The sequence below is a fragment of the Kocuria sp. HSID17590 genome, from assembly GCF_003989485.1.
Taxonomy (GTDB): domain Bacteria; phylum Actinomycetota; class Actinomycetes; order Actinomycetales; family Micrococcaceae; genus Kocuria; species Kocuria salsicia.
In genome coordinates, this window is the sequence record NZ_RBMB01000001.1 from 57,171 (window position 1) to 172,513 (window position 115,343).

Genomic DNA, 115,343 nt, shown 5'->3' on the forward strand with positions numbered 1-115,343 from the left:
CCCCACGGCCGCCCCGGGGCCCGGGCGCGGGCGGGACACCAAGGAGGGTTCGTGGCAGGGACGCCCCGCGAGCAAGCCAAGAGCGAGCGACGTCGTCGGATTCTCGACGCCGCCGCGGAACTCTTCGCGCGCCACGGCTACCAGGCCGTGTCCCTCCAAAGCATCGGGGAGCGGGCGGGGATCTCCGGGCCCGGGGTGTACCGGCACTTCGAGAGCAAGCAGGAGATCCTGGCGGAGCTGCTCGAGGGGGTCTCCACGCGGCTGCTCTCCGGCGGCCGCGCGATCCGCGAACGGTACGGGGACACCCCGGAGGCCCTCGCGGAGCTGATCTCGTTCCACGTTGACTTCGCGCTGGCGGACTCCGCGCTGATCCGGGTGCACGAGCGGGACTTCGGATCGCTCGAGCAGCGGACCCGCCACCGCGTGCGTGACGTCCAGCGGCGCTACCTGGCCGAGTGGCGCGAGGTGCTGCGCACGCTGCAGCCGGAACGACCCCTGCAGGACCACACCACCCGGGCCTTCGCGGTGATCGGCCTGATCAACTCCACCGCGTACTCGCGGGCACGCACCGCGAGCCCGGACGAGCAGGTCAGTGCGGTGCTCAAGGAGATGGCCCGGCTGGCGCTGGACATCCCACCCTCACGAAAGGCGACCCCATGATCGACGGTTTCTACGACGAAGCGCACGAGGAGTTCCGCTCGGTGGCGCGCGAGTTCAACGAGCGGGAGGTGGCCCCGCACTACGCGCAGTGGCATGCCGAGCACATGATGGACCGTGGCATCTGGAACCAGGCCGCGGAGGCCGGTCTGCTGGGCCTCGCGGTGCCCGAGGACTTCGAGGGCATGGGCCTCACCGACTACCGCTTCCGGGCGGTGCTGGACGAGGAGTTCGTGCGCGCGGGCCACCTGGCCCTGGGACTCGCGTTCCACCTGCAGGACGACTGGGTGCTGCCCCACCTGCTCGCGTACGGCACGGACGAGCAGAAGCAGCGCTGGCTGCCCGCGATCCTCGGCGGGGAGATGGTCACGAGCGTGGCCTGGACCGAACCCGGCGCGGGCTCCGACCTGCGCGGGGTGCGCAGCAAGGCCGTGCGCGCCGGCGACGAGTACGTTCTCAACGGTCAGAAGACGTTCATCGGCAACGGCATCTCGGGCGACGCCGCCCTGGTCCTGGCCCGCACGGACGGCGGCACCTCCCCGCGCGGGAACCGGGACAGCTTCAGCCTCTTCCTGGTGGAGAAGAAGGACCACGAGGGCTACACCACGGGCAAGCAGCTGGACAAGATGGGGCTTCAGGCCTCGGACACCGCCGAGCTGTTCTTCGACGACGTCCGCGTGCCCGCCGAGAACCTCGTGGGCGAGGAGGGCAAGGGGCTGGAGCAGATCACCGCGCAGCTGCCGCAGGGCCGACTGGGCGTGGCCGTGGCCGCCATGGCCATTGCCGAGGGCGTGCTCGCGGAGACCGCGGAGTTCGTCTCCACCCGCAACGTGTTCGGCGAGCGCGTCCTGGACTTCCAGAACACCCAGTTCGAGCTCGCGGAGCTGAGCGCGCAGCTGGAGGCGTCCCAGGCGTACGTGGCGCACTGCGTGGAGCGGTTCAACCGCGGGGAGCTGGACCTGGTGGCGGCGTCGAAGGTGAAGCTGCAGGCCACCGGCACCGTGAAGGACCTGGTGGACCGCTGCCTGCAGCTGCACGGCGGCTTCGGCTACATCCTGGAGTCCTCCGTGGCCCAGGCGTACACCGCGGTGCGCCTGCTCACGATCTTCGGCGGCACGGACGAGATCCTCAAGGCCACCGTGGGTCACCACATCGCATCCGCGCACTGAGCCCGCCGCGCCCCATCACCCACCTCGAGACACCCGCCCAGGGGTGATCAGCGTTGATCCTCCCCGGCCGCCCGATCAAGGAGACACCCGATGACCGATCCCGCCCTGTCCTACGCCGCCGGGCCCACCGACCAGCCCCTGCTGGAGCAGACCATCGGCGAGAACCTGCACGAGACCGCCGAGCGCTTCCCGGACCACGAGGCGCTTGTGGACGTGGCGGCCGGCAGGCGCTGGACCTACCGCGAGTTCCTGCACGACGTGCAGTCCCTGGCCACGGGGCTGGACCGGCTGGGCGTGCGCACGGGTGACCGGGTGGGCATCTGGGGTCCGAACTCGTGGGAGTGGGTGCTCACGCAGTACGCGGCGGCGGAGATCGGCGCGATCCTGGTGAACATCAACCCGTCCTACCGCCAGCACGAGGTGGACTTCGCGCTCGCCCAGGCCGGGATCTCCACGGTGATCAGCAGCCCCGCGTTCAAGAGCAGCGACTACGCGGGGATGCTGAAGGCCGCCCAACCCAGCGCACCCGAGCTGAAGAACGTGGTCCTCATGGGCAGCCCCGAGTGGGACGCGCTGTTCGCAGAGCCCGACGACGCCCGGCTCGCCTCGATCGCCGCGGGTCTGCACGCCGACGACGCCGTGAACATCCAGTACACCTCCGGCACCACCGGGCGCCCCAAGGGGGCCACGCTCAGCCACCGGAACATCCTCAACAACGGGTACTTCATCGGGGAGCTGCTGCACTACACGGCGGAGGACCGGATCGTGGTGGTCCCGCCGCTGTACCACTGCTTCGGCATGGTGATCGGGAACCTCGCGGCCACGTCCCACGGCTGCGCGATCATCCTCTCCGGGCCGGGCTTCGACCCGCGGGGCGCGCTGCGCGCCGTCGCCCAGGAGAAGGCGACGAGCCTGTACGGGGTGCCCACCATGTTCATCGCGGAGCTGGAGCTGCCGGACTTCGGGGACCACGACCTCTCCACGCTGCGCACCGGTGTGATGGCGGGGTCCCCGTGCCCCATGGAGGTCATGCGCAAGGTCATCTCCGAGATGCACATGAGCGAGGTGGCCATCTGCTACGGCATGACCGAGACCTCCCCCGTGAGCTTCCAGACCCGCTCCGACGACTCCCTGGACCGCCGCGTGGGCACCGTGGGCCGGGTGCACCCGCACGTGGAGGTCAAGATCGTGGACCCCTCCACGGGCGAGACCGTGCCGCGCGGACAGGCCGGCGAGTTCTGCACCCGCGGCTACTCGGTGATGAAGGGCTACTGGGGCCAGGAGGAGAAGACCCGCGAGGCCATCGATCCCGAGGGCTGGCTGCACACCGGGGACATCGCCGTGATGGACCAGGACGGCTACGCGCAGATCACCGGGCGCATCAAGGACATGGTGATCCGCGGCGGCGAGAACATCTACCCGCGCGAGGTGGAGGAGTTCCTCTACACTCACCCGGACGTCATCGACGCCCAGGTGATCGGTGTGCCCAGCGAGAAGTACGGCGAAGAGCTCATGGTGTGGCTCCGGCTGCGCGACGGCGCTCCCGCCCTGACCCCGGAGGCCATCCTGGAGTTCGCGGACGGGAAGATCTCCCGCCACAAGATCCCGCGCTACGTGCACGTGGTGGAGGAGTTCCCCATGACCGTCACCGGCAAGGTCCGGAAAGTGGAGATGCGGGAGGAGGCGCTGAAGATCCTTGACCTGGAGGGGTGAGAGCACCTGTAGTTCATTTATAAGTGAAAATACGTTACTGTGTAACTGCACGAACGGTGACTACCGCGTTCCAGGAGCACGTCATGACAACCACCGCCGAACGGATCAACATCTCAGCCCAGACCGTGCGGGAGGCGCAGGCTCCGGCAGAGCACGGCGCGAGCCTGGTCCTTCGCGATGCCGTAGGCAACGACGTGGCACTCCCGGTGGAGGTTCAGAGAACCCTTCTCCACGCACTGTCCGCCATCGCGGAGCACGGTTCGGTGAACATCGCCCAGACGCCCGAGGAGTTGACGAGCACCGTGGCCGCCGATCTCCTGGGCGTCTCCCGCCCCACACTCCTGCGCTGGGCCCGGGAGGGGCGGATCGAATCGTTCAAGGTCGGATCCCATGCGCGGTTCCGGCGGGCTGATGTGCTCCAGCTGCGCCAGCAGCGCGAACTGGCACGGCGTGCCGCGTTCCAGGAGCTGCGGGAGCTGGATGCTGAGAACGAGTTCGAATTCTCCGCAGATTAGCGGCACGCGGCTTCGGACAGAACGAGGGGTGCCCGCGTCACTCACCGGAGACGCCCCTCGCACCATGCCTATTCTGAGCCCATGACGCAACGGGTCTTCGTGGATGCCAATGTCCTCTTCAGCAAGACCCTCATGGACTGGCTCTTCCTGCTTCATCTGAACAACCCGACGATGTTCCAGCTCCACAGCACGGAAGACGTCTTCGCCGAAGTCATCGCGAACATGCGCAAGAAGTACCCCACCGCCCCGGGTCGCAGGACTGCCCGCCGCGCGCAGCTGATACGCGACAACATGGACGAGGTCCTGGGAGACTTTCCTTCCGATCTCCACTTCACGGGCGCGGATCCCCACGACTACCACGTTCACGCAGGAGCAGTGCACGGCCGGGCCGACGTGGTCCTCACCTGCAACGCGCCCCAAGACATCACGATGGAACCTGACGCCGAGCCCTACGACATCGTGCACCCCGACGACTTCTTCGTGCTCGTGGCGGATTCGCACCCCGCCTGTCTGATTCCCATTGTGCGCGAGCAGGTGAGCTACTGGGGTGCCAGGGCAAACCATGTGCAGCTGGACGAGGCGCTCGCCAGTGCCGGTTGCCCCCAGTTCGCGAGGAGAGTGCGATGGACGCTCTCCCAGATCGCCCGTATGCCATGAGAGGAGTGGACATGCTGACGCTTGAGGAGATCTTCCCGCCCTTCGGGCTTCGCATCACGTGCGGGGACCTGGAGCTGCGCGTGCTGCGGGACGAGGACTTCCCGGAGCTCGTGGACCTGGTCCAGGGCGGCATCTCGGTTGTGGGTCTCCCCATGCCGTTCCTGCGCGCCTGGCACGAGGAACCCTTCGCCCCCGGGACGCCCGACGGGTTCCCCACCACCTCACTGTCCTGGTGGTGGACGCAGCGGACCACGTTCGCACCGAATCGCTGGAATCTCGCGCTGGCGATGCGGCATCACGGTGAGCTCGTGGGGGTGCAGGACCTCATGGCCGAGGACTTCCCGCTCACCCGCTCGGTCTCCTCGGGCTCGTGGCTCGGGCGGGCGCACCAGGGCCGGGGGCTCGGGACGCTCATGCGTCAGCTCGCGGTGGGTTTCGCGTTCGACGAGCTCGACGCCGTGGCCTGCCACTCCGAGTACGTGGTGGGCAACCACGCCTCTGCCGCGGTGAGCCGCAAGACCGGGTACGTGGACAACGGCCGGGCGCGCCGCGTGCAGCACACGAAGGACGGGCCCGTCGGCATGGTGGAGCAGCGCGTCGTCGTCACGCCGCAGACGTACGTGCGCCCCGAGACTCCGGTGACCTGCGAGGGCACGGAGGCCCTGCGCCGCTTCCTCGGCATCGCGCGCGGCTGACGCCAGATGGTGTCAGGTAGCGGGCGACCGGTCGCGGCACCGGGGCCCGCGCGTCAACCCAGCCAGTCCTCGAATCTCTTTCCCCCCGCACGTGCGGCCCGGCGGCCGCTCCTCAGAGGCTCTTGAACAGCTCTAGCGCGTGCGCCCGGGACTCCTTGAGGTCCACGATGGGCTCCACGCCCTCCTGCCGTCCGTTCCAGCGGTCCACGTACTCGAAGTCCGGGTCGAACTTCTTCTGCTGCGTCTCCGCGTTGAAGATCCTGAAGTAGGGGGCGGCATCGGTGCCGCAGCCGGCCACCCACTGCCAGTTGTGCGGGTTGCTGCCCGGATCCGCGTCCACGAGGGTGTCCCAGAACCACTGCTCGCCCAGCCGCCAGTCGATCAGCAGGTTCTTGGACAACAGGGACGCCGTCACCATGCGCACCCGGTTCTGCATGGTCCCGGTCTCCCACAGCTCGTGCATCCCGGCGTCCACCAGCGGGATGCCGGTGCGCCCCTTGTGCCACGCGGCGAGCACGTCCTCGTCCAGCGGCGGCCAGGGGAAGGCGTCGAACTTGGGGTTGATGTTCCTGGTCGCCATGTCCGGGTGGATGTAGAGGTTGTACGTGGAGAACTCGCGCCACCCGAGCTCCGTGAGGAACTTCCCGGGATTCTCGGCACGGTGCAACGCGGTGTGCCACACGGTGTATGGGCTGATCTCACCCCAGCGCAGGTGGGGCGAGAGCCGGGACGTGGCGGGCTTCGCGGGCAGGTCCCGGTCCTCGGCGTAGCGGGGCAGCCGTTCGTCCAGGAACTCGTCCAGCCGCTCGTGCGCGGCCCGCTCGCCCACGGTCCACGTGCGGGCCAGGCCCCCGGACCAGTCCGGGTGGGTGGGCAGCAGCCCCCAGTCCGCCAAGGCATCGGACGCGGGTGCGGGATCGGCGGGCAGCACGGACGACGGTGCCGGGTACGGCTCCCGGGGCGGCGGCCCACTGGTGCACGCCCGCCAGAACGGGGTGAACACCCGGTACGGGTCCCCGTTCTGGGTGGTGACGGTCCACGGCTCGAACATGATCGACCCGGCATACGAGTGGGCCGCCACGCCGTTGTCCCCGGCCCACTCCTTGAGCCCCGCGTCCACTGCACGTTCCGGGCCGCCGTAGCGCCGGTTCCACAGCAGCCGTTCCGCACCGGTCTCCCGCACGACGTCGGGCACCACATCCCCTGCCGGCCCCCGCCGCAGGGTGAGGGGCACCCCCAGATCGGAGAGGTCCGCGGCCAGGGAGGTCAGGGAGTGGTGCAGCCACCACTTGGCGGCCCCGCCGAGTGGGCGCACGCCCTCCGACTCCTCGTCCAGGACGTAGAGGCACACCACGGGCTCGCCATGGGAAGCGGCCTCGTGCAGGGCGGGGTGGTCCTCCACCCGGAGGTCGTCGCGGAACAGCACCACGGTGGTCATCTGGTCTCCTCGCCCGGTGTCCTGGGAAACACCACGACCCCGCCGCACAGCGGCGGGGTCGCGACTCTGTCACGGCCAATCTACACAGCCGAACGGGTGGCCACGACAGTCGGGGGCCCGGTCCGTGCGGCGTCGTCGCCCGGTGTCAGGAGACCAGCCCGTAGATGATGCCGCTCACGGCCACCAGACCGGCCACCGTGACGAACACGTTCGAGATCTTGCCGCGGTAGGGCTCCAGCGCGGGCAGCTTGCGGATGGCGTACATGGGCATCAGGTAGAGGATCACGGCGATCACCGGCCCGGCGAGGGACTCGATGAGCGAGAGGATGCTGGGGTTCGCAATGGCCACGAGCCACGTGGTGATGAAGATGAACACGGCCACCGCGGTCTTCAGGGCCTTGTCGCTGATCTTCGTGCCCCGGGGGTCCACGGTGGAGCGGACGATGCCCACGGCGCCCTCCGCGGCACCCATGTAGTGCCCGAAGAAGGAGGAGGCGATGGCGGCGAGCGCCACGGCGGGGCCCAGGTAGGTGATGAACGGGCTGCCGTGCTCGTTGGCCAGGTAGGACAGCACGGGCAGGTTCTGGTCCTTGGCGGCCTGCAGCCCGGTGGGGCCCAGTGCCAGGACGCAGGACCACACGAAGCCCATGGTGAAGATGACCAGCAGCACGGTGCTGCGCTTGAGCACCACGGAGGCACGCTCGCTCGCGCGGTCCCCGTACTCGTGCTTCATGGCGACGGAGAACTGGGAGATGGCGGGCGAGTGGTTGAACGCGAACACCAGCACCGGGATGATCATCCACACGGACATCAGGAAGTCGCCCGGGGCGTGCGCGCCCTGGAAGACGCTGAGGTCCCAGCTGGGGATCAGGTAAAGCGTCACGCCCAGCAGGATCAGGATCAACGGGTAGACCAGCCACTGCGTGATGATCAGCATGATCCGCTGGCCCGCGAGCATCACGGCCATCATGGCGGCCACGAGCAGTCCGGAGAGCAACCAGCGCGGCGGGGACGCCAGGTGGAACTGGTTGACCAGGAGGCTGTCCACGGTGTTGGTGATGCCCACGCCGTAGATCAGCACGATCGGGTAGATGGCCAGGAAGTACACCACGGTGATCACGCGGCCCAGACCCTCGCCGAAGGCCTTGCGGGCCACGCCGGTGATGTCCTCGCCGGGCACCGGGGAGGCGCACACGAAGCGGGAGAGCGCCCGGTGGGACAGGTACGTCATGGGCCCGATCAGGACGGTCACGACCAGCAGCGGCTACAGTCCACCGAGGCCCGCGTTGATGGGCAGGAAGAGCACACCCGCGCCCACCGCGGTGCCGAAGAGTGAGATGGCCCAGTTGGTCTCGAACCGGCGGTTCGCGTGGTCCGAAGCCGGGGCCGGCGCGGGAGTCGCCGTGGCCGTGGACGACCCCCCGGTGCGGGCGGTCGTGGGGTCGTGGTCGTGTTCCGCCACCGGGGTCTCCATGCTGTCGGGGAAAGGGAAGAGCAAGAGGATGCGGACACCCTGTGAGCCGGGTCATAGCTATACGCGACTCCCCCGGATTGTTCAACAAGTTTGCGTTGACCCAGTTCACGCGGCCCTCGCCGCCGCTGCCGCCGCGACTCGGCGAAGGGTGGCGGGCAATTGCGTGGCACGCCGCACGATGTGCTGTCGCATGTCCCCTGCACGCAGTGCGCCCCGTAGCATGTGTGCATGACTCCCGACCTCCGCCTGGACACGCAGCTGTGCTTCGCGCTGTACTCGGCCTCCCGCAAGGTCACCAGCGCGTACCGGGAACCCCTGTCGAAGATGGGGCTCACCTACCCCCAGTACCTTGTGCTCCTGGTGCTGTGGGAGCAGGACGAGCGCACCGTGAACCAGCTGGGGGAGGCGCTGATCCTGGACAGCGGCACTCTCTCCCCCCTGTTGCGCCGCATGGAGAACGCCGGTTTTGTGACCCGCCGACGCTCCGAGCAGGACGAGCGCTCCGTGATCGTGTCCCTCACGGACACCGGCCGCGCCCTCGAGGAGGACGCGGCCGGAATGCAGGAGAACCTGCTGGACAGTCTGGACATGAGCGTCCGGGACCGGCTGGCCCTGCACGGGCTGGCGCAGAAGCTGTGCCGCATGCTCTGACACCTCCTGCGCCGCGCCCGCGCGGCCACACCGGTCATCGGGCTCACATCACGCCGTACTCCTCCAGCAGCTCGCCGATCTCGCCGTCCTCCAGGCGACGGCGCAGCCGCTTGCGCAGCGGCTCCGGGCCCGGGATCCGGACCTTCTCACCGTCACGCAGCCGCGTCAACGCATCCAGCAGCACGCGGACGTCGTAGGTGCTGCCCCAGGTCTCGGGCACGCCGCGGTCCAGGTCCAGCAGCTCGTACACAGCCTCCATGCCGGTGCGCACCGAGTACTCGGTGGTGAAGATGCAGTCCCGGCCGGTCTCCGCGAACTGGCCCAGGAACGCGAAGTTCTTGGCGCCCTCGGGAACCACCTGCGGGCGGTCGCCGGCGTGACGGGGCATGAAGAAGCTGGTCACGTACGGCATCATCACGGGCACCGTCTTGGCGCCGGTGGCCGCGAGCTCCGGGATCTCCTCCACGGGCACACCCATGTGGTACAGCCACTCCTGGGTGATCTCCTCGCCGGTGCACTCGGACATGGACTTCTTCACGAAGTCGCCCGGGGTGTCCACGAACAGCGAGTAGACCCACACCACGATCTGGTCCTTGGGCTGCTTCTTGAAGTGCGGCTGCCGGTTGACCGTCCAGCTGAGCAGCCACGAGGAGTCCTCGGCGGTGACGATGCCGCCGGTGACCACGCGGCCGCTGAACGGGTCCCGCTGCGCGATCTTGCGGATGTACTCCGGGATCCGCTCGTCCAGGGTGGTGACGGTGGCGGACTCCCACTTGGTCTCGTCGATCGAGGAGCAGAACACCTCGGGACGCCCGAACGAGGGGTCCTTGGCGGCAATGCGCTTCCACAGGTCCCACGCGGAGGCGGGTCCGCGGTCCAGCTTCGCGGGGGTGGCGTGGTCGCCGTCGTTCGAGTTGTCCACCAGGGAGCCGATGGTGGTGAACACGAGGTCGTGCTCACCGAGCTCCTGGGTCTCCTCGGCGCCCTCGCGCGTCCAGTGGATCGCGGTGGCACGGATCTCGCCGTTGCGGTGGGAGAAGTCGATGTCGCGGACGTCCGTGTCGTACTGGAACGTCACACCCTTCTCCGTCAGGTACTTGATCAGGGGCAGCACGAAGGACTCGTACTGGTTGTACTTGGAGAACTTCAGCGCGGAGAAGTCCGGCAGACCGCCGATGTGGTGCACGAAGCGGTGCAGGTAGAGCTTGAACTCCAGCGCTGAGTGCCACTCCTCGAACGCGAACATGGTGCGCCAGTACATCCAGAACGGGGAGGCCAGGAACTCCTTGCTCATCACGTCCTGGATGCGCTTGCCCTCCATCTCCTCACGGGTGGCCAGAAAGACGTGCAGCAGGTCCTTCTGGGCGCGCTGCGGGAGGTCGAACTTCCCCTCGTGCCCGGCGTCCTGCCCGCGCTTCACCGTGGCGCGGCGCAGGGAGTAGTTGGGGTCGTCCCGGTTGAGCCACGCGAACTCGTCCAGCACGGACGCGCCCTCGATCTCCAGGGAGGGAACGGAGCGCATCATGTCCCACAGGCACTCCATGTGGTTCTCCAGCTCGCGTCCGCCGCGGATCACGAAGCCCTTCTCGGGGACGTCCAGGCCGTCCAGGGCCCCGCCGGGCAGGTGGCCCTTCTCCACCACCGTGACGTTCTCGCCGGGAACACCGCCGTCACGGACCAGGAACACGGCGGCGGCGAGCCCCGCGAGCCCGGACCCCACGATCCAGGCGCGGGTGTCTTGCGCGTGCTCTGCCGGCCGTGCTTTCACGAAGGCCTCGTAGTTTCCTGCTGTGTGCTGCATGACGTTCCTCCTTCGTCTCCTGGGACGCCCGTCCGGCGTCCCGTGGGAATATTCTTGAGTGTACTCAATATTGAGTGTCATACAATAATTTTCGTGCACACCTCAGCCCAGCCTTCGTCGCAGTCCCCCGAAAACATTCGGGGGACGACGCCGCCCGCGCCCCGCCGCGCGGCTGGCGCAACGCCCCCGACCACCGGCCGCCGGGCCCGTGCCAAAGCGGAGAAGCGGGCCAGGATCCTGCGCTCGGCGCGCTCGCTCATCAGCGAGAAGGGCTACGCGCAGATGTCCATGAGTGAGGTGGCCGCCCGCGCGGACGTGGCCGCCGGAACGGTGTTCCAGTACGCCGCCACCAAGGCGGAGCTGCTCATGATGGTCACGGAGAGCCTGTGGGCGGAGCACATCACCACCGTGGTGGCCACTCCGCTGGCCCCGGGCAGGCAGTCCCCCGCCGCGGTCGTGGAGCGGATCGTGGAGTTGCTCTCCCCGTTCTTCGAGATGTCCCTGCACTGGCCGGAGACCACGGCATGGATCGCGCGGGAGATCCTGTTCGGGGAGGAGCTGCCCCACCGAGCAGAGGTGCTCGCCCTGGTGGAGAAGCTGGAGGAGCACATCGCCCGGGTGCTGGGCGGGTGCCTGGACGAGGTGTCCCCCCGGCACGTCGCACACCTGGAGGTGGGGGCACGCATGATCGTCACCAGTTCGCTCGCGGAGCTCAACCGCGCGCGGCAGGGGCGCACGGAGGAGCGCACCCTCACGGACCGCATCCGGGGCGCCGCCACCCTCGTGGCCGCGGGCGTGAGCCACTGAACGGGCGGCCCCATGCTGCGGCGGTGCGCTGCCCCTGGAGGCGCAGCGCCCGCTCCCGCGCACGACGCCACCGCTCCCAGCCCCCCGTGGTCGCCCGGTGGCTTGCGCCCGAGAGGGCGAGGCAGCGCGAGGGGCCGGGCGTGCGGCGTCGTCTCCCGGGCATGAAAGAGCCCCGGCTCGCTGACGGGCCGGGGCTCTCTCCGGGGCTGATCAGGTGCGGGGCAGGGTGATCAGCGCAGTGTGGTCGTCCAGGTCGGGGCGGTGGCGGCCGCCGCCCTTGACGAACAGCGCGTAGCCCACGCCCAGCAGCACGAGCCATACAACGCCCACCACGAGCGCCACGCGGGTGTCCGGGAACCAGCCGAGCAGCACCACCACGAACAGGATGCCGGCGGTCGCGGCCCAGGAGGCCACGGGCCAGAACGGCACCTTGAACGCGGACTCGGGGCGGTTCTTGCGCTCGATCTCGCGGCGCATGGCGATGTGCGAGAGCAGGATCATGAGCCACACCCACACGGTGGCGAACGTGGCGATGGAGGCGATCACCAGGAACACGTCATCGGGGATCAGCGCATTGAGGACCACGCCGATGCCCAGCGCCACAGCCATGACCACCACGGTGAGCCAGGGGACGCCGGCCTTCGAGACCTTGGTGAACGCGTGGGGTGCCTGGCCCTGCTCCGCGAGGCCGAAGAGCATGCGCCCGGCACCGAAGGTGTCGGCGTTGATCGCCGAGATCGCGGCCACGATCACCACGATGTTCAGGATGGTGGGCGCGGCCGGGATGCCCAGCGCGGAGAAGATCTGCACGAACGGGCTGGCGTCCCCGGTGATGGTGTTCCACGGGACCAGGGACATGATGACCACCATGGTGCCCACGTAGAACAGCAGGATGCGCGCGGGCACGGCGTTGACGGCCTTGGGGATGGAGCGGGCGGGATCCCCCGCCTCACCGGCGGTGATGCCGATGGTCTCGATGCCGCCGAACGCGAAGACCACCACGGACAGTGCGGCCAGCAGACCTCCCACGCCGTTGGGCATGAAGCCTCCGTGGTCCACCAGGTTCTGCGGACCCACGGTCTCGCCCGGGGCGAAAGAGACGCCGATGACCATGAGCACGATGCCGCCCACGATCATCGCGATGATGGCTCCCACCTTGATGATGGTCAGCCAGAACTCCAGCTCCCCGAAGATCTTCACGTTGCGGGTGTTGATCGCGGCGATGAAGAGGATCACCGCGGCCACCCAGATCCAGCGGGGGGTGTCCGGGAACCAGAAGCCCATGTACACGCCGAACGCGGTGACGTCCGCGATGGCCACCACGATCATCTCGAACACGAACGTCCAGCCCGTGACGAAGCCCGCGAAGGGGCCCAGGTAGCGCGCGGCGTACTGGCCGAACGAGCCGGGGACGGGGTGGCGCACGGCCATCTCTCCCAGGGCCCGCATGACCATGTAGACCACCGCGCCGGCAATCAGGTACGCCAGGATCACGGACGGGCCGGCCGCCTGGATGGCGGTGGCGGAGCCGTAGAACAGGCCGGTGCCGATCGCCGAGCCCAGCGCGATGAACTGGATGTGGCGCATGCTCAGCCCGCGGGACAGGGTGTGGTTCTCCTGCGGGGACCCCTGTGGAGCGGGTTGCTGCGGGGTGGAACTGCTCATCGGTGATCTCCCGTGGTGTTCCCGGCGAGGCCGGTCGGTGGGGTCGGTGCGGGGCCGGCGGCTGCCGTGGTGGTCGCCGCCCCGGGGGATGATGTCGCCGCGTCACCCCCGCCGCGCGGGGAGGGCGACGACGCGGTGGCGCCTCCCGCGTGCGGGGACGTGCCCGCGGCGGCCGGGGGCGGCGTCGTCGTGCTCAGGGCGTCGTGGGCCAGGGTGGTGATGAGGCGGGCGGCGGCGCGGGCGGTGCGGCCGTCCACGTCCATCCGCGGCAGCAGCTCCACTACGTCCACCAGGACCAGTTTGCCGCTGCGGGCCACGCGGTGGCACACGGCCTGGATGGTCTCCAGAGGAACACCGTATCCGGCCGGGGCGCTCACGCCGGGCGCCACGGCGGCGGGCAGGACGTCCAGGTCGATGCTCAGGTGGATGGCGTCCACACGCTCCACGAGGCGGTCCACGACCTCCAGGACGGCGTCGAGGTGGCGGGGCTGGCACTGCTCGTCCGTGAGGAACTCGACGCCCAGCTCGTCCGCGGTGCGGAACAGGACGCCCGTGTTGTTGGGCTCGCTGATGCCCAGCACGGTGTAGTCGAACGTGCGGCCCGCCTCCTGGTCCGCGCGGGCCATCTGCAGGAACGGAGTGCCGGAGGAGGGCTCGTCCGCCTGGCGCAGGTCGAAGTGGGCGTCCAGGTTCAGTACGCCCACGCGCTGGCCCTGCAACAGGTTGCAGCGGGTGCGGCCCAGGTAGCTGCCCCATGCGGTGTCGTGCCCGCCGCCCAGGACGACCACTGGGTTGCCGGTGTCCAGGAGGCGTGCGACCTGGTGCCCCAGGGTGTCCTGACCGTCCTCCAGGTCGCGGTCCGGGACCACCACGGTGCCGGCGTCGTGGATGCCGAACTCGGCATGCATTGACAGCGGGGCGAGGGCACCGCGCAGGGCGTCCGGGCCCTCGGAGGCACCCACGCGGCCCTTGTTGCGGCGCACGCCCTCGTCGCAGGAGAAGCCGATGAGTTCGACGGCGGGGCCCTCGGTGGCGCTGCCCTGGTCGCCTGATTCTGGGCGCACCTTCTGGTGCCAGCGCAGGTGCTCGGGGGTGCCCCCGTCCGTTCGTCCGCTCCAGACGAAGTCGTCCGGTGGAATGATCCGGGTGGGATTCATGGAACGCCCTTTCCTGCGGTGCCTGCCCCCAGCGTGGCACGGTGCCGGGCGCCCGCGAGTGTGATCTGAATTACGCTGCCCCCAGCCAATCCCACCACGGGGCACGGCGACGAGGGCGCACACCAGATATCGTCTGGTATTCCAGACACGCAGATCGTACGACACACCGGACCGGGGGCACGCGCAGTGGCCGCGCGGCGTCGTCGCCCACCGCTGCTCAACGGAGGAGATGCCATGCCGGGACCCAAGGTGCCTGCCGCCCAGAGCACGCTGCGGATCCTGCGGTTCCTGGCCTCGCGGAAGGGGCCGGTGGCGGCGTCGTCGATTGCGACGGCGCTGGAGCTGCCGCGGTCCAGCGTGTACCACCTATTGGCGGTGATGACCGAGCAGGGGTTCGTGGTGCACCTGCCCGAGGAGCGGCTGTACGGGCTGGGGATCGCGGCGTTCGAGCTGTCCTCGGCGTACACGCGGCAGGACCCGATGGCGCGGCTGGGCGAGCCGCTGCTGCGGGCGCTCGTGGACGCGGTGGGCGAGAACGCGCACCTGGCGGTGATGCAGGGGCGGGACGTGGTCTACGTGGTGGAGGAGCGGGCGCCGTACAAGCCGTCGCTGGTGACGAACGTGGGGGTGCGCATTCCGGCGCACCTCACGGCGAGCGGACGGTCGATGCTCGCGGGCCTGCCCCCCGCGCAGGTGCGGGCGCTGTACCCGGACCGGGACTCGTTCGCGTCGCGCTGGGACAGCACGGCGATCACGACGCCGGGTCAGCTGCGGGCCGAGCTTGCGCGGACCCGTGAGCGCGGCTGGGCCGTGGAGGAGGGTGACGTGACGCCGAACTTCGCCTCCGTGGCGATCGCGGCCCACGACCATCGGGGACTGCCGGTGGCGGGGGTGGCGCTCACGTTCCTGGGGCACAAGATCGACGACGAGCGGCGGGCAGAGCTGGTGGGGCACGTGCGGCGGACGGCGGAGGCGCTGACTCGGCGCTTGCACGGGGCGGTGCCGGGTAGTAGCAGCTGACGACCCGAAGATGTTACACGGACGCCCACCCGATGCGGAATGGGCCGCGTCTGCGGCGCGACGCCCCGGGATCACATGTTCCGGCCCGCGTCAACAACGCCATGACCCACAACACCTAGTCCTCGTCGGGGTCTTTCCTGGGAAAGGCGATCTTGTCCTTGACCATCTTGGGGCTAAGTCCCTTCGATTCCAACCGGGAGAGAGCGTAGGCCCCGGAATTCGCAGCCCACGGGCTAACGAGTCCGCAACTAGGAAGAATGACCATGACGAAAATGATCACAAGGTGGAGGAGGCCCCAAGCCGTCCAGGCAAGTGAGTTTCGTACGGCCCGGCGCTGCCAAAAGCTCGTCTTGACCGACGCTGCTTCCGCATCCACCTGGACGGCGACCTCGGGCGCCAGACGGGCGAGCATTTCGTATGCGGTGTCATTCGCGGTAGGGATGAACTCGGCGTCGTCCTGGGCGATATCGTCCAGACCAAGCGTTTCGTGGAGACGTCGCGCCGCCGCAGCGTAATCGGTGGCAGCAGGACCTAGATTCGACAGGGGCACCGGCGCTGGCCCTGCCTTGAACCCGTCGCCCCAATTGAAGGTGAAAACCGGCGGATTCGTAGCGCCCATCAACGATTTCAATACGGACCCCTGCGTCAGGGAGGCCACGTTGCGCACAGCCCGCATGACGGGTTCAATGGACGCCGTGGCGCTGGCAATTTGCTTACCCATCATGAATTCCCATGCCGTGTTCCCCGCGCCCGTGTGAAATCCCGATAAAACATTAAAGACTGACTTATGGGATCTCAGCATCCAGGAGTGGACCGACACGCTGGGTGCAAGCTTCCCCATGGACGCCGCCTGGTTGCCCCATCCCGCCACACCCGAAGCGGCTTTTACGCCATGCAACAGACCCTCGGGAATGATCGTTTGCCTGTAGGTCGAGAAGTAGTCCGCGGCGAGTGGACGGCACGAGTCTTGCACCGATCCACAGGTCGCCTTTGCCACCAGTGCGCCAGTTCCAGCCAGCAAAGGACCACCGCCCATCATTACCTGGTTTACGGCACGGGTGTAGCTGTTAGTCGCGGTTCGCGCCAGGAGGTTATCCACGGCGGGCTCGCCGACTGCCAAGCGGGCCATAGGTGAGTTATGGTCAACCCATGCTTGACCGGGGAGTTTGGGGACGCGAAACGGCGACCTATTAGCGGTGTTGTTGAAAGGGTCTACAGCGGCCACGGGCGCTCCTAACGGGAGAGGGATACCGTGAATTATATGCACGCGCTCCGTCACGTTGGACGCTCGACTTCTACGGGGGGACTGCTGCACCGCTGACGGGGCGAGGCGTGGATTGCAGGGCGCGCCAGGGCTGAGCACCGCCATCGGGCGGCAACACGCCAAGCAAAGCACACGATCCACATTAGCGATGACTGCAGCCCGATACTGGTGGTATGACAGCTATGGAGTGGTGGGCCAATGTCCTCCAAGGAAGTGTGGGGGCCACGATTAGCCTGATTGGCCTCTTTGCAGTTTTTTGGGGAACGAAAAAGCATGAACTCAAGAGGGACCGATTAACCCGCGAGGCTCAAGCAAGTAAGGCAGCAGAGGAGCGGACGCTTTCCAGCGTGGCAGCCGTCATGCAGTCATCCTTGGCGGTTCGGGCAACAACTCCCGGAGACAGCGAGAAGGGCAGGCAATTTTCAGACGAACTCATAATGTTCTGTGTCCGAGAAATTCACGATCACCCGAACGCTGCTCAATGGGCACACGAGCAGAGCGAAGAGGTCATGAAATGCATAAGACCCCAGCAGGACCCTCGAGCCTTGCCGTGGCAAGCCGGCATGATTTCTGCGGCTCTGACCATCTGGGTGCGTGAGGGATTCCCGGAAGGCATGTTTAAGCCGAATTTTTCCGAAGAGCGAGACAGGTAACATAATTCGCGCAAACCCTGGTTCGGGCCGGCTATAACCAATTGGAGCGATCTGAAGAAATCACATTGGAATTCATTATAGAGTTCGTAGACGCAGGAGGGTGTGACGTGGTTGTTGCATGCATCTAAATAGAGACCACTGGTAGCATGTAACGCTGGCGAGCAATCTAAAAAATTGCTTGAAGAAATGCCCAAATCGCGGCCCACGATATCCTCGCATAGGGGGTTGCTCGCACGGCACCGATGACATGCCGTTCCGCTACGGCCGTTCGAGACGGGACACACGAAGAGCGGTGATCGCACCCACATCCAGCTCATCCTCAGGTCTCGGCTCATGCTGCTCGAAGCGCGCAACCAGCTGATTCGCGTGCGCAAGGATTTCATCGACGGTACGGGGCAAAGTCATCACCTCACAGTTGTCTGGTTCGATAATCCCGCCTGCCAGGCCGGGGCGCAGCTCAGCTCCTATGTAGCTCGTCCAGGGCTTTTCGACGGCACTGGCGAGAAGCGCCTCGTCACGGATTGGCGCGGGGGCACTACGTCGTGGATCCCGACCACGTCATCCTGGGTAAGTTGAACCCAAAAGGTCACAGATTCATGACCAGTTCGTTCACGGCGGCAAGTTGCTTTTGCGATGCTGCGATGAGGGCATCCAACTCGTCGAGCGTCAGTCGTGCAGGGGCGGACCCGTTGGGCATCTGATCGGCCATATCGCCCCCCTGTCTGTCATCCCAGACACAACCCCCTCCAGAACCCGTGACCCCCGTCACCGCCCGTGGTCCCATGGAGTCATTCCCCGTCCGCGGTCTTACCCGCTCCGGACCGACTCGCACCAGGAGGCACCTCATGGCACTGCCCAACGCCCGCCCCGTCCGCGCACCCCGCGGCACCGAGATCAGCGCCAAGAGCTGGCAGACCGAAGCCCCCATGCGCATGCTCATGAACAACCTGGACCCGGAGGTCGCCGAGCGTCCTGACGACCTGGTGGTCTACGGCGGCACGGGCCGCGCGGCTCGCAGCTGGGAGGCGTTCGACGCCATCGTGAAGACCCTGAAGGAGCTGGAGGACGACGAGACCCTGCTGGTCCAGTCCGGCAAGCCGGTGGGCGTGTTCCGCACCCACCAGTGGGCCCCGCGCGTGCTGATCGCCAACTCCAACCTGGTGGGCGACTGGGCCACCTGGCCCGAGTTCCGCAAGCTCGAGGACGAGGGCCTCATGATGTACGGCCAGATGACCGCCGGGTCCTGGATCTACATCGCCACGCAGGGCATCCTGCAGGGCACCTACGAGACGTTCTACGCCGTCGCCCGCAAGATGCACGAGGAGGGCCGCATCCCCGAGCCCACCCTGGCCGGCACCCTGACCATCACCGGCGGCTGCGGCGGCATGGGCGGCGCCCAGCCGCTCGCGGTGACGCTCAACGGCGGGGCGTGCCTCGTCGTGGACGTGGACGAGACGCGCCTCAAGCGCCGCCAGTCCAAGCGCTACCTGGACGAGGTGGAGACGGACCTGGACACCGCCCTCGCCAAGGTCATGGCCGCCAAGAACGAGCGCCGCGCGCTGTCCGTGGGGTACGTGGGCAACGCCGCGGACGTGTTCCCGGAGCTGCTGCGCCGCCACCGCGCGGGCGAGATCTCCGTGGACGTCGTGACCGACCAGACCTCCGCGCACGATCCCCTGTCCTACCTGCCCACCGAGTTCACCGTGGAGCAGTGGGACGCCGAGGCCAAGGCGGATCCGATCGGCTTCACCAAGAAGGCCCAGGAGGCCATGGCCGCGCAGGTCCAGGCGATGGTCGAGTTCCAGGACGAGGGCGCCGAGGTCTTCGACTACGGCAACTCCATCCGCGACGAGGCCCGCCACGCCGGCTACACCCGCGCGTTCGAGTTCCCGGGCTTCGTCCCGGCATACATCCGCCCGCTGTTCTGCGAGGGCCTCGGCCCGTTCCGCTGGGTGGCACTCTCCGGCGACCCCAAGGACATCGAGGTCACGGACAACGCGATCAAGGATCTCTTCCCGGACAACACGCACCTGCACGAGTGGATCGACGCCGCGCAGGAGCACGTGGAGTTCGAGGGCCTGCCCGCGCGCATCTGCTGGCTGGGCTACGGCGAGCGCCACAGGGCCGGACTGCTCTTCAACCAGCTCGTGGCCGAGGGCAAGGTCTCCGCGCCCATCGTGATCGGCCGCGACCACCTGGACTCCGGTTCGGTGGCCTCCCCCTACCGCGAGACCGAGTCCATGAAGGACGGTTCGGACGCGATCGCGGACTGGCCCCTGCTCAACGCGCTGACCGCCGCGTCCTCGGGCGCCACCTGGGTCTCCATCCACCACGGCGGCGGCGTGGGCATCGGCCGCTCCATCCACGCGGGCCAGGTCTCGGTGGCGGACGGCACCGATCTCGCGGCCGAGAAGCTCGAGCGCCTGCTCACCAACGATCCCGGCATGGGCGTGATCCGCCACGCGGACGCCGGCTACGAGCGCGCCGTCGAGGTCGCGGACGAGCGCGGCGTCAACATCCCCATGCACAACGACCTCGCCACCACCCGGGACGCGGACCAGTGAGCGAGCTCATCACCGGCATCGGCGAGCTGCACACCGTGGACCCCGGCCGGGGTGCGGACTCCGTGCTCAGGGACGCGGCCGTCGTCGTCGAGAACGGGCTGATCGCGTGGATAGGCCGCGCCTCCGAGGCCCCCGCCGCGGACCGCGCCGTGGACGTGGAGGGGCGCGCGGGGCTGCCCGGCTGGGTGGACTCGCACACGCACCTGGTGTTCGCCGGGGACCGTGGTGAGGAGTTCGCGGCGCGTATGGCCGGTGAGGCATACGCGGCGGGCGGCATCGGCGTGACCACGAACGCCACCCGGGAAGCCAGTGACGAGACCCTGCGGGGGCTCGTGGCCGGGCGCGTGCGGGATGCCGTGGCCGGTGGCACCACCTACCTGGAGACGAAGACGGGCTACGGACTGGACGTGGAGCAGGAGCTGCGCGCCGCGAAGATCGCCGCGGACGCCGCGGACGAGGTCACGTTCCTGGGCGCCCACCTGGTGCCCGAGGGTGTGGACGCGGACGAGTACGTGGAGACGGTGTGCGGGCCCATGCTCGAGGCCGTGACCCCGTACGTGCAGTGGGCGGACGTGTTCTGCGAGCGCGGGGCGTTCAACCCGGAGCAGTCGCGCCGCGTGCTCGAGGCCTGCCGGGAGGCGGGGCTCGGGCTGCGGGTGCACAGCAACCAGATCGGTCCCGGTGAGGGTGTGTCCCTGGCCGTGGAGCTGGGGGCGGCGTCCGTGGACCACTGCAACTTCCTCTCGGACGAGGACGTGGCGGCGCTGGCCGGATCGGACACCGTGGCCACCGTGCTGCCGGCGTGCGACCTGTCCACCCGTGCCCCGCTGGCCCCGGCCCGTGAGCTGCTGGACGCGGGAGCCACCGTGGCGATCGCGTCCAACTGCAACCCCGGCACCAGCTACACCACGTCCATGAACTTCTGCGTGGCCACCGCGGTGCTGCAGATGAAGCTCACGGTGGACGAGGCCGTCCGTGCGGCCACGCTCGGCGGTGCGAAGGCGCTGCGTCGTGACGTCTCCACCCCGGGCCGCCCCGCCGTGGGCCACCTCGCCGTGGGAACGCGCGCGGACCTGCACGTGCTGAACGCCCCGCAGGCCGTGCACCTGGCCTACCGCCCCGGCATGCCCCTCACGTGGGGCGTGTGGCGGGCGGGCCGCCGGGAGATCTGAGCGGGAGGCCCTGCGGTGTGCCGCGGGGCCTCCCGGATCGAACCCTGCCCGGCACTGCCGCACCCCGCGGCACACGACCACCACCCACGATTCACCCGTCACGAGGATGTGAAATGAGCACGCTCCAGGAACCCGCGCGCACCAACCGCGCCGATGTGCTGCGCTTCGTGCTCTACAGCGCCATCGGCATCTTCATGTTCTTCGTGCCCGTCACCATCGGCGGCAAGAGCACCATCCCGTTGGACCACATCGTCACGTGGCTCCGGGAGAACGTGGGTGCCGCCGTGCCGTACTACGCGCTGGCAGTGATTCTGGCGGGCACGGTGTTGCCGTTCGTCACGGGTTCCTGGCGGGCGTCCCCGGTGAAGATGGTGTTCGCGTTCCTGAACATCCTCGGCCTGGTGGTGGGATGCGCTCTGGTCTTCGGTGTGGGTCCGGACTGGCTCATGGCCAAGGACATGGGCCCGTTCCTCTTCAACTCCCTGGTGATCCCGGTGGGGCTGATCGTGCCCATCGGCGCCGTGTTCCTGGCACTGCTCATCGGGTACGGTCTCATGGAGTTCATCGGGGTGTTCCTGCAGCCGGTCATGCGCCCGGTGTGGCGCACCCCGGGCCGCTCGGCCATCGACGCCGTGGCGTCCTTCGTGGGCAGCTACTCCCTGGCGCTGCTGCTCACCGACCGCGTCTACCGGGAGGGCCGCTACACGGCGCGGGAAGCCGCCGTCATTGCCACGGGCTTCTCCACGGTGTCCGCGAGCTTCATGGTGATCGTGGCCAAGGCCCTGGACCTCATGGACCACTGGCTGCTCTACTTCTGGCTGGCCCTGGTGGTCACCTTCCTGGTCACCGCCATCACCGTGCGGATCCCGCCGCTGAGCCGCATCCCGGACGACCCCTACCCCGGCGTGGAGCACCAGCCGGAGAAGCTGGTCACCGGCCGTCGCTTCCACCACGCGTGGGCCGAGGCGCGCGGAGCCCTGCACACCGCCCCCAGCCTGGGCCGCAACGTGTGGGACAACCTCCGGGACGGCCTGCGCATGGCCATGTCCATCCTCCCGTCGATCCTCTCGATCGGTCTGCTCGGACTGGTGCTGGCCCGCTACACCCCGATCTTCGACTGGCTGGGGTACCTCTTCGTGCCGTTCGCGTGGGTCGTGGGCCTGCCGGAGCCGCTGCTGGCGGGCAAGGCGTCGGCCACGGGCATCGCGGAGATGTTCCTCCCCGCCACCCTGGTGGCCGGGCAGGACTCGCTCGTCCTGCGCCTGGTGATCGCGATTGTCTGCGTCTCGGCGATCATCTTCTTCTCCGCCCTCGTGCCGTCCATCCTGGCCACCGAGATCCCGGTCTCCATCCGATCGCTGGTGGTCATCTGGTTCGAGCGCGTGGCCCTCACCATCCTCATCGCCACTCCGCTGGTGCGACTGCTCACCTAGCGCGCAGCGCCCCCGGCGCACGTGCACTGCACCGCCCTGACCCACTTCTCCCGAACCACTCCCGACCGGAAGGACCCTTCCCCATGACCCTCTTCGACACCGACCTCCCCACCACCGTGCAGCTGGGATCCTCCGGCGTCACGGTGGGTGACGTCATCGCCGTCGCCCGCCACGACGCCCGCGTGGAGCTGACCGACGAGGCCCGCGAGCACGTGGCCACGGTGCGTCGGAACATCGATGAGCTGGCGGCGTCGGACGTGCCCGCGTACGGGATCTCCACCGGCTTCGGGGCGCTGGCCAACAAGCACATCCCGCTGGAGAAGCGCACGCGGCTGCAGAAGTCCCTGGTGCGCTCCCACGCCGCGGGCACCGGGCCCACCGTGGAGCGGGAGGTGGTGCGGGCGCTGATGTTCCTGCGCGCCAAGACCCTGGCCTCCGGGCACACGGGCATCCGGGTGGAGACCCTGGAGGCCATGCTCGCCGTGCTCAACGCGGGCATCACCCCGGTGGTGCACGAGTTCGGCTCGCTGGGCTGCTCGGGTGACCTGGCGCCGCTCGCCCACTGCGCGCTCGTGCTCATGGGCGAGGGCCGCGCCGTCGGACCGGACGGCACCGAACGCCCCGTGCCCGAACTGCTCGCCGAGGCCGGGATCGAGCCCGTGACCCTCGCCGAGAAGGAGGGCCTGGCGCTGATCAACGGCACGGACGGCATGCTGGGCCAGCTCATCATGGCGCTGGCGGACCTGCAGAACCTGCTCACCGCCGCAGACATCACCGCCGCGTTCTCCGTGGAGGGCCTGCTGGGTACGGACCGCGTGTTCGTCCCCGAGCTGCACGAGCCGCTGCGCCCCCACCCGGGCCAGAAGTATGCCGCGGCGAACATGCTCAAGGTGCTGGAGGGCTCCGGCATCGTGGCCTCCCACCGCGTGGGCGACGACCGCGTGCAGGACGCCTACTCGCTGCGCTGCGCTCCTCAGGTGGCGGGCGGCAGCCGGGACACCGCCCGCTACGCGCTGACCGTCGCGCAGCAGGAGCTCGCCGCGGCCGTGGACAACCCCGTGGTGCTGGACGACGGCACCGTGAGCTCCAACGGCAACTTCCACGGCGCCCCCGTGGCGTACGTGCTGGACTTCCTGGCCATCCCCATCGCGGACCTGGCCTCCATGTCCGAGCGCCGCACCGACCGCATGCTCGACCCTGCCCGTTCCCACGGCCTGCCCCCGTTCCTCGCGGAGGACCCGGGCACGGACTCCGGGCTGATGATCGCGCAGTACACCCAGGCCGGGCTGGTCTCGGACATGAAGCGCCTGGCCGCGCCCGCCTCCGTGGACTCCATCCCCAGCTCCGCGATGCAGGAGGACCACGTGTCCATGGGCTGGCACGCCGCCCGCAAGCTGCGCCAGGCCGTGCTGAACCTGCGCCGCGTGCTCGCCATCGAGCTGCTGACCTCCACCCGCGCGATCGCCCTGCGCGCGCCCTTGGAACCCGGCGCGGCGGCGTCGGCGGTCATTGCGGACCTGGACGGCCGCGTGGGCGCGCCCGGCGAGGACCGCTTCATGGCACCGGAGATCGAGGCCGCCGAGGAGTACGTGGCCTCGGGGCGCCTCGTGCGCACGGTCGAGTCCGCGGTGGGCCCGCTGAACTGACCGGCACGCGCGGAGGCGGGGCACGACGTCGCCCGCGCGTCTCCTCGCGCGCGGCGGGTAGGCGCGGTGCGGAACGCCGCGTTTGCGGGGAGGCTCTGCCGCTGGATATTGCGTTGTCAGGGGCAGGACCTCTCCCTGCACGTCCGGTCTCCCGCAGGGCAGCCCCCGGCCCTGTCCCCTCTTCAGACCGGGTTGTATTGTGGCTTACACGCGTGAAGGGAGCGTCCATGCCCGTCTACGAGTTCCGGTGCGAGGCCTGCGGGCCGTTCGACGCCCACCACGCCATGGCGCAGGTGCCGCGCTCCCAGGTCTGCCCCGCGTGCGGCGCGGACGCGCGGCGCGTCTTCTCCGCGGTGGGTCTGTCCCGCGCGAACTCTCCCCGGGCACGCGCGATCGACGACGCCGCCCGCACGGCTGACGCGCCCGACGTCGTCCGATCCCTGCCCCGCCAGCCCGGCGCCCCCGGAGCGGCCCCTGCCGTGACCCGGGACCCCCGGCACGCGAAGCTGCCGCGGCCGTAGCTTCCCCGCACTGCCGCGCGGGAACCGCCCGCGGGGCTCTCCAGAAAGGTCACGGACCATGCCAGAAGTGATTTTCCCGCTGGATTCCACCAAGCCCTTCACCGAACAGAAGCTGACCGGCCACAACCGCTGGCACCCGGACATCCCGCCCGTGGCCACACTCAAGCGCGGGGAGAGCTACCGCATCGACTGCCGCGAGTGGTTCGACGGCGCCATCAAGAACGACGACTCCGCGGACGACATCCGCGACGCCCCACTGAACCGAGTGCACGCGCTGTCCGGGCCGTTCCGGATCGAGGACGCGGAGCCCGGCGACCTGCTGATCGTGGACATCCTGGACGTGGGTCCCATCCCGCAGGAGGAGGGCCCGCTGGCCGGTCAGGGCTGGGGCTACACGGGGATCTTCGCGCAGAAGAACGGCGGCAGCTTCCTGGTGGACCAGTTCCCGGACGCCTACAAGGCCGTGTGGGACTTCCGGGGCGGCGAGTGCACCTCCCGCCACATCCCCGGCGTGAAGTTCACGGGCATGGTGCACCCGGGCCTGATGGGCACGGCTCCGTCTGCGGAGCTGCTCAAGAAGTGGAACAAGCGCGAGGGCGATCTGATCGCCACCGATCCGCAGCGCGTGCCCCCGCTGGCTCTGCCACCCGAACCCGACGCCGCGATCCTGGGTTCGCTGACCGGCGCGGACTTCGACCGCGTGGCCGGCGAGGGCGCCCGCACGGCTCCCCCGCGCGAGAACGGCGGCAACCAGGACATCAAGAACTTCACCAAGGGCTCGCGCGTGTTCTACCCGGTGTACGTGTCCGGGGCGAACCTCTCCATGGGGGATCTGCACTTCTCCCAGGGGGACGGTGAGATCACGTTCTGCGGCGGCATCGAGATGGGCGGTTTCATCGACATCCACGTGGACGTGATCAAGGGCGGCATGGACACCTACGGCGTGAGCGAGAACGCCATCTTCATGCCCGGGCGCAACGGTCCCGTGTACTCGGAGTGGCTCGCGTTCTCGGGCACGTCCGTGACGCTCGACGGCGAGCAGCGCTACCTGGACTCGCACCTGTCCTACCAGCGCGCGATCCTGCACGCGATCGACTACCTCGCCAAGTTCGGCTGGTCCAAGGAGCAGGCGTACCTGCTGCTGGGCGCCGCGCCCATCGAGGGCCGCTTCTCCGGGGTGGTGGACATCCCCAATTCGTGCGCCACGGTGTACCTGCCCACGGAGATCTTCGACGTGGACATCCGTCCCTCCGCCAGCGGCCCCATGCAGGTGGACCCGGGCATGGGCGCCCCGCGGGCGATGAACCCGGGCTGATCCCGCCACGGCCCCGCGCGGACGACGCCGCTGGGTCGCCTCTCGCAGGTGAGTGCACTTCCGCCACGGGAACCGAAGTTTCCCGCCGGTGGAAGTGCACTCGCATGTCTAACGGGAGACCCCCTCAGTTTTGTGCAGCGGCCGCCAGGTGCTCCTGGATCTCCGCCGGCACCTCGTCCGGGCGCTCCTCCACCATGAAGTGCCCGGTGGGAACCGCCCGGCCGGTGATGCGCGGCAACCACGGCCGCCACGCCTCCAGCGGATCCGTCTGGGCACCCACCACGCCGTTGCTGCCCCAGAGCAGCAGGGCGGGGAGGTCGCGGGAGGTGCCGCGGTCGGCGTCGTCGTGCTCCCGATCCACCCCGGCGGCTGCGGCGTAGTCCGCGCACCACGCGGCCACGACGGACGGGTTCCGGGCGGCGGCCTCGTAGGCGACGAGCGCCTCGGGGTCGAACGTGTCCGGGGAACCGGGAGTGCCATTGAGTCCCCCGAGGGCCGCGTGCAGGAACGTGAGGGGCTCGGCGCTGATGAGCCCCTGCGGCATGGGTGCTGGCTGGGCCAGGAACAGCCAGTGGTAGTACCGGATGGCCAGCCAGTCGTCCATGAGCTCCCACACGGCGGGGGTGGGGAGGATGTCCAGCAGCGCCACGGAGCGCACGGCGTCCGGGGCGTCCAGAGTCATGCGGTGGGCGGTGCGGGCGCCGCGGTCGTGGGCCACCACGTGGAAGGACTCGTGGCCCAGGTGGCGCATCACGGCCACCATGTCCGCGGCCATGGCCCGGAAGCTGAAGTCCTCACTGGCCGCGGTGGATTCTCCGTAGCCGCGCAGGTCCGCGACGACCATGCGGTGGTCCCGCGCGAGGGCCGGACCCAGGCGGTGCCACATGGCGTGGGTCTGCGGGAAGCCGTGCAGCAGCAGGAGCGGCTCGCCCCGCCCGGCGGTCCGCACGTGGATGGTGGCCCCGGGGACCGGGATGCGGTGGGTCTCGAAGTTCTCGAACATGGGGCCATTGTGCGCGCCCCAGGTGGGAGACCATCCATGCAGCCGGGCCCGCGCCACCAGGACCGTCAATACGTTCGAGGCGGGATGCCGCACGGCTGCGGTCGGAGCAGCACCGCGAGACGGCCGACGACGTCCCGTGGGCCTGGGTTGTCGGAGCTCTACTCCCCCTCGAACGGCCAGCCGTGGGCCTCGAGCATCGCGCGGATGCGTGCGAGCTCCTCGGGCTTGGGCTCGTCCTCCGTGGCGCGCTGGATGGCGGCGCGGGCGTCCGCCTCGGAGGGCGCCACCCCCTGCTCGCGGGCGTCGTGGGCGAGCTGGTCCGCGATCGCGGCCATGTCCTCGTCGTTGAGCTGCGGGCGCAGCACGGCGAGCACGGGCAGGTAGTCCTGCGCGGGTACCCCGTTGGGGTAGTCGGCGCGCAGCCAGTTCATCACCCGGGCCACGTAGCCCGGCTGCCGGGGTGGTTCGTCCTGGCTCGCGCCCACCAGGGGCCACCCGGCGCGCGCGAGCTCCGCGGCGACGTCGCCCAGCTGTTCCGCGGAGGCCGCGGCGGGCCCCAGAAGGTCTCCCGCCGGGATGCCCAGGGTCTCGAGCAGCCGCTCGGTGCGGTGAGGGCCCACCGTGCGGGCCAGCAGCTCCGCGAGCGCCACGTGCTGCTCCGGGGGAACACCGTGGGGGTAGGCGGCGCGAATGTGGTCGAGTGCCGCATCGAAGGTCATCATCCGAACACCGAGATCCCTAGGTAGTGGTCCAAGCTCTTGCGGGTGATCCACAGGACCCCGATCACCACGGCAGCGAGCACGATCGCAAAGCAGAGTACCGCCCCGGCGAGCGCCAGGGGTTTGCGGCGGGCGGCGCCGTCCGGGCCGGGCCCGGGGGTGGCCCGGCTCCACAGGGTGATGCCCACCGTGAACAGCGCGGGCAGTCCCGCCCCGAAGCACAGCCCGGCGAGCAGCACGGCGAGGACAGATCGGGCCATCTCGACAATCATCAGCGGGCCACCTCCTGGGTGTCGGCGCGGTCGGAGTCGGCGGGGACCACGGAGTGCGTGTCCTCGTCCCAGTCAGCGTTCACGTTGTGACGGTCCACCTTCTGGTGCCGGGACCGCGCGAAGATCACGGCGGAGGCCACCGCCAGCAGCAGGAAGATCACCACGGCGCCGGACAGCCCGCCCACGGCCCGAGCGGTGATGAAGCACACCGCACCCACCACGGCCGCGGCGGGCAGGGTGAGCAGCCACCCCACGACCATGCGCCCGGCCACACCCCACCGCACGCGCGCGCCGGGCTTGCCCACGCCCGAGCCCAGGATGGAACCGGTGGCCACGTGCGTGGTGGACAGCGCCATGCCGAAGTGGCTGGAGGTCAGGATGATGGCCGCCGAGGATGCCTCGGCCGCCATCCCCTGCGGCGGTTCGATCTCCACAAGGCCCTTGCCGAGCGTGCGGATCACGCGCCATCCGCCCAGGTACGTGCCCAGGGCGATGGCCACCGCGCAGCTCACGATGATCCACACCGGCAGCCCGCTGCTCTCGATTCCCTGGACGCTGAGGCTGCCGTGGGCGATCAGCGCCAGGGCGATCACGCCCATGGTCTTCTGCGCGTCACCGGTGCCGTGGGCCAGGGACACCAGCGACGCCGTTCCCACCTGTCCCCAGCGGAACCCCCGGTCCCGGTGCCCCTGGGACGCCGCGCGGCCGATGAGGTACACCAGGGCGGTGCCCACGGCGGCCACGCACCCGGCGATGAACGGCGCCAGCGCGGCCGGGACGAGGATCTTCTGGACCACACCGGCCCAGTTCACGCCCGCCACGCCCAGGGAGGCGAGCCCGGCCCCGATCAGCCCGCCGAACAGCGCGTGGGAGGAGCTGGAGGGCAGCCCGAACAGCCACGTGGCCAGGTTCCAGAGGATGCCCCCGATCAGCCCGGAGAAGATGAGGGTCAGCGCAATGGTGGGGTCCAGCCCGGAGACGAGCCCGCCGTCCTTGGTCTGGATGAGCAGCACGTCCCTGGTGACCGTGGTGGCCACTTCCACCGACAGGAACGCGCCCACCAGGTTCAGCACCGCGGACAGGGCCACCGCGGTGCGGGGCTTGAGCGCCCCGGTGGCGATGGAGGTGGCCATCGCGTTTCCGGTGTCGTGGAATCCGTTGGTGAAGTCGAAGGCCAGAGCGGTCACGACCACCAGGCCCAGGATCACCAGTTCAGCTGTCATGGTCCCAGAATGACGGCCCCGGGCGCCGCACACCAAACTCGCCCCCAGGACGGCCCAGATGAGCATGCGACGGGCAACCAGTTCATGCACACGAACAGGAGCGTTGGGCGCGTCTGAACCCGGGAGCATGCTCTCCCCATGACCTCTGACTCCCACCACGGACCGGGCTCCGGCGAGACCTGGCACGAGCGCTCCCCGGCCACGGGAACCGGCGAGCTGCCCATCCTCAGCCCGCGTCCGGATCCCCAGACCCACCGGGGCTACGCCCACGGCACGGATCCGCGGCGGTGGCGGATCCTGGCGGTGCTGCTCGTGGCCATCTTCATGTCCCTGGTGGCCGTGAGCATCATCAACGTGGGGCTGCCCTCCATCCAGGAGGGGCTGGGCGCCTCCGAGTCCCAACTGCAGTGGATCCTCTCCGGCTACGCACTGACTTTCGGTGTGGTCTTGGTGGCGGGCGGCCGCGCCGGGGACGTGTTCGGGCGCGGGTTCCTGTGGATGCTCGGGGTGGCCATCTTCACGCTGTCCTCGATCGCCGCGGGCCTGGCCCCGGATCCCACCATGCTGATCGTGGCGCGCTTCGTGCAGGGGGTGGGCTCCGGGCTGCTCAACCCGCAGGGCGTGGCCATGATCCAGCAGTACTTCAAGGGCGCGGAGCGCGGGAAGGCGTTCGGCATGCTGGGCAGCGCCGTGGGTGTCTCCGTGGCCATCGGCCCGGTCCTGGGAGGTCTGCTGATCCAGACGGGCGGCGCGGCCGAGGGGTGGCGATGGCTGTTCGTGGTGAACGTCCCCGTGGGCGTCGTCGCGCTCGTGCTCGCGTTCCTGTGGTTCCCCCGCCCGCTGCTGCGCAGGCCCGAGGGCACCACCATCCGCCACGCCCTGCGGGAGATGGACCCCACGGGCGCGGTGCTGCTGGGCACCGCCCTGCTGGCCACCCTGCTTCCGTTCATCGAGACCGGCTCCCCCGGCTCGAGCCCGTGGGTGTGGGCCCTGCTCGCGGTCGCCGCCGTGTTCCTGGCCCTGTGGATCGTGTGGGAGAAGCACTTCAAGGCCTCCGGGCACCAGCCCATGGTGGACCTGGACATTTTCAAGGTCAGCAGCTTCCTCAACGGCACCCTGCTGATCTCGCTGTACTTCCTGGGCATCACGAGCGTGTGGGTGCTTGTCACCCTCTACATGCAGCAGGGGCTCGGCCACACCGCGCTTGCCGCCGGCTGCGTGGGCCTGCTCAATGCCTTCGCGAGCGCGGTGGCCTCCAACCTTGCCGGCAGCCGCGTGAACCGGATGGGCCGCAAGATCGTGGTGCTCGGCATGCTCAGCGTGGTCGTGGGCCTGCTGCTGAGCATGGCGGTGATCCTGCTGCACGACTCATGGCACATCAGCGAGTGGTGGCTCGTGCTCACCCTGGGCTTCGTGGGTTTCGGCCAGGGCGCCGTGGTGAGCCCCAACCAGACACTCACGCTCGCGGAGGTGCCGCTCGAGTACGCGGGCAGCGCCGGTGGCGTGATGCAGACCGGCCAGCGCGTGGGCACCGCCGTGGGCATCGCCATGATCACCGCGGTGGCGTACGGAGTGATCGCCGACCAGGGCTGGTCCGTGGGCATCGCGGCGGGACTGGGCGTTGTGGTGCTCGTGGTGCTCGTCGCCCTGGCCGTGGCCCTGCGGGACATGCGCCACCGCGCCCGGCAGGACTCCCGCGCCTGAGTCACGGCGCACACACCACGACGCCGCCGGAGCGCTCACCCCCCCGGTGGGCCCACGCTCCGCACCGTTCCGGTGGTACGACGACGCCGCCGCGCCCTCCCTGCCCCGGCCCCCGGCAGGCGGGAGCGTGGGGCGCAGAGGTGGCGCGGCGGCGTCGTGAACGGGAACGCCTGCCGGGTCAGCCCTTCTTAAGGGTGATCTGCCAGCTGGCGTCGCCCTTCTCCACGAAGTCGGTGACCTCGTGGCCGTCCGTGGCCGCCCACTGCGGAATGGCCTCGGTGGCCTGGGTGCAGTCGAAGTCGATCACCAGGTGGTCACCGGTCTGCAGGGTCTGCATGACATCCTTGGCCTCGATCAACGGGAACGGGCACACGGCACCGAGCGAGTCCAAGGCGTAGTAGCCGTCGCCCAGGCCTGTGAGCTTCTTCGACGGTGCACCTGCCGGGTCCTTGACCATGAGCGCGGTGGGTGCCGCGGCGAAGCCCGAGAACACGTTCGCACCCGAGGTGCGGGGAGCGCCCGCGGTGGGGGCGGCGTCGATCGAGTTGTCGTCCGGTGCGGTGGCGCCCACCGTGTGGTCCAGGCTCTGAGCAGTGGAGTAGGTGCCGTCTTCGCCGGTGGCGGGCTGCGTAACGGTGGGCTTGAGCCAGATCCTGGTGGCCGCGGCCACGCCCAGGGCAATGAACAGCAGCGCGATCCAACCCTGGAACGTGAACAGGCTGGTCTGGACCATGCCGTTGCCCACTGTGCAGCCACCGGCCAGGGCCGCACCCACACCCATGAGCAGGCCGCCCGCGATGGAGCGCACCGTGGTGGTGGCGTCCGGGACGCGCACGCGGAACTCACCCGTGGACTTGGCGGCGATGAACGAGCCCACCAGGATGCCGAGCACGAGCATCACGCCCCAGTCCAGCTTCCCGTCCGCTCCGGTGACCAGGAAGTTCAGCAGGTTGGCGGTGGGAGTGGTGATGCCCAACCCGTCATTGCGGCCGGTCGCGGCGGACAGCGGCCACGCGATGACGCCGATCAGACCCACGAGCGCGCCGGCGGTGTAGACGTGCAGGGGCTTCTTCCATGCGGGACGGCTGTTCAGCCGTGCGGGCTTCACGGTGTTCTTCTCGCGGTTGAGGAAGTGGCGCACCATCACACCGGTGACCGCGGCCAGGACGATCACGAACAGCCACGGGGAGACGCCCAGGGCACTGGGGATGGTGGTGAGCCCGGTGTCCCACTGCTTCATGCCGGAGTTGAAGCCCTTGAGCACGCCGGTCTTCATGGCCGACGCGGACAGCGCGTACATGGCCAGCGCAATCCAGGAGCCCACCAGCCCCTCACCCGAGCGGTACCACGTGCCGGAGGCGCAGCCACCGGCCAGGATGATCCCCACCCCGAACATGAACCCGCCCACGACCACGGCCAACGGCATGAACGAGGGGTAGTCGGGGGAGATCACCCCGAGGGTGGTGAGCGCAGCGAGCCCCACGGCGTGCACCGTGATCACCACGAGCAGAGCCGTGAACGTGCGCCACGAGCGCTGCAGGAAGATGTCCCGCAGCATGCCCGTCACGCAGAAGCGCCCGCGCTGCATCACGATGCCGAGCACGGCACCGAGGACGAGTCCGGAAAGGATCATGAGTGTGTACCTGGTTCCTGTGCGCCCGGGAGAGCGCACGTGTCAGAAATGGTTGACGAGGGAAGGACCACTACTGAACTACGCTCGGGCGCCGAGGTCCAGGGAGGTGTCACACGGCGCAACAGTGGGCCCAAGTTTGCTGCCCGAGTCGACGTTCCAGACTGAGGTATGCAGTCCACCCCCCCCGCACCACCCCCGAGCAGGCTCCCGGCGACCACAACGGCGTCGTGATCCCCACGGACACGCCTTTTGGGATCAGGTGCACCGGCGGGTCCACCGCGCCCGCGTGGTCCGGGGCGTTTGCCAACAACTGTGCCACCCAGCTGATCGGGGGCGATGACTCAAGCCGATCACCCGGAGCAAAACTGAGGTTTTGTCGGCCATGATGAGAGGCCCCTGCTCAACACCGCCTTGAGCGCCTCCCCCACCCGCCCCACCGACATCGGCACCTGCCCGAACACCGCTCTGGGGATCGGGCAGCGGCACAACTCCGCCGTGCGGGACTCGTCCCAGTCCACGTAGACGTACCAGCCGCCACCCTCCCGGGGCTCGGCGGGGTCGGCCTCCACACCATCCACCTCGAACGCCGTCCGCCGCACCCTCCCCACCGCGCACAGCTCCTGCCGTTTGGACAGGTACGCCCAGATCACGTCCCCGGACTTCATGGTGCGGAAGCCCGTGCGCAGGCACCAGCGGTCGATGGGCTGCGAGCGCCCGATGGCCTCCCACACCTCGGTCGCGTCCTCACGGGTGCGCCAGTCCGCGGGCATGTGCTCCGCGTGCGATGCGGGGTTGATCGGCAGGAACCAGTGGACGTCCTCGCTCATCCTCGCCCCACCCACGAGTCCGCGGAGCCGTCCGCCAGCAGCGCGTCGTACCCCTCCCGGTACGTGGGGTACCGCCACTCCTCGCGGGGCACCAGGGCGTGCACCAGCTCCCCGTCCACGATCTTCCCGAGCGGCCCCTCCCCCGGCCCGGAGTCGTCCGGGGGCACGGGCACGCCCAGCCGGTGCGCGAGGTGCGCGGCCACGTCACCCAGCAGGGCGGCGTCGTGGTCCACGGCGTGCAGCAGCCGCGGGAGCCGGCAAGCAGCCGACGACGCCGCCGCGCCGCCTCCCCCCGCGACCGTCCCGTTCTGCGGGACGTCCGTTCGCGCACTCTCTGCAACACCGCCCCCACCGGTGGTCAACGCCCGCTCGCCCGCCACGGTGCCACGCTCCAGCAGCGTGGCCAGGACCGTCACGAGGTCGTCCCGGTGGATGCGGTTGGTCACCCGCCGGTGGGCCAGGGGCGCCCCGCGGCGCACGCGCTCGACCATGGACGTGCGCCCCGGTCCGTAGATACCCGCGGGCCGCACGATCACGAGGTCCGGGAACAGCTGCCCGGCCAGCTCCTCCGCTGCAAGCAGCACGCGGGCCGTGGGCCGCTGCGGGTCCGGCGGCGTGGACTCGGTGACGCGTTCGCCGTCGCCGCCGCCCAGCACCCCCGTGGAGGACACCAGGACCACGAGTGGCTCCTGCTCCCCGAGCGCGCGCCGCAGCCCACGCAGGCCGCCCAGGTAGGTGTGCTCGTACCCGGCGACGTCGTGGCCGTCCGCCGTGAGGGTGACCACCACGGCGTCGACCGCGGGAAGCTTCGTGCCCGCGGGGTCGGTGAGGTCCAGCGAGAGCCCGGTGAGCGGGGCGGGCAGCCGCTGCGCGTGACGGCGCACGCCCGTGGCCTTCCACCCCTTCTCCACCAGTCGCAGTCCGAGCGCGGTTCCCACGTCCCCGCAACCGGCCAGTAGAACGCGTCGTGATTTCGTCCCAGTCATGCCCCCACCCTGCCACGCGGCTCCGCGCGGACCACACCGCAGGGTGTCGAACAAAATGTCGTCACCCCACTTATCACCGCTCCGGGAACGGGCTACGCTGGGAAATCCCAAGCCTCGCATCACCTCGTCGGCCCTCCGGGCCTGAATGGAGATCGCACCATGATCATGAAGACCCTGCACGACGCCGGTATCCGCTCCGAGTACGCCTACACCGCAGGCATGGGCTCGATCGCCCTGTCCTTCGTGTCGTGGGGAATCTCGCGCCTCAAGAGCGACGACTCCAAGGCCCAGTCGGACCGTTGGGGCATCTTCGTGGGCCACTGGGCGCCCACCTTCATGAGCGTGGGCCTGGCTCTCGCCCAGTACGAGCAGACCCTCGAGAACAAGAAGAAGTAGCCACCGACCCCGCAGCCACTCGGCGCAGAAGAACCGCCCCGCACCTTCCTGGTGCGGGGCGGTTCGCCTGTCAGCGGCTGCCCGGTGCGGTGCTCAGTGCCCGTAGCCCTGGGACTGCTCCTCCGTGCCGGCCTGCTCCTCGAAGAACTCCTGCTGCTCCTGGGTGTTCGCCTGCTCGGCGGCCTTCTGGCGCTGCTCGTCGGTGTCCACCTGGCTGACCGACTCGGTGTTCTCGTCCTGCGGGTTCTTGCCCATGGCTGCGCTCCTTCGCGGTTGCGTGGTGCGCCGCCCCGAGCTCCGCGGCCCGGACGACGGCGCCGTGCCCCGAGCATCCTCACCTCACCGGGTCGTGTCAATGGGGGCGATGCCGCCCGTTCGCCACGGGGCGTCCGCGAGCGCGCGCTGCACCCACACCGTCACAGGCCCAGGGGCCCACGCACCCACACCGCGGATCTCCCCCACGGGTTGGGCACCCCGCAGGGCGTTGGTCACGAACACCTCCGACGCCCCAGCGAGGTCCGTGAGAGTGACTTCCTGTTCACGGACCTCGTACCCGGCGGCCCGCAGGGTCGAGAGCACCCGGGCGCGCATCACCCCGGGCAGGATCCGGCTGTCAACGGGCGGGGTGGTGACCACGCCACCGCGCACCACGAACACATTTGCACGCCCGGTCTCCAGCACCGTGCCGTCCTGGTCCACCAGCAGCGGGTCGCACACCGGGGACCACGGACCGGGTGTCGTGTCCAGGGCGCGGCGGTCCGCCCACTTGTGGCACCCCCACCCGCCGGGCACCACCACCGGGCGCAGCACCCACGGATCCACGGGAGGGGCCGCGCCGGGAGGGTTCAGCGGGGCGTGGGTCATCTCGAGACACAGACTCCCCGCGTCCGGAACCGCCGTGATCCGTAGCCGGTGCGGGCCATCCAATCCGGCGGCACGCTGGAGGACCTGTTTCGCCAGCGCGCCCGGCAGCTCATGGGAGAAGCACGCCCGCACGCTGCTCCCGAGCCTTGCCAGGTGCTCCACCAGCTGCTCGGGGCGCCCCTCGCGGACGAGCATCGTGGTGAAGACCCCCAGGGAGGGATCGGGGGTCGAGCGGATCATGGGCGCGTCCCGCAGCGAGGCTGCCGCGCGCGACGGCGCCCCACTGCCTCCCACGCACGCCGGGGGCGCCACCTCCGAGGACTCCGCGTGCTCACGCCACTCCCGGGACAGCTCGGACCCGAAGTGGGCGCCGACCGCATCCAGCAGCGGGGCGGCCTTCACGAGGGTCTCGAACGCCTCCCCGTCCGGGTCCGAGTCAGCAATGATCCCGCCGCCCACACCCAGGCGCACCGTGGCGCCCGAGAACTCGAACGTACGGATGGCCACGTTCATGGCCAGCCCCGCCACGGGGCTCGCGTACCCGATCCCACCGGTGTAGACGCCCCGTGCGGTGGTCTCCAGGGCGTTGATGATCTCGGTGGCCCTGACCTTCGGCGCCCCCGTGCACGAACCGGGCGGAAACGTGGAACGCAGCAGGGCGGCGTCGTCGAGCCCGGGGCGCAGCGTGCCGTGGACATCCGCGACCAGGTGGTGGACGCCCGTGTGCGGCTCCACGCGCGGCACGGCGGGGCTCAGCACGGAGCCGGGGACGCACACGCGGGAGAGGTCGTTGCGCATGAGGTCCACGATCATCACGTTCTCCGCGCGATTCTTGGCGGAGGCGTGCAGCTCGCGGGGGTCCGAGTCCGCGGGCGCGGTGCCCTTGATCGGGGACGTGAGCACGGCGGTGCCCGTCCGACGCAGGTAGAGCTCGGGCGAGAAGCTGGCCACCGCGCCGCCCGGCACGCGCAAGAACCCGGCGAAACGCGGCCGCAGCCGCTCGTACCCGGCGCAGAACAGGTCCAGTGGGTCACCGTCGAATGCCGCTGTGAGCTCTCGGCAGATGTTCGCCTGGAAGATGTCCCCGTCCCGGATGTGCGCCAGCGCGCGCCGCACCGCCTTGGCGTGGGCCGCGCCAGTCACGGCGGCCTCGAACGGCCCGCACCGGTACGAGCGCGGCGCGGACGCCCCGGACGATGACGCCGGGCCGGCCCCGAGCGCCCGCTCCACCGCCGCGATTGTCTCAGCCACCCGGGCAGGGTCCGCACCGGGCAGGGACTCACAGAACCAGCGGTCCGCAGCGCTGTCGTGCACCAGGACGTGGTCGTAGCGCGCCAGGTGGTGCTCCGGCAGACCGCCCGAGTGCGGAGGTGCGGGCGGGAGCGACTCGAGGCGGCGCGAGAGCTGGTAGCCGAGGTAGCCGATCCACCCGCCGCCGAACCGGGCGGGGTTTTCAACGGTGCGTTCGGCGGAGGCGCGGGCCGGGGCGGCGACACCGCGCCGGCCCCCGCCCGCGCTGGGCGGTGCGGCACCCTCCGCAGTGCGCGCGGCGGCGTCGTCCCCGGAACCCAGTGCGACGAACGGGTCCTCGTCCGCACCCAGCACGCGCGTGGGCCGGATGCCGACCACCGCGTCCCCGTGCATCCAGTCCTCGAGCAGTGCCGCAAGCCCGGGCTCGTCGCGCAGCGCACGCAGCATCTGCACGGGACTCACGCGGGGCGGCAGGGCGGTGCGGGGCACGGGTTCCTCTCGAAGGCGGGGGCTGGCCGAGCCCATGATACGAACCCGCCGCCCCTCGCGGGTGCGCGGGGCGGCGGGTTCGACGAGGCAGAGGCGGGTGGCAGCGGCGTCGCCGTCCCGGGCCGCACCCGCGCGCTCAGTCCTCGGAGGCGGCCTCCAGGGCGGAGGCGTGGTGCGCGGCCTGCGAGCCGGTCTTCTCCGACTCGACCACGTGCACCGGATCGTCGTCCGTGGCCTTGAACGTCTGGCCCTTGAACTCGAACTCGTCCGTGTGCGTGGACCGGACCGTCCCCTGGGTGGGCCCCTGCGGGGTGTTCCACTGGACGCGGTCGCCCGTGCTGAACGCCATGGTGTGCCTCTCCTCAGTGGTGCGCGGTGATCAGATCTTCACGACCATCTTGCCGGTGTTCGCGCCCTTCATCATGTCGATGAAGGCGTCCACGGCGTGGTCCAGGCCCTCCACCACGGTCTCGTCGTAGGCGATCTTTCCGGAGGTGAACCACTCGGTCATCCGGGAGGTGTACTCCTCGGTGACGTCCCAGTGGTCACCCATGGTGAAGCCTTCGAGCATGAGCGAGTTCTTGATGATGTTGCCCATGTTGTCCGGACCGCAGGGGCGCTCGGTGGAGTTGTACTGGCTGATCGCGCCGCACACCGCCACCCGGCCGTGCCGGTTCAGCACGTCGAGGGCCGCCTCGAGGTGATCGCCGCCCACGTTGTCGTAGTAGACGTCCACGCCGTCCTCGCCCACGGCCTTCGCGAGCTGCTCACGAATGGGGGCGTCCTTGTAGTTGAGCACCGCGTCGAAGCCGTACTTCTCGGTGAGCAGCTTCGCCTTCTCGTCCGAACCGGCGGAACCGATCACGTAGGAGGCGCCCAGCTGCTTGGCGATCTGACCGGCCGCGGAGCCCACGGCACCGGCCGCACCGGAGACGAACACGCGGTCGCCCTCCTTGAGCCCGGCAATGCGGGTGAGTCCGGTGTAGGCGGTCATGCCCGTCATCCCCAGGATGCCCAGGTACACGGACAGCGGGGTGTCCGGGAGCTCCTGGATGGCGGTGAACTCGTCCGCGGCGCCCTGTGCGAGGTCCCGCCAACCGTACTGGTGCAGCACAGGAGTGCCCTCGGGCAGCTTCTCGGAGCGGGACTCGACCACGCGGCCCACGGCGCCGCCGGTCATGGTCTCGTTCAGCGCGAACGGCGGCACGTAGCTCTTCTCGTCCCGCATGCGGCCGCGCATGTAGGGGTCTACGGAGATGAACTCGTTGCGCACGCGCACCTGGCCGTCCTGCAGCTCGGACAGCTCCGCGGTCTCGGTGCGGAAGTTCTCGGGCTCGGGCCACCCCTCCGGGCGGGAGACGAGCTGGATCTGGGTGCTGGTGGAATCGTTGGTAGCCATGTCTGCATCGTGGCACGCCCAGACGTTTGCCGCAGCAAGGATTCGCGTGGAGTGGACGGGTAGGAAATCGGGAATAACCGATTGATGGCTTCTGACGCACATCTGGCGGTGCCTGTCCCGTGCGCACCGCGCCCGCGGTGACGGCTCCCGGGACGCGAGCGGGCGGTGTCATCGTCCATCCCCGCGACACTGCCCCCGGGCGACGACGCCGCCCGTCCAGCGCGCACCACAGCGCCCAGCAACGCTCCAAGCGGTTGGGTGCGAGGAAACCGTGAGGATCCGCAGGGTGCGCGTATGGGTTCCGTGAGGGGGCCTCCCCCGGCGGCGGGGGCGGGCGTCTACTGAGGTTCTGCACCCAGGGAGGGTGCGGCGGCCGTGATCCTGCGGCCGGTGATCTCCGATCGGAGCCAGCAGTGCTTGATGTGGTGTACGTCCTGGGCGTGGTCGCCCTGTTCATGGTCGTGGTGATGGTGGGCAAGGCGGTGGACAAGCTGTGATCGTGCTCAGCGGCATCGCGTTCGTCCTGGGCGTCGCGGCGATCGCGTACCTGGTCTTCGCCCTTGTGAACCCGGAGAGATTCTGATGGAGTGGGTTCCCTTCCTCGCGTCCCTGGGCACCCTGGTGCTGGCCCTCGCGCTGGCCTACCGGCCCCTGGGCGACTACATGGCGTGGGTCTTCCAGACCCGCACGCACTGGGCCCCGGAACGGGTCCTTTACAGGCTGACCGGCGTGGCCGCGGACCAGGAGCAGTCCTGGCAGGCGTACCTGCGCTCGGTGCTGTACTTCTCCCTGGCGGGCGTGCTGCTGCTGTACCTGCTGCAGCGCACCCAGCAGTGGCTGCCGTTCTCCACGGGCGCGGACAACCCGGAGCCGGGGGTCGCGTTCAACACGGCCATCTCCTTCGTGACCAACACCAACTGGCAGGCGTACTCGGGTGAGAACCTCGCGTACACCGTGCAGTTCGCGGGCCTGGCGGTGCAGAACTTCGTCTCCGCCGCCACGGGCATCGCGGTGTCCGTGGCCCTGGTGCGCGGCTTCGCGTACCGGCGCAGCGGCACCATCGGCAACTTCTGGGTGGACCTCACCCGCACCACCGCGCGCGTGCTGCTGCCGCTGTCGGTGCTGGGCGCGCTGGCGCTGATCGCGGGCGGTGTGGTGCAGAACTTCGACGGCTTCACGGACGTCACCACCGTGGCCGGCGGAACCCAGTCCATCCCGGGCGGGCCCGTGGCCTCCCAGGAGGTCATCAAGGAGCTGGGCACCAACGGCGGCGGCTTCTACAACGCCAACGCCTCCCACCCCTTCGAGAACCCCACCGGGTGGACCAGCCTCTTCGAGTGCTTCCTGATCCTGGTGATCCCGTTCGCCCTGCCCCGCACGTTCGGGCGACTGGTGGGCGACAACCGCCAGGGCTACGCGATCCTCGCGGTCATGGGCGTGCTGTACCTGGCCTCGGTGTTCGCACTCGCCGCGTTCGAGTCCGCCGGGCAGGGCACCGCGCCCGAGCTCGCGGGTGGTCCCATGGAGGGCAAGGAAGCCCGCTTCGGCATCCCCCAGTCCGTGATCTTCGCGGCCACCACCACGCTGACCTCCACGGGTGCGGTGAACTCGATGCACGACTCCTACACCGCCCTGGGCGGGATGGTCCCCATGCTCAACATGCTCCTGGGTGAGGTGGCCCCCGGCGGTGTGGGCTCCGGGCTGTACGGGATGCTCGTGATCGCGGTGATCGCCGTGTTCGTGGCCGGGCTGCTGGTGGGGCGCACCCCCGAGTACCTGGGCAAGAAGATCGGCCCCCGCGAGATGAAGCTCGCAAGCCTCTACATCCTGGTGATGCCCGTGCTGGTGCTCGCCGGGGTGGGCCTGAGCTTCGGGATCCCCGCCCTGCGGGACAGCATCGAGAACGAGTCGCTGACCAACACCGGCCCGCACGGGCTCTCCGAGGTGCTGTACGCGTTCGCGTCCGGCGCCAACAACAACGGCTCGGCCTTCGCGGGCCTCACCGCGGACACCCCCTGGCTCACCGCCGCGATCGGCGTGGCCATGCTGTTCGGCCGGTTCATCCCGATCGCCCTGGTGCTGGCCCTGGCCGGTTCCCTCGCGGCGCAGGAGAAGGTCCCCGCCACTGCGGGCACCCTGCCCACGCACCGGCCCCTGTTCGTGGGGCTCACCGCAGGCACCGCGGTCCTGGTGACCGCCCTCGTGTTCTTCCCCGTTCTCACGCTGGGTCCCCTGGCAGAAGGTCTGATGCAGTCATGAGCACCACCGTCACCGAAGCACGCCCCGAGGCCCCCGCGGCCCGGACGGCCGCACCCCGCAAGACGCTCACGTGGCAGCAGCTGCGCGAGGCCCTGCCCGGCGCCGTGCGCAAGCTCGACCCCCGCACCCAGTGGCACAACCCCGTGATGTTCATCGTGTGGGTGGGTGCCGTGGTCACCACGGTGTTCGCCGTGGCGGAGCTGTTCACCGGCGGCGCGCAGGACTCCGGCGGCACCGCCGTGCCCGGCGCGTTCACGTGGGCGATCGCCGTGTGGCTGTGGCTCACCGTTGTATTCGCGAACCTTGCGGAGTCCATCGCGGAGGGCCGCGGCAAGGCCCAGGCGGAGTCTCTGCGCCAGACGCGCACCAGCACCACCGCGCACCGCGTGCGGGACTACGACGACGCCGCGGACCCGGGTGCCCAGCGCGCGGCCACCGAGGAGGCGTCCTCGGCGGACCTCACCCTGGGTGACGTGGTGGTGGTCTCCGCGGGCGAGCTGATCCCCGGGGACGGGGACATCGTGTGGGGCATCGCGAGCGTGGACGAGTCCGCGATCACCGGCGAGTCCGCCCCCGTGGTGCGCGAGTCTGACGGGGACCGCTCCGCGGTGACCGGCGGCACGCGCGTGCTCTCGGACCGGATCGTCGTGCGGATCACCTCCAAGCCCGGTGAGACGTTCGTGGACCGGATGATCTCCCTGGTGGAGGGCGCCGCCCGCCAGCGCACCCCCAACGAGATCGCCCTGAACATCCTGCTGGCGTCCCTGTCCATCGTGTTCGTGGTGGTCACACTGACCCTGAACCCGATCGCCTCCTACCCCGCGAGCCCCGCGAGCGTGACGGTGCTGATCGCGCTGCTCGTGTGCCTGATCCCCACGACCATCGGCGCGCTGCTCTCCGCGATCGGCATCGCGGGCATGGACCGGCTGGTGCAGCGCAACGTGCTGGCCATGTCCGGGCGCGCTGTGGAGGCCGCCGGTGACGTGACCACCCTGCTGCTCGACAAGACCGGCACCATCACGTACGGCAACCGCCGCGCCACCGCGTTCGTCCCGCTCACCGGGGTGGCCGAGGAGGAGCTCGTGCACGCCGCGGCGCTCTCGTCCCTGGCGGACCCCACGCCCGAGGGCTCCTCGATCGTGGACCTGGCCCGCGAGCGCGGGGCGAGCCTCGAGCAGGAGGCCGCGGGCGACGTCGTGCCCTTCACGGCGCAGACGCGCATGTCCGGGCTGGACCTGCCGGGCGGCTCGCAGATCCGCAAGGGCGCGGGCTCCGCGATCGTCGCCTGGCTCGCGGAGGACGGCGCGCAGCCGGACGACGCCGCCCGGGGTGAGCTCCAGGAGCGCGTCACCGAGATTTCCCGCTCGGGCGGCACCCCGCTGGTGGTGGCGCACAAGCGGGCCGACGGCGCGGCGCGCGTGCTCGGCGTGGTGCACCTCAAGGACGTGGTCAAGGAGGGGCTCACCGAGCGCTTCGCGCAGCTGCGGGCCATGGGCATCCGCACCGTGATGGTCACGGGTGACAACCCCCTGACCGCCGCGGCCATCGCGCAGGAGGCCGGCGTGGACGACTACCTCGCCGAGGCCACCCCGGAACAGAAGCTCGCCTACATCCGCACGGAGCAGGAGGGCGGGAACCTCGTGGCCATGACCGGGGACGGCACCAACGACGCCCCCGCGCTGGCCCAGGCGGACGTGGGCGTGGCCATGAACACCGGCACCTCCGCGGCCAAGGAGGCCGGGAACATGGTGGACCTGGACTCGGACCCCACCAAGCTCATCGACATCGTGGCGATCGGCAAGCAGCTGCTCATCACCCGCGGCGCGCTCACCACGTTCTCGATCGCCAACGACATCGCCAAGTACTTCGCGATCATCCCCGCGATCTTCATCGGGGTGTTCCCGGGGCTCGCGGTGCTCAACGTGATGGGCCTGCACTCACCGGCCTCCGCGGTGCTCTCGGCGGTGATCTTCAACGCGATCGTGATCGTGTTCCTGGTCCCGCTGGCCCTGCGCGGCGTGAAGTACCGGCCCATGAACGCGTCCAAGACCCTGGGGCGCAACCTCGCGGTCTACGGGCTGGGCGGGATCATCACACCCTTCCTGGGGATCTGGCTGATCGACCTGGTGGTCCGGCTGATCCCGGGCTTCTGACCCGCCCCCGAACGCGCCGCCCGCCACCTCGCGAGCCGTCGGCGGGCGGGGCACCACCGCACCACCGCACCACCGCACCGCAACATCCCACCCCGCACCACAAAGTTTTCGAGTCGTCGAGAAAGAAGCGATCGTCATGAGCATTGCCGCACACTCCTCCGGGCGCACCATGTCGGTGGCCGTCCGCACCCTGATCGTGCTCACCCTGCTGCTGGGCGTGGGCTACACCGCGGTGGTCACCGGGCTCGGGTACCTCGCGTTCCCCGAGCAGAGCCACGGGTCCATGATGACGGACGGCAACGGTGAGGTCCGGGGGTCCTCACTGATCGGGCAGTCCTTCACGGACGCGGACGGCAAGCCCCTGCCGCAGTACTTCCAGCCCCGCCCCTCGGCGGCCGGGGACGCGGGGTACGACGCGGCGTCGTCCTCCGGCACCAACTGGGGCCCTGAGAACGGGAACCTGGTGGAGGCCATCACCCAGCGCAAGCAGGCCATCGCGGAGCTCAACGGCGTGCCCGACTCCGAGGTCCCCGCGGACGCCCTGACCGCCTCCTCCTCCGGGCTGGACCCCCACATCAGCGCGCGCTACGCGGACATCCAGGTCGAGCGCGTGGCCCGGGAGCGGGGTCTTCCGGTAGAACAGGTGCGAGAGCTCGTGGGCCAGCACACCAAGAACCCCGATCTGGGCTACGTGGGTGACCGCGTGGTGAACGTGGCCGAGCTCAACCTGGCACTGGACGAGACGAGGCGCTGACATGACCGCACCGGGGCGGCTGAGGGTGCTGCTCGGCGCCGCTCCCGGCGTGGGCAAGACCTACCGGATGCTCGCGGAGGGCAGGCGGCTGCTCGCCGAGGGCCGGGACGTGGTGATCGGGATCGTGGAGACCCACGGGCGCGCGGCCACCGCCGCCATGACCGAGGGCCTGCCGCAGGTCCCCCGGCTGCGCACCCGCTACCGGGACATGGAACTCGAGGAGATGGACGTGGCCGCGGTGCTGGAGCGCGCCCCGGACATCGCCCTGGTGGACGAGCTCGCCCACACCAACGCCCCCGGCTCCGAGCACGAGAAGCGCTGGGAGGACGTCCAGCAGCTGCTCGCCGCGGGGATCGACGTGATCTCCACCGTGAACATCCAGCACATCGAGTCCCTCAACGACGTGGTGGAGCGGATCACCGGCGCGCCCCAGCGGGAGACCGTGCCGGACCGGTTCCTGCGCGGCGCCCACCAGATCGAGGTGGTGGACCTGGCGCCCCAGGTGCTGCGGGACCGGCTCTCGGAGGGGCTCGTGTACCCCGCCGAGCGCGTGGACGCGGCGCTGTCCAACTACTTCCGCCTGGGCAACCTCACCGCGCTGCGCGAGCTCGCGCTGCTGTGGCTCGCGGACGAGGTGGACCAGGCCCTCATGCACTACCGCCGCGAGCACGACATCAACGGCAAGTGGGAGGCCCGCGAGCGCGTGGTCGTCGCCCTGACGGGCGGGCCGGAGGGTGAGACCCTGCTGCGCCGCGGCGCCCGGGTGGCGGCGCGCTCGGCGGGCGGTGACCTGCTGGCCGTGCACGTGATCGCGCAGGACGGCGTGCGCACGGAGAACCCGGCCGCGCTCGCGCAGCAGCGGGCGCTCGTGGAGAAGCTCGGCGGGACCTACCACCAGGTGGCGGGGGACGACGTCCCCGCGGCGCTCGTGGAGTTCGCCCGGTCGGTCAACGCCACGCAGCTGGTGCTGGGCATCAGCCGTCGGAGCCGGCTCGCCGCGGCCTTCACGGGTCCGGGGATCGGGGCCACGGTCACCAAGGAGTCCGGGGAGATCGACGTGCACATGGTCGCCCACGCGCAGGCGGGCGGGCAGTTCACGCTCCCCCCGCTGGGTGGGGCGCTCTCCGCACGACGCCGCGTGCTCGGCTTCCTGGTGGCGCTGCTGGGCGGTCCGGTGCTCACCGTGGCGCTGGCCGGGGTGCGCTCCCCGGACGCCATCACGAGCGACGTGCTCGCGTACCAGCTGCTCGTGGTGGTCGTGGCCCTCGTGGGCGGGATCTGGCCCGCGCTGTTCGCGGCGGTGCTCTCCGGGCTCACGCTGGACTACTTCTTCATCGACCCCATCCACACCATCACCATCGCGGATCCCCTGCACCTGCTGGCGCTGATCCTCTACACGGTGATCGCCGCGCTCGTGAGCTTCGTGGTGGACCGCGCGGCCCGCTACACCCGCGCCGCCCGCCGGGCGGCCGCGGAGTCCGAACTGATCCAGAGCATCGCGGGCAGCGTGCTGCGCGGCGAGGACGCCGTGCAGGCGCTCGTGGACCGTGCGCACGAGGTGTTCCGCGTTCCGGGGGTGCGCATCATGGCGGGAGACACGGTGGTCGCGAGCGCGGGGGACGTGGAGCCCGGGGACGAGCCCACGGTCATGCCCCTGGACGGCGGGGGCACGCTCGAGCTGCACGGCGGGCACCTGGCCTCGTCCGAGCGGCGGCTGCTGAGCGTCGTCGCCGTGCAGATGGGGGCGGCCCTGGAGCGGCAGCGGCTGCAGGCGGTGGCTGAGGAGATCGAGCCCATTGCGGCGTCGGACCGGGTGCGCGGGGCGCTGCTGTCCGCGCTGAGCCACGACCTGCGGCGACCGCTGGCCTCCGCCACGGCGGCGGTGGGCGGGCTGCGCGCGGCCGGGGACTCGCTCACGCCCGAGGACCGGCAGGAGCTCATGGACACCGCGGACGAGAGCCTCGCCGCACTGGCCACCCTGGTCAACGACCTGCTGGACGTGAGCCGGGTGCAGGCCGGGGTGCTGTCCCTGGGGACCACACCCACGGACCCGGCGGACTCGGTGGCCTCCGCTCTGGACGAGCTGCAGCTGGGGCCCTCCGAGGTGCGCCTGGACCTGGCCCACCACGGTGCCACGGTGCTCGCGGACCCGGTGCTGCTGCAGCGCGCACTCGTGAACCTGCTGGCCAACGCCGAGCGGCACACGCCCGAGGGCGTTCCGGTCTCGGTCACCACCAGCACGTTCGCGGACCGCCTGGAGATCCGCGTGATCGACCACGGCCCGGGGATCGCCCCCGAGCGCCACGACGAGATGTTCGTACCGTTCCAGCGCCTCGGGGACACGGACAACACCACCGGTCTGGGGCTCGGGCTCGCGCTGTCCCGAGGTTTTGTGGAGGCCATGCACGGCACACTCACCCCGGAGGACACACCGGGCGGCGGGCTCACCATGGTGGTCTCGCTGCCGCTGCTCACGGAGCGCGCCGGGGCGGATCGGTCGGAGGCGGGTGCCGCCCGGGCGACGACGCCGCAGGCCGGCTCGGCGGCCGAGGTGACGGTTTCGTCCGGGGCGGGGACGGCGTCGTCGTCGCCCCGGGCGCGTGGACGGGAAGGGGTGCCGGGTGAAGATCCTCATCGCAGATGACGACCCGCAGATCCTGCGGGCGCTGCGGATCATCCTGGGAGCCAAGGGCTACCGGGTGGTCACGGCGGCGAACGGCGCAGAGGCCGTGAGCGCGGCGGTGGACGAGCAGCCGGACGTGTTCCTGCTGGACCTGGGGATGCCGCAGCTGGACGGGATCGAGGTGATCCAGGGGATCCGGGGGTGGTCCCAGGCGCCCATCCTGGTGGTCTCGGGGCGCACGGGCGCGGCGGACAAGGTGCAGGCGCTGGACACCGGCGCGGACGACTACATCACCAAGCCGTTCGCGATCGACGAGCTGCTGGCCCGCATCCGCGCGCTGACCCGTAGGATCCCGCAGGAGAAGACCGTGGCGACCGCGCGGCTCGGGGACGTGACCGTGGACCTCGCGGCCCACAGCGTGACCCGCGCGGTGGCGGGCGGGGTCAAGCAGATCCGGCTCACGCCCACCGAGTGGCAGGTCGTGGAGGTGCTGCTGCGCAACGCGGGCAAGCTGGTGACCCGCCAGACCCTGCTCACCCACGTGTGGGGCACCGAGCACGTGCAGGACAGCGGGTACCTGCGGCTCTACATCTCCCAGCTGCGCAAGAAGCTGGAGGCGGACCCGGCCAAGCCCCGGCACATCCTCACGGAGCAGGGCATGGGGTACCGGCTGGTGGGGGTGGAGGGGTGAGAGCACGCGGGCGCTGAGATCCGGTCTCCCGGACGCGCCCGCGCGCGTCAGCCCTGACGAGCCTTCATGCGCGGGTTCTTCTTGTTGATCACGTAGGTCTTGCCCCGGCGGCGAACCACCTGCGAGCCGGGGACCTTCTTGAGGGAGCGGAGCGAGTTGCGGACCTTCACGGAACCTCCTTTTTGAGAATAATTATCATTCAGGAGAATAGCACGGAGCGTCGGCGTCCACGGCCCGCTGCACCGGTTCGCCCTGCTGGGTCGCCAGGGGGAGATCCAGCGTGACGGTGGTGCCTTCCCCCTCCACCGATTCCAGGGCCACGGACCCCCCGTGCTGCTCCACGATGGTGCGCATGATCACGAGCCCCAGTCCCGTTCCGGGCACCTGCTGGGCTGTGGCGTTGGAGGCCCGGGTGAAGCTCGTGAAGAGGGACCCGACCTCTTTCTCGGGAATGCCCATCCCGGTGTCCGTGCACGTCAGGCGGACTCCCGTGCCACCGGAGGTGCGTTCCAGCGTCAGCGTGACCGCGCCGTGGGGCGGGGTGAACTTGATGGCGTTGCCCACCACGTTGGTGACGGCCCGCTCCAGACGGTCCCGGTCCCCGGACACGGGCCACGAACCGTCCGTGTCCGCGTGGACGGTCACCTCGCCCGCCGAGGCCTGGGGAACGAGACTGGTGACCACCCCGGACACGCACTCTGCGAGGTCCAGCACACGGTGGCGCGCCGAGCGGTTCTCCTGGTCCTGGTCCAGCTTGTTGATCAGCAGCAGGTCCTCGATCAGCAGCCGCAGCCGTTCCGTGTTGCGCCGCACCACTTCCAGCACGCGGGCCTGTTCCGGGCCGACACTGCCGAAGTCCCCGTCCTGGAGCATCTCCACATAGCCGCTGATGGACGTGAGCGGGGTTCGCAGCTCGTGGTTGGTGGTGGAGACGAACACGGATTTCTGGCGGTTGAGCTCCGTGAGCTGCTCCAGGGTGCGCTCCCGCTGCTCTACCACGTCCCGGGCCTCGCGGGTGAAGGCGTTGAAGGACGCGGCGAGGCCCACCACTTCAAGAGCGCCGTGGGAGGTTTCCGCGACGGCGTCGTGATCGCCCGCGCGCTGCCTGGCCACCGTGCGCTGCAGCGCGAGCAGCGGCGCCCCGAGGGCGCGGTCCGCGCGACCCAGGGCGAGGAACGCCACCGCGATCGACAGCATCGCGGCAGTCACCACGGCGGCCGCGGCCAAGGTCATGGACCGGTTCAGATCCGCTCTGCGCTGCTCCCGCAGGCGGGAGGCGTCCGCCCGGACGTCCTCCAGTGTGCCGAGGGCCCGGTCCATGGCGGATGTCGTGCGGGAGAGGTCCAGAGATTTCCGCGGGGTGTCCCTCCCTGGTTCTCGGGTAAGGCCGAGCCACGTGTCCACGGACTCGTTCAAGGACCGCAGCTGCGGCAGCCGCCCGGCCGCCACCTCACCCAGGACGTCCTGGGCCGCAGTGAGGTCCGCAGTGGCCTCAGCGTACTCCCGCGCGAAAGCCTGGTCTCCGCTGACCGCGTAGCCGCGCGCGGCCGTCTGGGCGCGCAGCAGCGTGGCCTCCACCTGGTGCGTGGCATCCATCAGGGGTGTGATGGTGGTGCGCGTGGCGGCCACGTTCAGCTGCACCGTGTGCAGTCCCCACAGTGCGGTGGCGCCGGTGACGAGCAGTGCGAGGCACAACAGGGCGAGCACCTGCATGAGGATGGCGCGCACCCCGCGGTGGCGGACACCGTCCCGCACGCGGGTCAGTGCCGGGAAGCGGGCACTCATCCGTCCACCTCCGTGAAACCCGAACGGGTCATGGTGCCCCACTGCTGGCGGCGCCCCAGCAGGGAGGCCACCCAGCCCTCCATGCGCCACCACGCCGTGAGCTGGCGGTAGCCCAGGTTCTCCAGGACCACCGCGCCCAGCGTGATGCCCAGGTCCCGCCAGCGGGGGTACTTGTGGTAGCTCAGCTCCTCGATGGTCACGGCGGCAAGGGTCACGATCATGGCGTAGGCGTAGGCGTAGGCCACGAGCATGAACAGCACGAAGTACTGCACCGTCACCAGGCCCAGGGCGAAACCGAGCGCGATGAGCACCAGTCCGGCCAGCTCCAGCAGGGGGGCGATGAGCTCGAAGAGCCAGTAGTAGGGCACGGCCACGAGCCCCAGCCGGCCGTAGCGGGGGTTGCCGAGCATGTCCCGGTAGGCCCACAGGGTCTCCCACAGACCCCGGTGCCAGCGGGCGCGCTGCCTGCGCAGCACGGGCAGGGTGCTGGGGACCTCTGTCCAGCAGATGGGCTCCGTGAGGAAGGTGACGCGGTAGGGCCGACGCTGTTTGCGGAACGTGCGGTGCAGGCGCATGACCAGTTCGAAGTCCTCACCGATGCTGCTGGCGTCCAGGCCTCCCACCCTCACGAGAGCATCCCGGCGGAAGACACCGAACGCGCCGCTGATGAGCAGCAGGGCGTTGATCCGGGACCAGCCTGCGCGCCCCAGGTGGAAGGCCCGCAGGTACTCCATCACCTGGATGTCCGCCAGGGGGTTGCCGGGCATCCGGACCTCCAGCACGCGCCCGCCCTTCACGCGGCACCCGTTGACGGCGCGGATCACTCCCCCGGCCGCCACCGTGGAGATCGGGTCCTCGATGAAGGGCCGAGACACCGCCAGCAGCGCCCCGGGGTCCAGGATGGAGTCCGAGTCCACGAACAGCACGAGGTCCTCGCGAGCCAGGTTGACGCCCACGTTGATGGAGTCGGAGCGGCCCGAGTTGCGCTTGCGCACCACGGTCAACCGGGTCCGCCCGTCCCGTGGGACGTGGATGCTGGTGGGTGCCTCCCGCACCGGAACGTCCTCGGGCATCTGCCGGGACACCGGCACCAGGTCGAAGGCCCGGCGCAGCACCTCGAAGCCGTTGTCGGTGCTGCCGTCGTCCACCACGATCACTTCGTGGCGCGGGTGCTGCAGCGACAGGAAGGACTCCACGGCCACGCGGATGCCGACCTCCTCGTTGTGCATGGGCGCCACCACGCTGATGCCGGGCATGGTGCGGGAGCGCATCAGCTCCTCCCGCCCCGCAAAGGGGATTCGGCGGCGCTGGGCCACGAAGTCCACCGCCGCCAGGACGATCATCACCAGGTAGGACGTGTTGATCAGCAGGAAGTAGATCAGCACCGGCACCGCGATGAACGCCAGGATCCCGGCCACGGCGCCGCGCAGCAGCTCAAGCCACTCCACGGCCGGCCCCTCTCATGGCGCTCAGCTGCAGTGCGTAGTGGGCGGGGTGCACGGCGGGGGTCTCCCCGTCCAGGGCGCCCAGCAGCCGCTCCCTCCCGGCAGGGCCCAGTTCGGTGAGAGCCACCGCGGCCCGCTCCGCCAACCGGGGCCGGGTGTCCTCGACCAGGGGGCCCAGGGCCGCCACGGAGGCGGGCAGGCCCAGCCGTTCGAGGGACTCCACGGCGGCGAGCGCCACGCTCTCGTCCCGGTGGCAGGCGAGCTCGGACAGGACGGCGAGGTCCTGCGCTCCCCCCACCCATCCCAGGGCGCCGACGAAGGCGGCGAGGGCCCGGGTGTCGGTCTCCTGTGCCAGGCGCTCACGCACGACGGGAGCGGCACCTGGCACGGGGCGCACTCCGATCACAGTTGCCGCCACGTGGCGCACCGCCGGGTCCGGGTGCAGGGTGGGCCTCCTCGATCACGGGTGCCGCTGCGTCGTCGAAGGCGCACAGGGACTCCACGGCTACCCAGCTGGGCAGTCCGCGGGGACGACGCCGCGGCGCCACCGCGCGCAGCACGGCGCACCGCGCTGTGGGAGGAGAGCCCCGCGATGGCCCACTCGGCGCGTCCGTGGGCGTCCAGCACCCGGGCCAGAGCACGGGCGGGCTCCTCCCTGACCTTGGAGAGCATCGGGGAGACGGCGCGGTCCACCACCGGTACGCGGCGCCGGGGCACCGCGGTCAGGCGGCGCAGGGCGGAGGCGTCGTCGTCCTCACCGGACGCGACCTCGAGCATTGCGGGGCGCAACTCACCGAGCAGCTTCGCGTCCCGGCGTTCACGTCACTGCCGGCCTGCACGCGTTCCCAGGACGGTCGCGAGGAGCAGGGCCGCGGCCCACACCAGAACCCACAGCACCCAGGACAGCAGCTGCGCGGAGACCACCGTGGGGGTCGCCACTGCGGGTCATCGCCCCCGGCCGAGGAGGCTGTTCACACGGTGCAGCAGCTCACGGGGGCTGAAGGGCTTGGTGACGTACTCGTCCGCACCGGTGTTGTACCCGTCGTCCACGTCCGTGTCCCTGGCCCGGGCGGTCAGCAGGACCACTTTGAGGTGTTTAAGAGCCTCGGTGGCACGGATCTGGCGCAGCACGTCCAGTCCGCTGAGTCCGGGCATCATGACGTCCAGCACCACGACGTCCGGGATGCCGTCCTCCAGCGCGCTCAGCGCAGCGGTGCCGTCCTCCACCGCCCGGACCTCGTATCCCGCCTGCTGCAGTTTGAAGACCACGAGGTCGCGGATGTCGGGGTCGTCGTCCGCAACGAGGACGGACGGGTGCTCAGGGCTCACGAGGGCGCTCCGTGTGTCTGGGGGATGGACACGCTCCGAATCCGCAGCAGCGGAGGAGATGAGGCCAAGAGTATTCGAAGACATACAGGTTGGCGGGAGATGACACCTCGCCCGGTGGAATCAGCCGCGGGGCTTCATCTCCTTCTCCACGACCCACTTGTGGTTGGTCATGGTCATGCCGTCCGCCTTGTAGTCCACCATGTAGACGGTCTGGGTGGTGGAGGAGGCAACGGTGCCCGTGGCGCCCTTCATGCCGGGCATGTGGTCCGCCTCGATGGTGACCTCGGTCCCGTCCGCGAGGCGCTCCGAACCGGCGCCCTGGAGCTCCTCCTGGACCACCCACTTGTGGTTGATGACCTCGGGCCCACCGTCCGTGGGGGTGTAGTTCACGGCGTAGGCCACGGTCTTGTAGGCGCCCACCACGGTGGCCGGGGCGCCCCTCATGCCCTCCATGTGGTCAGTGGTCAGCGTGACCTGCGTGCCCACGGGGTAGGTGGGCTTCTCCGCGGCGGCGATGCCCTCCGGGGCGGGGCCTCCGTCCATGGCGTGCATGTGCTCCTGGCTGTGCTCGTGCCCACCCTGGCTCGCACTGGGCGTGCCACTCGCGGGCGGCGACGCCGCCTGGCTCGTCGCACTGGAGCTCGCGCTGGTCTCGTGGCCCTCGTGGGCGGAGTGGTCCGCGGAATCGGAACCGGCGGAGCAGGCGGTGGCGGTCACCAGGATGGCGAGGCCGGCGAGGGTGAGGGGAAGTCGACGCATGAGACGGATCCTTTCTGGGGGCCCGCCCGGGTTGCTGGACCCCGGTGCGGGCGGGTTTCTGGTGGGAATGCGCGGTGGCAGCGGGGCCCCGCTGTGGTGGTTCCCTACAAGAGGGTGCCGAGGGAGGCGACGAAGCCGCCCAGCATGAACGCGCTGATGCCGTACGCCAGGGGGCGGTTGTCCATGGGGCCACCACCGGAGGCGTGGTGGGTGATGGCGTGGCCCTTGCCGCGGTGCAGCAGAGCCTTGTTCACCGGATACGCCGCGAAGTACGCGATCACGAGGGACAGGGCCATGGAGCCCCAGAAGAGGGCGTCCAGCAGGCCAGCATCCATGGCGCCGGGAACCAGCCACATGACGAGGTTGTCCACGACCTCCATGGTGAGGATGGAGACGGTGTCCGCGGCGAGCACGAGGCGCAGGGCCCGACCCACGCTGATGCCGGCGCGCAGCAGGGGCAGGGAGGACAGGGCATAGCCGAACACGAAGGCCAGGGCGATGGCCACGGCGGTGCTGGTGACGTTGCCCCACCCGAACACGGTGGCCAGGATCAGGCCGAGGATCTCGCCGATGGAGCAGCCGGTGAGGCAGTGGAGGGTGGCGCTGGCGGCCATGTTGGACATGTCGTGACCCGCGTGGGGGTCGGGGTGATCGGTGGAGTGGGTGGTGGTGGGCGTGCTCATGCCATCGAGCATATACCCTAGGGGGGTATTTTTGCATGAGGCGTTGATCGCTTCCATACACCCGCTCGTGGGCATGTTGATCTCCACGATCGGCCAGTGGAAGAAGGCGTTCCACGCCAGCCGCGTGGAACCACCTACGACCGTGAGGCGGCACCCTCGGCACTCAGATCACGTGCTGGAGTTACTGGGCCGGCTACCTATGACGCAGCACGGGCAATGCCTACCGCGCCTGAACCTCGATTTGGGGGAGCTCGTCGACCGGAATCCCGGCAATGAGGCCGTCGAGAACCAGCTCACCCACGGCTTGCGCGAGCGGAACCGGCACGGCATTACCGATCTGACGGGCTATGGCCACCTTGGAGCCGCACCAAAGGAAGTCGTCGGGGAATCCTTGGAGGCGCGCTGCTTCGAAATGGGTGATCGCCCGGTCGGCTTCGGGGTGCAGGTAGCGTCCCTTTTCCGGTTTGAAGAACTCGGTACGAATGGTCACTGACGGGTCATCCCATCTCAGCCGCCCCATCACGTCCGCGGCCCCGGACCTGTGGTCCCGCCAACACCGCGCCAGAAGATCATCCGGTATGTCGAACCTGTTGCCTCCTGGTGGAATGGCTCTGAATCGTTCCAAGGAGAGGTCGGAGTAGTTGCGCCCCAGGTGCAGCTGCCGGGACGTGAACGGTCCGGGGATCTTCGCGCATGGCTCCAAGCCTGGAGTGGTCATCTTGGGCAGGTCCGTGCCCTTCACCTCGGACGGTACCCCCCTGAACGCATCACGCACGCTCCGCCAATGTCCTTCATGGGTCTTCCGGGGAGCCCCGAGAGGGGGTAGGCCCCTGCGTCTGCCGATCACCACGGCGCGGCGCCGGTTCTGAGCGGTACCGTAGTCCGCTGCCGACAGATCCAGGGCCTCCAGCTCGTAATCTTGGAGGATTTCATCCGGCGCAGTTGCTCGCTCCAAGGCCGAGAATTGGGGCGACTTCAGGAAAGGACGAACGTTCTCGAGGACGAAGTACCGGGGCTCCGAAGCCCGGATGACCTCGGCATACTTCTCCCACAGGAAGTTACGCTCGTCGTGGATGTCCCGACGCCCCAGAGCGGAGAATCCCTGACACGGGGGGCCTCCGATGATGACGTCCGCCGAGGGCACTTCTTCATCCGTCAACCAGGCCTCGATGGGCCCCACGTATTGGCCTTCGGGCCCGAAATTGGCCCGGTACGTCGCCGAGGCCGCGGCATCGAACTCGACGGCCGCAACCGTTCGCGTGGCCATACCCCGGGCATCAGCCGCCTGGTGCCACCCTTGAGTGAGGCCACCGGCGCCGGTGAAGAGGTCGATCACACGGACCACGTCGAGCACGGCCGCTCCTGCTCTCTGAGACGGGAAGAAACGGGAGCGGAGCCCCCACTGGTCATCGTAGCCGGCCGAAGCGTTCCACTCGACTCCCGCACCTCCCCCACATGGAAGGATGAACAGATGCACCACCCTCCGCCGAACCTTCCTAAGTACGGCCCAGTCGACGGCGCGACGCGCTCTCGGATGTCGCGACAACGCAGACGGGACACCAAGCCCGAGATGGAACTGTGCCGCGCACTACGTGCACTGGGCCTCGGTTACAGGGTCGATACCTCGCTACCCGGGCTGCCCCGCCGTCGTTGCGACGTGATGTTCAAGGGAGCGCGGGTGGCGGTCTTCGTGGACGGATGCTTCTGGCACTCCTGCCCGGTTCATGGGACGGTGCCACGGAACAACGCCTCGTGGTGGGTGGAGAAACTTGCAGGCAATATCACCCGGGACCGAGACACCGACAGACATCCGGAAGCGATCGGATGGACCGTGGTCCGCGCCTGGGAGGACGAGGACATGACCGACACGGCACGCAGGGTCCACGGGATCGTACTGGCGGCTCGACGATGGCCCCGTCCTGGGGAGTAATGCGGAGGGCCACACATACGATGATCTTGAACGTTCCGTCGAAAGGATCCCGCACCGTGGCAGGTCAGCCCGTGAAACGCAAACTCATCGAGGTCTCGATTCCTCTGGAGGCCATCAACGAGCAGTCCGCGCGGGAGAAGTCCATCCGCCACGGCCATCCCTCCACACTTCACCTCTGGTGGGCCCGCCGCCCTCTCGCAGCCGCGCGCTCCGTTCTCTTCGCGCAATTGGTGGACGACCCTTCGTCCTTCGAGGACCTCTACCGGGAGGAAGCCCGCGCCCAGGGGGTCCCGGCAGATGAGATCGATGAATGGGTGGAGGACCGTATCGCGGCAGAGCGTGCTCGCCTACACCAGCTCATGACGGAGCTTTCGGACTGGGACAACCTCGGTAACGAGGCCCTGTGGGAGCGAGCACGGCAGGAGATCCTCAAGTCCACGGACGGTAACCCGCCGCCCATCGTGGACCCGTTCGCCGGAGGGGGGTCCATCCCGCTCGAAGCCCAGCGGCTCGGCCTCGAAGCTCATGCCAGTGACCTCAACCCTGTGGCCGTTCTGATCAACCGCGCCATGATCGAAATTCCGCCGAAGTTCGCGAATCGTCGACCCGTCCATCCGAGCGCCGAGTCCCGCACCACGTGGGCTGGCGCGCAAGGACTAGCCGAGGACGTACGCCGCTACGGGGAATGGATGCGCGATGAAGCGCATCGTCGTATCGGGGATCTTTATCCAGACGCTCGTCTGGAGGATGGTTCAACGGCTCCAGTGATCGCATGGATCTGGGCCCGGACCGTTCCCTGTCCGAACCCGGCCTGCGGGATCGAAATGCCTTTGGTGCGTTCCTGGTGGCTGGGTAAGAAGAAGGGCAAAGAGGCATATGTGGTACCCCGGGTGGAAAACGGGCGTGTGGAGTTCTCCGTCGGCCACAACCCAGCGGCAGGCCCCTCCGCCAGCGAGGACGGCACTGTCGGACGACTTGGAGCTCAATGCGTTGCTTGTTGTACCCACGTGGACCTGAAGTACGTCAGATCCGAGGGACAGGCAGGCCGCATAGGTGAGCGATTGATGGCCGTAGTGGCACAGGGGCAGAGAACCCGAACGTATGTGGGTTCTGACAGCGAGCACGAAAATGCCGCAAGGCTTAAGAATCCCGCTAAGGATTTTGCCGCAAACAAATTGGGGAATGATTTACGCAGGATCGCCCCTCCATTATACGGTCTGAACACTTTTTCAGATCTTTTTACGAAGCGGCAACTGATAGCACTGACCACCTTCTCCGATCTGGTTAGCGAGGCCCGAGAGCGGGTTCTAGAGGACGCCATAGCATCCGGCATGGCGCGGGGAAACTCGCTCGCCGAGGGAGGAATCGGAGCCCTCGCTTATGCGGATTCCTTATCAACCTATTTAGGTTTTTGCGTGTCACGACTTACGGACTACCTGTCCTCACTCACCACATGGGCGAGCAACCCTCAAATGGAGATTCTCCGGAACTTGTTTGCCAGACAGGCCATCCCAATGGCATGGGACTTCGCGGAAGGAAACCCATTCGCGAAGTCCTCGGGAAGCCTAACAAAAATGATTTCCGCAATCGCGAAATCCATTGACCTTTTTTCGGGCTCTTCCGCAGGAAAAGCAGATCAAGCCGATGCGGCTTCCCGAAGCTACGGCGATATGCTGATTTCCACTGACCCCCCGTACTACGACAACATCGGCTATTCAGACCTCTCTGATTTTTTTTACGTGTGGCTGCGCCGCACCCTTCGCAAGATCCACCCGGATCTGTTCGGAGCCATGCTGGTGCCCAAGGATGAGGAACTCGTGGCCAACCCCTACCGCCATGGCGGTAAAACTGGCGCCCAAGAGTTCTTCGAGCGCGGGTTCAACGATGTCTTCGCTCGAGCCCGAGAGTCGGCCGGCGCGGAGTATCCCATCACGGTGTTCTACGCCTTCAAACAGTCCGAGACCAACAAGGAAGGCACGGCCTCGACGGGGTGGGAAACACTGCTGGAGGGGATGGTCAAGAACGGCTGGCAGATCACGGGTACCTGGCCCATGAGATCGGAGAGAACCGGTCGCATGCTCTCCGTGGGTACCAATGCGCTGGCCTCGTCGATTGTCCTCGCGCTACGCCCGCGGCCGAACGGTGCGGGGATCACCGATCAGCGCACCTTCCGGGACGAACTGTTGGAGGAGCTGCCCGACCGCCTGTACGAGATGCAGCAGGGAACCATCGCCCCCGTGGACCTGCCCCAGGCAGCGATCGGCCCGGGGATGGCCATCTACTCCCGCTACGACCGAGTGCTGCAGGCGGACGGTTCTTCCTTGACCGTCCGGCAGGCACTGCAGATGATCAACGGCGTCCTGGACGAGGTCCTGGACGAGCAGGAGAACGACTTCCACCCCGAAACCCGATGGTGCGTCAAGTGGTACGCGCAGAACGGGTTCGCCCCCGCGCCGTACGGCACCGCCGAGACGCTGGCCTCGGCTGTGAACACGTCGGTGGCGAGGCTCGCGCGCTCCGGCGCCGTGAAGGCCGGCGGGGGCGAGGTCAAGCTCCTCTCCCCCAATGACCTCCCTTCGGACTACCGGCCGGACCTGGACAACGTGGTTACCCTGTGGGAGGTCACGCTGCAGACCGCCACCGCGCTGACCCGAGAGGGCGAAGGTATCGAAACCGCGGGCACGGTCATCGCCCGCTCGGACGGACGGGTGGACCGGCAGGCCGTCAAGGATCTCGCCTTCCTGGTGTTCTCGCTGGCAGAGAAGCGCAAGGACTCGGCCACGGCTCAACTGTTCAACGCCCTGGCCACCTCGTGGCCGGAGATCACCGCGGTGGCGGACCGTTTCACCCGCACCTCCCTGAACCACCAGACCACCCTCGACCTCGGCTGAGAGGCAACCTCATGGCACCCACCAACCGCGAACGCGTGACCCAGGCCCTGGAGCTGCTCGCGGGAGCACTCGGCCCCGTGGTCGAACGGGTGCTGGCCCCCCACGTACCGGATGGCCACGAATGGCCGGTCATCCAGAAGACCCTGGACGAGGCCACCGGGCGCGACGTCTCCCGGCAGACCTACGGGTCCAACGACCTCCACCTCATGCTCAGGGTCACGACCAAGCGTCTGGGCAACCTCGGCTTCCCCTTCTCCGACACGTTCTCCCGGGCGGAGAGCAACCTGCTCAACGAAGTGGCGGTCATCCGCAACCGATGGGCCCACATGGAACAGTTCAGCAGTGACGACACGCTGCGAGCGCTCGACACCGTGGAACGGTTGCTGGCGGTGCTGGACGCCCCCGAGGCGACCAAGTCCGTGCGCACGGAACGGATGGCCCTGAACCGCCGCGTCTACGAGGAACAGGCCCGCGCCGACACCCGACACGTGGTGACGGGGCCCGAGGACGAGGACCTCGAACCGTGGCACCACGTGCTCCGGCCGCGGCAGGACGTGCTGGACGGCCGCCAGAAGGAGAGCGACTTCGCGGCGAACCTCCACTCCGTGGCCACCGGGGCCGGGGACCTGGGGTCCGAGTACACGGATCCGCGCCACTTCTTCCGCATCACGTACGTCACCGAAGGACTTCAGGACCTGCTGGAGCAGGCCGCGGGCCGAGTCTCCGGCGCGGGGGACGGCGACCCGGTGATCAACCTCCAGACGACCTTCGGTGGTGGCAAGACCCACTCCATGCTGGCGGTCTGGCACCTCTTCTCCGGGGTGGAGCCCCGGGAGCTCCCCGACGAGATCCAGGGCATCCTGCAGCGCTCCGGAGCGACCGGCCGGAGCCTCCCGGTCCGGCGTGCAGCGATCGTGGGCAACGAGGTCTCCCCCGGTCAGGCGTCCGTCAAAGAGGACGGCACCCAGGTCCGCACGCTCTGGGGAGAACTCGCGTGGCAGCTGGGTGGTCCGGAAGGTTTCGCGCTGGTGGCCGATGCCGACGCCACCGCGACCAATCCCGGGTCCGCACTGCGCGAACTCCTCGCGCGGTACTCGCCGTGTGTAGTCCTGATCGACGAATGGGTGGCCTACGCCCGTCAGCTCCACGAGCGGGACGGACTCCCGGGAGGCAGCTTCGACACCCAGTTCACCTTCGCCCAGGCCCTCACCGAGGCGGTCTCCCAGACGCCAGGAGCTCTCCTGTTGGTCTCCATCCCGGCATCCGATTCAGGGCAGGGGGAGGAGAAGACGTACAACAACCTGGAGACGGGCGGCCACCACGGGCTGGCGGCCCTCAAGCGGTTGGAGAACGTGGTGGGCCGTACCGCCCACCAGTGGCAGCCGGCCACGTCCCACGAGAGCTTCGAGATCGTCCGTCGTCGTCTGTTCCGGGAGGTCGACGCGGAATCCGGGCGCAAGATCCGCAAGACGGCGAGGCGGTTCGCGGACTTCTACCGTCAGAACGCCGATGAACTCCCCCGGGAGGTCCGCGAAGCCTCCTACGAGGAACGGATCAGGCTCGCCTTCCCCATCCACCCCGAATTGTTCGATCGGCTCTACGAGGACTGGTCCACCCTGGAACGGTTCCAGCGAACTCGCGGCGTTCTGCGGCTCATGAGCACCGTGGTGCGCGTGCTGGTGGAGCAGGGAGACCGCTCCGCCCTCATCATGCCCGGAACCGTCCCTGTGGGCGCTGATCGTGTGCGCTCCGAGATGCGCCAGTACATCGACCCCTCCTGGTCCAGCGTGATCGACGCCGACGTGGACGGCCCGGATGCGAACGCGGTGGTGCTGGACCGGGAGAAGCCCGTGCTGGGATCGCGCTCCGTGGCCACCAGACTCGCCAGGACCTTGTTCATGGCGTCGGCGGCCACGGTGGAGTCCTCGCACAAGGGAGCGACCACGCCCGAGCTCTTCCTCGGTCTGGCCGTGCCGGGGGACGTGCTCGGCAACTTCCACTCCGGTCTGAGTCAGTTGGAGGATCGTTCCAGCTACATCTTCCACGACTCCGTCCGGCACTGGCTCGACCTCTCCCCCTCCCTCAACAGGACCGCCCGGGACCGGGCGGGTTCCTTGAGCAGGGAGGACGTGGACGCGGAGATCGTACGACGCCTGAAACTCCATGCGGGCGACCCCTCCCACCTGTTCCACCAGGTCATCCTGGCCCCCACCGACGGTGCGGACGTTCCCGAGGGCGATGAGACCCGCTTGGTGGTCCTCGGGACGGAACATGCTCACCGCAACGACCGCCGCAACCGCGCCTCGTCCGCCGCCACGGACGCCGCGCGGGACATCACGATCCGGCGGGGCGGCAGCGGACGGGAGCGCCGCAACACGCTCCTCTTCCTGGCCCCCGACGAGAACCGCCTGGAGGAACTTCGCACCACTGTCCGCGAGCACCTGGCCTGGCGGAGCATCGTCGACGAAGCCGAGCAGATGGACCTCCGTCAGGAACAGCTGCGCACCGCCCGGACACGATTGGATGAGGAGAATGCCCGGGTGGGCCACCGGATCACCGGCACGTGGATCTGGTGCCTGGCCCCGCGACAGAAAGACGGTCGGTCCCCCGACATCACCATCACGATCAACAAGGCGGACGACCAGGAGAAACGCCTGGCGGTCCGCGCCGAGGAGAAGTTCCGTTCCTCGCAGGACCTGCTCACCCGGACCTACAGCCCCGCCCTGATCCGGAACTACCTGGAGAAGGAGCTCCACCGCGTCTGGAACCGTGGCCACGTCTCCGTGGCCGAGCTCTGGGATCTACACACCAAGTTCCTGTACCTGCCCCGGCTCCGACGCATGGCGGTCATGACGCACGGGTTGGAAGGTCCGGACACCCTGGCCGTGGATGCCAGGGACTTCTGGTTCGCCTCCGCCTTCGACGAATCCACGGGTGACTACGCGAACCTGGTCAGCCCTGCGGAGAACGCTCACCGATCGAACTCCATCACGGCCGACACCCTGCTGGTGCGGCCCGAGATCGCGGAACAGCAGCGACTCCGGGAGGAGCACGCGCGACAGGAAGCCGAAGCCGCGGCAGAGGAGGTCGGTACGTCCCACACGGAAGGCCTTGACTCCGCGGACACGCCCCGGCCCGAAGACCCAGTGGCCGGCACGCCTCCAGGTTTCACCGATCCCTCTCCTCGGGAGTTGACCCGGAACGTCTCCTACGAGGGGAGCATCGTGATCCACCCCGGTAGGGACATCACCGCGGTCATGAACATGCTCGCCGAGGAAATCATCGAGAACCTGAACTCCTGTGATCCGGACGCCCTGGACGTGCGGGTCAGCATTTCGGCCAAGAAGATCGACGGCTTCGACGAACGCACGGTCCGCAACGTGACGGAGAACGCCAAGAACATCGGTGTACGTCCCTCCAACTTCCAGGACGGCTGATGAGCACCTACGGTCGACCCCCCAGAACCGTGGCCGATACCTCTGTACCGCCGGATCCTCGTGTGGTCAGGGCCCTGGGCGGCCACCACACACTCACCAGCGCACTGGCCGACCTCGTGGACAATTCGGTGGACGCTGGTGCGTCACACGTGCTCGTCCGATTCCTGACCGACACCGACAGACCTGTGGGCCTGATGGTCGTGGACGACGGGCGGGGGATGTCCACTGCGGAGTTGGAGAAGGCCATGGTCTACGGGGGCCGCCGTGACTACGCACAGGGGGATCTGGGACATTACGGCGTGGGGATGAAGGCATCCTCCCTCAGCCAGGCCGCGGAAATGCACGTCTTCACCCGGAAGGACGGGTGCGTGGCGGCCGGTCGGGGTCTGGACGCGGACGACCTGGGAACGGCTGCTGGCCCGAGGGTCTCGAGTTTCGACCCCGCTGATGCCGCAGCGCGGCTTGACGACGCCCGAGTTCCCTTTCGCCTGGAGACGGGGACGGTCGTGCAGTGGCTGCGGCCCCGAGGGTTCAGCCGAGCGGACGATCCAGAGGAAACGAGGAGGTGGCTCAGCACGACTCGGCACAGGATCGGGAACGAGCTCGGCATGATCTTCCACCGCCTCATCCGCAAGGGGACTCTCACGATTCTGCTGGACGATTTCGATCTGGCCGTGAACGACTCGGGCATTCCCGAACCCGTGGCCCCTCTGGATCCTTTCGGGTATCCCAAGAGCGGACATCCAGGGTTTCCCGATGACCTCTGCTCCACCGTGGAGGGTGTGCCCTTCTGCCTCTCCGCAGCCATCTGGCCCCGTGCCGACACCTCGAAAGCGGAGTTCTGCCTGGGCACGAGGGACGGCATGGCTCGTCAAGGTTTCTACATCTACCGGAACGACCGTCTCCTGCAGGCCGGCGGATGGAACGGTCTCCACGAGCCCACTCCGGACAGGATGTACGCGCGGGTGGCCATCGAGTTGACCCACGACCTGCAGCCTCACGTCCGGCTGAACTCGGAGAAACAGGGCATCGAGTTCACCCAAGGCTTCGTGGAAGCGGTTCGCTCGTCCCGTTCTCCTGACTCCGGACGAACGTTCAACGAATATCTCGAGGCCGCAGCGGGAGCCGCCGCCCAGGCTCGAAAGCGACAGAGACGGCAAGAACTGCTGGTACGGCCAGAGGGCGGTGGAATCGCCGGGGCCGTCTACGATGCCATGGAGGAAAACTTCGGTTTCGATCCCGACCAACCCGGGATGGACGTGTCCTGGGAGGTCCTCGACCCGGAAAAGGTCTTCGACATCGACATGGACGGACGCACACTCCGATTGAACCTACGACACAGGAGGGCACTCACGGGACGCGCCGGAACCGTGTCCCCCGCCAATTCCCCCATGCTCACCACTCTGCTTTATCTCTTCGCACGGAGCGAATTCAAGAGGGTCAACAGTGGAACATTATGGCTCGAGACGCAGCAGAAGTGGCAGAACATCCTCCTGGCGGCTGTGAAAGCCCAGGAAGATTCCGACGGCGGCAACCCCCGATCAGGCCGAGGAGCACCATGAGACCTAACCCGGAAAAACTTTCCCACGAAACCCTGCGAGAGTACTTCGCAAATCCGTCCCGCTACCCGCACCTATTGGGGAAGAACGGAGAATTTCTCGTGGTGGTGGATTCTGCTGAGAACCGGATCCAGTTGCACGCGCCGATGGATGGGTCCGATTCCGGCGCCGCCCTCCAGCTCAGAAGTCTTGAATTGGATCTGGACGATGACAACCAAAAATACGTGTTGACCGTGCAAGCAGGGGATTATCCCGAGGCAGCCTACTCCCTGGCGTACGCCGTCTACCAGGGAATGAACTCGGGCAAGTCCTTCCGCGTGTCGCTCAACTCGGCAGTCGAGTCCTTCAAAGAACTTCTGGCCCGGAAGCGGCGGCTCTCCGATGATCAAGTCGCTGGGTTGTTCGGGGAATTGCTCGTATTGGAGCACCTGATGAAAATTGTGGGTGTGGACAGCGCAGTCAACTCCTGGCTCGGCCCCCGGGGAGAGGAACATGATTTCGGTCTCAACAGCGTTCAGCTGGAGGTCAAGACGACGCTGTCCGAACGCCGGAACCACGTCATCAACGGGGCCAACCAACTCCTGCCCCGCGAAGGGTCGTCTCTCTGGCTTCTCTCGATCCAATTGACTCGAGTGGGGTCAGGACGAGGCGCGTCCCTCGACGACCTGTGCGAATCCTTGCTGCGTACCGCAGGGAGCCGATCCCCTGAGCTCAGGAAGCTGCTCGAGGGATGCGGGTGGGTCCGTGACAATCGTGGCCTGTACGGCACTCGTCTCGCTCTGCGCTCACGACCCCGCGCCTTCCACGTCACCTCGGACTTCCCGGCTCTGACGGAGAACAGGATCAGCCAGGTCGTCGCATCCTCACACCTGATCTCCAACGTGAAGTACAGGGTGGACGTCACCGGGTTGCCTCATGGCACTCCTCATGAATGCATCGCCGACTTCGTCGAAGGGAACTAGGTCATGTCCGAACCACTCGCCCACACCATCGTCAAAGCCTTGCGGACCATGGAGGACGACGCTCCCCACAACCTCACAGACACGGTCAACTTCTTCCGCGGCCGCGACGGAGAGGACGTGGTCCCCGCGGAGACCGTCTTCGAGGCGCTGGTACCCGACGACGTCAATGCGCCCGCACGCACTAGATTGTTCGTCGATCTGAATCGCTGGATGGAGGCCCAGGACCTGGACGTTGACCTCGGCGACGCGAGAATCCGGTCCAACCCGAACTCCAGCGAGAGACGGCAGCAAATTTTCGATGCGCTGGGTATTTCTGGGATCGATGACGAACGGCTTCATCACACTTTTCCCAATCTCGAGGAAAAGCGATCGACCCTGATCGTCGCTGAAAATTGGACTCCGTGGTATAACCCGGCCGCTCAGGGAAACTTCTACTGGGACCAGTATCGAAGCGTCTTGGAATCCAAGGGATTCCCGCAAGACGCTCTCGCAGATCTTGACGAATCCACGACCAAGGTGATCCAGAGGTTGTCCGATCCTTCGGCACCGGAGGCCTACCAGTCCAAAGGCCTCGTGATGGGCTATGTCCAGAGCGGTAAGACTGCCAACTTCGCCGGCACCATCGCCAAGGCCGTGGATGCAGGATATAAATTGGTGATTGTGCTGACCGGGACCATCGAACTGCTCCGCGCGCAGACGCAGAAGCGTTTGGACAAGGAACTCGTGGGAGTGGAGAACGTCCTGGGCGGAGTGGCCACCAAGGTCAAGGAGCTCGAACGACGGATCGCAGAGCTTGATGGCGACGATGCTTCGATTCGCGAGGAACGAGAACATCTCCAGGCCGAGCTACACGGCATCTCAAAGGGTCTGGATTACATATCCACTGGAGACGAGGACTGGAAACAGGGCAAGTTCGCGCGCTTCGGCATGGACCCAAAGCTCGCCGGTGCACCTCGAATCATCCGGTTGACTTCTGCCGCCAAGGACTTCCAGCAAGTGCGGTTCCAACACTATCTGACCGACTACCAGGAAAACTTCCGAAACCCCCAGAGACCCTTGTACGATCCTGAGAACCTGGCTTCCGCCAATGCGCTCCTGGCTGTTGTCAAAAAGAATTCCTCGACGCTCTCGAAGCTTCGATCCTTCCTGGGCAGCATGTCGACGGATCTTTCTGACATTCCGGCACTCATCATCGATGACGAGGCGGACCAGGCGTCCATCAACACCACGCGGCAGAAGAAAACCGCTGAAGACATCGAACGCACCAAGATCAATGGTCATATCGCAGGCATTCTGGGACAGATGCCGCGCTGCCAATACCTCGCCTACACGGCCACACCCTTCGCCAATGTCTTCGTTGATCCGGACGATGCTTCCGACATTTTCCCCAAGGATTTCATATTGGCCCTGGAGCCCTCCCCGGAGTACATGGGAGCCAAGCAGTATTTCGACCTCGAAGGTATCCCTGAAGATCCCACGCCACAGAACTCCAACTCCGCAGCCTATTTCCGCCCGATCGGCGTGGACGAGAACGGCAACGCGGAGGAGAGTGATCTCCGAGCCGCCATCGATGCGTTCATACTCGCGGGTGCCGTGAAACTCTGGAGAAGAGGGAAGGTGGAGGACGCGGGATCGCTGCGCCACCACACGATGATGATCCATGAAGGATCGAAAAATGCGGATCACGCCGAAACGTTGCAGAAAGTGCAACGCGCGTGGCACAGCGCGGCGCCATCCTCCGCGACCGGGGTGGCCCGTCTACGGAAGTTATGGGAAGGGGATTTTCTGGAGGTGTCCGCCGCACGCGCTGCTGAGTCGCCTGTTCCCGAGGACTTCGAAGCTTTGAAGCCGTACGTTGCCGAGGCGGTACGGCGAATCAATGCCGGACGCGTTCTGGATGGAGAACCCAGTCCCGTTGTGCTGGTCAATGGAACCAAGGACTCCGTGTACCGCCAACCGGACATCGATTTCGATGGCGGGGAAGTATGGAAAATCCTCGTCGGTGGCACCAAGTTGAGCCGCGGGTTCACGGTGGAGGGGTTGACGACGACCGTCTACACCCGTGTCACGGTTGCCGCGGACACATTGATGCAAATGGGCCGATGGTTCGGTTATCGCAAACATTATCGAGACTTGGTGCGTCTCTACCTGGGCAGTAGCATCGAGAAAGGTGGTCGAATCGTGGATCTCCATGAGACGTTCACCAGCATTGCCAGGGACGAGGAGGACTTCCGGGCCGAACTGCGTCAGTTCGCGCAGTGGGATGACACCCGAGATCCCATCACCCCGATGGACGTGGCTCCCCTGGTAACTCAACGGCTGCCCTGGCTGAAACCCACGGGAGCCAACAAGATGTACAATGCAAAAATTCTTCAGAAGGCCCAAGGCGGCCGTCTCGTGGATCTGTTCCAGATGAGGGACTGGACCAGCGGCGCGAATGCACGGAACCTTGACCTTCTCAGTGCGCACATCTTCCCTGCTCTGACCGACGAAGGGTATTTTCTGAATGATTCGGGAATGCCATACAGGGTTCGCTATGGCACTCTCCCGGCCAAGGAGGTGTCTTCCTTCTTGGATCAATTCAAGTTCTACGAGCCCGATTCGTACGCTGCGGAACGGGGATTCATACGCTCGAAGAGCCAAGATCCCTCGGGCGGTGGTATCGAGGACTTCCTGATCTACCTCCCCATCCTGGAGCCGAGGACGGGAGGGTACGCCCAAGTGGATTTGCCTGGTCTCAGCGGAACCTGCGCCCACGTACTCAAACGGCAACGGCGTGCCGGACGCAACGACTTCTCCGGAAGCTCACTACGCCAGCGAGTTGCTGCCGAGATCGTTTCCGGCCGCCCTCTCGACGAGCTCGGTGTCCCCACCGATGACGAACTGGCCACCAGTTTGCGACGGGAAAAACGTGCTGCGCTGATGATCACGCTTGCCGCGGACCAGAAGGGGGGAAGAAGTGAGCCCGATGACCTCAAGGACCCCGTTGATTCCCGTGACATCGTGACCCTGCTGAGCGTTTCGGTGCCTTACTCGTCAGCACCCAAGGGCGTGATACGGCGTGCGGTCAGGGATAAGAAGAATCGTTTCTCCCCCATCATCGATCCCAACTGATCATATGATTGCGAAGGACGGCGCGCGGCTACCCGGCCCCGCGCCGTCGTCCCCGCACAGTCGCGCACAAGAAGGGGCCCGCGGCACGCGCCACGGGCCCCACAGAAGCACGGAAGAAGACCCGAACCTCAGTCCACCGCCAACCGCCCCCGCTTCGCGTGCGGGTGCCGGCCGTGCACCGCGTGGTAGAGCAGCGCCGCCACGACCACCAGCACCGCCAGCACCGTGTACATGGTGCCGAACCCGGTGGCGGAGAGCAACAGACCCAGGATCACAGGGCCCACGCCCACGCCCACGTCCATGAGCAGCAGCAGCGTGGAGATGCCGGTGCCCAGCTTGTGGGCGGGCACCGCGTTCACGGCGATAGCCTGCGCGGCCGGCATGAGCGTGCCGTAGCCCAGGCCAGTCATGGCGCCGGCCACGACCACCTGCCAGTCCTGGTTGGCCACCGCCAGGATGCCCAGGGCCACGGCGAAGCAGACGAGGCCCAGGTAGACCACCACGTTGTCGCCGCGCTGGTCCTGCACCTTGCCCAGCACCAGGCGCATGATCAGCATGGCCACGGCGTACGCCACGAAGAACAGGGCGGCGCCGGTGGTGACTCCGCGGTCCTCGGCATAGGCGTTGAGGTAGGTGATGACGCCCGCGTAGCAGACGCCCACCACCAGCATGAAGGAGCCGATGGGCAGCACTGCCGGGTGGGCGATGTCGCTGAGCGAGAAGGCCGCGCGTTGCTTGTCTACCTCCTGGTTGGCCTGGGCTTCACGCTTGACCAGGGGCTCCCGCAGGAAGACACCGAGCACCAGGCCGAGCACGGCGGTGACGAGGGTCGTCCAGAACAGCCACGTGTAGTTCAGCGAGCCCACCAGGAAGAGCCCCAGCGCGGGCCCCACCGCAGTGGCCAGGGTGGTGCCCAGCGCGAAGTACCCGGTGCCCTCGCCGCGGCGGGAGTCGGGGATCACGGACTGCGCGATCGTCATCACGGCGGTGCTCGCGAACGCGTACCCGAAACCGTGCAGCAGACGCACCCCGATCAGCACGGGCAGAGACCCGGCAGGCAGGTACAGCGCGCACGCCACGGCCACGACCACGAGCGCGATCAGCAGCATCTTCCGGCGGCCAAGGATGTCCACGAGGTATCCGGAGACCAGCCGCGCGACGGTCGCCCCCACCACGAACGCACTGGACGCGAAACCGCCCACCGCGTCCGAGGCGGCAAAGCTCTTCACCGCGTACAGCGCCATGGTGGTGACCAGCATGTAGAAGGTCAGGTACTGCAGGAAGTTGACCACCCACGCGACCACGAACGTGGGCGTGACCAGCCGTGCCGGGCCCGCCGAGTGTGCGGGACCGGGCGTGGCCTGCTCCACCACAACCGGCAGTTGACCTGTGGGAACGTCGTCCTTCGCGTCGACCGACACGGGCACCTCCTGGAGTTTTTGGGTTTGTATAGTGCAAGATATTACCCCAGGATTTGTATTATGCAATTTTTGCCGACGACCCCGCTCCCCCGTCTTTCCGCCCCGCCTACCGTTGAGAGCTGCCACGGCGGCAGCCCCTCGGAAGCCGTCCACCCGGGGATGAAAGGATGGAACCGTGCACAGCGATGACTCAGTGAGCGAACTCGTCTACGAGAACATGCTGCTCTCGAGATACGCCCTCCAGGGAGCACCACCCCAGTCCCGCCGGGAGGCGCTGGACCGCAGCTCCACCGTGCTCCTCGCCCGTCTGCAGGCCGGCGGCCCCATGAGCGTGGCCGAGCTGGCCCAGTCCTTCGGTCTGGACATCTCCACCGTCCACAGGCAGGTCGCAGCCGCCATGAAGAGCGGTCTGATCGAGCGCATCAAGGACCCTGAGGGCGGCGTCGCCAAGAAGCACCAACCCACCGAGGAGGGCGTGCACCGTCTTGCGGAGGAACTGGAGGTCCGCCGCGAGTCCTACCAGCGTTTCATTGCGGACTGGCCGCAGGAGGACGTCACCGCGCTGGCCCGTCTCACCCGCCGCTTCAACGAGAGCGTGGAGGCCACCCTCGGCCACAGCTGGCCGCGCGACTACCCCACCGAGTCCTAGCGCACGACGCCGCCCGGGCCGTCCTCAGCACCCCTCCACCTCCGTGATCAGCAGCGCCACGTGCAGGGACGTCCGCGACTCCGGATCGTCCAGCGACACCCCCAGCCTGCGTTCCAGCCGGGCCAGCCGCCCGCAGAGCGCCGGGCGGGAGAGGTGGATCCGCTGGGCCAGCAGGCTCTTGTTCCCGTCGCACGCCAGGAACTGTGTCAACAGCTCACGGTCCTCGTGGCGCTCCACGTCCAGGACGCTCCCGAGTTCCGCGCGCGCGAACATCTGCACGCGCTCGTCCCCGCGCAGCATCGCGAGCAGCCCGCGCAGCCGCACGTCCTGTGCGCGGAGGCACCACCGCCGAGCGGAACCGGAGCGCACAGAACCGGACCGGGCGGCGTCGTCCTGTGCCGCGCGGTCCGCCACGGTCCCGTCCTGCGAGGGGCCACCTTCCGCGCAACCGTCCCGCACGAGCAGGGACACCGCGGCCTCCGCGATCATTCCGGCCTCGTCCAGGCGGGCGGCCGCGCCGATCATCCCCGACTCTGGCTCGGAGACCCCCGCGAGCACCCGCCACGCTCCCCCAGGCGCTGCTCCGCCGCCGTAAGCACCCGTTCCACCACGGCGTCCTGAGGTGTGCGCACGGCCAGCGGCACCAGCACGGCCACGGAGGCAGCGCCGAGACGGCCAGCAAGCGCCGTCGTGCGCTCCCGGCCCAGCGCCCACGCGAGCGCATCGAGCACCGCGACGCCGCACGCCGCCGCCACACGACCTCGGCACCCAGTAGCCGCCCGGCTTCTGCAACGATCCGCTGGACCGGAGCGGCCTCCAGGGTCAGCTGGGTGAAGACCTTGTGGATGCGGCGGTCCGTCTCCAGCTGCTCGAGCTGACGCGCGGCGATCCGGCGGTGCGCCTCCTGCGTGACGGCCACGAACCGCACCTGGCGGCTCAACAGGTACACGGGCAGCTCCCGGTGAGCGGCCGCCGCGCGCAGCACCCGCACCACGGGCTCCCGCCCGGAGAGCACCTCGACCGCGAGCGCCCCGGTGAGGGCGCCGTGGGCAAGGTCGTGCTGATCGGACTGGCCGTGGTCGTGACACCGTTCACCGTCCTGGCCATCATTGGGCGCGTCATCGGGTTCTTCTAGACCCGCTCCGCCGCAGACCCACCCCAGGGCCGGGGCCACGGCTGACGAGCCCCTCCGTGCGCCATAGGGTGGAGGCATGACTCGGATCACCAGCTTCACGCGACAGGGACTCACGTTCGACGTTCTCGACCAGGGCCCGGAGGACGGCCCCGTGGTCCTGTTGCTGCACGGTTTCCCGCAGGATGCCCGCGGCTGGGACGACGTCGCCGAACGGCTGAACGCGCAGGGGCTGCGCACTCTCGCCATGGACCAGCGTGGGTACTCCCCGGGCGCCCGCCCCACCGAGCTGGCCGCGTACCGCCGCGAGGAGCTCTCCGGGGACGCGCTGGCCCTCGCGGACGAGGCCGGAGCGGAGCGGTTCCACCTGGTGGGCCACGACTGGGGCGGGGTGCTCGCCTGGGACATCGCCCTGCGCGCACCGGAGCGGGTGACCTCGCTGACCGTGCTGTCCACCCCGCACCCCACCGCGCTCGGGCACGCGCTCAAGACCCCGGACCAGCTCAAGAAATCCTGGTACATCGGCATGTTCCAGATCCCCGCCGCACCGGAGCGTCTGCTCGCCGGTCGCGTGGGAACCCTCACCCGCCGTGCGGGCATCCCCGAGGAGGCCGCGGAACGCTACGAGCGTCGCTTCGCCACCGCGGACGACCTGCGCGGGCCCATCAACTGGTACCGCGCCATGCTGCGCAAGGACGGCGTGACCGGTAAGAATGCTGGAAACGGCATCATCACGATGCCCACCACGTTTGTGTGGGGCAACCGGGATCCCGCCCTGGGCCGAACGGCCGCGGAGGAGACCGAGGTGTACGTGCACGCGCCGTACGAGTTCATCGAGCTCGATGCCGGGCACTGGCTGCCCGAGCGCGAGGCCCCCGCGGTGGCCGAGGCCATCGTGGACCGCATATCCTCCGTCACGTCCGACTGACGCCGAACGGCCGGGGCAGTTCTCACCGTCAGGACCCCGGGGAGCCCAGCACCTCCAACACGGCGTCCCCGTATTCGGCGAGCTTCTTGGCGCCCACTCCGCTGATGCCGCTGAGCTGCGCGGTCGAGGCCGGGGCGGCCTCCACGATGCCGACGAGCGTGGCGTCCGAGAACACCATGTAGGGCGGGATCTGCTTCTCCTTGGCCACCGATGTCCGCCACTCCCGCAGCGCCTCGAAGGTCTCCTTCGCGGCCTCGTCCAGGGTGTCCGCAGCCCGCGAGCGCCCGCTGCCCCCGCCGCTGCGGGCGCGTCCGTTCGCGCGCGCCGTCGGCGCCCTGTCCACCGCCAGCTCCAGGGTGCCCTCACCGCGCAGCACGGGTCCGGCCTCCGGGCCGGGAACGAGCACGCCGAAATCACCGACGGCCTCCACGACCCGGCGGGCAAGCAGCTGCCGCAGTACCGAGCGCCACTCCCGCTCGGAGAGGTCCTGCCCGATCCCCCACACGCTCAGCTCCTGGTGGCGCGACGCCTCCGTGCGCTCGTTGCTGCGGCCCAGCAGGATGTCGAAGACCTTGCCGGAGCCGAACTGCTCACCGCGTTCGCGTTGCAGCCTGATGAGCGTGGACAGCAGCTTCTGGGCTGGCACGGTGGCGTCCCAGACCTTGGGCGGGTTCAGGCACGTATCGCAGTTGCCGCACGGCTCGGAGTCCTGGCCGAAGTACCGCAGCAGCTGCACACGACGGCAGTCCGTGGTCTCGCACAGGGCGAGCATGGCGTCCAGGTGCGAGCGCGCATTGCGTTTGTGCAGGTCAGATCCGTCTCCCTGGTCGATCATGCGCCGCTGGTTGACCACGTCGCCCAAGCCGTACGCCATCCATGCCGTTGCGGGCATACCATCGCGGCCGGCGCGGCCTGTCTCCTGGTAGTACCCCTCGATGCTCTTCGGCAGGTCCAGGTGGGCTACGAACCGCACGTCCGGCTTGTCGATCCCCATGCCGAACGCGATCGTGGCGACGACGACGATCCCCTCCTCCCGCAGGAACCGCACCTGGGTCTCGTGGCGCACCGCGGCGTCGAGACCCGCGTGGTAGGGCATGGCGTCGACCCCGCGGGCGCCGAGCCACGCGGCAGTGGACTCCACGCTCTTGCGGGACATGCAGTAGACGATGCCCGCCTCCCCCGGGTGCTCCGACTGGATGAGCCGCAGCAGCTGGTCCTTCGCGCGGTCCTTGGACTCGATCCGGTACTGGATGTTGGGGCGGTCGAAGTTGGAGACGAAGTGCCGCGCGTTCTCCATGCGCAGCCGCTCGGTGATCTCCTGGTGGGTGGCCCGGGTGGCGGTCGCGGTGAGTGCGATGCGGGGAACATCCGGGAAGGCGTCCGCAAGCACGGACAGCCCCATGTAGTCGGGGCGGAAGTCATGCCCCCACTGGGAGACGCAGTGCGCCTCGTCGATCGCGAACAGGGCGATCGGTGCGCGCTTCAGCAGCTCAACGGTGCGCGACAGGATGAGCCGTTCGGGGGCCATGTAGAGCAGGTCAATGTCCCCGGCGAGAAGCTGCCGCTCCACCTCCTGCGCCTCGTAGGGCTCCAGGGTGGAGTTGAGGTACGCGGCGCGGATGCCCACGGCCTCGAGCGCGGCCACCTGGTCGGACATCAGCGCGATCAGCGGGGAGACCACCACGCCCGTGCCCTCCCGCAACAGTGCGGGGATCTGGTAGCACAGGGACTTGCCGCCGCCCGTAGGCATGAGGACCACGGCGTCCCCGCCACCCACCACCTGCTCGATGATCTCCGCCTGCTCACCGCGGAAGGCGTCGTACCCGAAGACCTCCTGCAGGACGCCCAGGGATGTGGTGGCAGTGGCGGTGGAAGTCATGCCTCCAGGGTAGGCGGTGGGGGCGGGAGCTCAGGGCGCTCACCGCCGTCGTGTGGACAGACCCGCACCTCAGTCACGCAGGATCGCCGGGAGCATGTCCAACTCGTTGAGGCGGTGCACCACGTGCTTCGTCAGGACGTTGCGATGCAGACTCACCACGTACCGCCCCGGCCCTGACATCTTCTGCAGCAACCCGGACTCGACCATGCGGCGCAGACGGTGGCTCCTGTTCGACGGAGACCCCTTGATGACGTCTTCGAGATCGCCCGCTTTAGCCCTTCCTTGGCGCGCCACCGCGTAGATCACATCTGCGTCCGTCTCCGTGACCTCCCCCGCGGCGAGGGCGGCATTGACCGAAGGCCCCACGACCTCCTCGGAAATGAAGCGGGGGCCAGCGAGACGGCTGACCCTGTCCATGTCGTCCTTGAGGCCGTGGACCACATACCCGGCCCAGGCCAGCACCCCCTCCGGGCTCAGGGAGTCCGCTCCCGCGAGGTGGTCGTAGTACGACTGCCGGTCGGCACCAAAAACTGCTGTGGGGTTGAGCGGACGCGCGGCGCTCCTGGAGGTGTAGCCCTGGTTGCTCAGCATGGCGTACGTCAGCAGGCGTGAGACCCGCCCGTTACCATTGGCAAACGGATGTATCCAGACGAACCGGTGGTGGACCAGCGCGATCTGGAGGAGTTGGTGCTGTGCGGGCACTTCCTTGTTTGCAAACTCCAGGAGCTGGTCCATGTCCGCCTGGACGGACCCGGGTGCGGGCGGGACATGGGACGCTCCAGCGATCCCGACGGGGATTGTTCGATAGCTGCCCGGGTGCTCGTCACCCTCACGTTCGAGTCCCTGCACGGCGAGCTGGTGGAGTTCACGGATCAGCCCATGAGTCAGGGACAGCCTTCCATGGGCTGCCAACTCGTCCATGTAGTCAGTTGCCTGCTCCAGCTGCAGAATCTCTCGCACGGCGTCTGCTGCTGGCTGTCCCGTGGCCGCGGCCCGCCGGGCTTCGGCCACGACATCCGCCACCGTGGTCCGGTTCCCTTCGATGCGTGCCGACATGACGCTCGTGAGACCTTGGAACAGCCTGCGCAGCTCCAGGCCAAGAGGGTCGTCAAGGTGCTCAGTACGAAAATCCACGCGCACCCGCTCCAGGGCGAACAGATCCGTCACGAGCGCACTCGCGAAATCGACCTCGGGGAAGACCATGGGTTGCATGCATCAAAATTTATCCGAGGATCAGACAGATTTGAACATCGGAGCCTCTGCCCCTTAGAAACACGGGGAAAGGGGGTAATACCCACTTGTAAATTCTTGACTTCTACGAGTATGGGAACTTGACGCTCACCTCCAGCGGGATATCCTTCTGGGCGACCCGATGCCAGGTGGTGGGCAGCCCCACGGTGGATCTAGACTCTCCCCGTACGTTTTCGAGATCCACAGCCGTGGAGGAACGAGGCCTTCGTGCGTCAGGGGGTTGCCGGCTTCTTCAACGCCGGCACTGAACAGCGCTGACCGGACGCGGCGGGTGAAGACCACCCCGTCGCGCGCTTCCACCCACCCCTTTTCCACCTCCCCGCGGCGACCGCGCTCCACGAGCGCGCCGCACGCCGTCACCCTCCCGCAGCACACGGCACGACGACGCCGCCCTCCCCCACCGCGCCCCTTGGCACCCGGGTGCCCGCGCGCCGTCGTGACCCGCACGTGGCGGGCAGGGGGAGACCATCCTCGAAGGACCAAAGAACATGAATACGCATACAGAAACCGAGATCCGCAAGAGCTTCGTCAACTGCTCCAAGGGCGCTGCGCAGCGCATCAACATCCCGCAGGACGTGCTCCACGGGGACTGGGAGTCCCAGATCTTCCTGGGCTGGTACGACCCGAAGTCACCGCGGGCGGGCTACGTCGTCGTCGAGACCGAGCACGGGCTGCGCGGGCTGGTGCTCGAGAAGAGCGCGCAGAAGGCGAGCGGTGGCGCGCGTATGTGTCAGATCTGCCTGACGCTGCACCCGGCCAGCGGCGTCTCACTGGTGTCGATCCAGCGCTCCAAGACCGCGAAGGACCGCTACAACTCCGTGGGCACCTACGTGTGCTCGAACTTGGCGTGCAGCGACTACACGATGGGGCGCCGCAAGCCCGAGGGCATCCGGCAGATGGAGGAGACCATGAGCCCGGAGGAGCGCGCCGATCGCGCGCTCGCCAACATGCGCGGGCTCGTGGAGCGCGTGGCCGAGGCCATGGGGAAGTAGCGGCCTCCGCGGCGGGGCGGACGCGGGCAGGACCCACCCCGCCGCCGGGCGCGCAGCGCGGACCGCCCCAGCTTGATCTGCGCCCGCGTCAGCTGGTGAAGGGCTTGGAGAAGATCGGAACCATGATGTCGCTGAAGTTCTCCTCGTTTGCCATCTCGCGGCGGAACTTCTGGCCCGGGTGGTGACGCACGAACTGGCGACGCCGCCCGGCCCAGAGGATCTCGGACGCCACGTACTGCCCGAGCATGCCGCCCATGCACAGGCAGAATGCGGTGATCGCGGCCTCGAGGACGTTCTCCCCGGCGTCCTCGAGGCCGAAGATCACCCCCAGGACACCCTGGTAGACGAGCATTCCCGGGAACAGCGGGAGCAGCACGACCATGAGCGTGGCGTTCGAGGCCAGGTTCAGGGCGCGGGTGAGGGTGACGCTCAGGATGCCCGCGACAATCGAGGCGATCAGAATGGCACCGAACGAACTGATGCCCGTGGCGGTGATGGCGAGGACCCCCAGCTGCACCAGGCCGCCGAATAGACCGAGGGACACCAGCTTCCACCCACGACCACCCGAGGCGAGCGCGAAACCGGCGGAGACCACGGCGGCACCAAGGACGGTGAGGGCCCAGCGGGAGTCGTCCATCTGCAGCGTCTCGATGTAGTCCACAGAGTCGCCCACGAGCGGCCGCATGGCGTGGATCCCGATGGTCACACCGGCCACCAGACCGGCGGTGCTCGTGATGGCCTCGAAGATGCGCCCGGAGGCGGAGACGTACCACCCGGTGATGACGTCGTGCACCGCGCCGTACGCGGCGATCCCCGCGAGCCACGCGGCCAGCGCGGCAACGATGCACACGGCCGTCTGGGTGATGTCGAAGAGCACCCCCGCCACGGTCGCCCCCAGCACCGCGGTCAGTCCCCCGGCCGCCAGGCTGAAGACCTCAGGGGCCTTGATCCGCTGGACCAGGGCGTAGACCCCGTAGACGACCGCGGAGACGATCGCGGCCGTGATGGCGGTGGGCCAGCTTCCGCCCAGGATGAGAGCGAACCCGACACCGAACATCCCGAAACCGGTCATCGTCAGACGGTGGCCGATGTGCCGGGACTCCGCGAGGATCTCGTCCATGCGCTGGATCCCCTCCTCCGCAGAGATCCGGCCGAGCACGAAGTCCTCCAGCACCTCTCCAGTGTCCGTGCGCAGCTGGATGTCCAGGGTCCCGGGCTGGGACTCGAACACACGCGTGCTCGGCGCCTTGTCCGGCGCGTCCTGGTGGCTGATGGTCACCTGCCCCAGCCCGACGCTCACCGTGACGTCCCGCAGGTCCGTCTTGCGGAAGATCGACAGCAGGGACTTGGTGGTGTTGGCGGACCCCGCCCCGCTGCGGATCAGGGCGTCCGCAATCTGGAAGGCGAGTTTGTAAGCAGCCTGTTCAGTGGTGAGCACCGATCAAGCGTAGTGGGGCGGGCCGGTTACGGGCGAGGTGGGTGCGCTCCCGGGGAGTGGGAGGTTGGACACAGGGCACGGGCGCAGCTCCCCCCGGAACGCAGCACAGGACGGGGAGCTGACGACTTTAGAACCCCTCCAGCGCCATGTTCGCAAACCGTGAGTAGTGCCCCTGGAACGCCACCACGATCGTCTTGGTGGGACCGTTGCGGTGCTTGGCCACGATCACGTCCGCCTCGCCGGCGCGCGGGGACTCCTTGTCGTAGACGTCCTCGCGGTGCAGCAGGATGACCATGTCCGCATCCTGCTCAATTGAGCCCGACTCGCGCAGGTCACTCACCTGCGGCTTCTTGTCCTGGCGCTGCTCGGAGCCACGGTTCAGCTGGGAGAGTGCCACCACGGGCACGTCCAGCTCCTTGGCGAGCAGCTTGAGGGCACGGGAGAACTCGGAGACCTCCTGCTGGCGGGACTCCACCTTCTTGCCGGAGCTCATGAGCTGGAGGTAGTCGAGGATCACCAGGTTGAGGTCGTGCTTCTGCTTGAGGCGGCGGCACTTGGCGCGGATCTCCATGAGGGACATGTTCGGGGAGTCGTCGATAAACAGCGGCGCCTCGTTCATCTTGCCCATGATCTGCGCGATCTTCGCCCACTGGTCGTCCTGCAGCGTGCCCGCGCGCAGGTCCTGCATGTTCAGCGTGCCCTCCGCGGAGAGCAGGCGCATGGCGATCTCGTTGCGGCTCATCTCCAGGGAGAAGATCACCGAGGTCATCCCGTGCTTGATGGACGCGGAGCGCGCCACGTCCAGCGCGAGCGTGGACTTGCCCATGGCCGGTCGCGCCGCGATCACGATCATCTGCCCACCCTGGAACCCGTGGGTGAGCTCGTCCAGCTCCACGAACCCGGTGGGCACGCCCTGCATCCCGGAGCGGCTGCCCGCGGCCTCGATCTCATCCACGGTGGCTTCCATGACGTCCTTCAGCGGGACATAGTCCTCCGCGGTCCGCCGCTCGGCCACCTGGTAGATCTCGCCCTGGGCCTCGTTGACGATGTCGTCCACTTCGCCGTCGTGTGCGTAGCCCAGCTGCACGATCTTGGTGCCGGCCTCCACGAGCCGCCGCAGCACCGCGCGCTCGCGCACGATCTCCGCGTAGAACCCCGCGTTCGCAGCCGTGGGAACGGAGGCGATCAGCGAGTGCAGGTACGCGATCCCGCCGATCCGCTCGATCTCACCGTTCTTGGTGAGCTCGTCCCCCACGGTAATGGCGTCCGCCGGTTCGCCGCGCCCGTAGAGGGAGACCACGGCATCGTAGATGTTCTCGTGCGCCGGCTTGTAGAAGTCGACGCCGCGCAGCACCTCCACCACGTCCGCGATGGCGTCCTTGGAGAGCATCATCCCGCCCAGCACCGACTGCTCGGCCTGGTTGTCGTGCGGCATGGTGCGGCCGTAGTCCTCGCGCGGCCCGGAGGAGTATTCGGACACCCTTACCCACTTTCATCACGTCGGAGGCGCCCACCCGGTGCGGCGCCCGGTACATTCTCGCACCGCCCTCAGACGCGCAGAAGCGCCGTCACGCAGCCGGGACGACGCCGCCGCGCGGCTGGCTTCCAGCTCCCCCAGCCGTCTCCCGGTGGGGGCCACGGGCGACCAGCCGGCGTCGTCGTACCCAGGCGAGGTCAGTCATTCACAACCTGTGGAAAACTCTGTGGAGATCTTGTGGAACACGCCGCGCGGCGGTGTGCACAGCATGTGGACTCGGCTGTGGAAAACCGCCCCCTCTGGGGAGAACTCAGGCGAAGAGCGCGAACAGCAGCAGCCAGAGCAGGGGCGAGAACACCACGGACAGCACCAGCACCAGCACGTAGCGCCCGCGCAGCGCCGGGAACGCCACGGTTCCCGCGACCCCCATGACGAACGTCACCAGGGACGTGACCACGCTCAGCACCATCCCCACCAACAGGATCGTCATGGCTGTATGCGACCCGAAGCCGTTGCCGGTCGTGAAGCCTCCCAGGAAGAGCAGCGGGGTGAGGATCGCGCACGCGAATGCGGCCCAGAACAGTTTTCTGCCGGTTCTCGGACGGGAGGCTCTCATGCTCACCCAGACATGGTGCCATGCCCCGCTCCACGGTGACTGGACGGGCGCGGCGACGCACGTGTCCACGCGGGTGGGATCGTCGAGCACCACGGCTCACCCGCCCTGGACACGAAGGAACCCCGCGGCCGAAGCCACGGGGTTCCTTCGTTGAGCCGTCACACGGAGGGCAGTTCCTCAGCGCGCGGTGCGTGATCGCCTGGTGATCAGGCGGGCACGACCTCGAACTCGATGTTCGCGTTGACGTCCTCGTGCAGGTGGACCACGGCCTGGTAGACACCGGTGGTCTTGATGCGCTGGGTGAGGTCCACGCGACGCTTGTCGATGGAGCCGAGACCGGCGTTCTCCACTGCGGCGGAGATGTCACCGGCGCGGACCGTGCCGAACAAGCGACCCTCGGCACCGGACTTGACCGGAACGGTCAGCGTGGTGGAGGTGAGCTTGGCGGCGAGCGCCTGCGCATCCTCGAGGGAGTGCAGCTCGCGCGTGGCGCGGGCCTGCTTGATGGAGTCGATCTGCTTCTCGGCGCCGCGGGACCACGGGGTCGCGAAGCCGCGGGGGAACAGGAAGTTACGGGCGTAGCCGTTCTTCACGTCCACCACGTCGCCCGCGGAACCGAGCCCGGAGACTTCCTGGGTCAAGATGATCTTTGCCATGAATTCTCAGTCCTCTCTGATCAGCGGCCAGCGCCGGAGTAGGGCAGCAGTGCCACTTCACGAGCGTTCTTGATCGCCTGGGCGATCTTGCGCTGCTCCTGGACGGACACGCCGGTCACACGGCGAGCGCGGATCTTGCCGCGATCGGAGATGAACTTGCGCAGAAGGGCGACATCCTTGTAGTCGATCTCGGTGATGTCGGCCGCCTTGAGCGGGTTCTGCTTTGGTTTCGGCTTGCGGATTTCAGCCTTGGCCATCGTGGTGCTCCTTTTCTGGTGCGGAGCCCGCAGGCGCACCTGCGGGATGGGTGGTTGTGATGAGGTTTAGAAGGGAGGCTCGTCCTCGGAGTCAGCACCCCAGTCGTAGTTGCCCCCGGAGGACTGGCCCCACGGGTCACCACCCTGTTGACGCTGCTGCTGGCCGCCACGGCTGCCCTGGTTCCCGTTGAACCCGCCGCCCTGACCGCCCTGGTTTCCGCCGAAGCCGCCACCCTGCTGGTCGTTGAAACCACCCTGGTTGCTGCTCTGGCCTCCACCGAAGCCGCCCTGACCGCCGCCGAAGCCCTGGTTCCCACCGTAGGAGTTGCCTCCGCCGCGCGAGTTCCGGTTGACCTTGGCGGTCGCGTACCTCATGGAGGGGCCGATCTCGTCCACTTCCAGCTCGGTGCTGGTGCGGCGCTCCCCTTCTTTGGTCTCGTACGAGCGTGCCTTGAGCCGTCCCTGGACGATCACGCGGGTGCCCTTGGTGAGGGACTCCGCGACGTTCTCCGCGGCCTCACGCCAGACGGAGCAGCGCATGAAAAGAGTTTCCTGGTCTTTCCACTCGTTGCTCTGCCGGTCGAAGGCACGCGGGGTGGACGCAACGGTGAAGTTGGCCACGGCGGCTCCGGACGGCGTGAAGCGCAGTTCGGGGTCGGCAGTCAGATTTCCGATCACTGTAATGACGGTGTCGCCAGCCATGTGAACCTCCGGATTCTGTGGACGCTGGATACGAGACACGGTGAGTTGAAAAGCATGTCACGGTCGGGGTGCGGGACCCCGTTCGTGGGCACGCGGTGTGCAGTCCGGATGGACGTGCACGCTCAACTCACTTGCCGTGGATCTTCTGCTCTTCCGGACGGATGATCTTGGTGCGCATGACGGCCTCGTTGAGGTTCAGGACGCGGTCCAGCTCCTTGGCGGTCTGCGGCTCGGCGGTGAAGTTCACCACGGCGTAGATGCCCTCGGACTTCTTCTGGATCTCGTAGGCCAGGCGACGACGGCCCCAGATGTCGAGCTTGTCGACGGTGCCGTTCTCCTTGGTGACGACCTCGAGGAACTTCTTGAGGGTCGGCTCGACGGCGCGCTCCTCCACCTCGGGGTTGAGGATGACCATCAGTTCGTATTCACGCATGTAAAGAACCCACCTCCTTCGGGCTAAGCGGCTGCGGTCTCTCCACAGCAGGAGGTTCTGTGCGTATGTCGGTGCCGGCAACGTGGAACACACGGCACACAGACTTGCCTACTTTACTACAGCGGCGCCTCAGTAGCCACCCACCCGGCGGGCCAGCCGGGCGTTGAGGACGGCCACGCGCACGGGGATCACGAAGAGGTCGATGAACATGAGGATCCACAGCGGGACCAGGAAGATCCAGCCGACCAGGATGCCCACGGTGGCCCAGCCGATCAGGCCGAGCAGGAGGTAGAAGATGCCCTGGACGGGCTGCGCGAGGTAGAACTTGTGGATCCCGAGCTGACCCAGGAAGAACCACAGCACGTAGGCGAGCACGGTGGACTTCCCGCCCACCACGTTGACATTCACGGGCTGGCTCACGGGCCAACCCTGGCCCCACTGGCTGGAACCGCCCGAGGGTCCGAACCCTCTGCCCTGGCCATAGCCGCGGGCACTCTGGTCGCGCGGGGGCAGCGGCTCGGCCCTGTAGTACTCGGGTTCATCGGCCATGGCGGACCCCTCTCCTCGTCCCCGGCTGCCGTGGTGCAGCCACCTCCATGGTAAAAGCGTGAAACTCACTTCTCGGCGTCGGTCAGCGCTGAGCGCAACCGCACCTCGGTGGTGAGCTCCTCGCCGGTGCTCCGGGCGCTCACGTCGATCCCGAACCGCACGGTGCCGCTGCGCTGCCGCCCGTTCTCGAGCCACGTCACCTTCGCCTGGGTCGCCCGGAACCGTGCCGCGTGGAACGCGAGGGGCGCCTCGGCGTCCGGCTGCAGCAGGAGCGAGGGCCGGGATGTCACCTCCCAGCGGACGTTGGAGACTCCCCCGGGCAGCCCGCCCTCGTCCGGTGAGGCGCTGGCGGTCCCGGACGCGGACGACGTCGCCCGCTCCAGCTCCCGGGGCACGGGACAGGACGCGGCGTCGAACTGCAGATCCCGCTCGCACGCCCCGAGCGTGCGCTGCACCTCGGTCTCCACCGACTGCCACATGCGCGGGGACGGTGCCACCGTGAGCTCCTCGGTCACCGCCGGGCGCGGGTCGGTGAGAGATATTGCTGCAGTGGCATGTTCTTTGGTGAGGAGGTAGGAGTCACCCGGCAGCGCGACGTCGTACCGTCCCGGCAGCGCCTCGAAGCGCCAGGCCCGTGCGTGCGGCCGCGAGGAGTCCGGTGACGTGACGTGCCCGGCGTCCGGGCGGACCTTCTCCCCGTTGACCGCGAGTGCGTCCAGGGGCCCGGGCATGCGCACCTCCACGCTGGTGTCGTCGCGTGTTAGCAGGCGCCAGGCGTCGTTGAACGGGCCCCACGCGCTGACCTGCTCCACGGTGTAGGTGCGCCGGACCGTGGAGCCGCCCCCCAGGTGGACGTCCACCGAGACCACGGCGTGCCGGCCCTGCACCATGGTGCCCACGACATCGTGCCCCACCGGCCGGTCGGCCGCCGCCCGGTAGACCCGGTTGGGGAGCAGCTGTGCGAGGTTCTGGCCGCCGCCCACGAGCAGGGGTGCGAGGACCTGGCGGGAGCTGCCGTTCTCGAGGTGGCCGAGGTAGGCGTCCACCGGTGCCCGGGGATCCCGGGCGACGACCACGTAGTTGGCCACCGCGGCCCACGCCGCCACAGTCACGACCACCACCGCCAGGATGAGCGCGAGGGGACGCCGCAGGGTGTTCCACGCGGGGATGCTCACGGGCGCGGAGGACTCCCGCTCTCCGTCGGTCATCGGTGCGCGCCCTACTGCACGGCCGAGGCGCCCAGCGCCGCCGCCTTGCGCCCGCGGAACATGTCCACCACCACGGCCACCACCAGGTAGATCAGGAACAGGTAGCGCACCACGGCCAGCAGGTCCTGGGCGCTCCAGCCGAACTCCTCGATCCACGGCAGGGTGGGCCACGCGGAGGAGGGCAGCACCACGGTGGCCCAGTAGAGCATCTCCACCACCTGCCACAGGCCGAACTCGATCCAGTTGCGTCGGCACAGGATCACGAGGGGCACGAGCCAGACCACGTAGTTGAGCGAGTACTCCTTGGCCAGCAGGATGTAGAGGGCGAGCAGCAGGAAGGTGACCTGCACCACGGACGGCTCGCGCTTGCTCAGCAGCGCCACGAGCAGGACGAACACGAGGCCCAGGACCATGCTCAGCAGCACGTACTGGCCGCCGTCGCCCAGGCTCGTCCCGGTGCGGGGCTCCACCACGGAGGTCCACACGTTCCACAGGGAGGAGCGCTCCGTGTCCGAGCGCACCATGTCCGCGAACTGGGCCCGCCACCGGTCCCACGAGGTGATCATGTAGGTGCCGTTGATCAGCGCCCACGCGATGACCGCGCAGAGCAGGGCGGAGACGATGTCCTTCAGGAAGCGGTGGCGCGCGGCCATGATGAGGATCGCCACCAGCACCACCACGGGGAAGAACGCCACGGAGGCGCCGAAGCCCACCATGATCCCGGCGAGCGCCGGGTTCCCGCGCACGTAGCCGAGCAGCGCGAGCATCATGAACAGCACGGCCCACAGGTCCCAGCTCTGGAAGCCCACGAGCACGATCACCGGTGCGAGCGCCATGACCAGCGCGTCCGTGCGGCGGTTGCCGCTGAGCGAGGAGACCACGGCCACGATCGCGAGCCACACCAGGGCGAGCAGCACCAGGGAGAGGTCCAGGTAGAAGCCCTGCCCCACGTCCAGGCCCATGAGGGAGGAGAGGTTGGAGGCGAACCACCCGATGATGGTGGTGATCATGCCCACGAGCACCGGCTGGTCTCCGGTGGGTCCACCGGTGAAGAACCCGTTGGCCACGTCCGTGGAGTGCACGCCCAGGTCCCCCGTGCCGATCACGGTGGCGCACAGCTGGGGAACCTGCTCGGCCATGTGCCAGTCCGGCACACGGCAGGGGATGCGCAGCAGGTAGGCCATCATGACCGTGTAGAGGCCGAGGCCCAGCAGCACCAGACCGGCATTTCCTCCGGACCTGTTGCGCGCACCTTCCAGGCTCATGCGGGTACTCCTCGGCCGTGACGACGTTTGGCCCCAAGTGTTCCACGAGGGCGGGTGATCCACACGCCGCGGCGCGTGAACGCAGTGCCGCCACCTCCTGCGACGACGACGCCGCGCACGCGCCGTCAGGAGCCGACGATGCCCTTCTCGCGCGCCCAGGCCAGGAGCCGCTCACGTGCGACGTCCTCCCCCACGGCGCCCTCGTCCAGGCGCATCTCCAGCAGGAACTTGTAGGCACGGCCCACCACGGGCCCGGGTGGCACGCCCAGGACCGCCATGATCTGCTGCCCGTCCAGCTCGGGGCGCACGGCCTCGAGCTGCTCCTGCTCGGCGAGCTGGTCGATGCGCCGCTCGAGCTCGTCGTAGTGCGCGGCGAGCCGGGCGGCCTTGCGCCTGTTGCGGGTGGTGACGTCCGAGCGGGTGAGCCGGTGCAGCCGTTCAAGCTCGTCCCCGGCGTCGCGCACGTAGCGGCGCACCGCGGAGTCGGTCCAGCCCGCCTCGCCGTATCCGTAGAAGCGCATGTGCAGCTCCACGAGGCGTGTGACGCGCTTGATGGTCTCGTTGTCGAAGCGCAGGGCCTTCATCCGCCGGCGTGTGATCTTGGCGCCCACCACCTCGTGATGGAGGAAGCTGACCGCCCCGGAGGGCTCGAAGCGCCGGGTGGCCGGCTTGCCGACGTCGTGCATCAGGGCCGCGAAGCGCAGCGCGAAGTCCGGGGCGGGAACGGGGCCGTCCGGGCCCGTCTCCTTCTCCGCGGCCTGTTCCATGACCGTGAGGGAGTGCTGGTAGACATCCTTGTGGTGGTGCGCCGCGTCCGTCTCGAGCTGCAGGGCGGGCACCTCGGGCAGCACGATCTCCGCGAGCCCCGTCTCCACCATCAGCTCGACGCCGCGGCGCGGCTGGGCGCCGCAGATCAGCTTCACGAGCTCCTCGCGCACGCGCTCCGCCGAGACGATCTCCAGCCGCGGCGCCATCGCCGTCATGGCCTCCCGCACGGGCTCCACCACGTCCAGGCCCAGCTGGGACGTGAACCGTGCGGCGCGCATCATGCGCAGGGGGTCGTCCGTGAAGGAGTCCTCCGGGGTGCCGGGCGTCCGCAGCACCCCCGCGGCCAGGTCCTTGACGCCGCCGAACGGGTCCACGAGCTCCATGTCCGGCAGACGCAGGGCCATGGCGTTGACCGTGAAGTCCCGGCGGCGCAGGTCCTCCGTGAGGTCGTCCCCGAAGGCCACCGTGGGCTTGCGCGAGTCCGGGTCGTAGTCCTCCGCGCGGTAGGTGGTGACCTCCAGCTGCATCCCGGCCTTGCGCATGCCGATGGTCCCGAACTCCCGGCCAATCTCCCAGTGGGCGTCCGCCCAGTCTCGGATGATCGCCAGCGTCTGGTCCGGGCTCGCGTCAGTGGTGAAGTCCAGGTCCAGGGCGTCCCTGCCCAGCAGCAGGTCCCGCACGGGACCGCCCACCAGGGAGAGCTCGTGGCCCGCCCGGTCGAAGAGGCGCCCCAGCTCGCGCGAGACGGGGTGGAGTGAGGAGGTGTCCGGCAGCTGCGTCATGATGAGAGCCATTATCGCATCACCGGGCCGCGGACCACCGTGCGACGGAGCGCACGCGGGACGCACACGCAGTGCCGGGCGCGCTGTGAGAAGCGGGGCGGGGCGGCGGACCCTGGGCCCACGGAGGCGAGGGGAGCGCGGAGGCCCCGAGCGGCGTCGTCCCCGGTGAGCGTCCCCACCCCAGCCCCCTGGGCACCCCTGGCCCATCAGGGAGTGCCATGCGAAAGTGGCTAAGGTAGGGGCCATGGCTTTCCCCGTACCCAGCGCGCCCAAGAGGCGACCGAACCAACCGGTCTCTGCGCTGCCCACGGTGGAAGAGGTCTCGGCCGGTGGGATCGTGGTCAACCTGTCCGACCCCACTCACCCCGTGGCCATCATCGCCCGCATCAACCGCGGCGGACGCCTCGAGTGGTGCCTTCCCAAGGGTCATCCCGAGGGTGAGGAGACCAACCAGCAGGCCGCCGTGCGGGAGATCGAGGAGGAGACCGGGATCGAGGGCCGGGTGCTCTCTCCCCTGGGCAGCATCGACTACTGGTTCACGGTCGCAGGGCACCGCGTGCACAAGACCGTCCACCACTTTCTGCTGGAGGCCACCGGCGGCTACCTGACCACCGAGAACGATCCCGACCACGAGGCCGTGGATGTAGCGTGGTCCGGGATCGACGACCTCGGCCGGAAGCTGTCCTTCCCCAACGAACGGCGGATCGCAGACATCGCCAGGGAATACATCATCCACCAGCTGTAGGGCGGTCCCGCTCGAACCGTCGTGCGCCGCACACGGTCCCCACCCCTTGCGCAGGAGGCCTTGTTCCATGCAGAAGTCCGGGGCGCGCGCCAGCGCCGTGATGGCCTCGGGGACACTGGTCTCCCGCGTCCTGGGGTTCGTGAAGACCTTCCTCATCACCGTGGCCATCGGCTCCGCCACCACCATGGCGGACGTCTTCCAGCTGGCCAACACCCTGCCCAACCTGATCTACGTGCTGATCGCCGGCGGTGTGTTCAACGCCGTGCTGGTCCCCCAGATCATCAAGGCGTCCAAGGCCGAGGACGAGGGTGCGGACTACATCTCCCGGCTGATCACCCTGGCCGTCATCGCGCTGCTGGTGATCACCACCGCGGTGGTGGTGTGCGTGGGTCCGATCATGCGGCTGATGGGCCCCGGGTGGACGGACGCCCAGCTGGCCATGGGCACCACGTTCGCGCTCATCACGTTCCCCCAGATCTTCTTCTACGGGCTCTACACCGTGGTGGGGCAGGTGCTCAACGCCAAGGGGGCGTTCGGCGCGTACATGTGGGCCCCGGTGCTCAACAACCTGATCGCCATCGCCTCTCTGCTGGTGTTCATCCGCCAGTTCCACCCCTTCCGCCTGGAGCACCACACGGTGGAGAACTGGACCCCGGGGCAGACCTTCTGGCTCGTGGTGATGGCCACGGTCGGCGTGGCCGCGCAGGCCCTGATCCTGTTCTGGCCCCTGGCCCGACTGGGTCTGAAGATCCGCCCCCGCTTCGGCTGGCGCGGCATCGGCCTGGCCGCCGCCGGGAAGCTGGGCGGCTGGACGCTGGCCACGGGCCTCGTGGCAAACCTCGCGTTCATGGCCCTGTACCGCACCGCCGCCATCCCCACCGGCGCCAGGCCCGACGTCGCCCCCGGCCCGGGTGCCCCCGTTCCGATCGCGGGCACGGCCGTCCTGGACCAGGCCACCATGCTCTACGCGCTGCCGCACGGAGTGATCGGGCTGTCCATCGCCACCGTGCTGTTCAACAGCATGGCCGCCGCGGCGGACAGGGGTGACCGCGACTCGCTCGTGCGCTCGCTGTCCTCGAGCCTGCGCGTGACCGGTGTGGCCACTGTGTTCTGCATGATCGCGCTGATCGTCTACGCCGGACCCCTGGGCATGCTGTTCTCGGGCGACGCCCCGGCCGCCGGTGCCGTGATCGGGCAGGTCATCACGCTCATCGCCATCGGTGCGCCGTTCATGTCCACCGCGTTTATGCTCGGACGGGCATTCTATGCCCAGGAGGACGCCAGGACGCCGTTCATGGTGCAGCTGGCGGTCTCGGTGTTCACGGTGCTGTGCGCTGTGGTCATCGGGCATGCATTCCGTCCCGAGCACATGGTCTACGCCATTGCCATCTGCTACGCGGTGCAGAACATCCTCGCCACGGTGATCTACCACGTGGCCCTCACCCGCCGGATCGGGGACTACGGCCTCTCGCGCATCGTCGGCAGCCACGCCAGGATCCTCGCGGCGGCCCTCGTCGCGGGTGTCGCGGGAGCGGGGATGCTCTGGTGGCTCGGCGGGTACCGCACGGACGGCCTGCCGTGGCACGACCAGGCGTGGGCGATCATCACCCTCGCGGTGGGCGGCACGGTCATGGCCGTTGCCTACGCGGTGGCCCTGAAGGTGTTCCGCGTGCAGGAGTTCACCGCCCTGCTGGCCCCGTTGAGGGCCAAGCTGGGCCGCTAGACTGCCCCCAAGAACCCTCTCGCGTCCGTGGGACCGCCGCGGCGCCCGACCCAGTAGGGAGCCATCGTGTCCCAGCCCATTGCGCTCGGAACCGTCCTGGGGGGCCGCTACAAGGTCGTAGCCTCCCTGACCAGCTCCCCCGAGGGGGACCACGTCCTGCAGGGCGAAGACCAGATCCTGCGGCGCAGGGTCTCGATCCTCGTCCCCTCCACCGGGCACGAGTCCTTCGTCGTGGACCGGGCACGCTCCCTCGCCGGCGGAGCGGGGCACAGCGGGTTCCAGGTCCTGGACATGGGGCAGACGGAGGACTCCACCTACCTGGTGACCTCCTACTACCCCGCGGACGACCTCCTGGACGCGCTGCTGACCCACCACGACGACTCCGAGGACGACTCGCTCTCGGACGACATCTTCGGCGGCTCCCGCACCGCGGCATCCTCCTCCTACATCTACGAGGAGCCGGACCCCACGCAGCCGCAACAGGTCGTCGCCGCGCCGGACGCGGGCAGCGCCTCACAGCCGGCCGTGACCCGCTGGGACCCCTCCGACTACGACGACTACGACGACGCCCCCGCAGCCCCCTCCGTGCGCAACCGTCTGGGCATGCGCCGCAAGGTCCGCCCCGGTGCTGTGCGCTCCACGATGTTCGACCGCGAGGCATCCCGCGCCGGAACCGCGGGTGCGTCCGCCGCCGCGGGGGAGATCGACCCCACCTACGACGGCGACAACCGCTACGAGAGCTACGCCCGCACCGAGGGCAAACCGGGGCGCCTCGACGAGCGCTCGTCCGCGCCCCGTGGTAACGAGCGGGACGCCGGCGGGGCAGGCCCCGCGGACGACGCCGCCGCGGTTGCCGACCACGGACGCGCGGCGAGTTCCACGCGTGACGGGAACTCCCCGAACCGGGATGGCGCTTCCGTGCACGAGGGCTCCCCGTCCCCTGACACCGCCGGCGCAGGCCCCGTGGAGGACGCGGCTCAGACTGTCGACACCGGGCCCGCGGCGAGCTCCTCGCGTGACGGGAACTCCCCGGCCCGTGAAGGCTCGCCCACACGCGGGGGCTCCCCCTCCCGTGACGCCGCCGCGGTTGCCGCGGGATCCCGGGGCGGGGCTTCCGCCGGGGGCGGTGCAGCGGCGGCCGGTGTCGCCGCTGGAGCTGCCGCAGCAGGTGGCGCTGCGCTGGGGGATGCTGCTGCCGGCGCCCGCCGGGGTGACGGAGCCGAGGAGGCCGCTGCCCCGACGGGCGCAGCCGCCGCGGACGGTGCACGCACCCAGCATCCCGAGACCTTCCGTCCCGAGAGCGCCCGCCCTGAGAACCTCCGCGCCGGAGCCTCTGCGGCGACGGCGGCCGGTGCGACCGGCAGCACCGAGACAGACCCCGAGCACGAGGGCGCGGGCGCGGGTGACGGCGACGAGCCCGTGGACACCGCCGAGGACCGGAGGAAGGGTCCGCTGCGGTGGCTGCTCCTGCTGCTGCTCGTCCTGGCCCTGGTCGCGGTCATCGTCCTGTGCTTCCGCAGCCTGGGATCGCTGACGAGCCAGTTCTCGCAGGAGGGGCCCGCGCAGCAGAACGCGGCGCCGGGGGAGCCAGGCGGCCCCGCGGTGTCGTCGTCCCCGAGCTCGAACGCGACACCGGAGATTGCCGGCGTCACGCGCGTGACCGCGGACCCGAACTTCATGTCCGACACGGACGCGACCCTCAACCAGGCCACGGACGGCAACCCCGCCACCTACTGGCTCAGCTACGGCTTCTCGAACGCCCAGTTCGGCAGCCTGGTGCAGTACGTGGGGCTGGCCGCGCAGCTGGAGGAACCCGCGCCGGTCCAGGAGATCACGGTGCAGCAGGCCAACGGCTCGGGTGGGCAGTTCACGGTGTACGTCTCGGACAGCCCCTCGCTGGACGGTGCCGAGAAGGTGGGCTCCGGCTCGTTCACCGGCCCGGAGATCCGCGTGCCCCTCTCGGACGCGGCGCGCACCAAGCCCCACGAGTACGTGCTGGTCGTGTGGGACCAGCTGCCGCAGCTCACGAGCCCGATCGGCGGCTACCAGTACGGCCTGCGCATCGGTGAGCTTGCGGTGAGGTGATGGAGCGGCGAGCCGGCGCGCGGAGAGCTGATGTGCGGTGATTCGGCAGCACGGTGGCAGCGGTGCGGTCGCTGTGGCGCGGTCCGGCTGCGTCCGCCGTCCCGGTCCGTGCCCCTCGTCGGGGCCCCGGTCCCCCGGCCCCAGAGGCCGCGAGCACCCGCCGCGCGGCCCGGAACGGGCCCGGAATATCTGAGCGTGCTCCCCACGTTCTGACGTGTAGTCCACCTCCGCAGACGCGGTGATCCATGGAAAGGCTGTCATACCAGTGAGCAATCAGTCCGGCATGTTCTCCAGCGCCGTGAACCTCGACCTCGGCGCCTCTGCGCAGACCGCGCCCGCCGCGGCGGCAGCGGCCTCGGACGACGACGCCGTGCACGACGTCGTCATCGTGGGTTCCGGTCCCGCGGGCTACACCGCGGCGATCTACACCGCGCGCGCCAACCTCAACCCCGTGGTGCTCGCCGGGTCGGTGACCGCCGGCGGTGAGCTGATGAACACCACCGAGGTGGAGAACTACCCGGGGTTCATCGACGGCATCATGGGCCCGGACCTCATGGGCAACATGCAGCAGCAGGCCGAGCGCTTCGGCGCGGACATCCGCTACGAGGACGTGGTGTCCGTGGAGCTGGAGGGTGAGATCAAGACCGTCACGGTGGAGGACGGCACCGTGCTGCGCGCCCGCGCCGTGATCATCTCCACGGGCTCCGAGTACCGCAAGCTCGGCCTGCCGGACGAGGACAGGCTCTCCGGCCACGGCGTCTCGTGGTGCGCCACGTGCGACGGCTTCTTCTTCAAGGGCCAGAACATCGCCGTGATCGGCGGCGGGGACTCCGCGATCGAGGAGGCCACCTTCCTCACCAAGTTCGCGGACAAGGTCACCCTGATCCACCGCCGGGACGAGTTCCGGGCCTCGGAGATCATGCGGCAGCGCGCCCTCGACGACCCGAAGATCGAGATCCTCTGGAACACGAAGGTCACGGGCATCAACGGGGAGAACAAGGTGGAGTCCCTCGACCTCGAGGACACCGTCACGGGGGAGGCCTCCGAGCTGGCCGTGACCGGTCTCTTCGTCGCCATCGGCTCGGATCCCCGCGTGGGCCTGGTGAAGGACCAGCTGGAACTCACGGTGGACAGCACCATCGCCGTGGACGGCCGCACCTCCACCACGTCCCTGCCGGGGGTATTCGCCGCCGGCGACGTGGTGGACCCCACCTACCGCCAGGCCATCACCGCGGCCGCCTCCGGCTGCGTGGCCGCCGTGGACGTCGAGCACTACCTGGCGGCCCTGGACAGCTGATCCGGTCCCACCCCCTCGCCTCCCGGACCCCCGGGAAGAACCATCGAAAGGAACCCGACATGAGTGCAGCGAAAGACGTCACGGACGCCACCTTCCAGGCGGAGGTGCTCGAGAACTCCAAGCCCACCATCGTGGACTTCTGGGCCGAGTGGTGCGGCCCGTGCCGCCAGCTCGGTCCCGTGCTGGACGCTCTCGCGGCCGAGCACGCTGAGCAGGTGGACGTGGTGAAGGTGAACGTGGACGACAACCCCGCGATCGCCTCCCAGTACGGCATCACCTCCATTCCCGCTGTGTACCTCTTCGCGAACGGGGAGGTCGCCAAGACCTCCATCGGTGCGAAGCCCAAGTCCGCCCTCGAGAAGGAGTTCGGGGACTACCTGTCCCCCTCCGCCTAGGACACACCACCCGGGCCCGCCACGGACGAGTGAGCGGGCCCGGGTTTTCTCTGAGACGATGCAGGTCCGAGCTCCGTCCGACCCGGACGGCCCGACACCCACGGGGAGATCCACGTGCAGCACCCAACTCCCGGAGCCATCCTCCGCCACGGCATGAGCGACCGACGCGTCGTGGGCCTCAGGGAACGCCTCCTCAGGGCGGGCAACACGGACACGGGTATCACGCCCGAGAACGTGGCGGATCCAGCGCTCTTCGACGAGCGCGTGGACCGGGCGGTGCGGTGGTTCCAGCAGCACAAGGGACTCATCGTGGACGGTCTCGTGGGGCCCGAGACCGAAGCCGCGCTCAACGACGCCCAGTACACCCTCGGCGACCGCCCGCTGTACTTCAACGACGCCGAGCCGCTGCACGGAGACGACGTCGAGGAGCTGCAGAACAACCTCTCCCTGTTGGGTTTCTACTACGGCCACCTGGATGGCACGTTCACGCAGAAGACCGCCTACGCCGTGCGTGAGCTGCAGCGCAGCCTGGGCGTGGAGTGCGACGGCGTCGTGGACCTGGAGACCCTCACGGGCCTCGCACGCGTGAGCAAGAAGATCACCACCTCCAAGGCGTTCTCCCTGCGAGACCACCAGCGCCTGGCGGCACTGCACGAAGCCCTGCGGGACCGCGTGGTCGTCCTCGTCCCCTCCCGGGCCAGCTCCCAGGTGGAGCCCACGGGGGCGCCCTCGGACTTCGCGGCCCAGCAGGACTCCATCAGCTACGACGTCGCCCTGCGCAGCTACGACCTGCTCTGCAACGTGGGAGCCGCCCCCGTGCTCGTCGATCCCTCCCCCGAGAGCCTTCCGTCGTCCATTACGGGCACGGAAGCCGAGGCGGAGAGCAGCGCGAGCAGCGCCACCCGTGACGCCGAGGGCGAGACACCCAAAGCCCCACGACATGTCGTGGCCACTCTCGATGAGGTGCTGCGGCAGCGCCCCGACGCCCTCGTCATTCGCCTGCAGTGCGACTGGAACGCCTCTCCGCAGGCGCAAGGCGTGGCGACCTTCTTCTGGGGTGCACCGGAATCCGGTCAGCCGTACTCCCCCATCGGGCAGCTGGCCTCCGACAAGATCCTGCGTGAGCTGGTGTCCCGCACCGGTGCTCAGGACCTGGGAAGCCACGCGCGCCAGTGGAGCGCACTGCGCAGCGCCGGTACCGCCGCAGCATGGGTCGATCTGGGCTACCTCTCCAACGACGCCGAGGCGGAAAATCTCAGCCTGGGCTCGTACCGCGCGCGACTGGCCGAGTCCGTGCTCTGCGGTCTCCAGCGCGTTCTCGTGCCGGAGCCCTCCCCCACGGCCACCGGCACCATGAGTCTGGCGGACATCCAGAACTACTACCGAACTGAACTCTAGCCCTACCGGTGATCCCGCTCGCTGGTAGGTGGGGCGGCGATCTCGTTGCGGGCTGGCGCCATGATGAAGGGCCCCGATGTTTCACGTGAAACATCGGGGCCCTTCTCGCAGCTACTGGCCTGCGGAGCTCGCCATTGTCATCGACTCAGACACCGGCCCGGTCGATCGAACGAGCACCAGACCTACCTCTGAGGCCTGAGGCCTCAGGCCTCAGGCCTCAGGCCTCAGGCCTCAGGCCTCAGGATCAAGTTTGGGGTCCAGCACGTCGATGATTCTGTTCAGGTCCTCGACCGACGCAAACTCAATGGTCATCTTCCCCTTCCGGGCGCCGAGCTGGATCTTGACGCTCGTGTCCAGCTTGTCGGAGAACGCGTCCGCGATGTACCCGAGCCGGTCGTCGTGCCGGTTCGCCGGCGCCTTGCGCTTCGTGGCATGCCGTTTGAGACCGTCTGCCAGGGCCACGGCTTCCTCTGTCGCACGTACCGAAAGGCCCTCCGCGACGATTCGCTGAGCGAGCCGCTCCATCTCCGCAGGATCCGACAGTGCCAGAAGCGCTCGGGCATGGCCTGAGCTCAGCACCCCCGCCGCTACGCGCCTCTGCACGAGAGCGGGGAGTCGGAGCAGGCGAAGGGTGTTGGAGATCTGGGGACGCGAACGGCCAATTCTCTCGGACAGCTGCTCCTGCGTGGCTCCGAACTCCTCCATGAGCTGCTGATAAGCAGCTGCCTCTTCGAGCGGATTCAGCTGGGCCCGGTGCAGGTTCTCCAGCAGCGCATCACGTAGCAGGTCGTTGTCCGCGGTGTCGCGGATGATAGCCGGGATTACGTCCAGCCCGGCTTCCTGCACTGCTCGCCACCGTCGCTCACCCATGACGAGCTCGTAGTTGCCCTCCCCCTCTTCACGACTCGGCCGCACCACAATGGGCTGCAGCACGCCGAGCTCCTTGACGGAGAAGGCCAGTTCGGCGAGTTCATCCTCGTCGAAGACCTGACGCGGCTGCTTCCTGTTCGGGTGGATGTCCTTGACGGGGATCTCGGCGAAGCGGGCGCCCGGCACGGACTGGAGGTCATCCCCCTCCGCGGCCGAGCTCTCCTCCGCCACCCGGCCCTCACCCGCGTCGTCGGGACCAGTGGAGCCAGCCGGGCCCTTCTTTGCCGCCGCGGCAGGTCCGGCGTCGGTGCCAGCCACCTCGGGCCGCTCGGCCGCCTTCGGCTGAGCAGCCGCGCCCGACGTCGGCCCACCCGAGCCCGCACTCTTGTCCGAGCCGTCCGAGTCTTCCGGCGAGCGCGACGGCTGTGAGGCATCCGAGGAAGTGCTCTCGAGGTCCGCGGTCATGTGTGTCTGATCCGCCTCCGAGTCCTTCACCGCAGATGTTTCACGTGAAACATCGTCGGTACCGGACGCGGTCTGCTCCTGAACCTCCGTCGGCTCGGCGTGATCCCCCGATGACAGGAAGAACATGTCCACGGGCCGGCTGACCGAGGTGGTGCTGCGCAGGGCCTGCACCATGTCACGACGCTTCCGGGTCGGCTTCGCCCGCTCTTTGGTCGTCCCCGGCGCCTTACCTGCTGCCGATGTTTCACGTGAAACATCCGTAGCGGAGCCCTTGGCGCTCTTCAGATCCGCGCCGGACACGAGCCTGGACTCGCCCTTGGATGCCGTCGAGGACGGTAAGGAATCGGGACCTGCCGCCCTTTGCGGCGCAGCACCGTCCCCAGAGGCCTTGCTGTCCGTGACTGCGGTGGCCTCGGCCAGCTCGAAGACTTCGGTGGCCCTCGATTCTCCCCCCGCTGTGTCTTTGCTCAACGAGCTGTCACGCCGAGTCTCACTCGGCTTCTTCGCGGGGGTCTTCGAGGTCTTCTTGTCGTCGGCCTTCGCGGGCGCTGCATTCTTCTTTTGTGTCGTTCCCTCGGAACCGCTCGCGGGGGACTGTGGAGACTTGCTCGACTTCTTCGATGAGGGCCGGGGACCGTCCCCGCCCTTGGCGTCCCGCTCCGCGGATGCATCGACTGTGCTGTCCGGACTCGTCCGTCCTCCGTCGGATGAGGCTGCTTCTTCGCCCGTCGGTACCCCACTGGGGATCAGGGCCCCGAGTCCTCGTCCCAGTCCACGGCGTCGTTCTGCCACGATGATGTCCCTCCATGAAGTGATGTTGCATCCATCGTAGTCAACGGCGGGGCCGAGCATCGGCGTCCACTTCCGTGTTCGACGCTCGTGGTGCCGCGTCTCGGCTTCCCGTGACATCCCCTTGTGCTGCGGACGTGGAAGCCTGGTTTTCACGCTCAGGGCTCAGAGCTCAGAGCTCAGAGCTCAGGGTATGACTATTCCGGGGAGGTCGAGAACGCACCCGGTAATGCCAGAGGCCGCGATGTTTCACGTGAAACATCGCGGCCTCTACAGAAAGTCCCCAATCGCGGGACGGTTCACCAACCCGCGGGCCACTTCACCGCGTGGGGGCCCTGGACGCCAGTTCCGCCGCTGCCTCGAGGTAGGACAGTGCACCCGTGGAACTCGGATCGTAGGTGATGACGCTCTGCTGGTAGCTGGGCGCCTCGGAGATGCGTACGGAGCGCGGGATCATGGTCTCCATGACCTCGTCGGGGAAGTGCTGGCGCACCTCGTCGGCCACCTGGGACGCGAGGTTGGTGCGTCCGTCGTACATGGTCAGGAGGATGTTGGACACCGTGAGCTGGGGGTTCAGGTGCTTCTGGATCATCTTGATGTTGTTGAGCAGCTGGCTGAGCCCCTCGAGTGCGTAGTACTCGCACTGGATGGGGATGAGGACCTCAGTGGCCGCCACGAACGCGTTGATGGTCAGGAGGCCCAGGCTCGGCGGGCAGTCGATGAACACGTAGTCCAGACGGGGGAGCCCTGCTTCCTCGCGTGCCGTGGCGTACTCGGCCAGCGCGCGCTGCAGCCGCTGCTCACGAGCAACCACCGAGACGAGCTCGATCTCAGCCCCCGCGAGATCGATGGTGGCGGGCAGCACCCACAGACTCGTGGACTCGGGAGACTGCTTGACCACGTCCGCCACGGGGACCTCGTCGATGAGGATGTCGTAGACCGAGTCCGCGTCCGAGCCGTGGGGGATGCCCAGCGCGGTGGACGCGTTGCCCTGGGGGTCGTTGTCCACCACCAGGACGTTCTGCCCCTGCTCGGCCAGTGCCACCGCCAGGTTCACGGAGGTACTGGTCTTGCCCACCCCGCCCTTCTGGTTGCTGATGGTGATGTACCGAGTGCTCTCGGGTCGATCCAGCTGGACGTTCTTGAGCTTGTCGCGGCGCTTGTTCTCTTCCACGAGTTTCCTCCCCAGGGCGGTATCCGCCACCGCGTCTTGTGCCGTCAGCCCCACCGGACCGCCTGTTTCACGTGAAACATGCTTACCGCGGTCAGGGACAACCTTCTTCGTTTGAGAAACCGGATCCGGCGGGAGTCCGAAGTCGTGCCCGCGCGTGCGTCCCTGATCGGAATGATCCGCAGTGGTCATGTCGACTGTCCCTTTCGTGGCTGCTGCGCTGCTTCCCGTAGCTTATCGACATCCCCGCCTGTCAGGGCGGGGTCTTCACAGCACCAGCCGGACCACCGTGGTGGGTTCCGCGAGGACGTCCGCACCCACGGTGAGGACCTCCGAGGAGCGCACGCCGAAGCGTTTGAGCTTCTTGGACGCCTTCTGTAGCTCCTCCTCCGCCGTGCGCCCCTTCAGCGCCAGGAGCTCTCCTCTGCCCTTTAGCAGGGGCAGCGTGATGTCCACCAGCCCCACGAGGGCAGAGACGGCCCGGGCCGTCACCACGTCTACCGGCCCCAGCTCGGCCTTGGCCTGCTCGGCCCGGGCGCGCAGGACACCTACGTTCTCCAGTCCGAGGTCCGCGATGACCTCCCCCAACCAGGTCACGCGGCGCTCCAGCGGCTCCACGAGCGTGATCGACAGGTCAGGCCGTGCGATCGCCAGGCAGAGGCCGGGCAGACCGGCTCCTGACCCCACGTCCACCACGCGCGCGTCCGGGGCGATGAGCTCCTGCACCACGGCGCAGTTGAGCACGTGCCGTTCCCACAGCCGGGGTGCCTCACGGGGGCCGATCAGACCACGGACGATCCCCGAGGACGCGAGGTGCTCCGTGTAGCGCCGCGCGAGCTCCAGGCGGTCCCCGAAGATCTCGCGGGCAGCCCCCTCGAGTGCCCCGAGCTCAGGTGCCGGCTGGGGGTCCGGTACGGCACGCGGACGCTGGACCGCGGCGGCGTCGTCCTCCGGACGGGACCCACCGGGAGTGGCGTGCGAGGCAGGACCGGAGGCGCTCATTCGCCCGCCGAGACCACGATGTGCCGCCCGGCGCCGTCGCCCTCGGACTCCGAGACGAGCCCGGCCTCCGCCACGGCGTCGTGCACGAGCTTGCGCTCGTACGGGGACAGCGGGGGCAGGTGGACGCTCGACTCCCCGCCCTGGACACGGGAGACGGCGTCCTCGGCCAGCTCGCGCAGCTCGGTGGCGCGCTCGTCGCGGTGTCCTGCAATGTCCAGGATCAGCCGGCTGCGTCGCTGCGTGGAGCTGAGCACGGACAGCCGCGCGAGCTCCTGCAGGGCCTCGAGCGTCTCTCCGTCCTCGCCCACGAGCGCGCGCAGCTCGGAGTCGTCGCCGTCCTCCGAGACCACGGAGACGTACGTGCGGCCGTCGCGCACCTCGATGTCGATGTCACCGTCGATGTCCGCGGTGTCGAGCAGCTCCTCGATGTAGTCCGCGGCGATCTCGCCCTCCTCTTCGAGGGGGGACAGCGTCGAGTCCTGCGCGTCCTCGGAGGGCGTCTGCTCCTCGGAGTCCAGAGGGTTGTCCATCTCGTTCATGGGAGGCGACCTCTCAGCCGTTGTTTTTCTTGGTCTGCTGCTTCTGCCGCTTCTTGGAGACCGGCTGCTGGCGCTGGCCCGCCGCCGCGCGCTCACGCTGCTCCGCGAGCTTCTCCTCGTGCTGCTGCTTGGTCATGCCGACGGGCGGCAGACCCTTCGCGGCACGGCGCTCGTTGAGCTCGCGCTCCGCCTGCGACCCCTTGGTGGGGTTGTTGCGGATGACCCACCACTGCTGGCCCATGGACCACAGGTTGGAGACCGTCCAGTAGATCAGCACACCCAGCGGGAAGTTGATGCCGCCGATCGCGAAGATCAGGGGGAACAGGTAGAGCATCATCTGCTGCTGGCGGTACATGGGGGACTCCTTCGCGGAGTCGCTCATGTTGCGCGCGGTCAGCTGGCGCTGCGTGAAGAACTGAGTAGCGCTCATGGCCACGATCATCACCAGGGCCAGGATGATGGTGGCCGTGTGGTTGCCGTTGCCCGGCTGCATCAGCGTGGAGAACAGGGGAGCACCGAAGATCGTGGACTCGTTGAACTGGTGCACCATCTCCGGCGTGAGCAGGTGGATGGCCTCGTTGTTCTGCGCGGCGGCAGGGACGGAGCGCAGCACCTGGAAGAGCGCGAAGAAGATGGGCATCTGCACGATGATGGGCAGGCACGCCGCGAAGGGGTTGGAGCCGTGCTCCTTGTACAGGGCCATCTGCTCCTCCGCCATGGCCTGGCGGGAGAGCTGGTCCTTCTTGCCCTTGTACTTGGCCTGCAGCTTGGCCATCTCCGGCTGGAGCTCCTGCATGCCGCGCATGGACTTGATCTGCTTGAGGAACAGCGGGATCGTCAGGGTGCGCATCACCAGGGTCAGACCCACGATGCACAGCACCCAGGTGATTCCCGACGTGGGGTCCAGCCCGATCATGGTGAACAGTTCGTGGAAGACCCACAGGACCGCGGAGACGATCCATTTGAAGGGCAAGAGGATGATGTCGAAGAAGTTCATCGAGCGTTAGCTCCTTGAGCCGCGTGGTGGCGGGCCGGCCAGTCGTGCACGTAGTCCCGCACGAGGTTCGGGTGGTTGAGCAGTACGATTTTCGGGGTCTCGGCCAGGGAGGCGAACTCCCGGCCGCCCGACGGCACCCTGTCGATCCCGCCGGCCGCCCACGGGTGGCAGCGCAGCAGCCGGGAGACGGTCAGTCCCAGTCCTCGCACGGCCCCGTGGCGCGTGAACGCCTCCAGTGCGTAGGCCGAGCAGGAGGGGAAGTAGCGGCACACGTCCCCGTAGAGCGGGGAGACGATGGTGCGGTAGAGCTTGAGCAGCGCGATGCACAGGTTCTGGGGCGCACGCAGGACCGCCTGCGCCACGCCGCCGGGCACGTTGTACTCGTGGGGCGCGCGGGCCAGGATCTGCTCAGGAGTCAGCGGTGACGTCACGCGCGTGCCTCCTTCTCCACAGTCTGCTGGCAACGGTACGGCATGGCTGTCCGGGCCGACGGCGCGCTCACCGCTTCCGGCGCACGGCGCCGTCGAACGCCGCGGCGTAGTCCCGCCCCAGTTCCTGCCAGCTCGCCCCCGCTGCGGCCGGAAGAGCCCGCACGACGACGGCGAGGTCCCGGGGGTGCTCTCGGACGGTCTGCGCCGTGAGCTCACGCAGGCGGCGCTTGACCTTGTTGCGGATCACGGCGTTGCCGACCGCCTTGGAGACGACGAACCCCACACGGGTGTCCTCCCCGGTGTTCAGCCGTACGGATACGACGACGTTCCGGCGGCCGCTGCGGGCGCCGGAACGTACGGTGGCTGAAAACTGCGCCGAGGTCCGCATCCGGTGCCGGGTGGGCAGCATGATGCGAACCTCGCGGGTCGATCGGGTCTCAGGCCGACAGGCTGGCGCGGCCCTTGCTGCGGCGAGCACCGATGATGGCGCGGCCGGCACGGGTGCGCATGCGAGCACGGAAGCCGTGCTTGCGGGCGCGGCGGCGGTTGTTCGGCTGGAAAGTCCGCTTGGGCATTAGTCACTCCACGAGGTTGGACAACGGTGTGCCACCGCGACGGATCGCAGGGGCGCACGCGGTACGTACATGAGGGCGTGCGGGCACGCAGAAATCGCGATGCTACACGCACAAGACTGATCCACACTAGTCAATGGCGACACGCCGGTCAAATGGCACCAACGCCCTCGGGGCGCGGTCCGGTGCCGATGGACGACTGCGCCCCGGTGGTGCCAGCTCTCCACAGCTGTGCACACCGCCCTCCCCAGGCATGTGGAAAACCATGTTCGGACGGGCGTCTCATGGGAGTTATCCCCATGCCAGAACTACACGATTGTAGTTACGCACATCCCCGTGCTCGGGCTAGGTACAGGCGGGAACGATGCTCTAGGCTGAGGTTCGCGGCCGCCCCCCACGAGGTTTATCCACCGCTGTGTACAACTCTGTGGAAAACTGGAGCGTTCCGGTCCCTCACGTCAGGAGTCGTTCATGCAGCAGGACAACCAGACCTTGCCCGAGCAGTGGGCAGAGTGCGTCCGCATCATGAACGAGAACCCCCAGGTCACCGGCCGCGGCCGCGGCAACATCGCCGTGTGCGAGCCGCGCGGACTCATGGGGACCACCCTGCTGATGGCGGTGCCGAGCGAGGTCACCCGTGAGTTCCTGCAGCACCGGCCCATGTCCGAGGTCCTGGACGCGACCGTCAGCCAGGTCTTCGGGGAGGACACCCTCGTGGCCTTCGTGGTGGACCCAGAGCTCGAGGTGCAGCCGCGCCCGGCCCGCCCCGCGACCGACGCGCGCGTCTCGGACGCCCGCACCTCCGACACCGCCATGCCCTCGCTCAACGAGGTGGAGGCCGAGCGCGCACCGGGTGCCTTCCACCCCGGACACACGGACCACTCCACTGCCCCCGACGCAGCACCCGGCCTCTCCGGTGCCGCGGCCGACGCCTTCGCCGACGCCGTGGCGGACGCCGGGGACCTCCCGCCGCGTCGCGATCCCCAGGCCGCACCGCCGCTCCGTCAGCCGGCCGAAGTCCTGAGCACGGGCAGCGGCTCGGACACGAGCCCCGCGGACTCGGAGTGGGACAGCTCCGCCCGACTGAACCCGAAGTACGTGTTCGACTCCTTCGTGATCGGGCAGTCCAACCGCTTCGCCCACGCCGCGGCCTTCGCGGTGGCCGAGACTCCGGCCAAGGCATATAACCCGCTGTTCATATACGGGGAGTCGGGGCTCGGGAAGACCCACCTCCTGCACGCGATCGGCCACTACGCCAAGCGGCTCTACCCGAAGCTGCGCGTGCGGTACGTGAACTCCGAGGAGTTCACCAACGACTTCATCAACTCCATCCGGGACGACGAGGGCTCCTCCTTCAAGGGCATCTACCGCAACGTGGACCTGCTGCTGATCGACGACATCCAGTTCCTCGCGGGCAAGGAGCACACCCAGGAGGAGTTCTTCCACACCTTCAACGCGCTGCACAACCACGAGAAGCAGATCGTGATCACGAGCGACATGCCCCCGAAGCAGCTCACGGGCTTCGCGGAACGGATGCGTTCCCGCTTCGAGTGGGGTCTGATCACGGACGTCCAGCCGCCCGAGCTCGAGACGCGCATCGCGATCCTGCGCAAGAAGGCCATCAGCGAGGGGATGGACGCCCCTGACGACGTGATGGAGTACATCGCCTCGCACATCTCCACCAACATCCGTGAGCTCGAGGGCGCCCTGATCCGCGTTACGGCGTTCGCCTCACTGAACAAGCAGCCGGTGGACCTGCCGCTGGCGGAGCTCGTGCTCAAGGACCTCATCACGGACGACGGCGGCCAGGAGATCACGGCGGCCTCGATCCTCGGGCAGACCGCGGCGTTCTTCAACATCACGCTGGACGAGCTGAAGTCCAAGTCCCGCACCCGCACGCTCGTGACGGCCCGGCAGATCGCCATGTACCTGCTGCGGGAGCTCACGGACATGTCGCTGCCGAAGATCGGCCAGGAGCTGGGCGGGCGGGACCACACCACGGTCATGCACGCGGACCGCAAGATCCGCACGCTGATGGCGGAGCGGCGCCAGATCTTCGACCAGGTGACCGAGCTGACCAACCGCATCAAGCAGCAGTCGCGCGAGGGCTGACACCGGCCACCGCACCCGCTCGGCAGGAGGGGATCCCCGGACTCGGTTCCGGGGATCCCCTTTTTCTGTAGTTCATCCACAGGCTCGGCCCGTGTGGACACTGGGCCCGGAAGCCGTTCTCCACACCGATCGACGGGTGTGTGGGCGCCCTGTGAACAGCCGTCAGAGGGGCAGTGTGGAAAAATCTGTGGACAACCGGGGCCCAGCCGTGGACAACTCGTTGGAATCGGTGGGCGAGGCTGTGGAATCCCCGGAATCACGCGGAAGTTCTGCACTCCCCGACCACAGCCAGGCCTCGATCCATCCACAGCGGATCAACACCCTCGACCCGCGGATCCGTTGCGATGCAGGCGGTTATCCACAGAGTCCACAGGGGTTGTTAACACTTCTACCCTTTAAGAAAAGATCCACCGAATAACAAAAATCCTGGCCTCCCCACGCCCGGACGAGCCCCGGGATCTCTGTAATTACACGAATCCTCAGACCCCGCCGTGCGGTGCGCACTCCAGAGACCCACTGCAGGTCGATGCCTGTCCGCCCCGCCCGATACGATGCAGGCACGACACTTCTGTTCTCCGGCAAAAGAGGGGCCCTCCGTGAAGTTCTCCGTCGAGCGCGACGTACTGGCCGAAGCAGTCACCTGGACTGCTCGTTCGCTGTCCCCTCGCCCGCCCGTTCCGGTGCTCTCCGGCCTGCTGATCAAGGCGGAGAACGGATCGCTGTCCATCGCGAGCTTCGACTACGAGATCTCCGCCCGCCTGACCATCAGCGCGGACGTCATCGAGGAGGGGACCACCCTGGTCTCCGGCCGGCTGCTCGCGGACATCTGCCGTTCCCTTCCCTCCGCACCCGTGCAGCTCGAGGCAGAAGGCGGGAAGGTCACGCTCACCTGCCGGTCCTCCAAGTTCAACCTCGCGGCCATGCCGGTGGAGGACTACCCCCAGCTGCCGGGACTGCCGGAGCTCTCCGGTGTGGTGGCAGGAGACGAGTTCGCCCACGCCGTGGCACAGGTGAACATCGCGGCGTCGAAGGACGACACCCTGCCGATCCTCACCGGCATCCGCGTGGAGATCGAGGGCGAGAAGATGACGCTGCTCGCCACGGACCGCTACCGCCTGGCCATGCGGGAGCTCACCTGGCGCCCCTCGGACCCCACCATCTCCACGGCCGCCCTGATCAAAGCCAAGACGCTCAACGACATCGCCAAGACCCTCGGCTCCTCCGGGGACGTCAACATCGCGCTGGCGGAGAACACCGAACTCGTGGGCTTCGAGTCCGGCGGCCGGCGCACCACGAGCCTGCTGATCGACGGCGAGTACCCCAAGATCCGCTCGCTCTTCCCGGAGAACACCCCCATCACCGCGGTCGTGCGCACCTCCGAGCTCGTGGAGGCGGTGCGTCGCGTCTCCCTCGTGGCGGAGCGGAACACCCCGGTGCGCCTGGCCTTCAGCGAGGGACAGGTGGCGCTGGACGCCGGCACCGGAGAGGACGCCCAGGCCTCGGAAGTCCTCGACGCGCAGCTCAACGGGGACGACATCACCGTGGCGTTCAACCCCACGTACCTCTCCGAGGGCCTGCACGCCTTCGACTCCGCGTACGTCCGGTTCTCCTTCACCGCTCCGCCCAAGCCCGCGGTGCTCTCGGCCCAGGGCGACTCCGAGGGCGAGGACGACGTCACGTACAAGTACCTGCTCATGCCGGTTCGACTGCCCAACCAGTGATCGTGTGTTCGTAGACCACCTCTCGCTCCTGGACTTCCGCACCTACCACGCCCTCGACCTCCCGCTGGCCCCGGGGCTCACGGTGTTCGTGGGGCCCAACGGCGTGGGGAAGACCAACATCGTGGAGGCCGTGGACTGGGCGGCCACGCTCGGATCGCACCGGGTCTCGGGCAACGGCCCGCTGATCGCCACCGGTTCGGAACGGGCGGTGATCCGCACCCGCGTGGACAGGGCCGGGCAGCGCACGGTGCTCGAGTACGAGCTCAACGCGGCACGCGCCAACAGGGTCCGGATCAACAGGGCGGCACCCGTCCGTGCGCGCGAGGCGCTCGGCACGCTGCACACGGTGCTCTTCTCCCCGGAGGACCTGACCCTGGTCAAGGGCGATCCCTCGCACCGGCGGCGCTTCCTGGACGACCTCGCCACAGCCATGCGGCCGGTGCTCGCCGCGGCCCGCTCCGACTACGAGCGAGCACTGAAGCAGCGCAACGCCCTGCTGAAGTCCACCCGCGGCCGGCGCGGCTTCGACGAGTCGGACCGTGCCACCCTCGCGGTGTGGAACGACCAGCTGGCGCGTGCCGGCGCGGCCGTGATGGGCGCCCGCCTGCAGCTGCTGGAGGCACTTGAGCCCGAGGTGGACCGCGCCTACCAGCAGCTCACCGACGGCCCCAAGCACGTCTCGCTCGGCTACGAGAGCTCCTCCGTGGCCCCGGGCGCGGACCAGCGGGCGCTTGCGCACTTCTCCGTGGCGGACCTCTACGACCTGATGATGCAGGCGTTCGAGCGCATGGAGCGCCAGGAGCGCGAGCGAGGCCTGACCCTTGTGGGCCCGCACCGCGACGACCTGCTGATCCGCCTGGGTGAGACCCCCGCCAAGGGCTACGCGTCCCACGGCGAGACCTGGTCAACGGCCCTCGCCCTGCGTCTCGGCTCGTGGTACGTCCACCTCGCGGACGATCCCGGCCGTGGCTCGGCGCCGGTCCTGATCCTGGACGACGTCTTCGCCGAGCTCGACGCCCGACGACGACGCCGCCTGGCCGAGCTCGTGGGGCAGGCCGAGCAGGTGCTCGTCACCGCGGCCGTGGACGAGGACCTGCCGAGCGCGCTGCTCGAGCACACCCACACCGTGGTGGACGTCGAACCGGGCTCGGTCGCCGTGCGTGGCGACGCGTCGTCGTCGTCCGAGACCGTCCGGGACACCCAGGACGACGAAGGCGGGAACGGTGAGGACAACCGGGACCGCCACGACGACGGCGACAGCAGCGGGCCCGGACCTGGCGGTGCGCAGAGCGCGAACGGGGGAGCCGAGGGTGGCTGAACCCACGCACCGGGACGTGGTGGACGCCGCCGCCGTGGCGCTGCAGCGCGCCCGCAAGGCCGCCCAGGACCGCGGGGACATGCCGCTGTCCAAGGCCGCCGCGGCCAAGAACATGCGGGCCTTCGGCACGGCGATGGAGGAGGGCACGGGGTCTCCGGCCCTGCGCAGGTCCACCCGGTTCGGTACGGATCCGCGCCAGCTGGGCGGATTCTCCGGCCCCGGAAAATCCGCGCGGGACCCCAGGTCGCTATCCTCGGTCGTGGACACCCTGATGACCCACCGGGGGTGGAAGACGCCCGTGAACGTGAGCACGGTGCTCGCTGACTGGCCGTCCCTGGTGGGCACGCGCAACGCCGAGCACTCGTGGCCGGAGCACTTCGAGGACACGGTGGTGCGGGTGCGCTGCGACTCCACCGCGTACGCCACGCAGCTGCGCCTGATGCAGTCCGCGATCCTCGCGAACTTCGCGGACAAGCTCGGGGAGGGGATCGTCACGCGACTGGAGATCCACGGGCCCGTGGGACCGAGCTGGAAGCGCGGGCGGTGGCGCGTGCAGGGGCGCGGGCCGCGGGACACCTACGGATAGCCGGCGGCTCGGGACCCGCCGTCTCGACCCTGGGGCCCAGGAGCCACCACCCGGCACACGGGAGCCAGTACCCGGGCACCAGCGTCAGCGCCCGCCAGCTGCGGACGCGAGCACGTCCGATCCGCGAGACGCGGCTCACGGATCGGCCCAAAAACTGGCCAGAATCCCGCGAGCCGGTCCGCACCCCGAAAATGGCTCCACCCTGCGGCGCGGGGTTCCGGAGCGTCTGCGGGCCGTGCAGCGCGTCATCCGGTAGAATGTGGAGTCACAGATCTTCGTCCCGCCAGCCGATGAGCCGCGAGCCGCCTCGTCGGCTGCACTCATGTGGGCGGGCGGTGGTCGACATCCAATACGCAGGAGGACCGGAAACCCCGTGGCTACAGAGGATCCCCTAGAGCACGAGTACGGCGCGAGCGACATCACCGTTCTGGAAGGCCTCGAGGCGGTCAGGAAACGCCCCGGGATGTACATCGGCTCCACTGGTCCCAGGGGCCTGCACCACCTGGTCTACGAGGTGGTCGACAACTCCGTGGACGAGGCGCTCGCCGGGTACTGCGACAACATCGAGATCACGCTGCAGTCGGACGGCGGGGTGCGCGTCTCCGACAACGGCCGCGGCATCCCGGTGGACATGCACCCCACCGAGGGCAGACCCACGGTGGAGGTCGTGATGACCATCCTGCACGCCGGCGGCAAGTTCGGCGGCGGCGGGTACGCGGTCTCGGGCGGCCTGCACGGCGTCGGCATCTCCGTGGTCAACGCCCTGTCCCGTCTCGTGGAGACAGAGGTGCGCCGCCAGGGTTACGTGTGGCGCATGAGTTTTGCCAACGGCGGGCACCCCCAGGGCGAGCTGGCGCGCGGGGAACAGACGCAGGAGACTGGCACCACACAGGTCTTCTACCCGGATCCCGAGATCTTCGAGACCGTCGACTTCGACTTCGAGACCCTGCGCGCCCGCTTCCAGCAGATGGCGTTCCTGAACAAGGGCCTGCGGATCAGCCTCACGGACGAGCGGGCCACGGAGGAGACCGGCGACGAGATCGCCGGTGACGCCCCCGCGGACGTCACCGGCCCCCTCGAGGGCCAGGACGGCGGCACGATCGGTGCGGACGAGGCGGCTGCTGCCATCTCGGGCGCCCGCCAGGTGGTCTACTGCTACGAGGACGGCCTGCTGGACTACGTGACGTTCCTGAACTCGTCGAAGAAGGCGGAGCTGATCCACGAGGACGTCATCTCGCTCGAGGTGGACGACCCCGAGAAGAAGATGTCGCTCGAGCTGGCGATGCAGTGGACCACGGCGTTCAACGAGTCCGTGCACACCTACGCCAACACCATCAACACCCACGAAGGCGGCACCCACGAAGAGGGGTTCCGCACCGCGCTGACCACCCTGATCAACCGCTACGCGCGGGAGAACAAGATGCTGCGCGACAAGGACGACAACCTCACGGGTGAGGACGTCCGCGAGGGGCTCACCGCGGTGATCTCCATCAAGCTCGCCGAGCCGCAGTTCGAGGGCCAGACCAAGACCAAACTGGGCAACTCGGAGGCCAAGACCTTCGTGCAGCGTGAGATGTTCGACCTGTTCGGAGCATGGTTGGAACGCAACCCCAACCCGGCCAAGGACATCATCCGCAAGGCCATCTACGCCTCCCAGGCGCGGCTCGCGGCCCGCAAGGCCCGCGAGACCACCCGGCGCAAGGGCCTGCTGGAATCGGGCGGCATGCCCGGCAAGCTCAAGGACTGCTCGTCCAAGGACCCCACGCTCTCGGAGATCTACATCGTGGAGGGCGACTCCGCCGGTGGTTCCGCGGTGCAGGGCCGCGACCCGGCCCACCAGGCGATCCTGCCGCTGCGCGGGAAGATCCTGAACGTGGAGCGCGCGCGCCTGGACCGGGCGCTGTCCAACGCGGAGGTGCAGTCCATGATCACCGCGTTCGGCGCGGGGATCGGGGACGACTTCGACATTGAGAAGGCCCGGTACCACAAGATCGTGCTCATGGCCGACGCGGACGTGGACGGCCAGCACATCACCACGCTGCTGCTCACTCTGCTGTTCCGCTTCATGCGTCCGCTGATCGAGCACGGCTACGTGTACCTCGCGCAGCCGCCCCTCTACCGGATCAAGTGGTCCAACGCCGCGCACGACTACGTGTTCTCGGACGCGGAGCGGGACGCCGCTCTGGCCAAGGGCCTGGCGGAGAACCGCCGTCTGCCCAAGGACAACGGCATCCAGCGCTACAAGGGCCTCGGCGAGATGGACTACACGGAGCTGTGGGAGACCACCATGGACCCGGCGCACCGCACCCTGCGCCAGGTCACCATGGACGACGCCGCGGCTGCGGACCAGGTGTTCTCCGTGCTGATGGGCGAGGACGTGGAGTCCCGCCGAGAGTTCATCCAGCGCAATGCCAAGGACATCCGGTTCCTGGACATCTAGTCCGTCCCCGCACACGGTGATCGCCGGACATTCCCCCTCCGGCATGTACAGCAGTGGGCCGTGAAGGCCAAGACGAAACGGATACAGCAACGCATGAGTGACGAGACGCAGGACGGCAACGGTCCCGTGGAGCCGGAGAACACCCCCGAGGTCATCACGGAGGTCGGGACCGGGGAGGTCGAGACCGCTGGAGACCGAGTGGAGCAGATCGACCTGCAGACGGAGATGCAGCGCTCCTACCTGGACTACGCGATGGCCGTGATCGTGGGCCGGGCGCTGCCGGACGTGCGGGACGGCCTCAAGCCGGTGCACCGCCGCGTGATCTACACGATGTACGACGGCGGCTACCGCCCGGAGCGCTCGTTCAACAAGTGCGCGCGCGTCGTCGGCGACGTCATGGGCAACTACCACCCCCACGGCGACTCCGCGATCTACGACGCCCTGGTGCGCCTGATCCAGGGCTGGATCATGCGCTACCCGCTCGCGCTGGGGCAGGGCAACTTCGGCTCCCCGGGCAACGACGGCGCCGCGGCACCGCGGTACACCGAGACCAAGATGGCGCCGCTGGCCATGGAGATGGTCCGGGACATCCACGAGGACACCGCGGACTTCCAGGACAACTACGACGGCAAGCAGCAGGAGCCCACCGTGCTGCCGGCGCGCTTCCCCAACCTGCTGGTCAACGGCTCCTCGGGTATCGCGGTGGGCATGGCCACCAACATCCCCCCGCACAACCTGCGGGAGGTCGCGGACGGCGTCCAGTGGTACCTGCAGAACCCGGACGTGGACCGCGAGACCCTGCTGGAGGAGCTCATCAGGCGCGTCAAGGGCCCGGACTTCCCGTCCGGCGCCCAGATCCTCGGGCACAAGGGCATCGAGCAGGCGTACCGCACCGGCCGCGGCTCGATCACCCAGCGCGCGGTGGTCAGCGTGGAGGAGCTCAACAACCGCACCTGCCTGGTGGTCACGGAGCTGCCGTACCAGGTCAACCCGGACAACCTGGCGATCAAGATCGCCGACCTCGTCAAGGACGGCAAGATCCAGGGCATCGCGGACATGCGGGACGAGACTTCGGGGCGCACCGGTCAGCGCCTGGTGATCGTGCTCAAGCGGGACGCCGTGCCCAAGGTGGTGCTCAACAACCTCTACAAGCACACGCAGCTGCAGGAGAACTTCTCCGCGAACATGCTCGCGCTCGTGGACGGGGTGCCACGCACGCTGTCCCTGGACGCCTTCGTGTTCCACTGGGTGGCCCATCAGATGGAAGTCATCGTGCGGCGCACCCGGTTCCGCCTCAAGCAGGCGCAGGAGGAGGCGCACATCCTGCTGGGCCTGCTCAAGGCCCTGGACGCCCTGGACGAGGTGATCGCCCTGATCCGCCGCTCGCCCACCGTGGAGGAGGCGCGCTCCGGGCTGATGGAGCTGCTCGGCATCGACGAGGCTCAGGCCCAGGCGATCCTGAACATGCAGTTGCGCCGACTGGCCGCCCTGGAGCGTCAGAAGATCCAGGACCGCCACGCGGAGCTGCAGCGGCTGATTGACGAGTACGAGGCGATCATTGCGTCCGAGGATCGTCAGCGCGAGATCATCTCCGAGGAGCTCGGGGAGATCGTGGAGCGCTACGGGGACGACCGCCGCACGGAGGTGCTCTACGGCTTCGACGGGGACGTCTCCATGGAGGACCTCATTCCGCAGCAGCAGGTGGTGGTCACCATCACCCGCGACGGCTACGTCAAGCGCACCCGCGCGGACGAGTACCGCGCGCAGCACCGCGGCGGCCGGGGCATCAAGGGTGCCCAGCTGCGCGGTGACGACGTCGTGGAGCACTTCTTCGTGACGAACACCCACAACTGGATCCTGTTCTTCACCACCCTGGGGCGGGTATACCGGGTCAAGGCGTACGAGTTCGTGGAGGCCGGGCGTGACGCCAAGGGCCAGCACGTGGCGAACCTCATGGAGTTCCAGCCGGACGAGCGCATTGCCAAGGTCATGGAGCTGCACTCCTACCAGGACGCCCCGTACCTGGTGCTCGCCACCCGCAGCGGGCTGGTCAAGAAGTCCCGTCTCACGGACTACGACACCAACCGTTCCGCCGGCGTGATCGCCATCAACCTGCGCGAGGGCGACGAGCTGGTCTCGGCCATGCTCGTGAACACGGACGACGACATCATGCTGATCTCGCGCCACGGCCAGTCCTTGCGCTTCACGGCCGACGACGACGCCCTGCGCCCCATGGGCCGCGCGACGTCCGGTGTGACGGGCATGAAGTTCCGTTCCGGCGACGAGCTGCTCTCGGCCAACGTGGTCACGGACGACTCGCACGTGTTCGTGGTGACCGAGGGCGGCTACGCCAAGCGCACCGAGGTGCAGGAGTACCGCGTCCAGGGCCGCGGCGGCCTGGGCATCAAGGTCGCCAAGCTCGCCGAGGTCCGTGGTGGCCTGGTGGGCGGTCTGATCGTGGGCGAGAACGACGAGGTGCTCGTGGTCATGGAGAGCGGCAAGGTGGTGCGCTCCAACGTCAGCGAGGTGCCGTCCCGGGGCCGCGACACCATGGGGGTGATCTTCGCGAAGCCCGGTGCCAACGACACCATCGTGGGTGTGGCCCGCAACGCGGAGCGCGAGATCGAGAAGGAAGTGGCCGAGGAGGGCGTCGAGGAGGCCGGGCACGAGGACGTCGCGGCCGCCACGGCGGTCGATCCGTTCGCGCGCACCGAGTCCACGGTCGAGAAGGATGCGATCCGGGGCGGCGAGGGAGAGGCCGTCTCCGAGGAGGTCGACGTCGTGATCGTCGAGGACGCTGGTGACCCGGCGGACGATGCGGATGCAGTAGCGTTGGAGGACAACGACAACGGAGGTGACGCATGAGCGCGATCTCGGCCTCGAAGGCGGGTCAGACCGTGAAGGCTTCTTCCCCCAAGAAGCCCGCCGCCCAGCAGAGCGGCAGCAGGAAGACCCCGGCCCAGCAGGGTGGCAAGGGCGGCAAGGGTCTCGTGCGGCCGGCACCACGGGCAAAGGTGCGCCGCGCCCGCCTGGTGGTCTCCAAGGTGGACACGTGGTCCGTGCTCAAACTGGCGTTCCTGCTCTCCGTGGCCCTGGGCATCATCACGGTCGTGGCGTCCCTGGTGCTGTGGATCGTGCTGAACCTGACCGGGCTGTTCGACGGGATCAACGAGATGCTCTCCATGCTCGGCGGCAACGCTGGCGGCACAGACATCAAGAAGTTCCTCTCGCTCGGCAACGTGGCCCTGTTCGCCACGGTGATCTCGGTGGCCAATGTGATCCTGCTGTCCGTGCTCTCGGTGCTCGCCGCGCTGCTCTACAACATCGCGGCGTCGCTGATCGGCGGCATCGGGGTCACGCTCACGGACGACTGAGCTCCGGTCGGGCCCCTGCACCGAGGGATTTGGTGCGGGGGAGCAACCTCCGGTAAAGTCTTGGCGTGGCCAGGCAGACAGTGTTCTGCTGGCACACGCTGAGGGCGTATAGCTCAGACGGTTAGAGCGCTTCGCTGATAACGAAGAGGTCCCAGGTTCAATTCCTGGTACGCCCACCCCTCGAATTCCCCACCAACCGCGAGATGTTCTCGTTCGGAAGGTTCCCCATGAAGGCTCGTATCGCAGCACTGATCGCCGTTGCCGGACTCTCGGTGGCCGCGGTGAAGTCCTGGCGGGACGCAGAAGCCAGGCGTGAGGCGTGGAATTCGGCCGTGGATCCCGTGGACTGAGTCCCACGGTCGCAGGTGTTCCGCGCGTCCGCGGCGCACCACAATCGAATACGGGGCCTTAGCTCAGTTGGTAGAGCGCTGCCTTTGCAAGGCAGATGTCAGGAGTTCGAATCTCCTAGGCTCCACGGCACACAGACCAGAGGCCGCATCCCGTCGGGGATGCGGCCTCTGGTCGTTCCCACGTGGGGGCGAGGCACGCGTGTGTCACGCGGAGCCCGGTGCAGGGCGGGGGAGAGCCGCCGTGACAGACTTGGGTCGACGTTGTGACACCCCTCATACCCCGGACGTGTGGAGTAGCCGTATGCGCGAGAAGACCCCCCTGCAGCCCCTGCCGTCGGTGGACCCCCACGAACGCCTGGAGACCATCCAGCGGTGGCGGCTGATCGGTCCGGGTCTCGTCGTGGCTGCCACGGGTGTGGGGGCTGCCGACATGGTGGCCACCCTGACCGCCGGCTCGCGCTACGGCTACACCCTGCTGTGGGCCGTGGTGGTGGGCACCATCATGAAGATCGTGCTCGTGGAGGGCGCGGGGCGCTACTCGCTGGCCAGCGGTCGCACGATCTTCGAGGGCTGGCGGTCGCTCGGACGCTGGACCACGTGGTACTTCGGCCCGTACATCCTCATTTGGGGCTTCGTGTACGGAGCAACGGCCATGTCCTCCTCCGCGCTGCCCCTCGCCGCGCTCTTCCCCGTGCTGCCACTGTGGGCGTGGGCGATCCTCATGGGTCTGCTCGGCTTCGGCATCGTGTGGGCAGGGCGCTACGCGTTCGTGGAGAAGATCACCGCGGCCATGGTGGGGATCATGTTCCTGGTCATGGTGGGCCTGGCGATCATCACACTGCCCAACATCCCCCAGATGATCACGGGTCTGATCCCCGTGATCCCGCAGGGGGGCGTGGTCTACACGCTGGCCCTGGCAGGCGGCGTGGGCGGAACCATCACCCTGGCGGCATACGGCTACTGGCTGCGGGAGAAGGGCTGGCACCAGCCGCGCTGGATGCGCGTCATGCAACTGGATAACACCGTGGCGTACGTGGTCACGGGCATCTTCGTGCTCGCCATGCTGGTCGTGGGAGCGGAGGTACTCTACTCCGCCGGCTACGCGATCGGCGCCGGTGACAAGGGGCTGCTGGACCTCGACAAGGTGCTGCGGGCGCGCTACGGGGACGTGATCGGAGTGACGTTCCTCGTGGGCTTCTGGGCGGCGTCCTTCTCCTCCGTGGTGGGGGTGTGGTCCGGTGTGTCCCTGATGTTCGCGGACTACTGGGGCAACATCCGCCACAAGCCCAGCGGCCACCCGGACACCCGCAACGGTGGAAAGTACTTCAAGTTCTACCTGCTGTGGCTCACGTTCCCGCCCATGCTGCTGCTGATCCTCGACCGCCCCGTGTTCCTGATCCTGCTCTACGGGGTGCTGGGCGCGCTGTTCATGCCGTTCCTGGCAATCACGCTGCTGGGACTGCTCAACACCTCGCGCACGCCCAAGCGCTGGCGCAACGGGATGTGGACCAACGCCGTGCTCGTGGTGTGCGCCATCCTGTTCATCGTCCTGGGTGTGTACCAGACCTACGACACCATCACAGACATCTTCTCCTGACGTCCGCGATCCGGCACTGACCTGAGAGGGCCCCCGCCGCGGTTCGGAGGATCGCGGAGGGGGCCCCGGCGTGCCCTGGTGTGGGCGGGGGTGCCGCCTTCCTGTACACCCCGCTGGAGGACGACGAACGCCGCGCCCCTCGAGCGAGGAGCACGGCGTTCGTGGTCAGCAGCACCGGAAGCGGTGCTTCAGGGGCCTCAGTGCTTGGGGCCCTGCTTCGGATCGTGCTTGGAGTTGTTGTCGGGAGAGCCCAGCTTGGTGTCGTCGCTGCCGGAGCCCTTGATCTGCTCCTTGACCTCGTTGACGGTCTGCTTGGCGTCCTCCGCCACGGACTTCACGCTGTCCGTGGCGCGGTGGGCCGCCTGCGACGCAGTGCCCTCCTTGTGGACGGGGGAGGACGGATCCTTGACGTCGTCCACCTTCACACCGGCGCCGGCGGCCACGGTGGAGTTGGTGTTGACGGGCGAGGCCGAGACGCGCGGGGACGCGGTCGCGGGGGTCTTCCAGGGGTCCTGGACCGGACGGGAGGCGCGCCACGCTGCCGCACCGGCCACGCCGCCGGCCACGAGCAGGCCGAGGAACAGGAGGCCCTTGTGGCCGCCCTGCGCCTTCTTCTGCTGCTTGGCGTACTCCTTGGCGGAGTTCTTCGCGGCCTTCTGGATGCGCTTGACGGTCTTCTTGTCGCCGGTCAGCTTCGCCACGAGGGCGTCGAACTGGTCCGAGGTGTCCGCGTCCGCGACCTTGGAGGCCAGGGCGGCGACGGCGCCGGAGTACTTCTCCTGGGCGGCGGCACGGCCGTGCGCGGTCTTCTTGGCGGCCTTGGCGGCCAGGGGGGCGGCAGCAGCTGCACCCGCGGCCTTCGCCTTGTCGCTGCGGTGCTTGACGTCCTCACCGAGCTCCTGGGCGCGGCCGAGTCCGTCCTGGACGTACGGGCCGGTGGCCTCGACGCCGCTCGCGAGAGCGGACGCGCCGGCCTGCACACCGTGCTGCAGCTTCTCGCCGAGCTCGCCGATCTCGCTGGAGAGCCAGTCCCCGGCGTTGACGACCTTGGACTCCGCGGCCTTGTTGGCGGCCTTGGCCTGCTTCTGGGCCTTGCTCTTGAACAAGCTCATGTCTGTGTCCCTCCTAGAGGTGATGATTCTGCACATCTCCTCTCTCAGCATACGTTCTGCGAACCCTGGAATTCCCGGGGAAAACAGGGGTTCAGGCCGCTTTTCACTGTGCGCTGAACAACGTCGGCCCGCTCTGCCGCCGTCCCGGGCCCCGTGCCACAATGACAGGCATGACTTCCGCTATCGCCACGCACAAGGCCACCATCCACACCAACCACGGGGACATCGTGGTGGAACTCTTCGGCAACCATGCGCCCAAGACGGTCAAGAACTTCGTCGGTCTCTCGGACGGAACCCAGGAGTGGGCCGATCCCCGCACCGGTGAGAAGCAGAACGGCCCCCTCTACAAGGACGTCGTCTTCCACCGCATCATCAAGGACTTCATGATCCAGGGCGGCGATCCGCTGGGTCAGGGCATCGGCGGCCCGGGCTACAACTTCGACGACGAGATCAGCCCGGAACTGAACTTCAACGCCCCCTACATGCTGGCCATGGCCAACGCGGGCACCCGCAACGGCCGCGGCACCAACGGGTCGCAGTTCTTCATCACCACCGCGCCCACCACGTGGCTGCAGGGCAAGCACACCATCTTCGGCGAGGTCGCGGACGACGCCTCCAAGAAGGTCGTGGACGAGCTCAACAACGTGCGCACCGGCGGCCAGGACCGTCCCGTGGAGGACTGCGTGATCACCTCCATCGACGTGGAAGAGGTCTGAGACCCGCA

At 68.4% G+C, this 115,343-nt stretch carries 101 protein-coding genes, 2 tRNA genes and 2 pseudogenes; 53 read left to right on the plus strand and 52 right to left on the minus strand.

What is annotated here, in order from left to right; all coding sequences use genetic code 11:
- Positions 1-51 precede the first annotated feature (51 nt).
- The 6 genes from D8M39_RS00260 to D8M39_RS00285 all read left to right on the plus strand — a co-directional run bounded on the left by D8M39_RS00260 (position 52) and on the right by D8M39_RS00285 (position 5,406).
- Positions 52-660, plus strand: a complete 609-nt coding sequence (locus tag D8M39_RS00260; RefSeq protein ID WP_126874136.1) for a TetR/AcrR family transcriptional regulator — start codon at positions 52-54, stop codon at positions 658-660.
- On the plus strand, positions 657-1,826 hold the full coding sequence (locus tag D8M39_RS00265) for an acyl-CoA dehydrogenase family protein (protein ID WP_126874137.1): 1,170 nt from the start codon (positions 657-659) through the stop codon (positions 1,824-1,826). Before D8M39_RS00260 ends, D8M39_RS00265 begins: the two co-directional genes overlap by 4 nt.
- A gap of 90 nt (positions 1,827-1,916) precedes the next feature.
- Positions 1,917-3,539, plus strand: coding sequence for an AMP-binding protein (locus tag D8M39_RS00270; protein WP_126874138.1), 1,623 nt, complete (start codon positions 1,917-1,919; stop codon positions 3,537-3,539).
- A gap of 83 nt (positions 3,540-3,622) precedes the next feature.
- Positions 3,623-4,054, plus strand: coding sequence for a helix-turn-helix domain-containing protein (locus D8M39_RS00275; RefSeq protein ID WP_126874139.1), 432 nt, complete (start codon positions 3,623-3,625; stop codon positions 4,052-4,054).
- Positions 4,055-4,135: 81 nt separating this feature from the next.
- Positions 4,136-4,711, plus strand: a complete 576-nt coding sequence (locus tag D8M39_RS00280; RefSeq protein ID WP_126874140.1) for a PIN domain-containing protein — start codon at positions 4,136-4,138, stop codon at positions 4,709-4,711.
- An 11-nt stretch (positions 4,712-4,722) separates the two neighbouring features.
- Positions 4,723-5,406, plus strand: coding sequence for a GNAT family N-acetyltransferase (locus D8M39_RS00285; protein ID WP_126874141.1), 684 nt, complete (start codon positions 4,723-4,725; stop codon positions 5,404-5,406).
- A gap of 112 nt (positions 5,407-5,518) precedes the next feature.
- On the opposite strand, the gene D8M39_RS00290 is transcribed toward D8M39_RS00285, so the two are convergent.
- The gene (locus D8M39_RS00290; RefSeq protein WP_126874142.1) at positions 5,519-6,844 is read right to left on the minus strand and encodes a deoxyribodipyrimidine photo-lyase; all 1,326 of its coding nucleotides are present in this window, start codon (positions 6,842-6,844) and stop codon (positions 5,519-5,521) included.
- Positions 6,845-6,989: 145 nt separating this feature from the next.
- Positions 6,990-8,318 (minus strand): annotated as a pseudogene (locus D8M39_RS00295) (amino acid permease).
- Positions 8,319-8,546: 228 nt separating this feature from the next.
- On the opposite strand from D8M39_RS00295, the gene D8M39_RS00300 reads away from it, so the two are divergent.
- The gene (locus tag D8M39_RS00300) at positions 8,547-8,969 is read left to right on the plus strand and encodes a MarR family winged helix-turn-helix transcriptional regulator (protein WP_126874143.1); all 423 of its coding nucleotides are present in this window, start codon (positions 8,547-8,549) and stop codon (positions 8,967-8,969) included.
- 43 nt (positions 8,970-9,012) lie between these two features.
- On the opposite strand, the gene D8M39_RS00305 is transcribed toward D8M39_RS00300, so the two are convergent.
- Positions 9,013-10,770 (minus strand): oleate hydratase, encoded by a 1,758-nt coding sequence (locus D8M39_RS00305; RefSeq protein WP_055082454.1) that lies wholly within the window; start codon positions 10,768-10,770, stop codon positions 9,013-9,015.
- Between the two features lie 93 nt (positions 10,771-10,863).
- Here D8M39_RS00305 and D8M39_RS00310 point away from each other — a divergent pair, with 93 nt between their 5' ends.
- Positions 10,864-11,577 carry a TetR/AcrR family transcriptional regulator gene (locus D8M39_RS00310; RefSeq protein WP_232300186.1) on the plus strand — a complete coding sequence of 238 codons (714 nt, stop codon included), beginning with the start codon at positions 10,864-10,866 and terminating at the stop codon, positions 11,575-11,577.
- Between the two features lie 210 nt (positions 11,578-11,787).
- Here the strand turns inward: D8M39_RS00310 and D8M39_RS00315 are convergent, their stop codons facing one another.
- Positions 11,788-13,242, minus strand: a complete 1,455-nt coding sequence (locus tag D8M39_RS00315; protein ID WP_126874144.1) for an amino acid permease — start codon at positions 13,240-13,242, stop codon at positions 11,788-11,790.
- Positions 13,239-14,399 (minus strand): formimidoylglutamase, encoded by a 1,161-nt coding sequence (gene hutG, locus D8M39_RS00320; protein ID WP_126874145.1) that lies wholly within the window; start codon positions 14,397-14,399, stop codon positions 13,239-13,241. Before hutG ends, D8M39_RS00315 begins: the two co-directional genes overlap by 4 nt.
- Before the next feature lie 234 nt (positions 14,400-14,633).
- Between hutG and D8M39_RS00325 the strand changes: the two genes are divergently transcribed.
- Complete coding sequence (locus D8M39_RS00325; protein ID WP_126874146.1) at positions 14,634-15,419, plus strand: IclR family transcriptional regulator; 786 nt, start codon at positions 14,634-14,636, stop codon at positions 15,417-15,419.
- A 115-nt stretch (positions 15,420-15,534) separates the two neighbouring features.
- Here D8M39_RS00325 and D8M39_RS00330 read toward each other — a convergent pair whose 3' ends face one another.
- On the minus strand, positions 15,535-16,548 hold the full coding sequence (locus D8M39_RS00330) for a hypothetical protein (protein ID WP_126874147.1): 1,014 nt from the start codon (positions 16,546-16,548) through the stop codon (positions 15,535-15,537).
- Between the two features lie 308 nt (positions 16,549-16,856).
- On the opposite strand from D8M39_RS00330, the gene D8M39_RS00335 reads away from it, so the two are divergent.
- Both D8M39_RS00335 and D8M39_RS12525 read left to right on the plus strand, forming a co-directional pair.
- Positions 16,857-17,336: a hypothetical protein gene (locus tag D8M39_RS00335; RefSeq protein ID WP_126874148.1), complete on the plus strand. Its 480-nt coding sequence runs from the start codon at positions 16,857-16,859 to the stop codon at positions 17,334-17,336.
- A 333-nt stretch (positions 17,337-17,669) separates the two neighbouring features.
- Positions 17,670-17,912, plus strand: coding sequence for a hypothetical protein (locus tag D8M39_RS12525; RefSeq protein WP_153245897.1), 243 nt, complete (start codon positions 17,670-17,672; stop codon positions 17,910-17,912).
- 10 nt (positions 17,913-17,922) lie between these two features.
- Here D8M39_RS12525 and D8M39_RS13080 read toward each other — a convergent pair whose 3' ends face one another.
- Positions 17,923-18,045 carry a hypothetical protein gene (locus D8M39_RS13080; protein WP_256385970.1) on the minus strand — a complete coding sequence of 41 codons (123 nt, stop codon included), beginning with the start codon at positions 18,043-18,045 and terminating at the stop codon, positions 17,923-17,925.
- A gap of 136 nt (positions 18,046-18,181) precedes the next feature.
- Here D8M39_RS13080 and D8M39_RS00345 point away from each other — a divergent pair, with 136 nt between their 5' ends.
- The 6 genes from D8M39_RS00345 to fmdA all read left to right on the plus strand — a co-directional run bounded on the left by D8M39_RS00345 (position 18,182) and on the right by fmdA (position 25,987).
- Positions 18,182-19,900 carry a urocanate hydratase gene (locus D8M39_RS00345; RefSeq protein ID WP_126874149.1) on the plus strand — a complete coding sequence of 573 codons (1,719 nt, stop codon included), beginning with the start codon at positions 18,182-18,184 and terminating at the stop codon, positions 19,898-19,900.
- Positions 19,897-21,072: an imidazolonepropionase gene (hutI, locus tag D8M39_RS00350; protein ID WP_126874150.1), complete on the plus strand. Its 1,176-nt coding sequence runs from the start codon at positions 19,897-19,899 to the stop codon at positions 21,070-21,072. The genes D8M39_RS00345 and hutI overlap by 4 nt, the downstream gene beginning before the upstream one ends.
- A 113-nt stretch (positions 21,073-21,185) precedes the next feature.
- Positions 21,186-22,505 carry a YjiH family protein gene (locus D8M39_RS00355; protein WP_126874151.1) on the plus strand — a complete coding sequence of 440 codons (1,320 nt, stop codon included), beginning with the start codon at positions 21,186-21,188 and terminating at the stop codon, positions 22,503-22,505.
- 83 nt (positions 22,506-22,588) lie between these two features.
- Complete coding sequence (gene hutH, locus D8M39_RS00360) at positions 22,589-24,151, plus strand: histidine ammonia-lyase (protein WP_126874152.1); 1,563 nt, start codon at positions 22,589-22,591, stop codon at positions 24,149-24,151.
- Positions 24,152-24,378: 227 nt separating this feature from the next.
- Positions 24,379-24,672, plus strand: a complete 294-nt coding sequence (locus D8M39_RS00365; protein ID WP_012399367.1) for an FmdB family zinc ribbon protein — start codon at positions 24,379-24,381, stop codon at positions 24,670-24,672.
- Positions 24,673-24,730: 58 nt separating this feature from the next.
- Positions 24,731-25,987 carry a formamidase gene (gene fmdA / locus D8M39_RS00370; protein ID WP_126874153.1) on the plus strand — a complete coding sequence of 419 codons (1,257 nt, stop codon included), beginning with the start codon at positions 24,731-24,733 and terminating at the stop codon, positions 25,985-25,987.
- Between the two features lie 124 nt (positions 25,988-26,111).
- Here fmdA and D8M39_RS00375 read toward each other — a convergent pair whose 3' ends face one another.
- The 4 genes from D8M39_RS00375 to D8M39_RS00390 form a co-directional block, all read right to left on the minus strand.
- On the minus strand, positions 26,112-26,990 hold the full coding sequence (locus D8M39_RS00375; RefSeq protein ID WP_126874154.1) for an alpha/beta fold hydrolase: 879 nt from the start codon (positions 26,988-26,990) through the stop codon (positions 26,112-26,114).
- A gap of 158 nt (positions 26,991-27,148) precedes the next feature.
- Positions 27,149-27,712 (minus strand): DUF3349 domain-containing protein, encoded by a 564-nt coding sequence (locus D8M39_RS00380; RefSeq protein WP_019310349.1) that lies wholly within the window; start codon positions 27,710-27,712, stop codon positions 27,149-27,151.
- Entirely contained in the window at positions 27,709-27,969 is a 261-nt protein-coding gene (locus D8M39_RS00385) for a hypothetical protein (RefSeq protein ID WP_238693878.1), read from the minus strand. The genes D8M39_RS00380 and D8M39_RS00385 overlap by 4 nt, the downstream gene beginning before the upstream one ends.
- Positions 27,970-27,980: 11 nt before the next feature.
- A complete protein-coding gene (locus D8M39_RS00390; protein WP_126874156.1) occupies positions 27,981-29,204 on the minus strand; it encodes an inorganic phosphate transporter in 1,224 nt (407 codons plus the stop codon).
- Between the two features lie 138 nt (positions 29,205-29,342).
- Between D8M39_RS00390 and D8M39_RS00395 the strand changes: the two genes are divergently transcribed.
- On the plus strand, positions 29,343-30,908 hold the full coding sequence (locus tag D8M39_RS00395; protein WP_126874157.1) for an MFS transporter: 1,566 nt from the start codon (positions 29,343-29,345) through the stop codon (positions 30,906-30,908).
- Between the two features lie 178 nt (positions 30,909-31,086).
- On the opposite strand, the gene D8M39_RS12825 is transcribed toward D8M39_RS00395, so the two are convergent.
- The 4 genes and pseudogenes from D8M39_RS12825 to D8M39_RS00410 all read right to left on the minus strand — a co-directional run bounded on the left by D8M39_RS12825 (position 31,087) and on the right by D8M39_RS00410 (position 34,354).
- Positions 31,087-31,320 (minus strand): sulfurtransferase TusA family protein, encoded by a 234-nt coding sequence (locus D8M39_RS12825; protein WP_226905974.1) that lies wholly within the window; start codon positions 31,318-31,320, stop codon positions 31,087-31,089.
- A 264-nt stretch (positions 31,321-31,584) separates the two neighbouring features.
- Positions 31,585-32,541: pseudogene (locus D8M39_RS12830) on the minus strand (YeeE/YedE family protein); the annotation flags it as partial.
- A 350-nt stretch (positions 32,542-32,891) separates the two neighbouring features.
- Complete coding sequence (locus D8M39_RS00405; protein ID WP_055085196.1) at positions 32,892-33,368, minus strand: hypothetical protein; 477 nt, start codon at positions 33,366-33,368, stop codon at positions 32,892-32,894.
- Positions 33,365-34,354: an NAD-dependent dehydratase gene (locus D8M39_RS00410; RefSeq protein WP_126874159.1), complete on the minus strand. Its 990-nt coding sequence runs from the start codon at positions 34,352-34,354 to the stop codon at positions 33,365-33,367. Before D8M39_RS00410 ends, D8M39_RS00405 begins: the two co-directional genes overlap by 4 nt.
- Before the next feature lie 159 nt (positions 34,355-34,513).
- On the opposite strand from D8M39_RS00410, the gene D8M39_RS00415 reads away from it, so the two are divergent.
- Positions 34,514-34,750 (plus strand): hypothetical protein, encoded by a 237-nt coding sequence (locus D8M39_RS00415; RefSeq protein ID WP_055085169.1) that lies wholly within the window; start codon positions 34,514-34,516, stop codon positions 34,748-34,750.
- A 93-nt stretch (positions 34,751-34,843) separates the two neighbouring features.
- Here the strand turns inward: D8M39_RS00415 and D8M39_RS12720 are convergent, their stop codons facing one another.
- From D8M39_RS12720 to D8M39_RS00430, 4 genes are all read right to left on the minus strand, one after another.
- The gene (locus D8M39_RS12720; protein WP_164497787.1) at positions 34,844-35,005 is read right to left on the minus strand and encodes a hypothetical protein; all 162 of its coding nucleotides are present in this window, start codon (positions 35,003-35,005) and stop codon (positions 34,844-34,846) included.
- Positions 35,006-35,089: 84 nt separating this feature from the next.
- Complete coding sequence (locus D8M39_RS00420; RefSeq protein ID WP_238693879.1) at positions 35,090-37,354, minus strand: bifunctional anthranilate synthase component I family protein/class IV aminotransferase; 2,265 nt, start codon at positions 37,352-37,354, stop codon at positions 35,090-35,092.
- A 136-nt stretch (positions 37,355-37,490) separates the two neighbouring features.
- Entirely contained in the window at positions 37,491-37,703 is a 213-nt protein-coding gene (locus tag D8M39_RS00425) for a DUF2945 domain-containing protein (RefSeq protein ID WP_055085167.1), read from the minus strand.
- A gap of 30 nt (positions 37,704-37,733) precedes the next feature.
- On the minus strand, positions 37,734-38,753 hold the full coding sequence (locus D8M39_RS00430) for an NADP-dependent oxidoreductase (protein ID WP_126874160.1): 1,020 nt from the start codon (positions 38,751-38,753) through the stop codon (positions 37,734-37,736).
- A gap of 493 nt (positions 38,754-39,246) precedes the next feature.
- Between D8M39_RS00430 and D8M39_RS00435 the strand changes: the two genes are divergently transcribed.
- The 6 genes from D8M39_RS00435 (at position 39,247) to D8M39_RS00460 (ending at position 47,233) form a co-directional block, all read left to right on the plus strand.
- Complete coding sequence (locus tag D8M39_RS00435) at positions 39,247-39,336, plus strand: potassium-transporting ATPase subunit F (RefSeq protein WP_126874161.1); 90 nt, start codon at positions 39,247-39,249, stop codon at positions 39,334-39,336.
- Positions 39,336-41,012 (plus strand): potassium-transporting ATPase subunit KdpA, encoded by a 1,677-nt coding sequence (gene kdpA / locus D8M39_RS00440; RefSeq protein WP_126874162.1) that lies wholly within the window; start codon positions 39,336-39,338, stop codon positions 41,010-41,012. The genes D8M39_RS00435 and kdpA overlap by 1 nt, the downstream gene beginning before the upstream one ends.
- Positions 41,009-43,165 (plus strand): potassium-transporting ATPase subunit KdpB, encoded by a 2,157-nt coding sequence (gene kdpB, locus D8M39_RS00445; protein WP_126874163.1) that lies wholly within the window; start codon positions 41,009-41,011, stop codon positions 43,163-43,165. The genes kdpA and kdpB overlap by 4 nt, the downstream gene beginning before the upstream one ends.
- A gap of 136 nt (positions 43,166-43,301) precedes the next feature.
- Complete coding sequence (kdpC, locus tag D8M39_RS00450; protein WP_055085159.1) at positions 43,302-43,919, plus strand: potassium-transporting ATPase subunit KdpC; 618 nt, start codon at positions 43,302-43,304, stop codon at positions 43,917-43,919.
- A gap of 1 nt (position 43,920) precedes the next feature.
- Entirely contained in the window at positions 43,921-46,563 is a 2,643-nt protein-coding gene (locus tag D8M39_RS00455; RefSeq protein WP_126874164.1) for an ATP-binding protein, read from the plus strand.
- Positions 46,541-47,233, plus strand: coding sequence for a response regulator (locus D8M39_RS00460; RefSeq protein ID WP_055085157.1), 693 nt, complete (start codon positions 46,541-46,543; stop codon positions 47,231-47,233). The genes D8M39_RS00455 and D8M39_RS00460 overlap by 23 nt, the downstream gene beginning before the upstream one ends.
- Before the next feature lie 47 nt (positions 47,234-47,280).
- On the opposite strand, the gene ykgO is transcribed toward D8M39_RS00460, so the two are convergent.
- From ykgO to D8M39_RS00500, 9 genes are all read right to left on the minus strand, one after another.
- Positions 47,281-47,403, minus strand: coding sequence for a type B 50S ribosomal protein L36 (ykgO, locus tag D8M39_RS00465; RefSeq protein WP_055085155.1), 123 nt, complete (start codon positions 47,401-47,403; stop codon positions 47,281-47,283).
- A 25-nt stretch (positions 47,404-47,428) separates the two neighbouring features.
- Positions 47,429-49,018 (minus strand): ATP-binding protein, encoded by a 1,590-nt coding sequence (locus D8M39_RS00470; RefSeq protein WP_126874165.1) that lies wholly within the window; start codon positions 49,016-49,018, stop codon positions 47,429-47,431.
- Complete coding sequence (locus D8M39_RS00475) at positions 49,015-50,466, minus strand: glycosyltransferase (RefSeq protein ID WP_094393271.1); 1,452 nt, start codon at positions 50,464-50,466, stop codon at positions 49,015-49,017. Before D8M39_RS00475 ends, D8M39_RS00470 begins: the two co-directional genes overlap by 4 nt.
- Positions 50,453-50,890, minus strand: a complete 438-nt coding sequence (locus tag D8M39_RS12835; protein ID WP_371413716.1) for a HEAT repeat domain-containing protein — start codon at positions 50,888-50,890, stop codon at positions 50,453-50,455. Before D8M39_RS12835 ends, D8M39_RS00475 begins: the two co-directional genes overlap by 14 nt.
- Positions 50,866-51,240 carry a hypothetical protein gene (locus tag D8M39_RS12840; RefSeq protein ID WP_238693880.1) on the minus strand — a complete coding sequence of 125 codons (375 nt, stop codon included), beginning with the start codon at positions 51,238-51,240 and terminating at the stop codon, positions 50,866-50,868. The genes D8M39_RS12835 and D8M39_RS12840 overlap by 25 nt, the downstream gene beginning before the upstream one ends.
- 168 nt (positions 51,241-51,408) lie before the next feature.
- Entirely contained in the window at positions 51,409-51,792 is a 384-nt protein-coding gene (locus tag D8M39_RS00485; protein ID WP_126874166.1) for a response regulator transcription factor, read from the minus strand.
- A gap of 120 nt (positions 51,793-51,912) precedes the next feature.
- Positions 51,913-52,551, minus strand: a complete 639-nt coding sequence (locus tag D8M39_RS00490) for a YdhK family protein (protein ID WP_126874167.1) — start codon at positions 52,549-52,551, stop codon at positions 51,913-51,915.
- A gap of 104 nt (positions 52,552-52,655) precedes the next feature.
- Positions 52,656-53,234 carry a DUF4396 domain-containing protein gene (locus tag D8M39_RS00495; RefSeq protein ID WP_126874168.1) on the minus strand — a complete coding sequence of 193 codons (579 nt, stop codon included), beginning with the start codon at positions 53,232-53,234 and terminating at the stop codon, positions 52,656-52,658.
- A 220-nt stretch (positions 53,235-53,454) separates the two neighbouring features.
- Positions 53,455-54,588, minus strand: coding sequence for a DNA cytosine methyltransferase (locus D8M39_RS00500; RefSeq protein ID WP_202975496.1), 1,134 nt, complete (start codon positions 54,586-54,588; stop codon positions 53,455-53,457).
- A 117-nt stretch (positions 54,589-54,705) separates the two neighbouring features.
- Here D8M39_RS00500 and D8M39_RS00505 point away from each other — a divergent pair, with 117 nt between their 5' ends.
- Genes D8M39_RS00505 through D8M39_RS00530 form a run of 6 tightly spaced genes read left to right on the plus strand, consistent with a single transcriptional unit; the run spans position 54,706 to position 67,127 of the window.
- Positions 54,706-55,164 (plus strand): very short patch repair endonuclease, encoded by a 459-nt coding sequence (locus D8M39_RS00505; RefSeq protein ID WP_256385956.1) that lies wholly within the window; start codon positions 54,706-54,708, stop codon positions 55,162-55,164.
- Between the two features lie 56 nt (positions 55,165-55,220).
- Complete coding sequence (locus D8M39_RS00510; protein WP_238693882.1) at positions 55,221-58,055, plus strand: DUF1156 domain-containing protein; 2,835 nt, start codon at positions 55,221-55,223, stop codon at positions 58,053-58,055.
- 11 nt (positions 58,056-58,066) lie between these two features.
- Positions 58,067-61,492, plus strand: a complete 3,426-nt coding sequence (locus D8M39_RS00515; RefSeq protein WP_126874170.1) for a DUF499 domain-containing protein — start codon at positions 58,067-58,069, stop codon at positions 61,490-61,492.
- Positions 61,492-63,054 (plus strand): ATP-binding protein, encoded by a 1,563-nt coding sequence (locus D8M39_RS00520; protein ID WP_126874171.1) that lies wholly within the window; start codon positions 61,492-61,494, stop codon positions 63,052-63,054. Before D8M39_RS00515 ends, D8M39_RS00520 begins: the two co-directional genes overlap by 1 nt.
- On the plus strand, positions 63,051-64,013 hold the full coding sequence (locus D8M39_RS00525) for a PD-(D/E)XK motif protein (protein ID WP_161971369.1): 963 nt from the start codon (positions 63,051-63,053) through the stop codon (positions 64,011-64,013). The genes D8M39_RS00520 and D8M39_RS00525 overlap by 4 nt, the downstream gene beginning before the upstream one ends.
- A 3-nt stretch (positions 64,014-64,016) precedes the next feature.
- Positions 64,017-67,127, plus strand: a complete 3,111-nt coding sequence (locus tag D8M39_RS00530; protein ID WP_126874173.1) for a Z1 domain-containing protein — start codon at positions 64,017-64,019, stop codon at positions 67,125-67,127.
- A 128-nt stretch (positions 67,128-67,255) separates the two neighbouring features.
- Here D8M39_RS00530 and D8M39_RS00535 read toward each other — a convergent pair whose 3' ends face one another.
- A complete protein-coding gene (locus D8M39_RS00535) occupies positions 67,256-68,548 on the minus strand; it encodes an MFS transporter (RefSeq protein ID WP_202975497.1) in 1,293 nt (430 codons plus the stop codon).
- A 175-nt stretch (positions 68,549-68,723) separates the two neighbouring features.
- Between D8M39_RS00535 and D8M39_RS00540 the strand changes: the two genes are divergently transcribed.
- On the plus strand, positions 68,724-69,197 hold the full coding sequence (locus D8M39_RS00540; RefSeq protein ID WP_098055728.1) for a MarR family winged helix-turn-helix transcriptional regulator: 474 nt from the start codon (positions 68,724-68,726) through the stop codon (positions 69,195-69,197).
- A gap of 24 nt (positions 69,198-69,221) precedes the next feature.
- Here D8M39_RS00540 and D8M39_RS12845 read toward each other — a convergent pair whose 3' ends face one another.
- Positions 69,222-69,755: a helix-turn-helix domain-containing protein gene (locus D8M39_RS12845; RefSeq protein ID WP_238693883.1), complete on the minus strand. Its 534-nt coding sequence runs from the start codon at positions 69,753-69,755 to the stop codon at positions 69,222-69,224.
- Positions 69,756-70,038: 283 nt separating this feature from the next.
- Here D8M39_RS12845 and D8M39_RS12850 point away from each other — a divergent pair, with 283 nt between their 5' ends.
- The gene (locus tag D8M39_RS12850) at positions 70,039-70,332 is read left to right on the plus strand and encodes a hypothetical protein (protein ID WP_238693884.1); all 294 of its coding nucleotides are present in this window, start codon (positions 70,039-70,041) and stop codon (positions 70,330-70,332) included.
- 76 nt (positions 70,333-70,408) lie between these two features.
- Entirely contained in the window at positions 70,409-71,257 is an 849-nt protein-coding gene (locus D8M39_RS00550; RefSeq protein WP_126874174.1) for an alpha/beta fold hydrolase, read from the plus strand.
- 28 nt (positions 71,258-71,285) lie between these two features.
- On the opposite strand, the gene recQ is transcribed toward D8M39_RS00550, so the two are convergent.
- Both recQ and D8M39_RS00560 read right to left on the minus strand, forming a co-directional pair.
- On the minus strand, positions 71,286-73,136 hold the full coding sequence (gene recQ / locus D8M39_RS00555) for a DNA helicase RecQ (RefSeq protein WP_126874175.1): 1,851 nt from the start codon (positions 73,134-73,136) through the stop codon (positions 71,286-71,288).
- Between the two features lie 69 nt (positions 73,137-73,205).
- On the minus strand, positions 73,206-74,348 hold the full coding sequence (locus D8M39_RS00560; RefSeq protein ID WP_126874176.1) for a Fic family protein: 1,143 nt from the start codon (positions 74,346-74,348) through the stop codon (positions 73,206-73,208).
- A 527-nt stretch (positions 74,349-74,875) separates the two neighbouring features.
- On the opposite strand from D8M39_RS00560, the gene D8M39_RS00565 reads away from it, so the two are divergent.
- On the plus strand, positions 74,876-75,379 hold the full coding sequence (locus D8M39_RS00565; protein ID WP_094393262.1) for an FBP domain-containing protein: 504 nt from the start codon (positions 74,876-74,878) through the stop codon (positions 75,377-75,379).
- 88 nt (positions 75,380-75,467) lie between these two features.
- On the opposite strand, the gene D8M39_RS00570 is transcribed toward D8M39_RS00565, so the two are convergent.
- The 11 genes from D8M39_RS00570 to D8M39_RS00620 all read right to left on the minus strand — a co-directional run bounded on the left by D8M39_RS00570 (position 75,468) and on the right by D8M39_RS00620 (position 85,530).
- Complete coding sequence (locus D8M39_RS00570; RefSeq protein ID WP_094393261.1) at positions 75,468-76,817, minus strand: threonine/serine exporter ThrE family protein; 1,350 nt, start codon at positions 76,815-76,817, stop codon at positions 75,468-75,470.
- Between the two features lie 127 nt (positions 76,818-76,944).
- Positions 76,945-78,252, minus strand: a complete 1,308-nt coding sequence (gene dnaB / locus D8M39_RS00575; protein WP_055085005.1) for a replicative DNA helicase — start codon at positions 78,250-78,252, stop codon at positions 76,945-76,947.
- Between the two features lie 352 nt (positions 78,253-78,604).
- Complete coding sequence (locus D8M39_RS00580) at positions 78,605-78,910, minus strand: hypothetical protein (RefSeq protein WP_055085003.1); 306 nt, start codon at positions 78,908-78,910, stop codon at positions 78,605-78,607.
- 206 nt (positions 78,911-79,116) lie between these two features.
- A complete protein-coding gene (rplI, locus tag D8M39_RS00585; RefSeq protein ID WP_055084976.1) occupies positions 79,117-79,566 on the minus strand; it encodes a 50S ribosomal protein L9 in 450 nt (149 codons plus the stop codon).
- Between the two features lie 20 nt (positions 79,567-79,586).
- Positions 79,587-79,823: a 30S ribosomal protein S18 gene (rpsR, locus tag D8M39_RS00590; RefSeq protein WP_055084974.1), complete on the minus strand. Its 237-nt coding sequence runs from the start codon at positions 79,821-79,823 to the stop codon at positions 79,587-79,589.
- Positions 79,824-79,889: 66 nt separating this feature from the next.
- Positions 79,890-80,525, minus strand: a complete 636-nt coding sequence (locus D8M39_RS00595) for a single-stranded DNA-binding protein (RefSeq protein WP_094393259.1) — start codon at positions 80,523-80,525, stop codon at positions 79,890-79,892.
- A gap of 127 nt (positions 80,526-80,652) precedes the next feature.
- Positions 80,653-80,958: a 30S ribosomal protein S6 gene (gene rpsF / locus D8M39_RS00600; protein WP_055084970.1), complete on the minus strand. Its 306-nt coding sequence runs from the start codon at positions 80,956-80,958 to the stop codon at positions 80,653-80,655.
- A gap of 129 nt (positions 80,959-81,087) precedes the next feature.
- Complete coding sequence (locus D8M39_RS00605) at positions 81,088-81,507, minus strand: TM2 domain-containing protein (RefSeq protein WP_083482482.1); 420 nt, start codon at positions 81,505-81,507, stop codon at positions 81,088-81,090.
- 65 nt (positions 81,508-81,572) lie between these two features.
- Positions 81,573-82,715, minus strand: a complete 1,143-nt coding sequence (locus D8M39_RS00610; protein WP_126874177.1) for a hypothetical protein — start codon at positions 82,713-82,715, stop codon at positions 81,573-81,575.
- Positions 82,716-82,726: 11 nt separating this feature from the next.
- Positions 82,727-83,980 (minus strand): glycosyltransferase 87 family protein, encoded by a 1,254-nt coding sequence (locus tag D8M39_RS00615; protein WP_055084966.1) that lies wholly within the window; start codon positions 83,978-83,980, stop codon positions 82,727-82,729.
- A gap of 125 nt (positions 83,981-84,105) precedes the next feature.
- Positions 84,106-85,530: a CCA tRNA nucleotidyltransferase gene (locus D8M39_RS00620; RefSeq protein WP_238693885.1), complete on the minus strand. Its 1,425-nt coding sequence runs from the start codon at positions 85,528-85,530 to the stop codon at positions 84,106-84,108.
- A gap of 244 nt (positions 85,531-85,774) precedes the next feature.
- On the opposite strand from D8M39_RS00620, the gene D8M39_RS00625 reads away from it, so the two are divergent.
- The 6 genes from D8M39_RS00625 to D8M39_RS00650 all read left to right on the plus strand — a co-directional run bounded on the left by D8M39_RS00625 (position 85,775) and on the right by D8M39_RS00650 (position 93,173).
- A complete protein-coding gene (locus D8M39_RS00625) occupies positions 85,775-86,275 on the plus strand; it encodes an NUDIX domain-containing protein (RefSeq protein ID WP_055086106.1) in 501 nt (166 codons plus the stop codon).
- Between the two features lie 67 nt (positions 86,276-86,342).
- Positions 86,343-87,998 (plus strand): murein biosynthesis integral membrane protein MurJ, encoded by a 1,656-nt coding sequence (gene murJ / locus D8M39_RS00630; protein WP_126874179.1) that lies wholly within the window; start codon positions 86,343-86,345, stop codon positions 87,996-87,998.
- 66 nt (positions 87,999-88,064) lie between these two features.
- The gene (locus tag D8M39_RS00635; RefSeq protein ID WP_126874180.1) at positions 88,065-90,083 is read left to right on the plus strand and encodes a hypothetical protein; all 2,019 of its coding nucleotides are present in this window, start codon (positions 88,065-88,067) and stop codon (positions 90,081-90,083) included.
- A gap of 283 nt (positions 90,084-90,366) precedes the next feature.
- A complete protein-coding gene (gene trxB / locus D8M39_RS00640) occupies positions 90,367-91,380 on the plus strand; it encodes a thioredoxin-disulfide reductase (RefSeq protein WP_126874202.1) in 1,014 nt (337 codons plus the stop codon).
- Between the two features lie 59 nt (positions 91,381-91,439).
- Positions 91,440-91,775, plus strand: coding sequence for a thioredoxin (gene trxA / locus D8M39_RS00645; protein ID WP_055086112.1), 336 nt, complete (start codon positions 91,440-91,442; stop codon positions 91,773-91,775).
- A gap of 153 nt (positions 91,776-91,928) precedes the next feature.
- Positions 91,929-93,173, plus strand: coding sequence for a peptidoglycan-binding protein (locus D8M39_RS00650; protein ID WP_055086114.1), 1,245 nt, complete (start codon positions 91,929-91,931; stop codon positions 93,171-93,173).
- Positions 93,174-93,404: 231 nt separating this feature from the next.
- On the opposite strand, the gene D8M39_RS12855 is transcribed toward D8M39_RS00650, so the two are convergent.
- From D8M39_RS12855 to rpmH, 8 genes are all read right to left on the minus strand, one after another.
- A complete protein-coding gene (locus tag D8M39_RS12855) occupies positions 93,405-94,682 on the minus strand; it encodes a ParB/RepB/Spo0J family partition protein (protein WP_232300392.1) in 1,278 nt (425 codons plus the stop codon).
- A gap of 934 nt (positions 94,683-95,616) precedes the next feature.
- Entirely contained in the window at positions 95,617-96,471 is an 855-nt protein-coding gene (locus D8M39_RS00660) for a ParA family protein (RefSeq protein WP_055086116.1), read from the minus strand.
- A 264-nt stretch (positions 96,472-96,735) separates the two neighbouring features.
- Positions 96,736-97,470, minus strand: coding sequence for a 16S rRNA (guanine(527)-N(7))-methyltransferase RsmG (rsmG, locus tag D8M39_RS00665; RefSeq protein WP_126874181.1), 735 nt, complete (start codon positions 97,468-97,470; stop codon positions 96,736-96,738).
- Positions 97,467-98,009 (minus strand): R3H domain-containing nucleic acid-binding protein, encoded by a 543-nt coding sequence (locus tag D8M39_RS00670; RefSeq protein ID WP_055086118.1) that lies wholly within the window; start codon positions 98,007-98,009, stop codon positions 97,467-97,469. Before D8M39_RS00670 ends, rsmG begins: the two co-directional genes overlap by 4 nt.
- A gap of 13 nt (positions 98,010-98,022) precedes the next feature.
- Positions 98,023-99,006, minus strand: a complete 984-nt coding sequence (gene yidC / locus D8M39_RS00675; RefSeq protein WP_055086120.1) for a membrane protein insertase YidC — start codon at positions 99,004-99,006, stop codon at positions 98,023-98,025.
- On the minus strand, positions 99,003-99,437 hold the full coding sequence (gene yidD, locus D8M39_RS00680) for a membrane protein insertion efficiency factor YidD (RefSeq protein ID WP_371413717.1): 435 nt from the start codon (positions 99,435-99,437) through the stop codon (positions 99,003-99,005). Before yidD ends, yidC begins: the two co-directional genes overlap by 4 nt.
- Before the next feature lie 67 nt (positions 99,438-99,504).
- On the minus strand, positions 99,505-99,846 hold the full coding sequence (gene rnpA, locus D8M39_RS00685) for a ribonuclease P protein component (RefSeq protein WP_055086122.1): 342 nt from the start codon (positions 99,844-99,846) through the stop codon (positions 99,505-99,507).
- A gap of 28 nt (positions 99,847-99,874) precedes the next feature.
- Complete coding sequence (gene rpmH / locus D8M39_RS00690; RefSeq protein WP_012399425.1) at positions 99,875-100,012, minus strand: 50S ribosomal protein L34; 138 nt, start codon at positions 100,010-100,012, stop codon at positions 99,875-99,877.
- Positions 100,013-100,480: 468 nt separating this feature from the next.
- Here rpmH and dnaA point away from each other — a divergent pair, with 468 nt between their 5' ends.
- The 11 genes from dnaA (at position 100,481) to D8M39_RS00740 (ending at position 113,507) form a co-directional block, all read left to right on the plus strand.
- Positions 100,481-102,121: a chromosomal replication initiator protein DnaA gene (dnaA, locus tag D8M39_RS00695; RefSeq protein ID WP_055086125.1), complete on the plus strand. Its 1,641-nt coding sequence runs from the start codon at positions 100,481-100,483 to the stop codon at positions 102,119-102,121.
- 596 nt (positions 102,122-102,717) lie between these two features.
- Positions 102,718-103,842: a DNA polymerase III subunit beta gene (gene dnaN, locus D8M39_RS00700; RefSeq protein ID WP_055086126.1), complete on the plus strand. Its 1,125-nt coding sequence runs from the start codon at positions 102,718-102,720 to the stop codon at positions 103,840-103,842.
- A gap of 4 nt (positions 103,843-103,846) precedes the next feature.
- Complete coding sequence (recF, locus tag D8M39_RS00705) at positions 103,847-105,160, plus strand: DNA replication/repair protein RecF (protein WP_094393249.1); 1,314 nt, start codon at positions 103,847-103,849, stop codon at positions 105,158-105,160.
- Complete coding sequence (locus tag D8M39_RS00710) at positions 105,153-105,746, plus strand: DUF721 domain-containing protein (protein ID WP_055086128.1); 594 nt, start codon at positions 105,153-105,155, stop codon at positions 105,744-105,746. Before recF ends, D8M39_RS00710 begins: the two co-directional genes overlap by 8 nt.
- Before the next feature lie 373 nt (positions 105,747-106,119).
- On the plus strand, positions 106,120-108,186 hold the full coding sequence (gene gyrB, locus D8M39_RS00715) for a DNA topoisomerase (ATP-hydrolyzing) subunit B (RefSeq protein WP_055086130.1): 2,067 nt from the start codon (positions 106,120-106,122) through the stop codon (positions 108,184-108,186).
- Positions 108,187-108,279: 93 nt separating this feature from the next.
- A complete protein-coding gene (gyrA, locus tag D8M39_RS00720) occupies positions 108,280-111,051 on the plus strand; it encodes a DNA gyrase subunit A (protein WP_126874182.1) in 2,772 nt (923 codons plus the stop codon).
- Complete coding sequence (locus D8M39_RS00725) at positions 111,048-111,560, plus strand: DUF3566 domain-containing protein (protein WP_238693887.1); 513 nt, start codon at positions 111,048-111,050, stop codon at positions 111,558-111,560. The genes gyrA and D8M39_RS00725 overlap by 4 nt, the downstream gene beginning before the upstream one ends.
- A 102-nt stretch (positions 111,561-111,662) precedes the next feature.
- Positions 111,663-111,736, plus strand: a tRNA-Ile gene (locus D8M39_RS00730).
- A gap of 51 nt (positions 111,737-111,787) precedes the next feature.
- A complete protein-coding gene (locus D8M39_RS13085) occupies positions 111,788-111,910 on the plus strand; it encodes a hypothetical protein (RefSeq protein ID WP_256385958.1) in 123 nt (40 codons plus the stop codon).
- 52 nt (positions 111,911-111,962) lie between these two features.
- Positions 111,963-112,035: transfer RNA gene (locus D8M39_RS00735), tRNA-Ala, on the plus strand.
- 176 nt (positions 112,036-112,211) lie between these two features.
- On the plus strand, positions 112,212-113,507 hold the full coding sequence (locus tag D8M39_RS00740) for an Nramp family divalent metal transporter (RefSeq protein ID WP_094393248.1): 1,296 nt from the start codon (positions 112,212-112,214) through the stop codon (positions 113,505-113,507).
- 197 nt (positions 113,508-113,704) lie between these two features.
- Here the strand turns inward: D8M39_RS00740 and D8M39_RS00745 are convergent, their stop codons facing one another.
- Positions 113,705-114,619 carry a hypothetical protein gene (locus D8M39_RS00745; RefSeq protein ID WP_055086138.1) on the minus strand — a complete coding sequence of 305 codons (915 nt, stop codon included), beginning with the start codon at positions 114,617-114,619 and terminating at the stop codon, positions 113,705-113,707.
- Positions 114,620-114,780: 161 nt separating this feature from the next.
- Between D8M39_RS00745 and D8M39_RS00750 the strand changes: the two genes are divergently transcribed.
- Positions 114,781-115,335: a peptidylprolyl isomerase gene (locus D8M39_RS00750; protein WP_174233399.1), complete on the plus strand. Its 555-nt coding sequence runs from the start codon at positions 114,781-114,783 to the stop codon at positions 115,333-115,335.
- Positions 115,336-115,343: the final 8 nt, after the last annotated feature.

What these genes read in the sequence shown, in the direction of transcription:
- D8M39_RS00265 (WP_126874137.1), top strand. Translation starts at nt 657, where the DNA reads ATGATCGACGGTTTCTACGACGAAGCGCACGAGGAGTTCCGCTCGGTG.
- D8M39_RS00270 (WP_126874138.1), top strand. Translation starts at nt 1,917, where the DNA reads ATGACCGATCCCGCCCTGTCCTACGCCGCCGGGCCCACCGACCAGCCC.
- D8M39_RS00275 (WP_126874139.1), top strand. Translation starts at nt 3,623, where the DNA reads ATGACAACCACCGCCGAACGGATCAACATCTCAGCCCAGACCGTGCGG.
- D8M39_RS00280 (WP_126874140.1), top strand. Translation starts at nt 4,136, where the DNA reads ATGACGCAACGGGTCTTCGTGGATGCCAATGTCCTCTTCAGCAAGACC.
- D8M39_RS00285 (WP_126874141.1), top strand. Translation starts at nt 4,723, where the DNA reads ATGCTGACGCTTGAGGAGATCTTCCCGCCCTTCGGGCTTCGCATCACG.
- D8M39_RS00290 (WP_126874142.1), bottom strand. Translation starts at nt 6,844, where the DNA reads ATGACCACCGTGGTGCTGTTCCGCGACGACCTCCGGGTGGAGGACCAC.
- D8M39_RS00300 (WP_126874143.1), top strand. Translation starts at nt 8,547, where the DNA reads ATGACTCCCGACCTCCGCCTGGACACGCAGCTGTGCTTCGCGCTGTAC.
- D8M39_RS00305 (WP_055082454.1), bottom strand. Translation starts at nt 10,770, where the DNA reads ATGCAGCACACAGCAGGAAACTACGAGGCCTTCGTGAAAGCACGGCCG.
- D8M39_RS00315 (WP_126874144.1), bottom strand. Translation starts at nt 13,242, where the DNA reads ATGAGCAGTTCCACCCCGCAGCAACCCGCTCCACAGGGGTCCCCGCAG.
- hutG (WP_126874145.1), bottom strand. Translation starts at nt 14,399, where the DNA reads ATGAATCCCACCCGGATCATTCCACCGGACGACTTCGTCTGGAGCGGA.
- D8M39_RS00325 (WP_126874146.1), top strand. Translation starts at nt 14,634, where the DNA reads ATGCCGGGACCCAAGGTGCCTGCCGCCCAGAGCACGCTGCGGATCCTG.
- D8M39_RS00330 (WP_126874147.1), bottom strand. Translation starts at nt 16,548, where the DNA reads ATGGCCCGCTTGGCAGTCGGCGAGCCCGCCGTGGATAACCTCCTGGCG.
- D8M39_RS00335 (WP_126874148.1), top strand. Translation starts at nt 16,857, where the DNA reads ATGACAGCTATGGAGTGGTGGGCCAATGTCCTCCAAGGAAGTGTGGGG.
- D8M39_RS12525 (WP_153245897.1), top strand. Translation starts at nt 17,670, where the DNA reads ATGCTGCTCGAAGCGCGCAACCAGCTGATTCGCGTGCGCAAGGATTTC.
- D8M39_RS13080 (WP_256385970.1), bottom strand. Translation starts at nt 18,045, where the DNA reads ATGGCCGATCAGATGCCCAACGGGTCCGCCCCTGCACGACTGACGCTC.
- D8M39_RS00345 (WP_126874149.1), top strand. Translation starts at nt 18,182, where the DNA reads ATGGCACTGCCCAACGCCCGCCCCGTCCGCGCACCCCGCGGCACCGAG.
- D8M39_RS00355 (WP_126874151.1), top strand. Translation starts at nt 21,186, where the DNA reads ATGAGCACGCTCCAGGAACCCGCGCGCACCAACCGCGCCGATGTGCTG.
- hutH (WP_126874152.1), top strand. Translation starts at nt 22,589, where the DNA reads ATGACCCTCTTCGACACCGACCTCCCCACCACCGTGCAGCTGGGATCC.
- D8M39_RS00365 (WP_012399367.1), top strand. Translation starts at nt 24,379, where the DNA reads ATGCCCGTCTACGAGTTCCGGTGCGAGGCCTGCGGGCCGTTCGACGCC.
- fmdA (WP_126874153.1), top strand. Translation starts at nt 24,731, where the DNA reads ATGCCAGAAGTGATTTTCCCGCTGGATTCCACCAAGCCCTTCACCGAA.
- D8M39_RS00375 (WP_126874154.1), bottom strand. Translation starts at nt 26,990, where the DNA reads ATGTTCGAGAACTTCGAGACCCACCGCATCCCGGTCCCCGGGGCCACC.
- D8M39_RS00380 (WP_019310349.1), bottom strand. Translation starts at nt 27,712, where the DNA reads ATGATGACCTTCGATGCGGCACTCGACCACATTCGCGCCGCCTACCCC.
- D8M39_RS00385 (WP_238693878.1), bottom strand. Translation starts at nt 27,969, where the DNA reads ATGGCCCGATCTGTCCTCGCCGTGCTGCTCGCCGGGCTGTGCTTCGGG.
- D8M39_RS00390 (WP_126874156.1), bottom strand. Translation starts at nt 29,204, where the DNA reads ATGACAGCTGAACTGGTGATCCTGGGCCTGGTGGTCGTGACCGCTCTG.
- D8M39_RS00395 (WP_126874157.1), top strand. Translation starts at nt 29,343, where the DNA reads ATGACCTCTGACTCCCACCACGGACCGGGCTCCGGCGAGACCTGGCAC.
- D8M39_RS00405 (WP_055085196.1), bottom strand. Translation starts at nt 33,368, where the DNA reads ATGAGCGAGGACGTCCACTGGTTCCTGCCGATCAACCCCGCATCGCAC.
- D8M39_RS00410 (WP_126874159.1), bottom strand. Translation starts at nt 34,354, where the DNA reads ATGACTGGGACGAAATCACGACGCGTTCTACTGGCCGGTTGCGGGGAC.
- D8M39_RS00415 (WP_055085169.1), top strand. Translation starts at nt 34,514, where the DNA reads ATGATCATGAAGACCCTGCACGACGCCGGTATCCGCTCCGAGTACGCC.
- D8M39_RS12720 (WP_164497787.1), bottom strand. Translation starts at nt 35,005, where the DNA reads ATGGGCAAGAACCCGCAGGACGAGAACACCGAGTCGGTCAGCCAGGTG.
- D8M39_RS00425 (WP_055085167.1), bottom strand. Translation starts at nt 37,703, where the DNA reads ATGGCGTTCAGCACGGGCGACCGCGTCCAGTGGAACACCCCGCAGGGG.
- D8M39_RS00430 (WP_126874160.1), bottom strand. Translation starts at nt 38,753, where the DNA reads ATGGCTACCAACGATTCCACCAGCACCCAGATCCAGCTCGTCTCCCGC.
- kdpA (WP_126874162.1), top strand. Translation starts at nt 39,336, where the DNA reads ATGGAGTGGGTTCCCTTCCTCGCGTCCCTGGGCACCCTGGTGCTGGCC.
- kdpB (WP_126874163.1), top strand. Translation starts at nt 41,009, where the DNA reads ATGAGCACCACCGTCACCGAAGCACGCCCCGAGGCCCCCGCGGCCCGG.
- kdpC (WP_055085159.1), top strand. Translation starts at nt 43,302, where the DNA reads ATGAGCATTGCCGCACACTCCTCCGGGCGCACCATGTCGGTGGCCGTC.
- D8M39_RS00455 (WP_126874164.1), top strand. Translation starts at nt 43,921, where the DNA reads ATGACCGCACCGGGGCGGCTGAGGGTGCTGCTCGGCGCCGCTCCCGGC.
- D8M39_RS00470 (WP_126874165.1), bottom strand. Translation starts at nt 49,018, where the DNA reads ATGAGTGCCCGCTTCCCGGCACTGACCCGCGTGCGGGACGGTGTCCGC.
- D8M39_RS12840 (WP_238693880.1), bottom strand. Translation starts at nt 51,240, where the DNA reads ATGCTCGAGGTCGCGTCCGGTGAGGACGACGACGCCTCCGCCCTGCGC.
- D8M39_RS00490 (WP_126874167.1), bottom strand. Translation starts at nt 52,551, where the DNA reads ATGCGTCGACTTCCCCTCACCCTCGCCGGCCTCGCCATCCTGGTGACC.
- D8M39_RS00495 (WP_126874168.1), bottom strand. Translation starts at nt 53,234, where the DNA reads ATGAGCACGCCCACCACCACCCACTCCACCGATCACCCCGACCCCCAC.
- D8M39_RS00505 (WP_256385956.1), top strand. Translation starts at nt 54,706, where the DNA reads ATGCACCACCCTCCGCCGAACCTTCCTAAGTACGGCCCAGTCGACGGC.
- D8M39_RS00515 (WP_126874170.1), top strand. Translation starts at nt 58,067, where the DNA reads ATGGCACCCACCAACCGCGAACGCGTGACCCAGGCCCTGGAGCTGCTC.
- D8M39_RS00520 (WP_126874171.1), top strand. Translation starts at nt 61,492, where the DNA reads ATGAGCACCTACGGTCGACCCCCCAGAACCGTGGCCGATACCTCTGTA.
- D8M39_RS00525 (WP_161971369.1), top strand. Translation starts at nt 63,051, where the DNA reads ATGAGACCTAACCCGGAAAAACTTTCCCACGAAACCCTGCGAGAGTAC.
- D8M39_RS00530 (WP_126874173.1), top strand. Translation starts at nt 64,017, where the DNA reads ATGTCCGAACCACTCGCCCACACCATCGTCAAAGCCTTGCGGACCATG.
- D8M39_RS00550 (WP_126874174.1), top strand. Translation starts at nt 70,409, where the DNA reads ATGACTCGGATCACCAGCTTCACGCGACAGGGACTCACGTTCGACGTT.
- recQ (WP_126874175.1), bottom strand. Translation starts at nt 73,136, where the DNA reads ATGACTTCCACCGCCACTGCCACCACATCCCTGGGCGTCCTGCAGGAG.
- D8M39_RS00560 (WP_126874176.1), bottom strand. Translation starts at nt 74,348, where the DNA reads ATGCAACCCATGGTCTTCCCCGAGGTCGATTTCGCGAGTGCGCTCGTG.
- D8M39_RS00565 (WP_094393262.1), top strand. Translation starts at nt 74,876, where the DNA reads ATGAATACGCATACAGAAACCGAGATCCGCAAGAGCTTCGTCAACTGC.
- dnaB (WP_055085005.1), bottom strand. Translation starts at nt 78,252, where the DNA reads ATGCCGCACGACAACCAGGCCGAGCAGTCGGTGCTGGGCGGGATGATG.
- D8M39_RS00580 (WP_055085003.1), bottom strand. Translation starts at nt 78,910, where the DNA reads ATGAGAGCCTCCCGTCCGAGAACCGGCAGAAAACTGTTCTGGGCCGCA.
- rplI (WP_055084976.1), bottom strand. Translation starts at nt 79,566, where the DNA reads ATGGCAAAGATCATCTTGACCCAGGAAGTCTCCGGGCTCGGTTCCGCG.
- rpsR (WP_055084974.1), bottom strand. Translation starts at nt 79,823, where the DNA reads ATGGCCAAGGCTGAAATCCGCAAGCCGAAACCAAAGCAGAACCCGCTC.
- D8M39_RS00595 (WP_094393259.1), bottom strand. Translation starts at nt 80,525, where the DNA reads ATGGCTGGCGACACCGTCATTACAGTGATCGGAAATCTGACTGCCGAC.
- rpsF (WP_055084970.1), bottom strand. Translation starts at nt 80,958, where the DNA reads ATGCGTGAATACGAACTGATGGTCATCCTCAACCCCGAGGTGGAGGAG.
- D8M39_RS00605 (WP_083482482.1), bottom strand. Translation starts at nt 81,507, where the DNA reads ATGGCCGATGAACCCGAGTACTACAGGGCCGAGCCGCTGCCCCCGCGC.
- D8M39_RS00610 (WP_126874177.1), bottom strand. Translation starts at nt 82,715, where the DNA reads ATGACCGACGGAGAGCGGGAGTCCTCCGCGCCCGTGAGCATCCCCGCG.
- D8M39_RS00615 (WP_055084966.1), bottom strand. Translation starts at nt 83,980, where the DNA reads ATGAGCCTGGAAGGTGCGCGCAACAGGTCCGGAGGAAATGCCGGTCTG.
- D8M39_RS00620 (WP_238693885.1), bottom strand. Translation starts at nt 85,530, where the DNA reads ATGACGCAGCTGCCGGACACCTCCTCACTCCACCCCGTCTCGCGCGAG.
- D8M39_RS00625 (WP_055086106.1), top strand. Translation starts at nt 85,775, where the DNA reads ATGGCTTTCCCCGTACCCAGCGCGCCCAAGAGGCGACCGAACCAACCG.
- murJ (WP_126874179.1), top strand. Translation starts at nt 86,343, where the DNA reads ATGCAGAAGTCCGGGGCGCGCGCCAGCGCCGTGATGGCCTCGGGGACA.
- trxB (WP_126874202.1), top strand. Translation starts at nt 90,367, where the DNA reads ATGTTCTCCAGCGCCGTGAACCTCGACCTCGGCGCCTCTGCGCAGACC.
- trxA (WP_055086112.1), top strand. Translation starts at nt 91,440, where the DNA reads ATGAGTGCAGCGAAAGACGTCACGGACGCCACCTTCCAGGCGGAGGTG.
- D8M39_RS00650 (WP_055086114.1), top strand. Translation starts at nt 91,929, where the DNA reads ATGAGCGACCGACGCGTCGTGGGCCTCAGGGAACGCCTCCTCAGGGCG.
- D8M39_RS12855 (WP_232300392.1), bottom strand. Translation starts at nt 94,682, where the DNA reads ATGGTGCAGGCCCTGCGCAGCACCACCTCGGTCAGCCGGCCCGTGGAC.
- rsmG (WP_126874181.1), bottom strand. Translation starts at nt 97,470, where the DNA reads ATGAGCGCCTCCGGTCCTGCCTCGCACGCCACTCCCGGTGGGTCCCGT.
- D8M39_RS00670 (WP_055086118.1), bottom strand. Translation starts at nt 98,009, where the DNA reads ATGAACGAGATGGACAACCCTCTGGACTCCGAGGAGCAGACGCCCTCC.
- yidC (WP_055086120.1), bottom strand. Translation starts at nt 99,006, where the DNA reads ATGAACTTCTTCGACATCATCCTCTTGCCCTTCAAATGGATCGTCTCC.
- rnpA (WP_055086122.1), bottom strand. Translation starts at nt 99,846, where the DNA reads ATGCTGCCCACCCGGCACCGGATGCGGACCTCGGCGCAGTTTTCAGCC.
- rpmH (WP_012399425.1), bottom strand. Translation starts at nt 100,012, where the DNA reads ATGCCCAAGCGGACTTTCCAGCCGAACAACCGCCGCCGCGCCCGCAAG.
- dnaA (WP_055086125.1), top strand. Translation starts at nt 100,481, where the DNA reads ATGCAGCAGGACAACCAGACCTTGCCCGAGCAGTGGGCAGAGTGCGTC.
- gyrA (WP_126874182.1), top strand. Translation starts at nt 108,280, where the DNA reads ATGAGTGACGAGACGCAGGACGGCAACGGTCCCGTGGAGCCGGAGAAC.
- D8M39_RS00725 (WP_238693887.1), top strand. Translation starts at nt 111,048, where the DNA reads ATGAGCGCGATCTCGGCCTCGAAGGCGGGTCAGACCGTGAAGGCTTCT.
- D8M39_RS13085 (WP_256385958.1), top strand. Translation starts at nt 111,788, where the DNA reads ATGAAGGCTCGTATCGCAGCACTGATCGCCGTTGCCGGACTCTCGGTG.
- D8M39_RS00740 (WP_094393248.1), top strand. Translation starts at nt 112,212, where the DNA reads ATGCGCGAGAAGACCCCCCTGCAGCCCCTGCCGTCGGTGGACCCCCAC.
- D8M39_RS00745 (WP_055086138.1), bottom strand. Translation starts at nt 114,619, where the DNA reads ATGAGCTTGTTCAAGAGCAAGGCCCAGAAGCAGGCCAAGGCCGCCAAC.
- D8M39_RS00750 (WP_174233399.1), top strand. Translation starts at nt 114,781, where the DNA reads ATGACAGGCATGACTTCCGCTATCGCCACGCACAAGGCCACCATCCAC.